Consider the following 85648-nt stretch of genomic DNA (forward strand, 5'->3'; position numbering starts at 1 on the left):
CCCGCCAGCTCACGCTCTTGCACAGCACGTAAACGATGCCCCGCAACGCAGCCCGGTCATCCGCCGGCAACCGCCCGGGATACCGATGCCGCCGACGCGGACGAGCAGGCAGCAGCAGGGCCACACGCTCCCACAGGTCATCGGGCACAAGATCAGCAGACACCCAACAAATCTTGCCAACACAACCGCCAACTTCCAAGCCCCACAACGAGATTCATTCTGAAACGATCAGTAAGTGGTCGGCTCCGGAAGTCCTTCAGGGGTTGATCAGGTCGGCTGGGCGGCGGAGGATTCTTTTTGGCGATCGGTGGTGTGCCGGTCGAATCTGACCAGCAGATCGTCCAAGTCGGAGGTGGTGAACCTCCACTGGAACGGCTGTGCCGTGGCGTTGTAACGGTCTTCGAAGTCTCAGATCCGGTCCCTGACCTGGGTCAGGTTGGTGAAGTCGTTGGGCGAGACGACCTCGCGCTGCACCACGGAAAAGTAGATCTCCACTTGGTTCAACCATGAGGTGTGGACCGGGGTGTGCACCAGGACCGCGTTCGGGAATGCCGCGGCCAGCCGAGGGTTTCCGGCTAACCGGAACACGGGCCGACACCGAGGAGCACTCACCCGCCCAGGACTCCGCCCGCCCGTGGCGAGCCGACACACCCAACGACCTTGCCGTATCGGCAAGGAGTGCCCATGCGCAGGGTGCTTGCGCCCGACGTCTCGGGTCATCCGCAGTGCTGGAGCCATTCCAATGCGAGGCTTTCTTGCCGGAGTCGTTCCATCCGCCGGAGTGGGGGAGCTGAGCTGGCTTGCTCGCTCCGACGCCGTGTCAGGGCCGTGATGAAGGTGCGGATCGCGCATGGATCCGCTTCCCTCCATGCTCGGAACCTGTTCACCCAGCGCTCTGCCTGTGCCGGCTGCCATCCTTCGTTCATGAGGAAGAAGGCAAAGAAGGCAAGGTTGATCCATGCGGCTCCTTGGCCCGGCAGTGCCCAGTCCACCAGCACCGACTGGGAATTCCCTATGAGCATGTTTCCTCGATTGAGGTCGGGGTGCATCAGGGAAGCCCCGCCATCTTGAAGTAGCTGGTCAGGGGTCTGGTGTGACTCCGTCTCGGGGTGCTCGTGCTGGTCGTGGGCGGCAGTCTGCGGGGTAGATCGTCTGGCAGGGCGGTTTTGCGGATTCCCGCCCGCGGTCGCCGGTGCCGCTCCTACGATCCGGCGCATGACGGACCCCGAGGTGCTGGAGCGGATCACCGCGCGACGCGCGGAGCTGGACGGACTCGAAGAGCAACTGGCCAAGCAGTTGGCGGAGGTGCGGGCCGAGCGGGCCGAACTTGCTGTGGCCGAGCGGGTACTGCAGCGGATGACCGAGCAGATCGCTGACGAGCGCGCGGAGACCGGGTCGCCGATCGTCCAGGTGGCGGGGCGGGCGGTGCGGCTGGTCCCAGACCGCGCGCCCGGCGTGGAGGACGGTGTGCTGCCGGCGGAGTACCAGCGCATCCTGGCGGCCGTGCGACAGGCCGCCGGTCCGGGCGCCACCCGGCAGATCGGCGAGGTTCTGGGGCTCGATACCGGGGTGCGGGGCAAGCTGGAACCGCTGCGCGGGAAGCTGGCCGACCGCGGCTGGCTGCACAAACGGCCCGACGGGAAGTTCACCGCCCGCTCGTGACCGGGCAGGCGGAGCGGCCAGGAGCGTAACTGCGATGCCCCCGGCGGCCGTTGGGATTGTGTGACGAAAACCAAAGACCATGCTGGGGACACCGTGTCCCTGGTCTACCAGTGCCGCCTGCCGCTGTCCACGCAGTCACCGGCTTCAAAGCCACCCGCGCCCGCAAGCTCACCCCCGCCGAGAAGGAAGCCAACCGAGTCCTTGCCGCCGGACGCGCCCCCGTCGAGCACGGCTTCGCCCATCTGAAGAACTGGCGGATCCTCACCAAGCTCCGCACCGACCCCGCCCGCGCCACCCACCTGTTTCGCGCGCTGCTCGTCCTGACGAACATCGAGGCCACCACCGACAATTGATCTCTACCGCAGGTAGCCCACGATCAGCACATGCCCCGGAACAGCGTCACCGGGCCGGAATCGGCTGAGTGAGGTTCACCGGGTTGCCGTCGGGGTCCTGGATGTGGGCGACGCGCTGTCCCCACGGCATGTCGTTGGGGCCGCCGCGGACCGAGCCGCCCAGCGCCTCCACCCGGCCGAGCGTCTCGTCGACGTCGTCGACACCGATGCTGAGCAGGATCCGCGACGCCGCCCCGGTCCCCGGGTTCGCCTTGGCCACCAGCCCGAGGTCGGTGTCGCCGATGCGCAAGCCGAGGTAGAAGGCCGGGCCTTCCGCCGGTACCCGGAAGATCTCCTCAGCGCCGAACAATTTCGTATAGAAGCCGAGCAGAACGTCCTGGTCGGCAGTAATGATCACTGGCTGGATAGTGGACATGGCACTCCTGTCGAGAAAGGTCGTGTCGCTGGGTAGACCGTTCGAGGACGGTGAACTCATCGGCAAAACCAACCCGCCGGACGATCTACAACACAGACTGCCGCCCACGACCAGCACGAGCACCCCGAAACGAGGCGGGCCGACGACTTCCCGCCGACGGCCCCCGTCCTGGTGATCACCGACGGCTGGTGCGACGTGCTGCGGGTCCGCCGCGAGCACGCCTACCTGATTCCGGAGGGCACGGGGCTGCCGTTCACCCCGCGCGGACCGGTCTTCCGGGTGCACTGAGCGGCAGGGCCGCGTACGGCAAGGCTTCCTCGAACTCGCGGTAGCTCCGGGGCGCCCCCGGCCGGACTGAGGACGTGACGGGCCAGGATGCGTCGCTTGGCCTCGACCTCAAGCAGAACGCGGACCAGCGGATTCCGCCCGCACCCACACCATCAGGCGGCGACAGAAACACTCAAAGACTCACGAACCTCCCTCTCAGAGCACTACTTCCAGGCCCAGAAGTCCATCGGCACCCGACATGCTGATCTCATCCGTCGGGCCCGCACGCCCTTGCGTGCCGCCGAGTTGGGCCGTGACCCGTCCAAACCGTTACGGCGGGAGTGGGACCGGGTCAAGGACGACGTGATGCGTCGTGCCGTGGCGACCAAGTTCCGAGCGCACGCGGACATCCGCGACATCCTGTTGTCCACCGCCGACGAAGAGATCGTTGGGGACACCACCACCGACCACTACTGGGGCCGCGGCAGGACCGGTACTGGCAAGAACATGCTCGGCCGACCGGAAGTGTGACGTGTCCGCGAACGCATCCCGCAAGGACACCCTGATCCACCAAACTCACGACCACGGCCTTCGCGCTGATCTTCTGCCTCTGTGACGGAGCAAAGGATCTACCGAAGGCCACGCGCACGTCCAGTGAACCGCGAAAGCACTCACCAAGTTCGAGGGACCATCCTGGGGCGTTCCCGTGGAGGGGTGACCACCAAGACTCACCTGGCCTCCGACCGCCGCTTCCGACCGCTGCCCTTCGTTCTCATGCCCGCAGCGCACTGCTCGTCGACGTTTCCGTGATCCCGCCAGCCCGTCGAGCGGCTCCCAGTCGCGCTGCCCGACGTCAACGCCGCCGAAGCCGAAGAGCGGAAGTAAATCGTTGTGGCTCCTCGAAGGGGCCGAGCATGTGCGGCCGACACCGCTGTGAGCTGCGCTCACGCAGCCCGCCGTTTCTCATATGGAACGAATTCCTCATATGGATTGACACCGGATGTGAGCCGTGGCGCAATCGTTCCACCGTATGACCCCGTTCACTCAGTGGAACCGGATTCGCGGCCTCTCCATCAATCGAAGGACTAAGACCGTGCAGATCACCGCAGCGCTCATGTCTCGGACAAACGAGCCACTGGAGACGACCTCATTGGAACTCGACGCCCCCAAGGATGGCGAGGTTCTCGTGCGGCTCGCTGCCACGGGCGTGTGCGCGTCCGATGCACACACCCATTCCGGGCGAATCCCCTCTCCGTCGCCGTGCGTGCTGGGCCACGAGGGCGCCGGGGTCATCGAAGCCGTTGGCCCGGGGGTGACCCATGTGTCGGTCGGCGACCACGTAGCCCTGTCCTGGATGCCGAATTGCGGAACGTGCCGCCACTGCCAGAGTGGGCGCCCGGTGTTGTGCACCGCGGCCGCGCCCGCGATGTTCGCCGGCACTCTGCTCGACGGCACCATGCGCCTGCATCACGGCGACCAGTCGGTCAGCCACTATTCCTTCCTGTCGACGTTTGCCACGCACACCGTCGTCCCGGCGTCGAGTGCGATTCCGATCGATCGCGACGTTCCGCTCGCCGTCGCCAGCCTCGTAGGATGCGGCATCCTGACCGGATACGGCGCTGTCGTCAATCGAGCGCAGGTACGTCCGGGGTCCTCAATCGCCATCTTCGGCGCCGGCGGTGTCGGGCTGAGCGCCGTCATGGCAGCACAGATCAGCGGTGCCGAACAGATCATCGTCATCGATCCGGTTGCCGAGAAGCTCGACGAGGCGAAGACCTTCGGTGCAACCCACGGCCTGCAGCCGTCCGACGACCTCGTCTCGCACATACGCGACCTCACCGACGGCTTCGGTGTCGACTACGCCATCGACGCAGCCGGGGGGCCGAACATCCTCGAGCAGGCTTTCGCTGCCACCGTCGCGGGCGGGACGATCGTTTGCGTCGGTATTCCCGGGCCCGGATCCCGACCGTCGCTTCCCGGCCCCGAACTGGTCCGGGACGAGAAGATTGTCACCGGCAGCCTGTACGGATCCTCGCGGCCGAGCATCGACATTCCGCTGATTCTTCGGCAGTACATGGCCGGCCGGTTGCCTCTCGACCGAATGATCACCAAGACCTACACGCTCGATCAGGTCAATGCAGCGTTCGAGGACATGCATGCTGGCCTCCTCAAGCGCGGCGTGATCGTGTTCGACTCCGACCTTGCGGGCGTCTCGGTCAAGTAGTCGGTGACGGCGCGCGACGGCCCAGCAACGAGGAGCAAACAGATGACAAGACTGCAGGCGGGGCTTTCTCCGGACTCCCTGGCAAAGGCGCTCACCACAGATAACTCGACGGCCGGGATGGCGCCTTCGCTGCTGCAGGCATTTTCCATCATCGACGTTCTCACGGAGTCCCGAGAGCGACTCCGGTTGTCGGACATCGTGTCCCGCACGGGTCTCCCGAAGACCACGGCGTATCGACTGCTCAACACGTTGTCCTTCCTCCGTGTCACCGACCGGAACAACGACGGCTACGCACTCGGACCCGCTCTGACACGGTATGCGAACACGGGAGTGCCCGATCACACCGACATGATCGGGCTCTTCTACTCGCTCGCCGGCCGCATACAGGAAGAGCTCGGCGAAACCGTGCAACTGGCGGTTCTCACACCGCCCGACGTGACGTTCGTGGCGTTCGTCGACAGCACGCATTCTGTCCGACTCGCCACACGCGTAGGACGCAGGCTGCCTGCATACGCATCCGCAGCAGGAAAGGCGCTGCTGGCATTCAGCCCCGCCTCCGTGACCGGGGAGGCCCTGTCGGGGCCGATGACAGCCCTGACCAAATCGACGATCACCGATCGTCGAACGCTGACTGACCAGCTGGGGGTCGTCCGCCAACGGGGTTGGGCATCCGAATCCGAAGAATCTGCTCGAAGCCTGACCTGCGTCGCCGCTCCCGTCCTCCGACAGTCCGGCACGGCAATCGCCGCGATCACCGCCTGTTTGCCGGTTCCAAAGCTTTCCGAGCGACGCCAGGCCGAGATCGCACGACACGTCGTCTCCTTCACCCACGAGCTGTCGACTCGCATCGGCAGCTGACGACTCCCTCGATCAACCCGGCGAAAGCCGTTCCCATTTCTATCGATTCGGCGAAGGCCGTTCCTGAATATACCCCTGGAGGTATAGTGGAAATCGCAACTCTGCTGCCCGCCGACGTCATCGGTGTGCATGTCCCCACTGACCTGTTCATCGGCGGCGTTTGGCGCGCATCCTCGTCCGCCGAGACTTTCGACGTCGTCGACCCCCGCACGGAGCAACGTGTCGCGTCAGTTGCCGATGCTGAAGTCGCGGACGCAATGCTCGCGCTTGATGCGGCCGACGCCGCTCAGGCTGCCTGGGCGGCAACCACCCCTCGTCACCGGGCCTCGATCCTCCAGCGCGCGTTCGATGTGATCAACGCCCGGGCCGACGATGTCGCCTCGGTCATCACCGCCGAAACCGGCAAGCCCCTGCCCGAAGCACGTGGAGAGGTCACCTACGGCGCGGAATTCCTCCGGTGGTACGCCGAACAGGCTGCGCATCCCCGAGGGGAGTACGGAAGTGCCCCGTCCGGTGACGTCCGGATTGTTACGACCCGGGTTCCCGTCGGACCGAGCCTGCTGATCACGCCGTGGAACTTTCCCCTCGCCATGGGCACCCGCAAAGTCGGCGCCGCACTGGCCGCCGGGTGCACCATCATTCTCAAGCCGGCCGAGCAGACTCCCCTGACGGCCGCGCTGCTCGTCGATGTCCTACGTGAAGCAGGAGTTCCCGACGGCGTCGTGAACTTCGTCCCCACCAGCAACGCCGCAGCCCAGTCAGCCGCCTTGATGAACGATCAGCGGTTGCGCAAGGTCAGCTTCACCGGCTCGACCCCAGTCGGAACGACGTTGCTGCGCCAGGCAGCCGACAACGTCATGAGGTCGTCGATGGAGCTCGGCGGCAACGGACCGTTTCTCGTACTCGCCGACGCAGACATCGATGCTGCGGTCGACGGCGCGATGCTCGCGAAGTTCCGCAATGGCGGACAGTCCTGCGTCGCCGCGAACCGCTTCATCGTCCACCGCAGTATCGCCGACCGATTCACCGCAGCTCTCGCCGAACGCACCGCGTCGCTGCGAACAATCGTCGAAAGCGGCGAACCCGACGTCGGACCACTCATCGACGCCCGGCAACGCGCCCGAGTCCAAGAACTCGTGGCCGATGCGGTCGACCGGGGCGCCCGTGCACTGTGCGGCGGAACCGCTCCGAGCGCACCCGGCTACTTCTACGCACCGACCGTCCTCGCCGACGTTCCGGCGGACGCACGCATCCTGCACGAGGAAATCTTCGGCCCAGTCGCGCCGATCACGGTAGTCGACAGCAACGACCAGGCCATCGCGCTGGCCAACGACACCCCCTATGGGTTGGCCGCGTTCCTGTTCACGCGCGATGTGACCAGAGCCTTTGCACTCGCCGAACGTCTGGAGGCCGGCATGGTCGGCATCAACCGTGGCCTCGTCTCCGAAGTCGCCGCTCCCTTCGGGGGAATCAAGGCCTCCGGCATCGGGCGTGAAGGCGGCTCCAGCGGCATCGAGGAATACCTCGAAACCAAGTACTACTCGTTGGACATGTCGCCGACGAGAAGCGCCAACGAAGGAGTACGTCGGTGAGCACACAAGTCGCCATAAGAACCGCGCCGCGACGCGGTTCACAATCCAACCCGTTCCTCCGGCGCCTCACCGCCGCCACGGGCGGCGGAATGTTCCTCGACGGCTACGTCTTCGCGGCCCTCGCCGCAGTGATAGCTGCAGGCGCCTTCACCGAAGATCTCGCACTCACACCGGTCGACCTGGGAGTAATCTCGTCGTCGACCCTCTTCGGCACGACGATCGGCGCGCCGGTGATCGGCTACCTGACCGACAAGTTCGGCCGCAAACCGATGTTCCTCGTCGACATCTCGGCCTTCCTTGTCTGCTCGTTGCTGATGCTCCTCGTCACCGACGTCTGGCAGATCGTCGCCCTGGGGGCAATCCTGGGCATGGCGATCGGCGGAGACTACGCGATCGGATCTCCTCTCCTGGGCGAATTCACTCCCGCCCGTACGCGAGGCGGCTACCTCGGGCTGCTTGAGATCCTCTGGAATGTCGGCTACGTCTTCTCATTCCTCATCGGATCACTCGTCCTCTTTGCCTATCCCGACGCATGGCATCTCGTTCTCGCCAGCCCCGCGATCCCCGCTCTGATCATCCTGCTGCTGCGTCACAAACTGCCGGAGTCGCCTCGCTGGCTGTTGTCGAAGGGACGCGTCGACGAAGCACGAGCCATCATCGCGCAGCTTCCCGCAGACCAGCAGGGCCTTGACTACGACCAGGAAGTCACCCAACAGACGCGATGGGCAACGCTGTTCAGCCGCCCCTACATCGCGCGCACTGTGTTCTGCTGTACGTTCTGGATCGCGATCGTCATCCCGTACTTCGCGCTCGTCTTCTTCCAGTCAGAGGTCCTCGCGACACTTGGCCTGACCAGCCCTGTTGTCGGTGCGTTGATCGGAACCTGCGTTGCGCTCGCCGGAGCCGGCGTCGGGTGGTACCTGGTCGACCGGATAGGACGGCGTCCTATCCTGATCTTCCCGATGTTCGCCACGGCCGGCTTCCTGGCTCTGGTTGCGCTGAACAAGACTCTGGGACTGGGCGTGGCGCTCACCGTCGCCGCGTTCTTCGGATACCTCTTCTTCTACGGCATCATGAGCATCCTTTGCGGCGTCTACCCGCTTGAGGTCTTCCCGACCTCGGTGCGCACGAGCGGCATGGGTTTCGCCGCCTCGATGTCTCGTGTCGGAGCCGCCACCGGGACCTTTCTGTTGCCCGTCATCCTCGACCGATTCGGCCTCGAAGTCGTGCTCTTCGGGCTCGCGGCAGTGTGTCTCATCGGCGGAGTGACATCGGTTCTCCTCGCACCGGAGACCGCTGGTAAGGAACTGAGCGAGTGCGGCAGTGCAGAAGGCACCGACCAGAAGGTTCGACGCGTCGAAGCCGGCACCCCCGACCTACCCACGACCATCAACAACTGAGGAGGACACATGTCCGCACGCGATATCGACGGCAGGTTCGCACAAGGTTGGGGAGGTCAATCCCCCGATGGAGTTCACGTCAACGTTCTGCTCGCCCGACGGGGCTCGGCCACCGCGGCAGCCATCGCAACCGCGTTTACAGCACCGTCACCCGGATTCACCCCTGTGCTCGCGAGCATCGGCCCGGATCAGCAGTCCTATCAGACTCTGAATCCCCCGACCGTCATCCTCAACAAGTCCGCACCCGCCGGTCCGGAGCACGAGAATCTGATCTTCGGAGCATCGTCGGTGGGCATTTCGCGCGGCGTGCTCGACATCGTCGCCGAGGGTCTGATCGAGGCCGACCAGGAATCGATTGTGCTCGTGTCGCTGTGGGTCGATGCAGCGGCTTCTGACGAAACCCTGGTGTGCCAGAACGCACGGGTCGCAACAGCCGCCGCGGTGCGTGAGGCGGTCCTTGGCCGCGATGATGCCGCGGCCAAGGACCTCGTCAAGCATCGCGAGACCATCCGGCACCCCTTCTACGGCGGTAAGTGAACAGACACACCGGCCAGCTCACGCGCCCTGAACCACTGCTGGCACGAACCTCGGATCCAAAGGTGAATCGGGGTTCGTGCGGATGGCGCACAAGGGCATCACGCCCGAACGAAAGATGATTCATGACCGCCATCCGCGTCAACGCGCCACGTTCGTACACACGGAACCAGGGCAGCAAGACCGCCAAGCGCAGCTCACGGGCCGAGATGCGCTCACGCTTCCTGGCCCTGCGTGTACGCCCGGCCAACCGGTCCATCCGCCGGGCCGCGGATACACCAGCACAGTTCGAGATCTCTCGCTGGACGAGGAGAGCGGCGCAGGCGCCGCGAGGCGAGGTCGATCAGGGTCGCCAGGTAGCGGTACGTCCCGCTGCTCAGCGGTAGATGGGTGATGTCGTCGGCGTACTTGGTATTGACGTCGGTGGCGGTGAAGTCGCGGCCGATCCTGGACGTTCGCGGCGGCGGGGTCGGGGGCGGTGGTGCGGTGCCGGCGGCGCATGGCACAACCGCTCCACGTCGTATCGGCGTTGGTGGTCCTCAACGAACTGGCGGCGGTTCACCAGCCCGTCTCCGCCGTGAGATAGCGGGCCGCCTTGCGCAGGATCTCGCGTTCTTTCTTCAGCTCGGCGTTTTCCCGTCGCAGGGCGGCGACTTCGGCTTCCAGCGCCGACGGCACTACCGGGGCTGAAGACGGGGCGGTCGAACGGCGGCCCCGCGGCTGGCCGGATCCGGCCGCCCGGATCCAGTTCCGCAGTGTCTCCGCGTTGATCGATGGCGTACTGCCGTGCTTCGACCTCGTGAGGGGGAAACGGTGGGAGATGGTGGAGCCGATGCGGTGCGACAGGCACAGCTTGCCGTCGCTGAACATTCCGGCGCCGCGACGAGTTCATCCAGGGGTACCTGGTGGGCTTGTGCGATGGGCAGCAGCAACTCCAGGCTCGGGCGGCGCTGCCCCGACTCCAGCCTTGACAGTGTGCTCTTGGAGATGCCGGTGGCCTCGGCCAGCGCCGACAAGGTCACGCCGCGTTGGGTGCGGACGCTCCTGAGGCGGGTGCCGACCTGGGCCAGCGTGGCGGCGATCGGTGATTGCTCGTCCACACCCCCATTCCACCTCCCGCGTCCCAGAAATAGCAACAGATGTTGTCGCCCGATGGCTTGGCGCGCACGATCGCGACAGGAGGTTGTTCCCGTGATCAATACGACGAACGACAAGAACAGCAGGGAGCAGGACTGGTCCGAGCGCGTCCAGCACGTGATCGGCACCTACATCCGGGAAACGGGCCGCCCCGTCGAACGCATGACCCGCCAGGACCGCCTGGTCGTCCTCGGCCGCCTCGACGAGGCCCGGGTGTTCGCGGTGCGCCGCGCCACCCCTGCCGTCGCCGGGGCGCTGCGGGTGTCCCGGTCCACCGTCTACGGCCTGCTGGCCGAACTCAGAGCACCCAGCGCAAAGGACCGACAACCATGACACGGCTGCCCGACTTCCGCCTGGAAACGTACTTCTCCCGCTGGGAATTCACCGCCCGCCACCACCTGACCGCCTCCGACGTCCAGACCATGACACTCGGCGAACTGCTCGCCCTGGCCGAGGACAAGGATCGCGAGGCCTTCGAGAACCTGTCCCTGGGATACACCGAGACCTTCGGCGACCCGGCCCTGCGCGAGGTGATCGCCCAGGGCTACGAGCACGCCGACGCGGACGACGTCATCTGCTTCGCGGGTGCAGAGGAAGCCCTCTACCTGGCGATGAACGTGCTGCTCGACGCGGGCGACCACGCGGTGGTGGTGACCCCGAACTACCAGGCCGCCGAGACCGTGCCTCTGGCGCTGTGCGAGGTCACCGGCGTGGCCCTCGATCCGGACCGGGACTGGGCCCTGGACCTCGACATGGTGGCGGCGGCCATCCGGCCCAACACCCGGGTCGTGTCGGTGAACTTCCCCAACAACCCCACCGGCAAGGTCATCGACACCGCAGACTTCACCGCCCTCGCTGGCCTGTGCGACGAGCGCGGCATCCACCTGTTCAGCGACGAGGTCTACCGCGGACTCGAACGCGACCCCGCCCGCACCCTGCCGCAGGCCGCAGACCTGTCCGAGCGCGCACTGTCATTGAACGTGACCTCGAAGTCGTTGGGGCTGCCCGGGCTGCGCATCGGCTGGATCACCTGCCGCGACCGCACCCTGCGCTCGCGCCTGGAGAGGGCCAAGCACTACACCACCATCTGTAACTCCGCGCCCAGCGAGGTCCTGGCTCGCATCGCGCTGAAGGCCCGCGAGACGATCCTGGCCCGCAACTGGGCCCTGATCGCGGCCAACCTGCCGGCCTTCGAGGCGTTCTTCGCCGAGTTCGCGGACGACTTCGAGTGGCAGGCGCCGGACGGCGGATGCGTCGCCTACCCCCGCTACCTCGGCGCCGACGGGGTAGCGGAGTTCTGTACCCGCCTGGTGGAGGAAGCCGGTGTCCTGCTGCTGCCCGCGAGCATCTACCGCTCCGAACTCACCGCCACCCCCGCCGACCGGTTCCGCATCGGCATCGGCCGCCGCAACCCGGAAGAGGGCCTGGCCGCCTTCGCCGAGTGGATGCGAGCGCGCCGATGACCCTTCCCGTCTTCGACACGGCCGCCATCAAGAAGACCGCCACCTTACAACTGGTCCTCGACACCGTCCGCGACGCGCTGGTCGCGCATGCCGAGGGCCGCACCAGCGTGCCGCCGCCGCTGCACATGGACTTTCCCGAAACCGACGGGGACTGCCACGTCAAAGCCGGCTGGATCACCGGCGCCACCGACTTCACCGTCAAGATCGCCACCGGCTTCTACCGCAACCCTGCCCTCGGCCTTCCGACCAACCACGGACTGGTCTGCGTCGTCAGCGCCCGCACCGGACAGATACGCGCGCTCCTGGACGACCGCGGTCTGCTGACCGCCTGGCGTACCGCCGCCGCGGGCGCGCTCATCACCCATGCCATGGCCCGGCCCGGCGCCGTCACCCTGGCCGTCTTCGGCACCGGCGAACAGGCCCGCCTCCAGGCGACCTGGCTGGCCAAACTCCGCCCGGTCGGCGCGGTGCTCGTCCATGGCCGCAACCCGCACAAAGCCGCCGTCCTGTGCAACGACCTCAAAGCGCGCGGCCTGCCTGCCCGGCCGGCTTCGGCACAACAGGCGGTCACCGCCGACGTGGTCATCACCACGACTCCGGCGACAGTTCCCGTCCTGGATGCCGCCCAGGTACGCGAGGGAGCACACGTGACCGGCATCGGTACGGACATGCCGCACAAGAACGAGCTCCCGTCGGCGCTGTTCCACCGCGCTGAGCTCATCGCTACCGACGACCACGCCCAGTGCCTCGACCACGGCGACTTCGGCCACGCCGTCCGCGCCGGTGCCACCGCCCCGGACGGCGACATCGCGGCCGGCCTGCTGCTCAAAGCACCCGTCGACCGTCCCGACACCGCGATCACGGTTGCCGACCTCACCGGCGTCGGAGCACTCGACGCGGCACTCGCCTCAGCCGTCCTCGACCAACTCCTGCTCTGAAAGTCCAACGGGAAGGGAACGTGTGATTTAGACGGTGTGAGACTTATGCGGAACAGGCCGAAGAGATCCTCCAATTGGCAAGTGTCAACCGGACCGGTCCTCAATAGTGTTGGCCTCGCGTCGGCCGGCGCGGCGGTTGCCGTACCCACGGGGAAAGCGGCGCATGCGTAGACATCCCCGACCCCAACACTCAGCATCTCAAGGAGACTTCGTGATCATCCCCAGTCCCGCCATGCGCCGCACCTCGGCCGTGGGCCTCGCCCTTGCCGCATGCCTCGGAACAGCCCCCACCGCCACGGCAACGGCGGCCCCCACCGCGCCGAAGTACGGAGCCGGGCTCGACCGTTATTACGATCAGCGCCTGGGCTGGGGCAGCTGTGCCAAGGGTCCGGGCGACACCATGGGCCGTGATCTGGACAAGGCTGGCGTGCAGTGCGTGGACGTCACCGTGCCGCTCGACTACGCCGACCCCCGAGGCCGTACGATCACGGTCGCGATATCCCGGCTCAAGGCTACCGACACCCGTCACCGCATCGGCTCGATCCTGCTCAACAACGGCGGTCCCGGTGGCACCGCCCTGGAGTCCCCGCCGGAATTCCACGCGCGGATGAAGGAGACCGGCCCGCGTTACGACATCGTCGGCTTCGACCCGCGCTTCGTCGGCCGCAGCACCCCGCTGGACTGTGGCTGGTCCGTCGGCACCAATCTCTTCTCGGCCGGTCTCAGCCGGGCGAGCTTTGAGCGCCAGGTCGCCCTCCAGAAGGATCTGGCCGACAAGTGCAGGGCCACCAACGCCTCCGTGCTGCCGCACGTCAGCACCCGCAACACGGCTCGCGACATGGACGTCATCCGCGGCGCGCTCGGGGAGAAGAAGATCTCCTACTTCGGCTACTCGTACGGCACCTACCTGGGCACCGTCTACACCCAAATGTTCCCCGGTCGCACCGATCGCGTGGTCCTGGACGGCGCCCTCGACCCACGCGAGTTCGGCCCCCGGTTGCTCAAGGAGGCCGCCGGTGAGAACGAGCAGGTGCTGGCCGACTGGGCCATGTGGGCTGCCGTCCGCAACGACACCTACGGCCTCGGCCGCACCCGCGCCCAGGTCCTCGCCACCATCGACCGCGTCATCGAGGCATCCGCGCGCAACCCGCTGACCGTCGGCACCGCCCCGGAGAGCTTCCAACTCGACGACACCCACATCCCGTTGGTCCTGCTCTCTGGGTCCGACAGCGACACCGACACGTCCCGGGCATCCCTCGCTGAGCAGGTGTCCGTGCTGAACAAGGCCGCGGCCGGGCAGCCGACCCGGCTGTCGCCGCAGTTCGCCGCGATCCTGCGGTTCACGATGACCGGCGAACAGCGGAACCACGGCAGTGTGCAGTCCGCGATCATGTGCGGGGACAGGGCGGCCCCGCGCGACCCCGAGGTCTACTGGCGGGACATCGAGCGCAGCCGGACCGCGTACCCGCGCTTCGGCGCGCTGGCCAACAACATCAACCCGTGCGCCTTCTGGGACCTGCCCCGCGAGGAGCCCACCGAGGTGAAGCACGACGCCAAAATGCTGATCGTGTCCGCCACCGGCGACCCGCGCACCCCGCACAAGGGTGCCGTTGCCCTGCACGGCCTGCTGCCGAGCTCCAAGCTGGTCACCCTCAAGGGCGCCAACCGGCACGCGATCTACGGCGTCTACGAGAATCGCTGCGTCGACAACAAGGTCAACCGGTACCTGGCCACCGGCAAGCTGCCCACCCATGACCAGATCTGCTCCAAGCGGGCCGGATAGTGCTGTGACTGCACAGGTTCGCCGGGTTCTTCAGGCCGCAGTTCCGAGAGGGCGTCCAAGCTCCCCCGCATCCCCGAGTGGGCAGGGACGGAAGAGGGGCGTGAACACCCGTCGCAGGCAGGGTCGTTGCCGTGTCGTCTGGCATGCAGATTGCGTGCACGTCGTGGCATGGGGCGGGCCGGGTGTTCTTGCGGTCGGGTGGTCCTCTCGTGCCGGGGCGGGAGGGAGGAGCACACCTGCTCACACCGGTCACGATCAGGAAGGTCGGGGTGCGGCCGTGGGGGTTCGTTCCGACCGGGTAGACGCCGTGTCCGGGATGGAAAGCCCGCGGCGGCCGTGAAGCTTCTTCGCGGGTCTGGCTGAGATTCCCGGTCGTGCAGAGTCACGCGACGTCACGATTGACGGTGAGCGTCGGCACGTCCGCGGCCCTCGATCGCAACAGGGTGATCAGGGTTTCATTTCTGTGCCGCCTGTCTCGGAGCCCTATTGCGTCGGCAAACACCGCGAGCGCACGACGGGACAGTGCGTTCGGGAACGAAGAGAGGATTCACCGGACGGGCGCTCGGACGGAAACAGACGACCGCGGTCGGCGAGCACTGTCAGGTGGTGTGTGCGGCCCAGTCGCGCAGCGAGAATCCGTCCTCCGCCGCCTCATCGGGGCCGGGTGTGTTGCCGGATGCGAGGACGCGACGGGCGGCGATGTGGTCCCCCGGTGCGTTCACGGACTCCACGCACGCGAGTCGGTCGTTCTTGAACTGCAGGACGGAGAACGCGCCGGTCGCCGGGTCGCCGAGTACCGTGGTGCGGTCGTGGTCCCGGCCGAGGCCGGCGATCTGGAGCTTCGCCGAGAACTGCTCGGTCCAGAACCAGGGGAGGGCCTCGTAGGGCGCGGGGGTGCCGGTGAGGCGGGCGGCGACGCAGCGCGCCTGGTCGACCGCGTTCTGGACCGATTCGAGCCGGATCGCCGCACCGGCATGGACGCTGGGGAAGTCGGCGCAGTCACCGAGGGCGGAGACATCCGGGTCCGAGGTGGTGAGGAAGGCATCGACGCGGATGCCGTCCCCCACCTCAAGGCCGGCGTCGGCCGCCAGTTCCGTGGCTGGCGCCACGGGGAAGACCACGCCGCTCGGTGCGGGGGCGCCGTCTTCGCCGCATACCCGGCGCAGCCCCATCAGGGCGCCCAGAGCGGTCAGATGGGCCTGGCCAGCCGGATCGGTCACGGTCGCGGAGAGGGTGTTGCCCCCGCGGGTGACGTCGACGCGGAGCTGGGCCGTGCCTCCTTCGCCGGGGGCGTACAGCAATCCGCGGCGTGCACCGGTGAAGCGCTCGCCGCGGCCCCAGCGGAAGAACCCGAGCTGCTTGGCGGCCAGCAGGGCCGTCGTGGATGAGGGCGAGCTGAAGCCGATCCGAGTGGTTGCGGTCTGTGCGGAGAGGGTGAGGGGGAGAGTGAACTGCTCGGGGGTGTCGATCCTCGCGACCCGGGTGAGTGTTTCCCCGAAACGGACGCGGCGGGCGTCGCTCAGCGGCAGGACCGTGTGCCGCTGCCCGTCCCGCATCACCTCGTAGTCCAGTCCGAGGCAGTCCATGAACTCCACCGAGTCCGCGCCCGCCCGGTCGGCGAGGTCCCAGCGAATGGCCACGTCGGCCGTGTCCACGCCGCCCAGCCGGTCGCCGAGACAGGCAGCGACGAGGCTGGTCACACCGCCCATCCACGCGGAGGACAGCAGTACCGGTGCGGTCGGGCCCGTCAGTGCCGCGACGGTGGCCGCCCGCTGCAGCCGCGTGGTCCAGCGTGTGATGTCCACGAACGGCACGCCGCCGGTGACCGCGGCGCGCAGCACCCGGTCGTCCGGATCGTTGACCACGGTGACGACTGCGCTGATCCCCGCCAGGAACGGTGCCGGGTCCGCAAGATCCCAGGTGCGCAGTTCCGCGCCTGTCTCGTCCGCCAGCGGCTGTCCGCGCCGCACGGTCCGTCCCGTCAGTACCAGTGGCCACGACGGGGCCGCCATCCGTGCGAGCTCCGCGCCGGCCGTGCCGTATCCGCCGACCAGGAGCACAGGTCCGTCGGCGTCAAAGACGAAATATAGGTCAAGTGACCAAAGAATGCCGCGGGAGGGGTGTGCTGGAAGCACTCGGGCCCGATCCGCCTCGCTCACTGACCGCGTCGGCGATGACTCGGCGGGGCACGCAAGGACGGCTCGGCCGTGCTGCTGTGACGTCTCGGCTTTGCACTCGAGGGGCGTTCACCGTGAGGCGGCGTGGATCAGACGTGGATCAAGGGGGGAGGAGGTGGGCGGCCTGATCTTCGGCTGCTGCCCACCGACTGGGACGCGGCGGAGCTCGGGGTGGCCCGCGTCACCCCGTGTGGCGGTGGTGGATCTGCGGATCTCCATCCTTCCTGCGGCTGATCTCCAGACCTGGAGGACCTCCCGCGACCCGGACTATGCCGCCAAGAAGGCCCGCGTCGAGCACCTCTACGCGATCGCCGACGGCGAGGTCATACCCGAGGACGGCGAACCCGAAGTCGTCTTATGTCTCGACGAGTTCGGCCCGCTCAACCTCCAGCCCCACCCCGGGCGGCAGTGGGCCGAGCGCGGCGAACGGCACAAGGACCCCGACCGCGAGCCCAGGCCCCGCCGACGGGCGACCTACACCCGCCCGCACGGGGTCAGGCACCTGTTCGCCGCCTTGGACCTGGGCAAGGACAAGCTCTACGGCCACATCAAGCCGAAGAAGAACCGGACGAGGTTCCTGGAGTTCTGCCGCTACCTGCGCAGCCTCTACCCACCGAAGATCCGCATCGCGATCGTGCTCGACAACTTCTCCCCACACCTGACCACGAAGAAGGACACCCGAGTCGGCGACTGGGCTGAGGCCAACAACGTCGAGTTCGCCTACATACCGACCAACAGCTCCTGGCTGAACCGCATCGAAGCCCAGTTCACCGCCCTGCGCTACTTCGCACTCGACGGGACGGACCACGCCAGCCACAAAGAACAGGGCAGCATGATCCGCCGCTACATCATCTGGCGGAACAAGCATGCCGCCGACGAACGCCTACGCGAGGTGGTCGACAGGGCAAACGTTGCTTGATGCGGCACTAGCGGTCGACAGGCCGCATCTGATGGCCAGTACACGGCCCTCGATTACGTCTCTGCCGCAGCACTCGTGGCTGGTGGCTGAAGGACGCCCGCGAAAGCCTGACGCCAAGCCTGCGTGCTCGGGCAGTCGGGAACTGTCAGTGCCATGAGCCGCAATGTGGCTGCCGCGGTGCCCTCTGCGTCTCTGCGCCCGCGCTCAGTGACAGCACTGGCACCCATCGCGCATTTCGGCGCAGCGCACGGACTGCGAGGGGCCGGAGCGGAACAGGACGAGCCGCTCGCCGTCCTCAAACAGCCAGCCGATGAGGTCGGCCTCCGGTCAGCACTCCAACCTCGCGCGGTCACAGTCATTCCTCTGGGACGCGCCGCTCGGCCGCGTCGAGATACGCGCTGATGGCGTCGTGATTACGGGTGAGATAGCGGATCTTCTCGGCCATCCGATCGCGTTCGTGCTCAAGCGTTTCGACCATGTCGGGCGTGACGTAGGGCATGTGGATCGTCTGGGGCTCGTTCAGGCACGGCAAAATGTGTCGGATCACGCGTGTGGGGAGACCGACATCGAGCAGGCCGCGAATCTGGTGCACCCGGTCGACGAGGTGCTCGTCGTACTCGCGGTAGCCGTTCCGCATGCGGTCCGGCTCGATCAGGCCCTGCTCCTCGTAATACCTCAGAAGGCGAATCGGGGTGTCCGTGCGCCGGGCGATCTCTCCGATCTTCATCGGTCCCCTCTCGTGTGGCGTGCCCGATTTGACCCTCACATAGGTGTGAGCCTTCAGGGTTGAGTCTATGGATACTCAGACCCGCACTCAACGCCGTTCCAGCAGGGCCGAGGCGAGCTCGTCAGAGCGATTCCCGCTCTCCGGGCTCCTGGCGCTCGCCATGGCCGGATTCATCACCTTGCTCACCGAGACACTGCCCGCCGGGGTGCTTCCCGCCATGGCTCGGGACCTGGATGTAACCATCTCGGCGGCAGGGCAGAACGTCACCGCGTATGCGATCGGCTCGGTGATCGCAGCGTTCCCGCTCATGAAGGCGACTGCGGGCTGGCCGCGACGTCGATTGCTGTTGGCCGGCATCGCGGGGTTCATCATCTCGAACACGGTGACGGCGCTGTCGAGCACCTTCGTACTCACCCTGGGATCGCGGTTTCTCGCCGGGATGGTCTCTGCGCTCATATGGGCGTTGCTCGCCGGATACACGAGGCGTATGGTCGCACCGCATCGGCGCGGTCGCGCACTGGCGATCGCCTCCGCGGGTACGCCGGTCGCCCTCGCGCTGGGTGTTCCAGCGGGTACGTTCCTCGCGCAAGTGCTGGACTGGCGAATCTCGTTCGGCCTCATCAGCGTTCTCACCGCCGTCCTCGCCGTCTGGATCCGACTGGCGATCCCTGAGTTCGCAGGCCAAGCGCGTGGTGAACGGCAGCAGCTGCTGGCTACGCTCCGGCTGCCCGGTGTGCTCCCGATCCTGGCCACGACGACGGCGTACGTGCTAGCTCACAGCGTCATGTACAACTACATCGCGCCCTTCCTCGGGCCGATCGGCCTCGGAGATCGCGTCGATGCTCTGCTCCTGACCTTCGGAGCGATCTCATTGCTCAGCATCTGGATCACCGGGGCGTTGATCGATCGCCACCTGCGCCCACTGGTCGTCGCGAGTTGCGTCTTGTTCGCTGTCGCCACGCTGGCGCTCGCACTGTTCGCGGCACTTCCCATGCTCGTATTCGTGAGTGCGGCGATCTGGGGACTCGCGTCCGGCGGTGTCGCAACGCTCCTCCAGACCGCAGCTGCGGAGGCGGCGGGAACAGCTGTAGACGTGGTGCAGTCCCTATTCGTCACTGCCTGGAACCTCGCTATCGCGGGCGGCGGCATCGTCGGCGGAATCCTCCTCAGCACCGCAGGATCCCATGCTCTGCCCTGGGCAGCACTCACCATCCTGATCCCCGCACTGGTCGTTTCCATCGCGGCGCATCGACACGGATTCCCCGGGACGGCGGGGCGCCACGCCCGAGAGGAATCCGTGTGACACAACCGCAGGTGTTGCTGAGGGGTGGGTGGTAGCGGTGTCGGGGGCTTTGTGAGCTGGGGTGTTGCAGGTCGTGTGAGAACAGCCTTTGTAGCGCCAGTTGAGGGTTGGCCTGAGGCTGTTCCTGGTTGGTTGAGAGTCGTGCTGGTGTTGCAGATGGCGTCTGGGTGTAAAGGACCGGAAGACGTCCCCGCCATCGACGCCCTCCACGAGCTCCCCTTCGCGGGCCGCGAGGCCCGCATCCACGTCCTCGGCGGCGGCCAGGCCACCGACAGCGCCCTCGGCCCGGGAGGGCACGAGCAGTTCTCCACCGTGATCCTTGGGCGGGTGACCACCCGCACCTGGGGCCAGCTCGCCCCGCACGTCGCCCCCGCGCCGAAGGGCAACACGCACCCCGGCCGCGTCCACGTCGTGCGGGGCCTCACCGCCCACCCGACGTAGGTCCTGCTCATGACTGACGCCGAAGCCGCCGCGTGGGCCGCCGCGACGGTGGCCGAAGAGGACTGACCGACCGGAGTCGGACACACCGCAGGCCCCGGGGGATCAGCCATGACGCCCCCGGGGCCCGACTCTATGGAGTCGCGCTGTCCAACGACGGCGCGCCCCCAGGGGCGCGGGGGCGGCGCACCGGGTTGCCGGGAGGGCCAGCACAGAACCTGGGCAGAGCTGTCGTTCTCGGGTGAATCTTGCCGCCCGGCCGGGTGAGTTGATCCGCAGTTGCCTGCGGGCGGTCCCCTCGTACCGCTACACCCGTGTTCGTGATCAAGAAAGGATGCGTGGTCTGCCCGCGCTCGCTCTGGCTCTGCTCACCACCGCTCCGGCCGCCCAGGCCGCCGGAGCCAGGCCTGCGCACCTCCCAACCCTGAAGCTGCCACGGTCCGGGGCCCACCCGGTTCGGCGGCTTTGGGGGCGGGTTCCCGCCGGCCGGGAGAGCAGGGAGTCCGTGCACCCTGCGGCCGGCTATCCGCCGTCCGTGACCCGGATGGTGGTCTTGCCGGGGGCCAGCCGGGCGTGAACGCGGCGGGTGCTTCGGACAGCGGCCTCACCTCGCCGACGATCGGTTTGAGTCGTCCGTCCTTGAGTCGCTGGGGCAGGTCGGCGAGCCGGGCGCGGTCGGGCTTGACGACGAAGAAGACGACCGGCCGCGAGGTCGTTTTCGATCCTCGTCGCGGTGGTGGACATGGCCACTACCAAGGTGGTCAGCATCTCTCGGTCGAACCGGGCTGTCGGCATGGCGAGCGACAGGCCCGCCTCGGGCTCGCCGACCGGGTTTCGGATCAGCATGCCCACGGCGGTCAGGCCGGTCTCGGTGCGCTGGTCGTTGATGGCGAAGCCGCGCTTGCGGACGAGAGTGAGTTCGCGCTTGAGCCGGGGAAGCTCGAAGCCGTCCACGTTGTCGTACAAGGCGGTCAGCTGGTCCGGCGGCAGCGCGGCGAGGATCGTCTTCCCCCTGACGCCATATGGGCCGGCAGCGACCGTCCTACGCGGTCGCCGACACGGAGGATCTGATTGGACTCGACGGTGGCAATGAACCGGACCTCCGTCCCCGCGAGCACCATCACGTTGGCCGACTCCTGCGTCTCGCCCACCAGGCGCTGCAGATGAGGCAGGGCGACCCTGCGGAGCAGCACCACCGGCGCCTCGGACATCTCCACAGGCCGAAGCACCTTGCCGGCACGGTATCTGCGGTCCGGCATCTGCTCTGCGAAGTCCCGGTAGACCAGCATCGCGAGCAGCCGGTGCGCAGTGGAGTGAGAGACACCGAGGCGTTTGGCCGCATCTGTCACCCGCACCGGGCCCTCCTGCTGGAGCAGGGACGCGAGGTGCAGTGCATGATCCACGGAAGTGATCGAGTACGACGGTTTGTTCTTCAGTGGACCGCGCCCGAGTCGATGCGGTCGGACAGCTCGAACGCGGCGTACGTGTTCGACGTCAAGATCGACACCGACAGGCCGTACTCGGAGGCGTTGATGAACTCGATCGCCTCGTCGACGTCGTCGTACACCGGCGACTCCTGGATGTTCTGCTTCCTCGACCCAAGCCCCACGAAGGACCAGTTCAGGCAAACGGATAGCGCTCGATGTCGCTCTGGAGCGTGACCCACTGCGTCTCGGTGAAGGTCTCGATGTTGGCGTTCGGCCCACCGAACCGTCCGCCGACCCCGGCCCCCTTCCAACCGCCGAAGGGGCCACGGTGAGAGGGGCAGTGCTGGTGACGCTATCTGCCACCACTGCCCCTCTCGGTGGTGCGGGCTGCGAGGGCGGCCAGAAAGGCGCGAACGAGCTGACCAGGGTGATGTGCCGGCACCAGCCCGGATGGCGACGGACCTCGTACTGGTCCAGACCGCGCTCTGGCCGTTCATATGCAGTGAGGGATAATCTGGATCGGGGCGACCGGGCCGAATATCTCCTCCGACCAGGCAAGGTTGTCGGATGTGACGTCAGTGAGCACCGTCGGCTGGTAGTAGAGGCCGTCGTAGGCGCCACCGGCCGCGAGGATTGCGCCCTTGGCCACGGCCCCGGTCACGACGCTGTGGACGCGGTCGCGCTGCCGAGCGTCGATGAGCGGGCCGAGCGCGTTTGACGCGTCGGACGGGTCGCCGACGCGCAGGTTCTCGCCTCGGCGCCAGCTACCTCAGCCTGAAACTCCGGCAGAACGGAATCACACACCGTGCCGGCCGCAACAGCGCCCGCCTCGCCTAGCTAGGCGCCGACCTGCCGACATCGGTCCTCGCCGAGTTCACCGGGACCAGTATCAGCAACGCCACCCGATGGACCGGAGACGCCAGACGCGACTGGTTCAACCACATCGCTGAACTGCCGCAGCGATTCCTATGCCGTTTCTCAAGCTGCGAGGCCGATGGATGGAGCAGGTTCGTAGCACCGCCCGTCGCGCAGGAGAGCCCAAAGAACACTGACTCGACGACGGGCCAGGGCAAGTACGGCCCTGGGTGCGGCGCTTGCCCTTGGCCCGTTTGCGATCGTAGAAGCGACGGGATTCGTCGCTGTGACGGATGCTGAACAGTGCAGAGGTGTAGAAGACACGCTGGAGCCGGCGGTTGTATCGCTGGGGGCGCCGCAGGTTGCCGCTGATCTTCCCGGAGTCCCGCGGTGCCGGCGCAACACCACCGAAGCTTGCAAGCCGGTCGGGAGTGCCGAAGGCGGCCATGTCGCCGCTGGTTGCGGCCAGGAACTCGGCACCGAGGATGACTCCGAGGCCGGGCATACTGGTGATCACTTCGAAGTGGTGGTGCTCGCGAAACCGGGCCTCGATGAGCTTGTCCAGCTCGGCGACCTGCTGGTTGAGGGCTATCACCTCCGTCGCCAGCGTGTGCACCGTCCGGGCGGTCATCTTCTCGCCCGGCAGGCTGGTGTGCTGGCGCTCGGCGGCCTCCAAGGCTGTCTCGGCCAGCTGGCCAGCGCGAAGGACACGGCGGTTGCGCGGCCACGTTTCCAGCCTCTTGCGGTTGATCCGGCGGAGGGCAGCCGACGTTTGGTAGCCGGTCATCAAGACAAGCGGGCCGGTGTTGGTGAGGTCGAGCGCGCGCTCCAGGCCGGGGAAAATACCGGTGAGTTGGGCGCGGAGCCGGTTGACTGTCCGGGTGCGGTCGGCGAACAGATCCATGCGGCAGCCGGTGAGTATCTTTAGATCGATGACCGTCTCGTTGCCAGCCCTCAGCGGGTGCACAGAGGGCACCCGGCCCGAGGCAGCGAACCACCCCAGCATTCCGACCTGCTCGGCCAGAAGAGACCGCTCCGGACTGATTTTCAGCACCGCGGGCGTGCCGTCGGGCCAACGGCACCGCAACACGACCGACGAAGCACCGTCCGGGAGGGATTCACCGAGCGAAAGTCCCCACCGGGACGCCAGCCGCGCGATGAGATCCGGCGTGTCAGCGCACCATCCGGCAACCTGGGGACCGAATCGACGTACCAACCGCGTCGAGACGCTCTCCACATCCACCAGCAGTCGTTTCACACGGGTGAGTCTGCCGCTCACACGATCAATGTCCATCGCATTTCCACCACTCGCTGTGAACGCGAGCCGACGAGCGAATCGGACCAGAGGAGTCACCCAACCTTCGGTGAGAATCGCTCAGCCTTCGCTGAGACAGATCAATCGCGTCCCGCACGCAGATCTGACTGCTCCCAAGGGCAGCGGGGCACCGATGGAAGTCGTCAGCCTGCGTCTGAGCAGCGCGCTGGGAGGTGGTTTCCCGCGCTGTCGGTGATCGTTTCCCAGTCATCGGTCGGCGCCGGTCAGTCTGTCGGCCGAGGAGGCGGGTGGCTGCTGCCCCAGCACGCGCAGGGCGAGCAGCCCTCCGATGCCGGGAATGAAGGCGCGCCACTTGGTTCCCGGCCGCGCGAGGGCGGGAGTGAGGAAGACAGCGACGATGACGGTCAGGTAGGCCGTGCCGTGGACCAGGCCGCCCAGCGACGAGATCGCCCCGGTGTGCACGGTGAACAGGTTGAGCAGCAAGAGTGTGAGGGATACAGCTTCAACCGCGGCGGCGATGCGGAGAGTTCGCATACTGATCAGGCTCCCGTCGTGGAGCCGGGGCGGACGATCATCAGGACGACAACGGCTGCCCACAACAGGTTGAACATCCCCGTGGTCACGGAGAGGCGCGCCGCCGCCGACCGCAGCTGCGCAATGGCGTCCGTGGCCACGTCGGTGCCTGTCCCCCCTGGACCGGACGCGTCCGCAGGTTGGGCGAGCAGCCGGGCCTGTCCGGGCAGGACCGCCGTGAGCAGCAGGGCCGCAGCGGCAGCCGTCAGCACGATCGACGTCAGCAGCCAGGCGTCGGTCAGGATGCCCATCCGGGCGCCGGTGGCGACACCGAGGACCGGGACGGCGATGCCGACGACCGTGTATCCACGGCAGATCTTGTGCAGGAACGCTGTGGTCCGGCCGTTGGGCTCCTGCACGTCGCCGCTGGCCGACAGCCTGGCGTAGCGGGGGAACATCGAGGCTGCGACAGCGATCGGCCCGATCGCCAGGATCGCGGCCAGGACGTGCAGCGAGAGCAGCAGCTTGGTCACAGGGGTCCCTTCATGGATAACCTGCCAATAGATTGGCTATCGATCTATAAGTAGCACGGGGTGACGCCTCTTGGGTAGGCTGCCTGACTATGAAAACGGATGCGGTACGCGGCCACCTGGACGGACTGCTGCTGTCCGTACTGGAATCCGGCCCCCTGCACGGCTACGCGATCATCGCCGCGGTCCAGGAGCGCAGCGGCGGCGTACTCGAGCTGCGCAAAGGCACCATCTACCCCGCCCTCAACCGGCTCGAGCGGATCGGACTGCTGAGCAGCGCCTGGGAGTCGGTGGGCGAGCGCCGTCGGCGCTGCTACGAACTCACCGACGCCGGACGGCGCAGCCTGGCCACCGAGCGGACCCACTGGCGGGCGTTCACCGCAGCGATCGGCTCGGTGCTGGAACCCGCGCCGGTCCCCGGACATGTCACGTGAAAGCGCCTGAGATCCCTGCCGACGACCCCATCGAAGCCCACCTCGCGGACCTGACGGCCACCCTGCACGGCCCGGCCCGACTCAAGACCCAGATGGTGGACGAACTGCGCGAAGGCCTCCTGGACACCGCGCGGGAACTGTCTCCCGATGCCGAACCCGACCGCGACGCCGCCCGTCAGGCCATCCGCCAGTTCGGCCCCGTGGCCGAACTCGCGCCCAGCTTCCAGCGCGAACTGACCATCACCCAGGCCCGTCACACCGCGCGCACCGTCATGCTGATCATCCCGTGCCTGCTGGTGTGCTGGTACCTGGTCGAGCTCTCCACCCGCGCGGCGGGCCACCGGCTGCCAGACCCGCTCCAGGTGGTCGTCGCCCACCTCGGCGGCCTCGCAGCGCTCACCGCGCTGCTGGCGGCCGTGTCCCTCTCCGTCACCGGCACCCTGGCCCGCCGACTGCCCCTCCCACAACAACTGCCGCTCGTGGTCGCCTGGACGGGAACCACCGCGGCAGTCGCCCTCGGACTGAGCGCGCTGACCCTTATCACCGCCGCGGTACTCGCCACCAACTGGCCACTGACCGCGGCCGCCTGCCTGATCACCATCGTCTTCCACGCGCGCATCGCCGCCTCCGCACGCGCGTGCCGCCACTGCGCCCGCCTGCCTGTCACCGCCCCCTGACGAACGGGGGGCCGCGGAGCCCGCGACCTGAGCAGACAACAGCGAAACGGTCGTCATCGTGATCACGATGACGACCGTTTCGTCGTTGCTGCAAAGCACCTTTCATCGGTGCTTCGCAGCGGGCAATGGGCCAGCGAGACCACCACGAGATGTGTGGCCGAGGGTCAGGGTGGCCTTGGGATCCCGGCGTGTGAAGCCTTCCCGCCGCGGGCTGATGCCCGCGATGTCGGCCTTGCGCATCAGCCGCTCGTTCCGTTTGCGCCCCACGTGCACGCCTTCGTGTTTCAGGGTCGCGTGGACGCGTGGTGAGCCGTAGATGCCGCCGGAATCGGCGTGGATCTGCTTGATCTGCTCGGCGTCCCGGCGCACGCGTTCGCACGGCTCGCGCTCGGCGCGGCGCCAGCGGTAGTAGGTGGAGGAGGCGATGTGCAGTTCCCGAAGTACGCACTCGACTCCCAGGCGTGGATGCCCTTTGAGGAGCGCGGTCACCTGGGCCAGGTCGGGTCGAGTTGCGCCGCGAAAAACGCCGAGGCCGTCGGCAGGACCTCATTCGCCCGCTTGAGCTGGGCGTTCTCCTTGCGCAGGGCCACCAGCTCGGCGTGTTCGTCGGTGCTCAACCGGTCATCGCGCTCGCCGGCGTCTGCCTCGGCCTGCCGGATCAAGCCGCGCAGAGCCTCGGGGTGGACGCCGAGGTCGATGGCAAGCTTCTTGATCTGCGGTTTCGGATCCGAGGTGCGATACATCTGCATCGCACGCTCATGCAACTCGAGCGCATATTTCCTGGGAGCAGCCATGGTCGATGTTCCACCGGCCTGGACGTGGTTCCGGACGAGTCGGTAACAGCACTGCCACCCAGTGCCCCATACCGGTCGCCACCCCGGATCGATCGCGTCCAGCTCATCCTGTCGCGCTGCAGCCATCGCCCCGGCCGCCGACCGCACGGGGCGGCCGGCCGCGCGCAGCTCCTCGTTCTCCCGAGCCCTACGCGCCGCCGCGCGAGTGTTCTTCGCCCACACCCCAATGGGATGCCCCTCCCACACCGCGGTGGTCGGAGGGAGGAAGCGGGCGGCGGCGTACTCCTTGGGGACGGCGACCCCGTCCGCCCAGGCCGCCTCCTGCTCGGACCACACCATCCCGAGCGGCTCCATCTCGGCCACCCGCCCGGCCTCCAGTGTCCCGGCCGTGTAGGCGCGGCGCTGGTCGGAGGTCCACTGCCCGAGCGGATACCCGCCGACCCCGCCCCAGTCCTCCGGCATGACGACCGTGTACGGCACCCGCAGCACGCCGTTCTTGGTCTCGCACAGCCACGCGCCCGGCCACCTCGATCCCACGCCGCCAGTAGGCGCCCTCCGGGTCGATGACCCGCAGCCACACGAACTGGGCCAGGACAGTGGGGTCGCGTTCCTCGCTGAACCGCAGCACCCCGGCCGCCGCCCCGCTCACCCGCGCGCCCGCCCCGTCTCCGTCCTCCAGGACGTCCTCGGCGTCCTCGGCGTCCTCGCCGTCGTGCGGCCGACACTCGCGCCCCCACCCCCGATCCCGCCGGGTCTGGCAGTGGGCGGTTTCTCATTCACTTGCTCTCTCTAAATAGATACGATCGAATACTATACGATCGGTTCGAGATCGAGCAGAATGTTGATGGAGGAGGATCATGACCAACCCACAGCGCCCGGACACGGCTCCGCGCGGACCGGGGGCCGTGCCGCAGGCTCACGGCCCCGTGCAGGGGGATGCCATGAGCGGACGCCACGTATCTGTGGTCATCGTCGGCGCGGGATTCTCGGGGCTTGGTACGGCCATTCGGCTGCTGCGGGAGGGCTACCGGGATGTGCTGATACTGGAGCGGGCCGACGAGGTCGGCGGCGCATGGCGGGACAACACCTATCCCGGGTGCGCCTGCGACGTTCCCTCGCGCCTGTACTCGTTCTCCTTCGCGCCCAACCCGATGTGGAGTCGGCGCTTCGCTCCGCGCGAGGAGATCGGGCAGTACCTCAGGCGCTGCGTCGACGAGTACGACCTGACGCCGAATCTGCGGCTCGGCTGCGAACTACAACGCGCAGCATGGGATTCCGAGCGGCAACGCTGGGACCTGCGGACCAGCACGGGTCCGCTCACCGCCGGGCTGCTGGTCCTGGCACAAGGTCCGCTGTCGGAACCGGCCGTTCCTTCGCTGCCCGGGCTCGACAGCTTCATCGGCGAGGCGTTCCACTCCGCCCAGTGGAGGCACGACCTGGATCTGAGCAACAAGCGGGTGGGAGTGATCGGGACCGGCGCGAGCGCCATCCAGTTCGTCCCTCACCTGCAGCGCACGGCACGGCAGGTGACGATTTTTCAGCGCACTCCGCCCTGGATCGCGCCGCGCCGTGATCGGCCGATCCCGCAGTGGCAGCAACGTCTGTTCCGGCTGGCACCGCCGGTGCAGCGACTGTCCCGCGGCTGGGAGTATCTGGCCCGTGAGGCGACGCTGCCCGCTCTGCTCGGCAACCGCACCATGGCCGCCTTCGGCCAACGCGAGGCGCTTGGCCACCTGCACCGTCAGGTCGCGGACCCGGGAATGAGGGCCAAGCTGACCCCGGACTACGCACTGGGCTGCAAGCGGGTCCTGCTGTCCGACGACTACTACCCGGCCTTGGGCCGGCCCAACGTCGACGTGGTCACTGATTCGATCACGAGCATCGGGCCCGATGCGGTGCTCACCGCGCCCACCGCTGCGGCGCGGGACGGAGATGCCATCACCGAGCACCCGGTGGACGTGCTGATCTACGGAACCGGATTCCGCGTCACTGACGCCACGTACGCGCAGCAGGTCATCGGCGCCGACGGACGGTCCCTGAGCGAGGTCTGGGAAGGCAGCCCGCAGGCCCACCTCGGCACGACGGTCGCAGGATTCCCCAATCTCTTCCTGATGGCAGGTCCCAACACCGGCGTGGGGCACACGAGCCTCATCTACATGATCGAGTCGCAGATCGACTACCTGCTCAGCTGCCTGCGGCTGATGCGCAGCCGGGGCCTGACCGCCGTGGAAGTGCGTGCCGAGGCCCAGTACGCCTTCAACGCGGAGCTGCAGAGCCGGATGGAGCCGACCGTCTGGGCCGCCGGCGGCTGCGTCGGCTGGTACCAGGACCGCACCGGTCGTATCACGTCCATCTGGCCCGAACCGACATGGCGATTCCGTCGTCGCACGCGAGCCTTCGACCCGCGGCAGTACGTGCTGACGGCGGAGGGCGCCGCCCCGCCGCGTCCGCAGCCGTCAGGCCGGGCCGCACGGAATTCTGAAGGGTGAGTCCAGGGTCGTGACGCGTCCTCGTGCCCGCAGCAGCCGGAGGGCCCCGCTCAGGGAGTTGATCGTGCCCACCGCGCTGAGCCGTACTCCGGCCACCCGCCTCTTCGCTGCCGAAGCGCTGAGCGCAGTCCTGATCTCGGTGCCCATGCTGCTGTTCACCACGCCCAGTCACCCCAGAGTGCCCGACTGGTTCCAGTTACTGGGGCTCGGCCTCCTGCTCACGATGATCGGCGCCACCGTGCACACGTGGCGGCGGACCATCGCCGACGAGTTAATACCCGCCGGGCGAACGGGCCCGGCGGCCGGGGGAGCCTGCGGGCGTCTGCGTGAACAGCTCGGTGCGGAGCGCCGGTTGCGCCGGCTGCTGATCCTCTATCCAGCCGTGCTGGTGCTGCTGCTGCCAGTCCCCGATACCTGGGTGAACTTCTGGTTCTGGTCCACGCTGCTGGCCGCCGTAGCCGGACTGATCTCGCTCGGCCTGCTGCTGCGCACGCCCGGCCGTCGCGGGCGCACATGATCAACTCCGACGGCAGCGCCCGACACGCTGGCCGTGTACGTTGGCCGCGCGCGGCATCGTTGTCGCTGAGGGGACCGTCAAGCGTCTGGTGACGGACGGTGACCGGTTGCGTGGCGTCGAGCTGATTGAGGGGCATGTCGTCCCCCGCTCCGCGGTCTTCGTCTTCCCGCACATGGTGCCCCACGACACCCTGCTCACCGGCCTGGGGCGCGAACGGGACCTCAACGGTTGGGTGACCACCGACGCCGCGGGCCGGACCAGTGTGTTCGGGGTGTGGGCGGTCGGCAACGTGTCCGACGCGAAGGCGCTTGTGATCACCACTGCGGGGCAGGGGGCGGCGGCCGCGTTCGCCCTCAACCATGACCTGGTCGCGGAGGACGTCGAGCGTGCCGTGAAGGACGGCAGCTCTTCGTCCAGGGCGCCGCAGCACGTGCCGCGGCCGGTCCCACGAACCGCCTTGTCCGACTGACCTCCCGGTCGTTGAGCCGGCCGGTTCCCGGCGGATGCGGTTCCCGGCCGACCGGGAACCGTGCACATGCATCACGAACACACCAGCAAGGGAGAGTTCACCATGGCGGCAAAGCCCGCAGGTTTCGGGGACAGCGTCACCGAGCAGACATTTCCCGCCCGCGTGCTGCAGGCGAAGCGCCCCGTCCTGGTCCAGTTCTGGGCCGAGTGGTGCGGGCCGTGCAGCAGGGTCACTCCCATCGTCGAGCAGGTGGCCGCCGAGCATGCGGGTGTCCTGGACGTCGTCAAGGTCAATGTCGATGAGGAGCCCGGACTGGCGGACCGGCACGGCATCTCCTCGATCCCCGCTTTCGTCGTCTACACCGACGGCACTCCTGTGAAGGTGTGGACGGGCGCCGCCCCGAAGCCCCTTCTGGAACGGAGCCACGCCCCCTTCCTTCGCTGAGCCCCGGCGTTCACCTCCTGCTCGGCGCGGCGGCGTCCGGGCCGAGCAGGAGGTGAACGCTGTCCTGCTGGAACTGGAGGACTCATCAACTCACGTCACGATCAGGACATCGAGTGGGACGTGCTGGGTGTGCACCGGGAACGCGAGGCAGGCCTGCACGCGCCCGCCCTCGCACAGACGATGGACTGGCAGCGGGATCTGTTGCGGACCAACGGTGGCGGATGTACGCCCGCCCACCGGGTGCTGGACATCGGCAGCGGGCCGGGGGTGGTCACGTGCACGATTTCTGCCCCGTGACATCGGCATGCGGCGTCCAGGCATGCAAGCCCGCCTGGACGCCGCCCCGGAGGACGCCTTCGGCGATATGCGCGACCAACTGCCCCGATCGGTCAGAGAGGTGGAGGGCTAGCCGGCCATGCTGGCCCGCGCCGGGCTCATCCCCAGCAGGACACGTAGCTTCTTCACCGACCTCCGTCACCCCTCGGAGTGGCGGCGCGCGAGCATCTGCAGATGCACCTGAGCCGACTGCACGATCAGATCGGTGACCGACTGGAGCCGGAGGGCCGCGCGACTCTGAAGCGTCTGACTGACAGCGACACATGCACCGGCATCCTCGGCCGTCCTGATGTCTCCTACCTCACGGCCACCACTGTCCACACGGCCCGCTCCTGCCGCAGCTTCTAACGGCTGTCCCGCCAGGGACTACGGGGCAGCCCTTGTGGCAGTGTCCGTGAACCCGCGTAACAGTGGACAGATGCACGGCAGAGCAGCGCCTTGTTCACGGCAGCGCCATGGCCTGCCTGCCGGGGCCTGCGTACGGCCCATGCGGGCCACTCGCCCAGGCGGTTGACCGTGACGGCCACCCGCCCGCGCGAGTGGCCGGCGCCGCCCATCAGCAGCCCGCTGCGGTGGGCCCCGTTCGCGTGCTTCGTCAGGATGCCTACAACCAGGATGGATCGGATGGCGAACAACGGCCAACAGCCGGTGTTCCCGTGGAAGAGGGCATCCCCTGGGTACACCGCGCCCCTGTGGTCGAGCAGCTCAAAGTCATTCCCTACGACGAGGAATGGCCCTGCCTGTACACGGCTCTCACATCCCGTATCACGCATCCGCTACCCGGCTCCGTGCTCACCCGTCGCGGCGCTGCCCTGCGGAATCGGTCCCCCTGACAGCGTCGTCGTAGAGGCGAAACAGGCGGACGTGCTGCTCCGCCGCTGTGCCGGACTGCCCCAGCCGGTCCAGGAGCTGCCAGCACTGTGCGACGAGCCGACGTGCCTCGGTTCCCGGCCAGGGCTGGGGGAGCAGTTCGGGCGGCAGAAGAGGGTCGTGCTCCATGGCGCGGGTGAATTCGGCGGCCAGTTCGACCGCGATGGTCAGCTGCTGGAGCGAGGAGGGGCCGGCGTCGTCCTGGAGTTGGCGCAGCCGCGGCTCGGCCACGGAGGCGAGTTGCCGGTAGCGATCGGCGATCTCGTCCTGCGGCCACAGGGTGCGGGCAAGCGCGGCCGGATCACGTACATCGCCCTGGCGCAGGTCGTCGGTGGTGAGGAGGGTGAGGCGGCCGTGGACGCCGAGCCGGAGGGCCTCGTCCTCGACGTAGGGTTCCCATGCGTTGGCACTGATGTAGAGGCCGCCTTGGACGGGGGCGCCGCCGAGCCGGGTGAGTGCGGTGCGCAGTGTGTCGCGCGCCGTGCGGGTGTCTTCGGGTACAGCGAAGGCGGCCAGGTGCCAGATGCCGTCCCAAGGGGCGAGGCCCGCGTCCTGCCGGAAAGCGTGCGCGACGAACTCGACGTCCGGCCCCAGGGCCTGCGCGGTGGCGTCGGTAGCCCGTAGCAGTGCTTTGCGCCCTCTGCCTTCCTGGACGAAGCGCCGCTCCGCTACCAGCCGCTTGATGCACAGACGCACCTGCTGGTCGGTCATGCCGAGCAGATCGGCAGCGGCGTAGAGCTCGCCGGCGTCGACGGTGTGGTCGGTACGGATCAGTGCCTCGACGAGCATGCGGGTGGGGACCCGGACGGGCGCTGCCGGCGTGTGGAGCGAGTCGGTCATGAAGTGGCGGGCCTTTCTGGTACGTCCGAGGGTGCGGCTCATCGTGGTGACCGAGCCGCACCTCGGCAGGTCGCGCGTCCAGGAGGTGCGCTCGGTATACACGGGACGGTATCCGGGCCGCTCGTACAGTGTCCTGGCGCGGGGATTCCACACCGACGTCCAGTCCGGTATCCCGGCAGCAGCGCTCCATCACGAGGGCGAGCCGAAGCGCGGCGGGGAGTGGCACCCCTTCCCGCCTGACGGAGGCGGGGTACAAGCACTCGGGGTACCGAGATGGGCGGCTCACGCCCCGCGGTGCCCAGGAAGCTCCCCACGCGTGTGAACCGGGCGTGGTTCGGATCCTATGGGCCGTCCCAGAACGAGCGGAGCAGGACGGCGAGCTCGTCGACGCGCTCGATCTGCGGCATGTGGCCGGTTCGGGAGAACAGGTGGGTGCGCGCCCGGGGAAGAGCGGCAGCGGCGTTGACCAGGTGGGTGGCTGGCAGGATCCGGTCGTGGGTGCCCCAGACGACGAGCGTGGGGATGTCGAGCTCCGAGACCTCGGTGAGCAGTTCCTCGCGCCAGCCGCGGCGTACGCCGCGCCACGAACCGAGGGCATGGGACTGGCGCCGGAACGCTCGTGCCGCCCCTTCGCGGCGGGAGAGCGCGAGTGCCAGGGCGACCCGTTCGGGTGTGGCGAAGGCCGGGTCGTAGAAGATGGAGCGCTCCGACAGCAGCGCGCTGTCCGCATGGGGACGCAGAAGCAGCCGCCAGAGCAGGGGAAGGCCGAGGATGCGCAGGGTCCAGGTGACGTCGCGGCCGAACCCTGCGCTGTTGAGCAGTGCCAATGACGCCACCCGCGCGGGGGCATCGGCGGCGAGCCGCATCGCGACGGCGCCGCCCAGTGAATTGCCCACCACATGCGCGCCCGAGGGAACCCCGAGCACCTCCAGGGCCCCTTCGACGTGCCTGGCCAGTGACGTGAGGCGGCAGTCGGGCAGGGCCTGGGACTGCCCGAAGCCCGCGAGGTCGATGGCGATCAGCCGGTACCCGCTCAGAGCGGCCCGCAGCGGCTCCCAGTCCTCCAGGCTGCGGCCCAGTCCGTGCAGCAGGATCACGGGTGGACCGGTGCCCGTCGCCGAGTAACGGACGCGAAACCCCCCGACCTCGACGAATTCCGCTGTCTGCACGCCGATTCCTGGTTCCAGTGATTGCACCGGTATCTCCTCGTTTCAGCGGCTCGGGGTGACGGTGGTGATCACGCAGTTGCCGGGGTGGTCGTTGTCGGAGGTGTGGGGCAGGAGGTGGGACAGGTCGAGGAAGAACCGTTCGGGTTCGATGACGGCCTCGGGAGGGTGTACGCCGGGTCGGCCGCCGGTGCCGTCGAGAAGCTGGGCGAGTCCCAGGGCCAGCGGGATTCCGGTCGCCTCTGCCATGTCGTCGATCAGCGCGGTCAGGCCTGATGTCTCGGCGAGCCTGGCCAGGACCGTGACCGGGCGGCCGTTGCTGGTGCCCGTGGCCGCGGCGAAGAACGGCGGTAGTGATTGGGGGCCCTTGAGGCCCATGGCGCCTGCCACGGCCCGCAGGCTGCGGGAAACTGAGGGTTTGGCCAGGTCGATGGCGGCGGTTTCGTTGGTGAGTTTGCCGGCGTCGATGTCGCGGCGCAGGACGTCCAGGTAGGCCAGTGTGCCTGGGGTGATGACCATGAGGTTGGCGGCTTCGCCGGTCGGGCGGAAGCTGCGGTGGAGGGTGACCGGCTCGGGGTGTCCGACGGTGTAGGCCGTTCCGGAATGTTCGGCGGAGAGGGTCAGTGCGACCGGACGGAGCGGTCGTCGGTGGACGAGTTGTCCGTTGCTGACGACGGCTACTTTTCCGCTGATCTGCTCCATCCAGTGCACGGCGGCGGCGCTGGGGCGTCCGTCGGGGCCAAGTATTTGTTCGTCGTCCTGCTCGCCGCCGGAGACGTCGACGGGCCACGCGGTGTAGAGGTCCTGGACGTGGTCCAGGTGCTGGACGGCGCGTGCGGCCAGCAGGTTGCTGACTCCGGGGCTGGCACCCATGCCCACCACCGCGCAGACTCCGGCGGCCCGTGCTTCCTCGTCGAGGTCGAGCATCCGCAGGGTCGGTTCCCAGTCGTCGCAGATGTCCAGGTAGTGGGTACCGGTCGCGATTGCGGCACTCAGCACGGTCAGGCCGAAGCGGTAGTACGGGCCGACGGTGTTGAGCACGACATCCGCGTCAGCCAGCGCGGCCCGCAGGGCGGTGTCGTCGGTCACGTCCACCTGCAGGGCCCGCAGGGGCGCACCACCGGCACCGGCGAGGCGGCGTACCAGCCCCTGGGCCGCTTCGAGGCGTTTGTCGGCCACCACGATCTCGGTCACCTCGGGCAGCCCGGCCGCCACCCGCACCGCCACCGCCCCCATCGCACCGGGTCCGCCTAGTGCCAGGATCCTCATTCACTCTTCCTCTCTAGTCCGTTACGATCGAAAGTTATACGATCGGTTTTGAATCGAGCAAGTGTTGATGAAGGAGGACCATGAACGACCCACAGTTCCCGGACACAGCTCCGCACGGGCCGGAGATCGACGACTGCCCGCCCGTGGATGCCTGCGTACGTGTGCTGGCCGATGCCTTTGCCCGTGAGTCGGCGACCTCCTGGATCTGCGGCGGTTCGTCCACCACCAGGGAGAACTGGTTCGACGCCACCCTGCGCGCCGATGCCACCCTTCCCGGATCGCGCCGCTACGCCCTGACCGGGGACGGCGGCCGCCCCATCGCGGCCGCCGTCCTCACCCCGCCCGGAGCTCGGCTCTCACCTGCCGCTCAGGCGCAGTGGGCGGCCCGTGCGCTCGCGCGTTGCGGTCCACGGCCCGTGCAGCGGACCCTGCGCTATCTCGACCTCACCGAAGCCGGTGCGCCCAAAAGCGCCTGGACGCTGGAGTTCATCGGGGTGGTTCCCGGCGCTGCGGGCCGCGGGGCGGGGAGGCGTCTCCTCGACCGTCTGCTGGCCGACACATCAGCCGCGGCCGGGGTCTACCTCACCACCGCGGACCCCGGAAATGTGGCGCTCTACCAACACTTCGGGTTCGTCACCCAGAGGCGCCTGTCCGTCGGACCGCTGAATGTCGTGACCATGTTGAGAAGGCGTACGAGCAGTCTGTAGCCACGAGCGGCCCGAGTACGAATGGCATGCAGCAACTCGATGACGATTCCGGTTACTTCGATCCGCAGGACCGTCGAGACCGGTTCGAACTGCTTCACCGACTCCGAGTTGATCCCGGACACCAACCCGCTCGGGCCGCGCGACAGCGCTGAGGAGCGCTACACCGCCGAGCTGCCGATCGTCGCCAATGCGGCGGCCCCGGCACGTACCGGCCCGCTGTCCCACCCACTCCCGCTATTGAGGTAAATCCGTGCAGGTTCCGACCACGATGCGCAGACGAGTGCCGGCCCTGGCCGCCTTCCTGTTGCTGCTTCTCACCGGCATCGCGGCCATGCTGCCGCTGCGCATATCCGAGCCCCGGCCGGCCTCCGCTCCCACTGGTGACTTCTCGGCGGCCCGTGCGGTCGCACAGCTCGACCACATTGCTAAGGTCCCGCACCCGGCGGGTTCGGCCGCGCAGTCGGGCGTACGGGAGTATCTCGTCGGTGAGCTGCGAAAACTGGGTCTGCGGCCGGAGGTCCAGACCCGGGTCGCCCCCTCCGACGCAGACAGCCCGGCCATCGTCGGGTCCGTCTCCAACGTCCACGCCACGATCCCCGGCAAGCAGCCCACCGGCCGGGTCCTTGTCGTCGCCCACTACGACTCCGTGCCGATCGCCCCTGGCGCCGGCGACGACGGCTCCAACGTCGCCGCGATCCTCGAAATCGCCCGGGTCCTCAAGGCCGGACCGCAGCTCCGCAACGACATCGAGATCCTCTTCACCGACGGCGAGGAGCAAGGGCTGCTCGGCGCGCAGGCTTTCGTCGACGCGGAGGCCGGCACACCCCGGGCCGCCGACCCCCGGCAGACCGTCGTGGTGAACATGGAGGGCCGGGGCACGTCCGGGCCCGTCATGATGTTCCAGATGGCGGGCACCGGTCTCACCTCCGCCGTGAAGGCTTCCGGTGCGGTCACCACGTCGTTCTCCGCCGCGATCTACGACCGGCTGCCCAACGACACCGACCTGACCGTCTTCGACGAGGCCGGGATGCGCGGTCTCAACTTCGCCTTCATGAACGGCTCCGCGCACTACCACACCGCCCACGACAGCATCTCCCGGCTCGATGCCGCGAGCGTGCAGGACATGGGGGACGCGGCCCTCGGAGCGGTCCGCCAGCTCGGCGGCACGGACCTCTCGCAGAGTGGTCCGGACGCCACGTACTTCTCCCTGTTCGGCGCAGTCGTGTCCTACCCGGCATGGCTGGCTCTGCCGCTCGCCTTGACGGCCCTCCTGGGCGTGCCGCTGCTGCTGTGGTTCGGCCGGAGCCGAGGTCTGTCTCCCCGCGGGGCCGGACGGGCCGCCCTGACCTTCCCCCTCACGCTGACCGGTGCGGCGGTGATCGGGCTGGCCGGGTGGTCGGCGCTGAGCCTGGCCCGGCCGGACTTCGCGCTCAGTGAGGGCAGTGTCCACCACCTCGGCCGGTACGCATGGGGCGGAGCGTTGTTGCTCCTGGTGCTGCTTGTCGCCTGGTACCGCTGGGCCCGTCGCAAGGCGTCGCCGCTGGACATCATGGTGGGTGTGCTCGGCTGGTTCGCGATGCTCGCCGTGGTCTGCGCTGTGCTGCTGCCCGGGGGCGCCTACCTCTTCACCTGGCCGGCGCTGATCGGACTGGCGGTTCTCGCGGTGACGCTGCGGTTCACACCAGCCGACTCCCCGTGGCGGGCGGTGGCCGGAGCGGTGACGGCCCTGCCGGTTGTGGCGCTCGTCCTGCCGGTCGTGCTCCTGCTGCTGCCCGCTCTGGGGCTGTCGCTCATCGCCGCCCCGCTGGTCCTCGCGGCACTGCTCGCCGCGGTGCTGCTGAGCCTCCTGGAGCCCCTTCCCTCATGTCGTGCGCTTACCGTCGGGATGCTCGCGACGGCTGTGACAGGTGCGGGCACGCTGGTCGTGGGTACGGCCCTGGACGGCTACAGCGCCGATGAACCCCGGCCGGTCAGCCTCGGATACGTCCTGGAGTCCGACACGGGCAAGGCCACCTGGGTCAGCGACGGCGACACTTCCCAGCCCGCCGTCGGCAAGCTCCTCACCGGTGAACCGGCTCGCTTCGAAGACCGCGTCCCCGCACTGGACGATGCCGTGCTCGCGAACGGGGCGGCCAAGGCCGCACCCCTGGACACACCGCGTACCGCGAACGTCTCAAGCACCGAGGCCGGCGGTGTACGTACGGTCCGGGTCCGTATCCAGGCCCCCGCCGGCGCCCACAGCATCGACGTCCACGCCGGCACCGGCGCCCACCGGATCCTCGGGGCCACAGTCGAGGGCGCGAGGATCGTCGGCGGGCCCAAGCGCCCGGAGGGCGGTTGGGGCTGGAGTTTCAGCTACGCGGCCCCGCCCGCCGACGGCATCGACGTCGTCATCCGCACCCGCGGCAAGGGCCCCCTGCCGCTCCGTGTGGTGTCCACCGCCGTCGGCCTGCCGGACGGAGTCGGTGCGCCCGCCCTGGCCGCGGACCAGAGCTGGGCGAGCTGGCCCTCGGTCGCCGGACAGACCTTCGTCGTACGGACATTTCGGCTCTGACCTCATTCCGCCAGGACCCGCCCAGCAGATCCCTCCGCTCAGGCTGTGACCGGGACAGTCCGGTTGTCCGGTTCAGCGGAGGCGTAGAGGCGCTCCCTTGTAGACCGACCGGCAGTACGCGAAGTCGCCGCTCCAGAGCGCCCTGGATGCAATGCAGGCACGAGCCCGAGTCATGGAGTTCTCTACGCTCAGTGATTACCGGAGGGCTCGTGCCTGTCCTGCCATCATTCCTGCTCGAACCCCTGTGGGACCAGTTCGCGGCGCTGTTGCCCGAGCACGTGGACACCCACCCGCTGGGCTGTCACAAACCGCGCATCCCCGACCGGATTGTCTTCGAGTACGTCATCGCCGCCCTCCATTCGCTGCGCAGCGGCGCCGGCGCGAAGACCCTCATACAGGTCGGCTGATCGTCTTCGAACGGTCCAGCAAGAGCGGCTTCCCGCTTCCGGGTCGCCCGTACCGGACCGTGGCATGTCGGCAGGCGACGCGCGCGAACGGCGGAGGCCGCCCGCTGATTCTGCAGCGTTCGGCGGTTCCTCGCACAGCAACACACACAGGACGATTGATTCGACGCCGCAACCACGCGACGCAGAGGAAGGATTGCCCATGGCCCTCAAGAATCCGCGACCGCCGTTCGACCCGGAGCTTGAGGCTGTGCTCGTGGTCCTTGCAGATCAGATCCCCCCGACCTTGACCGCAGAGATGATCCCTGACATACGCCGAACGGCAACGGCAGAGGTCACCGATGAGGTGATCGAGGCTGCCGGTCTGACTCGGCGCGACCTCACGATCCCGGGGTACCTGGGCGACGAAATCACCGTCTCGGTGATCGCCCGCCAAGATCATCAGGGGCTGGGTCCGGGGATCTACCACACACACGGCGGCGGCATGATCGCCGGTGATCGATTCTCCGGCCTCAGCCAGGCCCTCCCGTGGGTCGTCGAGCACGACGCCGTACTGGTCACCGTCGACTACCGGCTCGCACCCGAGCATCCCGATCCCTACCCGGTTGAGGACTGCTACGCCGGGCTGCTCTGGACGGCCGAGCACGCCCGGGAACTCGGCATGGACCCCGACAGGCTGATCATCGCCGGGCAGAGCGCCGGTGGCGGTCTTGCCGCAGGCACCGCGCTGATGGCACGCGACCGGCAGGGACCGGCCCTGGCCGGCCAGGTCCTCATCTACCCGATGCTCGACGACAGGGACCAGACGGTCTCCTCGGCCCAGTTCGATGCCGTCGGCGTATGGGACCGCGGGAGCAACGTCATGGGCTGGACCGCGCTTCTCGGAGAGCGACGTGGAACCGAGGAGGTGTCGGTCTACGCCGCGCCCGCCCGTGCGACCGACCTCACCGGCTTGCCGCCCGCGTTCATCGACTGCGGCTCGGCCGAGGTCTTCCGGGATGAGGACGTGGCGTATGCGACTGCCCTCTGGCACGCGGGCGTGCAGGCCGAACTCCACATATGGCCCGGCGGATTCCACAGCTTCGACCTGACCGCACCCCACACTGCTCTCGCGCACGCCATGACGGCCGCGCGAAACGCTTGGGTAGGGCGCACCCTGGGCTCCTGAGACGACGCCCACTCGCGGATCTCGATAAACTGTGGGAAAAGCGCGAAGGAGCGGAGCGCAGTTGCAGCAGTTGGTTGGACGACTGAATGCATTCGACCCGGAGGCGAGCGAAACCCTACGGATCGTGTCGTACTTCGATGTGCTCATCGCCCGGAGTGTCGGACTCGACGGCCTCCTGCGCGGTGCTGCGGTCCTTTCCGGTACGGTCGCCGGCGTCGAGATCCGAGGGCGAGTGAGCCGGCGGGATCCCGACGGACGCCTGCCCGCCGAGGTCGCCGACGTCCGCCGACGTTCCTCCCGGAGGTCCGGCGCCGGCTGGACGGTGTGGCTCGAGCGAGACGGCGAGGCAGACCCCAACGACGAGATGGTCGTGGAGCGCCTCGCGTTGGGTGTCGAACTGCTGGAGGCGCGTCGCAATCCCGGGAGCGGCTTCGACGCGCTCATCGATTCGGCCCGTCCGATCGACGAACGGGTGACGCTCCTCGCCAAGCGCCGGATCGATCCGGCCACGCCGGTGCGGATCCTGGCAACCATGGCGGATGCCGCTGAGATCGACGCACCCTCGGCGATCGTACCGACTCGGTACGGGCTCCTGAGGGCCACACTCGATATCTCCGGCAAGCTCAGTCCGCCGGAGCCGGTCGGGCTCGGGACCTGGGTGCGCGCCGACCGGGCACCCGAATCCTGGGACGGGGCGATCATCGCACTTCGGCTGTCGGACGCCTCTGCGCCGACAGTCGACGCGACGGATCTCGGGGCGTTGCTCCTGCTCGCGCAGTCGTACGACCCACAGATCCCGCATGAGGACGTGCGAGCCCTCGCCCGCCTCGATCGGCGTTCCGCAGACGTGCTGCGCGCACTGGTGGAGGCCTACAGCATCCGCTCCGCAGCGGCCGATCTGGGCATGCACCACTCGACCGTGCAAGCACGCCATGAAGGGCTGACGCACGCCCTGGGCTACGACCCACGCACCAACGTCGGCAGAATGCGGTACATCGCCGCGGCACTGCTGCTGCGCCTCACCGACCCGATCCCCCCGCCCCACTCCGAGGCCGCGTAGCCGGCACTGCGACGTAGCGGTGCGGAACGGGTCCAGCAAACCCACCGGATGGCGGGTGACGGGCCCGGAACGCGCCACGGTTGACGGGTGACCGCCGGTTCGGCCGACAGCAGCCCGGCACTGGATTCACCACAAACTCCGCGCGGACGAGTCTGTGGTCGTCCGTCAGCAACACAGGACGACCGACATCCGACCAGCCCATCCGGACATCATCAAAGTGGAAACGGAGAAGACCGTGACCTGGCCGACAGGGGAAGCGGCACTCGTGACCGGCGCGGCGTCCGGGATCGGCTTCGGCGACGCCCGGGCACTCGTCGCCGCGGGCGCGAAGGTCGCACTCGGCGGCATCGACGAAGCGCGGCTCGCGGAGGCCGAGGAGTCCTTGCGGGACGCCGGTGGCACGGTGCTGGCCACACCTTTCGACAGCAGCGACACCGATCAGTGGGGCTGGTCCACGCCGGACTGCGCATGGTCGTCGCCGCCGAGCCCGGCGTCGATGTCGTCGGCGAGGCGGCGGATTATGGGGTTTGGCCTCGGCGTTTGTAGTGGCTGTGGCGGGCGCGGGTTTGGCTGAGTCGTCTCCACCATGACCAGTGCAGGTGGCGGGTCGGGGTGAGGTGCTGTGGTCGGAGGAGGAGCCCGATCAGGCGGCGGATCTCTGCAACGGACAGGGGTATCAGGTGGGTTTGTCCAAGAGCGGTGCCCCGTTACCTTCTTCGTGGTCTTGCAATGAGGCTCCCGATCTTCGGCCCCGGTATGACTTGAGCCCCCAGTCGAGATGATCGAAAAGGTGGTGTCGCCGGTGCCGGAGGCGTTGGCAGACCGCCGATTAGAGGCACGAGCGCCGATCTCCTGAAGGGGTGAGGCAGTCTCTTCGTAACGTGGATGCCGGCACGCTGATGCCGCAGGTGAGGCCGGGGGAAAGCGCGAGCACGGGAGTGACGGGCGTGATGGACGACACTGAAGGAGTGGATGGAGTTCCTGGCCGAGCACGGGGTGGGTCTGTTCGACTCGCGGGTATGGCTGAAGGCCGCGTTGAGCCGGTACGCCGAGCATCGGGCGGCGGGCCCGTGAAGGCCCGGTTCGCGGCGACGACGTGGGGCCAGCACATGAGCATCCTGTTGATCGTCCATCTCCGTGGAACAGCCGCTGCGGCCAACCGCGGGACCCGCCCCCCAGCAGCCCGAACAACCACAATCGGATCCTGCAGCTGACATGCCCAGCCCACAGCAGCTGAGCCGGCCTTCACATGTGTCGGAGGGTGTATTCCGCGCTGGCATACTCGCCGCCCTGCGGGTCGTTCTTGGCCGGGTCTCCGCCTGCCGGAAGAAGCGAAGCGAAGGATTCGGCATCGTCCACGGGCACGTATCCCAAATCCGCCCCGGCATCGGTATCCCAGAAACGGCGAGTGTTGGCGGAGACCGCATAGACGGTCTCGAAGCGCACATCCGGAGCGGTGAGAGCCGTCCGGACGAAGCCGATGCCGTCGCGGGGGCTCAACCACGTGGACAGATGCCGTCGCTCGCTCGGTGCGTCCTCGAAGCTCCCGATCCGCAGGCACACCACCGACAGGCCGAACTTGTCCGCATACAGGCGCCCAAGCGCTTCCACTGCAACCTTGCTGACCCCATAAAGGCCGTCCGGACGCGTGGGCATCTCGGGTGTCACTGTCTCCGCGACCGGATAGAAGCCGCTCACACGATTGCTGCTGGCCAGCACGACCCGCCGCACCCCCTGCCGACGCGCGCCCTCCAGTACGTTGTGCGTCCCTCGGACATTCCCGTCCAGCAGATCCGGCAATGGCGCCTCGTCAGGGACCCCACCCAGATGCACCACCGCGTCCACGTCCTTCAGGACTGCTGTCACCGCTTCAGCGTCACGCAGATCCAGCTGGTGAACGTCCTCCGTCGGCGTCTGCGCTGTGAGCCCAACACGATCGATGAGCACCAACCGCGCTACCTCATCACGCAAGCCCGCCCGCACCACCGATCCGATCCGCCCGGCTGCACCCGTGATCGCCACAGTCTCAAGTCTCGTTCCCATGACGACTATCCTGCCGCACGTCACCGACATCCGGACCTCCTCGAGCCTTCTGCGGGCAACTCGAAGTAAGGGCGGGTTGCGATCTGCCTCACTGTGACCATTCGGGAATCGCAACACCGCCCGTCGCCATCAAGGTGAAATCGGCTGCGGCAATCACCCCGCTCAATGGCCACACGGACCTATCCGCACACGGCCTCTGCGGACACAAGTCACACGCTCGCGTACTTCATCGTGCGCCGCCCCCGTGGCTTCATCGCCGCTGCCCTGCAGTACGGCCATCTCAAGACGAAGGTCACTCTGAATTACGCCAACCCTCGGGAATTGCATCAGACGGGCGAGAAGTCGCAGGTCACCAGCTCACAGCGACGCTCTGATGCTCTCGCAGGCTACTACGAACTAGCCGTCTGATCAGGCAGTTTGCCGCGCTCATCCCATCTGATGCAGGATCTGCCCTCTAGAAGGGATGGTCTGCGTGGCGCGACGCGAACGGTGGCCCTGGCCGGTGCGGCTCAACTGGAGCTGGTCTCCGGAGTGATCCAGCTGCGTCCGGAGGACGCGATGGTTTCGGCGATGCTGCGCGGATGGCGGGCCCAGCAGATGTCCCGAGGCTTGAAAGAGGACATGATCGCCGGCCGCGAGCGGCTGACCCGGCGCTTCCACGAGTTCACCAACGAGTACCCGTGGGAGTGGCTGCCGGGCCACATGGACGAGTGGCCGGCCTCGCTGACCGGTGAGAGGCACCTGGCGCCGTCCACGATCCGCAGCTACCAGGGCGAGGTACGGCAGTTCACCGAGTTCCTCATCGACGGACGTTACGGCTGGGCGACCGCCTGCGAGGACGCCTTCGGCGCGCACCCGGTGGCGATCTGCCACGAGTGGAACACCATCGCCCACCTCAACGACTATGAGGGCGACCCCGAGGCCCGGCCGTTCACCCGCGACGAGCTGCAGCGGTTCCTCGACTACGCCGACGACCAGGTCGACCGCGCGATACGGTCCAAGCGCAAGGGGGCACTGGCCGCCTACCGGGACGCCACCCTCTTCAAGGTCGTCTACGGATGGGGCCTGCGGCGCACGGAGACCTCGAAGCTGGACGTGGTCGACTTCGGCCGCAATCCGAAGGCGCGTCAGTTCGGCCGGTACGGAACGCTCAACGTGCGCTACGGCAAGGCGAAACGGGGGCAGCCGCCGCGGCGCCGGAACGTGCTGTCGGTCATGGACTGGGCGGTGGACGCGGCCCGGGACTACGTCGAGAACGTCCGTCCGCGTTTCGGCCACGAGGACCTCCCGGCGCTGTGGGTGACCGAACGCGGCGGCCGCGTCAAGCCTTCCGAGATCAACGCCCGGTTCGCCGCCTATCGCGACGCCCTGAAGCTCCCCAAGGCCCTGGTTCCCCATTCCCTCAGACATTCATATGTCACACATTTAACCGAAAACGGTGTAGATAGGCGTTTTATTCGGCAGCGACTGGGCCACGAGTGCGACAGCTCGACAGCCGTATACACCCACGTCAGCGACGACTTCATGAACACTGCTCTGGGTAACGCACTCAACCCGGCGTTCGATGAGGCGCCGACCGGGAAGGATCGATGATGGCCGCCAAGCTCGACTACCGCTGGCACCTGCGTCGCATGATGGCGGATCACAGCATGTTCTCCACTACCGACCTCCTGCCGCCGCTGGCCGCACGCGGCATCAACCTGTCTTCCAGCCAGGTCTACCGCCTCGTAGTCGAGCGCCCCGAGCGCCTCAGCCTGAAGATCCTTATGGCCCTGCTGGACATCCTGGACTGCACGATGGACGACCTGATCGAACCCGTCGCCGCCGTCGGCGCCGTGCAGAGGCCCAAGAAAGCCGCAGCAGGCGGGACAGCCGCCGAGAGCATCGGCGACCTGCGACCCAAGCGAGCCAGGATCGCCCCGGCTGACCAGTGACCGACACCATCGACGAGGCCCTGGCGGACCCGGTGGGCCTGATCGTGCGGCTGGTCTCGACGGTCGAACAAAGTTTGGACACTGCCCGGATCCACGACGTCGTCGTCGATGTCGCCGACGGGCGCCCGAAACGCCGTCGGCTGGCTCAGCTCCTCGCTGACTGCCCACAGGTGCTGACGACCGGCGGGCCGCCGGTCGCGTGGTCGGTGGGACAACTTCTGCGAGGACTGCGGGAGGCCGGCGCGACCTCGATAGCCGCTCCACGGTGCGGTGAATGCGGGCGAACACTGACCTACATGATCAGCCGACGGGGATACCTGCGCGATCCGGATCACCTGTTGCCTCTTGTGCGTGCTGAAGACGGTAGAGAGGTGGTTGTCGTTGAGTGAGGGGAAGAGCAGACGTGGATGTGTATGAAGCTGTGGACAGTCGCCGGGCTGTGCGGGCGTTCAGCGATGAGCCGGTATCCAAAGAGATACTCGAACGTGTGCTGGCCGCAGCGACGCGGGCTCCGTCGAGCGGGAACCTCCAGCCGTGGCATGTGTATGTCGTGACCGGCGAGCCCTTGGCCGAGCTGAAGAGGCGCGCAACGGCCAGGGCACTGGCGGGAGACCCGGGGGATGAGCGGGAGTATCCGATGTACCCGGCCGAACTGACCTCGCCCTATGTGGACCGTTTTTCCGCCGCGGCTGCCCAGCGGTACAAAGCGCTGGGGATCGAGCGCGACGACCCCGACAGGCCCATGAAGATCGCCGCCTTGAACTCGGAGGCGTTCGGGGCACCGGTCGTGGTGTTCTGCTACCTCGACCGGACGATGGGGCCAGGGCAGTGGGGGGACGCGGGGATGCACTTGCAGACGGTCATGCTGTTGCTGAGGGCGGAAGGTCTGCACAGCTGCCCTCAGGTGATGTGGACGATGTATCGCAAGACCGTCAGCCAGATCGTCGGAGCCGATGACGGGCTCGTGCTGTTCTGCGGTGTCTCGGTGGGATTCGAGAAGGAGGGCGTGCCGCGGCTGCGTACCGGGCGGGCTGACATGACAGAAACAGTGAGCTTCATCGGAGGGTGACCGGGCATGTCGGTCTGGCGTCGGCCCGGATCCTCGCAACTCGTAGTTCAGAGAAGGTGTCATCAACCAGGGCCTGTTCTATCTCTCGTGGCTGATGGATCACCGGTCCGAGTTCGAGCACCTGGTTCGTGACCGGCTCGGGGCTACGGCCGCATCCCAGGTGCTGTGGAGCGGACCGCGTCTGATCTGTATCGCCGGCGACTTCACGCGCTAGGGCGTGTCTGACAAATGATCACCTGGCTGGTTCGCGGAGTCAGAGGATCAGGGAGGCCAGGACGATTCCGGCGCGGTAGCGATCGGCGGGCTTGTCGAATCTGGTCGAGATCGCGCGGAACTGCTTGGGGCGGGCGAAACATCGTTCGACCACGTTGCGGTCGCGGTAAATCTCCTTGTCGAAGGCGGGCGGGCGGCCGCCGAGGCGCCCTCGGTGTTGGCGGTTGGCCGCTTGGTCACGGCGTTCGGGGATCGTGGCAGCGACTCCGCGGCGCCGCAGCAGGTGGCGGATCGCCCGGCTCGAATAGGCCTTGTCGCTCAGCACGTGCTCCGGCGTCGTGCGCGGGCGCCCCGTGACGACGCGCGGGGTACGGATCCCGTCGGGGACCTCGCCGAACGCGGTGGCATCGTTGACGTTGCCGGGCGTGAGCACGATGGGCAAGGGCAGGCCCCGGCCGTCGACGGCGAGGTGGACCTTGGTTGTCAGCCCGCCTCGGGACCGGCCGGGGGCCTGGCGCGTCTGCAAGCGGCCCGGATCGTCCAGTTCGTCCGCGTCCGCATCCCCTTTTTGCGGGCGCCGGCAGCGTGCTGGTGGGCACGGTTGACCGTGGAGTCGACCGAGACGGTCCACTCCACCCGGCCCACCGCGTCGTCACGGACCTGCACCTGTTCCGGCAACCTATGAAGTTGATCAGCGTGACCGCCGCTCCGCACAGGGTCGCGGCACCGCACGAGACCAGCACCCCGGTCTTGCCACGGGACGCGAGATGAGGGTTGCTGCTGTTGGCTCCGAAACCCCAGACGATCGCCGAGATGATGAGCGCGAGCACGCTCAGGAACAGGCCGACGGTCATCACCGCGCCCACGATGTCGCGCAACTGCGCGATCCCCGGAAGCCCGCTACTGTTGGGGTCAATATCGATCACGGCTTGGTCCTCCTGTCGGCGTGCGGACGTGGCTCGTCCGACAGACAGGTGCACCGACCGAGCCCGTCCGCGACCGCAGACGGCGACCCCATCGGGACGGGGCGATGCGACGGAGGCCGGGAATGGCCGCGACGTGCAATCGCAGTGAAGGCGAAGCGCCAGGCCGAGATTCCGGCACCGGTGTGAGGGAGGGTTCAGGATGTTCGGTTCGAAGAAGAAGCTCAACGATCTGATGGCGCAGCTCAGGCCCGACCTGAGTCGGGAATCGCTCGGCGTCGGGCCCGACTTCCCGGGCGTCGCCCCGAACCCGCTCCTGAGCAGTGATGCACGGAAGCGCAATGCGGAACTGCGTACGGGGGCGCTTGCGCTCGGCGTTCTCGTCGACTGGCGGGAGGTCAGCAGCGACGGCAGTCCACGCGTGGTCCTGATGTTCGACGTGGAGACCGCCGACGGCATCTCGTTCCGCGGTATCGCAGACGAAGACCTCACGATCACCGAGCTCACCCGACTCGCCCCAGGACAGACGTTGCCCGTGCGCTACCGGCCGGCCGTCATGGACCACTACGTCGCCCTTGCCCGGGACGCGGACCCCGCCCACGTGCAGCAGCTCTCTGACGAGATCGCGAGCCGCAAGCGGACCTGACCCGAAGCCATGGTTCGAGACCTTGCGCCGTCCTTCAAGCCCTACCGGCAGGTGGCGGGCGTCGATGACTTCATCGACAAGCTCCGCGCGGCCTCACTGATCGTTTCAGAATGGCTTGGCCAGACAGTTGTGCACTGCGAAGATGCGACTTCGACTGGACGGTTGAGAACGGGGCGAGTTGTGACGCAGTGGCAGCTCTTGCAGGGGAACGTCTTGCTCGGTGAGCTCAGTGAGTACGGGTGTGACCAGCCGTTCTTCCTGGCGCGCTTCACTCCGGGGTCAGGCTGGGAGAGGGTGAGGGCCTTGTTCGAGGCATGGGCGGCCCTCAGGGGCCCGGACCCAGATGGCTCTCGCACCGTCGCCGTGGTGAAGCCGTTGAGGGACCTGGAGCTCACGCTGGCCCCGGTCGGCGGCGGGCAACCTTTGCTGCAGGTCTTCAAGAACTGCACGCTGCGCATCGACGGATCTGAGGCCCGCCTCCGCTACTGACCCGGCGAGCGGCGATTCTGCTGGAGTCTTCGCAGGCAGATCACGCTGCAGGCCAGTTCGAGAAGGCCCTGATGGAGGTCGGCGCGTTGCTCGTAGCGGATGCGGAGCTTTTTGAACTGGTGCAGCCAGGCGAAGGCGCGCTCGACCACCCAACGCACCTTGCCCAACCCAGAACCGTGGGCGACGCCGCGTCGGGCGATCATCGGCTTGATCCCACGCTTCCACAGCAGGCGGCGGTACTTGTCGTAGTCGTAACCCCGGTCGGCGTACAGGCGTTGGGGCTTGCGACGCGGGCGTCGCCGCAGGCCCCGGATCGGTGGGACGGCATCCAGCAGCGGCAGCAGCTGGGTGACGTCGTGACGGTTTCCGCCGGTGAGAGTGACGGCCAGCGGGGTGCCGTGGCGGTCGACGATCACATGGTGCTTGGAGCCGGGGCGGGCGCGGTCGACAGGCGAGGGGCCGACGTGATCCCCCCTTTGACGGCCCGGACATGTGAGCCGTCGATGGCGCAGTCGTCCAGGTCCAGCATGTCCGCTCGCCGCAGCTCAGCCAGCAGGGCGGCGTGCGGGCGGGGCCACACGCCAGCCTCGGTCCAGTCCCGCAGCCGACGCCACGCCGTCACTCCGGAGCAGCCCACAGTCCCGGCCGGAACGTCCCGCCAGGCAACACCGGTCCGCAGCACGTACATCACACCCGCGAGCGCCGCCCGGTCCGGCACGCGCAGACGTCCGGGGTATCGATGACGACGCTCGGCGACGGGCGGCAGCAGCGGAGCCACGCGCTCCCAAAGGTCATCTGGAACAAGATCAGCACGCACCCGCACAGCCTGCCAATCAAGATCACCAGGCGCAAGATCGTGGGCTCAACTCCCTGGGCAGGCGGTTCTGCGGGTGGAGTCGTAGCGCCGCGCGATAGGGGTTACGCCGACGGGGCTCCCTACCAGGCGCCGTACATCAGGGCCACTTCTCATTTGCCGACACGGCCGAGTCCGGGGCCGTCGCCGGGCGCCCGTCCCACCAGCGTCGCACCGCGCGGGGGTCGTACCAGTGAGCCCGGCCTCCCGGAAAGGTGGTTGGGCGGGGCAGCCGAGGCGCGCAGTGGACTCAGGAGCTGAGCCGGCAGGAGCGCCAGCGGCGGGCCGTGCGACGGACCAGGCCCCGCTCTTCCAGTTCGCCGAGTTGGTAGTGGACGGAGCTGGTACTGGCCAGGCCGACTCGTTCGGCGATCTGACGGAGGCTGGGCGCTTCGCCGCTCTCGGCGATCGCGCCCGAATGACCTGGAGGATGGACTCCTGCCGCGGAGTGAGGGGGCGTCGCAGCTCATGTCGCTCTGCTCTGTTTCGGGGCGCGGGCGAACCTTCGGAGCGCTATGCGGGCAGCCGGCATCCGGCCGTACCTCGTGCCCCTGAAGGGGTGCCACCAGACCTGTGCGGACAACTGCAGCAGCCGACGGCGCAGGGGGTGTTGTCGGCGGGGCGGATGGTGGTGAGTGCCAGGTAGGCGGCATGCCGCTCGCGCTCGGCATGCATGAGGTCGGTGTCCTGTCTCATTGAAGGTTGAGCGGTCTCACTGAAGGCTGAGTGGTGGCCTCGATGGCTGTGCGCGGGCGCGGAAGTTCTTCGTGGTGCCGACCGAGTCGCCATGTTCTTGCGTAGTTGGCAAGTGAGGCTATGTGGAGGGTGATGCCGTGCTCGCCGATCAGCTGATTCCGGATCGTCCCCCGGTCGAGTCCCTGCTCAAGCATGGGGCCGATGAGGTGCTTGATCGGTTCGATCACGCGGACGCGCCGCCGGGATGATCGCGTGGAGTGGGGCTTCTTCTTGCCTCGCAACATGATGGCTTGCTGCATGTCGTCGCGGATCTCCCAGCGGAAAACACCTGTGCCGGAACCGGTTGCCGCCGGTCAGTGCCACTGCCAACGGGGTACCACCGGCCGGGCCGAATCCACCTATCCCGCCCGAGACTTCCTGACCTGGGCACGCCAACGACACCTCGGTTCGGGCTCAATTGCCGTCGCCCGCTCGCTGACGCTGAATCAGGTCGGCCACGGCGGCCGGGCGACCCAGGTAGGGCGAATGGCTGGTGTCCCACATTTCCGTGCGAGAGCAACGCCCGGCGAAGCGGTCCGGAAGTGGAGTCGCGATGGTCCGGTCTTGCTGCCCGCGAAGGTAGATCGACGGAGTGTCCCGCCAACTCACGCGAGTAGGTGTGGCGTCGAAGATCGACGGAGGTTCCGGACGCAGCAACTCCACCGCACGCGTGGCCGCCGGTTCGTCCACGTCGCCGTAGAGCTTCGCCCGCGCATCGTCCGGGTCCAGGCAGAGCCGCCCGTCCCCGTCCGGCAGCGCGAGCAACCCCTCGCCGGGCTCGCCAGGGGTCTCCGCGAGCACTTTGGCCGGGGATTCACCGACGTCGAGAATCCAGCTGTTGAGGAAGATCAACGCGGCAGCACCACGCACCGTCCCAGCGATGACACCCCCGAACGAATGCCCCACCACCACCGACGGCTCCGACGAGCTCAGGACGATGGCCTCGACCTTCGCGGTGCTCTCGGCGAGCGACAGCTCGTAGAGGTCGGGCACCTCCACGGACAGATCCCGGGCGCGCAGCAGATCGGCAAGTTCGGCGTAGTGAGCGGGCTGGTGCCAGGCTCCGTGAAGGATGATCACGTCAGTCACTTGTGCACATTACCGCTTACTACCCGGCCGGCGTCACGTACTGAGCATGGTTCAGTCGACGCCAGACCTCGTCGACTTCGCTTGCCGCCCGATCACCACCGGTGGTCGGGCACACAATCCTCGGCGAATGCGGGACCAGTCGCTGCGGCATCCGACGCACTGTCGGCCGGATTCTCCTCGAGATTGGCGACAAGCCTTCTCAGCAGGTCCACAAGGAGATCGATTTCTTCGGCGCTGAAGCCTCGCAATGCCTGATCGTTGGTCTCGAACAACACCGAGTGCACCTGTGTGAGCTTTGCCAGTCCGGTCTCAGTCAGCGAGATCAGGCTGACCCGTCGATCATGCTGGGCGGGCGTGCGCCGGATGAGGCCGTCGCGGTCCATCCGGGCAAGCAGCTGGGCCATGGACGGCTGCTCGATCCGGGCCAGCCCCGCCAATTCCTTCTGGGAGAGTGCGTCGGCCTTGCTCAGCGCCGCCAGCACGGGCATCTGCGCGAAAGTCAACCCCAGCGGTCGCAGTCGCCGGTCGTTGACCCGGGACAATGCACGCGAGGCGATGTTGATCAAAGCGGCGGGCGCGGAGCCGAACCTGGAGTGCATCACACGTCAAGTGTATAGGCTCCTATTGACCAACTACATAGGTACCTATACAGTCCAATGCATAGGATCCTATGCAGTTGGCCCGTCAAATAAAACAAGGAGACATCCGTGATCATTCGCAACGTGACCGTCATCGACGGGCAGGAGGCCGCCCCGATCGCCGATGCCGAAGTGGTGGTGACCGACGGACGGTTCAGTGCCATCCGGCCGGCGGCCGACGCGCGGGCAGCGACCGGTGGCACTCCCGTGCTCGACGGGCGGGGTGGCTACCTGGTGCCGGGCCTGTGGGAGAGTCATACGCATCTGGGTGGGCACGCCTACTTCAAGCCCGAGAGCGAGCGGGCGAAGTACGTCTCCCAGCTGCTCGCTGACTTCCTGAGTGCCGGGGTGACCAACGTCGTCGACCTCGGCGGTCCACTGGAGATGGAGCTCGCCGCCCGCGACTACCGCGACAAGGCCACCGACGCCGCTGCCGGGTTGTTCTTCGCCGGGCCGGTGTTCACCGGTGTGGAGGGCTGGCCGGTCCTGGACGATCCGGCACGTGCCCCCATCGCCTACCAGACCGACAATGCCGATGTCGCCTATCGTCAAGCACTGGAGCTGGCCGATCAGGTCGACTTCATCAAGTGCATCTACGACGGCGAGCCCGGCGCTCCGGACAAGCTGCCCCTCGACGCCCTCAAAGCCATCGTCGAGGCCGCCCACGAGAAGGGCAAGAAGGTGCTCGTGCATGTCCACGAACGCATCGATCTGGAGGAGGCGGTGGCGTCCGGCGCAGACGGCATCGAACACGCTTTCCAGCCGGAGAACCCCGGTAGCACCGCAGAGGCCCGCGACGTTGCCGCACTACTGGCGGAGACGAACACCTATTACTGCCCCACCCTGGTCACCTGGGAGCAGATCGCGCACAACGGCGAGGCCGGCTATTTGCAGCAGTTGGTCGATGATGGTTTCGCCACGCACGACGACATCCCGCAGATCACCAGCCGCCCGATCTACGGGCGCCCGTTCCCCCGACATTCCCCGCAGGACTCCCGCATCCGTTTCGACTATGCGATGCGCACGCTGGCGCTGATGCACGACGCGGGAGTGAAGATCACCGCGGGCAGCGACGTGGCCATGTTGATGCCCTCGCCACCCGTCGCCCTGCTGCGAGAACTGCAATTGCTGGCAAAGGCAGGGCTGCCGCTGCCAGCGGTCCTGGCGGCCGGTACCCGGCATTCGGCCGAGAAGATCGGTCAGCAGGCGACGACACCGGGGACGATCACCGTCGGATCCATTGCCGACGCGCTGTTGCTCGATGCCGACCCCTACGCGGACGTCGCGCACCTGGTCGACCGTTCCCACCACATCGGGACGTTGCGGGCTGGGCGGCCAAGCTGGGACGAGGGCCACCCCCGAGCCTGACGCGGCCGATTCCAGGTTCAGATGCGCCAGCACGACAGACAGAGGATTCCTCGAACCTCGTTGGTGCACACCAACAGGCAAGACAACGGTTCCTGGCCTCAACGCTACGAGCCCGCGCTGCCGGTGGCTGATCTCATCCCGATCACCGAGGACAGATCCACAGGGACGGCTGCCCCTTCCCGTCCGGCTGAGGTTGTTCGCGTGAAGGTCAACGAGCTGCTACGCGGACGGTGGCATCCATTTGTCTGTCACAGCAAACGACCTGCGCCAAGACCGATCGGACAGCCCTTAGCAGAGTTCAGAAGCAGCGGCGGCGCCGCCATCGGAAGGGCACTGTCATGCCGCATAGCGCACCATCGGTGACCCACGCTTTCGCGCAGTCCCGCCTTCCGGACGCCTCAGCAGCTGGGCGTGTTCACTTCTAGTTGATCGCCCTGGGCGCCGGGTCTGTGCCCGCCCGCGCGAACTCCTCTACTGCCACCGCTGACACTCCAGCGACATTCGCCACTCAAACTTCAGTGAGACGAACCTACTGGTCATCAAGCATCAGTGAGAACGCTCAACCTTCACTGATACAGGTGTCCTGTGACACCGCTCTTTGAGCTTGTGCCATCGAACTTTGAGTGGTGCTGCTCGTCACTGTGCCGAGCCACAATAGTTGGCACCTGGCCACGCTGGTTGGCATCGCCCTCGCTCATCTGTGCCAAGATTCGAGGATGGATATGACCGACGTCACGCGTGCGATCGCGGCTGCGACTTCGGTCGCCGCATCGCTCGACCTGCCAGCCAACGATGCAATCGTTCTCCACAACTCGAACAAGCTGGCACTGCGGCTGACGCCATGCGACGTCTTTGCCCGGGTCGCCCCTGTGGGACAAGAGGTTGCACAGTTCGAAGTCGATCTCGCTCAGCGGCTCGCCGAGGTCGGATGCCCGGTGTGTCCCTTGGAGCCTCGGGCGGACCCGCGTGTGTACACGCGCGATGGCTTCGCAGTGACGCTGTGGACCTACTACGAGCCCGTGACACCTCACACCTCACCAGTCGACTATGCCAAGGCGCTGGAGCAGCTGCACGCCGGCATGCGCGAGGTCGATGTGCCGAGCCCGAGGTTCACGGACCGGATCACGGAGGCGGAGGAAGTTGTCGCCGACCCGGATCGCTCGCCGGAGCTCACCGACGCGGACCGCGTGTTCCTCAGCGGCAGGCTGGCAAGCCTGCGACGAGCGATCGACGACCGCGGCGCCGTGGAGCAGCTGCTCCACGGCGAGCCGCATCCAGGCAATGTGCTCAGCACGAAGAACGGCCCGTTGTTCATCGACCTTGAGACGTGCTGCCGTGGACCCGTCGAGTTCGATCTCGCCCATGTTCCCGAGGCGGTCTGCGAGCACTACCCAAGCGTTGACCAAGGGCTGCTGGACGAGTGTCGGCAGCTCGTTATCGCGATGGTCGCCGCGTGGCGTTGGGAGCTTGGCGACCAGTTTCCGAATGGGAGGCGATTCGGAGAGGAATTCCTGCGCTTGCTGCGCGAGGGTCCTCCTTGGCCGACACTCGACACAGTGACCAGGCGACTGGATGGTCTGTAGAAATCGCCGAAGGTCACGTGAAAGCGGCAAGGAACCAAGCGACGAGACTGTCGCCGTTGCAACCCCATGCGCGTCGGCCTCGCTGCCGCGCTGAACCATGGCGCCGGTGCCAACAAACGTGGCAATTCATTACAGATGTCAAGAATCTTGGCCAGACGGTGCCAACTATCGTGGCCCGGCACAGTCACGGTGAGGCTCGTGGCGCAGATGGTCCCTGTACCGTCTTCTGCGATCTGGCTCCGGTCTCAGTCGATCTGGTCCGATTCGCTCTCCGTCTCAGGCGGTCTGGTCCGTCGATGCCGCTGTCGGTGCGGGATGGCGGGCTTCGCCCATGAGTTATGACCTTGCTGTCTGGGAAGGCGAGCGTCCTGCAGGCGACGCTGCTGCGGCCCAGTGCTTCACGGATCTGTACGACAAGTACATCGACGCGAACGGGGCTGACGTTCTCCAACCAAGCAAATCGAGGCCTATGTCGCCGCGCTCCTGGAGCGATGGCCCGATCTCACAGAAGTCGAGCCTCTACCGTCCCGGGCCGGGAACGGCGATGCGCCTTCAGAGGGGGGCCAAACACGGCCGGAACAGGCAACCGTAGTTAACACCGTGCCCCTGATCTCGCCCGGAGCCGCGTATCCGCAGGTCGCAGTAGCCCACTCGGCAGGCGGCCCGTGACACGCCTGTGACCGGAATTCTGGCTTACACCATGGCTCGGCGCTCGCGCCCCTGATGGAGTGACCTGATGCGCAAAGTCACTTCCCTTCTTCCGGCCCTCGCCGCACTCCTACTGCTCACGGCGTGCGGATCCGAACAGGCGGGCACCCCCGGCGCAGTCGCCCCCGCGTCAGGGACCGCCGTCACCGACCCGCCCGTGGACGGCGTCCGGATCACTTCGGTGACCATCCCCTCCGCCACGCCCACCCCCAAATCTGACGGGTTCTCCGTCCACGCCGACCCCCTTCCCACCGGTGACTCCGGGATCTCGGCCGCCTACGAAGTCACCAACAACGGAACCGAGGCGCTGACGTACACGATCCTGTTCGACTTCACCACGGACGCCGGCGAAGTCATGGGCAACAGCCATGAGACCGTGCGCTCGGTCGGCCCCGGCGCGACCGAGCGCGGCACGGTCCGGGTGGGGGTGCTGGCCCCCGGAGCGTCCCGGGTGACCCGCGTCAAGGTCTCCCGGGTGACCAAGGTGCCCGCCGCCGAGGCGCCGCTCGCGTCGGGCGAGTGTCCACCCTCCGGCATCCGCCTCACCACCGATGACGGCGACGCCGCGATGGGGCTGCGCGTGGTGGGCTTGCACCTGGAGAACTGTGGGAAGCGCGACTACTCACTTGACGGTTACCCGCTTCTGGAACTGCTGGACAAGGATCTGTCACCCGTCCAAGGCGTCCGGATCGTACATGGAAGCGGTGGCATCAGCACCGGTACCGGATTTGACGAGCCGGCCCGCCCGCTGGTCCTGAAGCCGGGCGAGAGCGCCCTTTCGGGCCTCATGTGGCGCAACACCACCGAGTCCGGCGCCGCCGTCAACGTCCCGTACGTCAGGGTGCGGGCCGAGCAGCGCGCCGATCCGGTGACCGTGACGCCCCACCTCGATCTCGGCACCACCGGCAAGCTGGCCGTCCGTGCCTGGACGCGCCCGTCGAAGTAGGACCCCCGCCCGGTCTCAGTGCCTCCGCTGCGGCCATCAGAGGGGGTTGGTGGGAGCGGCGCCTGATCGTGGACGGGGGTCAAGGGGCAGGCCCCAAGGGCCCTACTGAGCTGCACCGACCAGATTGGTCGAAACACCTGAACCGAACCACATCGACTGAGATGAGCAGCACGAGCAACGCGCATCTGACCAGATCCGCCGAGAATCCGGCTCCCGCCCTGTCTCAACCGATCTGGTCGCCGCTGGTCGAGCCACTTGTCGTAAACCAGATCCGTTGAGACGGGACAGTCCCGTTGTCAGAGGGGCCTGCGATTGTGGGGCTCGTGGACGAGATGGTTGAGCACGTTGACGAGCAGGACCGGGTGTTGGCAGTGGTAGGCCGGGGCGAGGCCGTCCGCCGCGGCTGGTTGCATCGGATTGCGGTGACGGTCTGCCGGGACAGTCGGCGACAGGTCCTTGTCCATCGCCGGTCCGAACAGGTCTCCCGGTTCCCGGGACACTACGAGTTGATGGCAGGCGGAGCCGTCGCGGCGGGAGAGTCCTATGAGGAGGCCGCCGTCCGGGAACTGGCTGAGGAATTGGGCATCGACACGACGGTCCGATCCGTCGTGAAGTTCCTGAACCGAGATGGCCTGAGCCCGCACTGGCTCGGTATCCATGAGGCCGTCGTACTCGTCGACCCGAAGCCCCGGGCCGACGAGGTGGCGTGGCACGGCTGGCTGCCGGAGTCCGAACTGCACGAGTTCATGCACCGGCACCCGTTCACTCCTGACAGCCGCGATGCCTGGGACCGCTATCGCGCTGCCGTCGGGTAGTCCATGGCGACGTCGTGGTGTGGCGGCTGCCGCTCGGTGGAGGGCCGATAGGAGTAGAGCGTGAGGTGGCCGCGTGCCCGGCGGGTCTGGTCGAGCTGCCAGTTCTGGGCATATCGGACTATTGCGCTCCTGGTCAGGGTGATGCCGTGTTCCTCGATCAAGTGGTCCCAGATCTCCGTGGCGGTGCGCCCTTGTTCGAGCAGTAGGGCAATGAGATGGCCGTAAGGGCGCGCGCTCCAGGAGAATCGGCGTCTGAGCTGGTGGGGTGGGGTTCGCGGGGCGTCCAGAGCCTGCCGGACGGTGCGGCGGGAGACCTTGTAACGTTCGGCCAGGGTACGGACGGCGAGTCCCCGGCCGTCCGCGTTCCGTTGGATCTCGAAGAACAGCTGGGCTTGGCTGTTCTCGATGCCGCTGAGGTGCGGGGACGGGATGCGCCCCAGGGCCAGAGTGGTGGGAAGGGTGAGGGCCCGCTGCAGGATGTCGGCGGAGGTATCAGACAGCACCGCGAGGCGGTTGAAGGTGTTTCTGTCTGGAGCGACCCTGCCCGTGGCGAAGTGCGGGCCGGAGACGATGCGGTGCAGATGGCTGGGCTTGATGTGGTTGGCCAGAGCCAGACGGCCGATGAAGGAGTCGATGGTCTCCAGCGGACGGGGGCGGACCCGGACGGGCGGCGGCTGGAGTGTCTCGGGTGGGAGGCCACTCACTGGCCGCCGCCGAGACCGGGGTTCTCTGCGCTGTAGTCGAGGGGGACGGAGCCGAGTGCCTCGCGCGTGATCTCCTCGGTGCCGGTGAGGACGGCGTCGATGGCGGCGCCGCGGATCTGGTGGGACAGAGCGCCGATCATGCTGCCGGTCCGGTCGTGGAGGTAGCGGTCCAGTGCGGTGAGGGTGCCCGGGGTGTGTTCGCGCAGCAGCAGGGTGTTCTCCAGAGCGGCGACCAGGCTCTTCCACTCGGGGCCGTAGGGGAAGGGGTGAGTGGGGATGAGGGTGAAGCGTCCGGCGATCTGGGCCCCGCGAGTGCCGGACAGCAACGTGGTCTGTTCGATGTTGATGCCGGCGTAGACGAACGTGGCAGGTATGCGTTCGGAGAAGTACTTGAGGGTGTCGGCGACTTCGCTGCCGTGCCGGGTGGTCAGGGAGATGTTGTGAACCTCGTCGACTTTACCGACCGCAGGAGCTCGGACACCGGCTCTGAACTGCGACGATTCATAGACTACATGTCCGTGACGGCGAGTTGAAGTCGTTCCTGTAGCTCGTCTGTGTGGTCTCGTGGGACGGCCCATCCACCGCAACGGTGGATGGGCGTTCACGGGTCGGGCTGGCCTGCTTCGAAGAGCTAGGTTCAAGATCTTTCACCAACTGGGGAGTGACCGTTCCCAGCTGAGGAGACAGGGTCGTGGCTGCTAACTGATCGTTTCAGAATGAATCTCGTTGTGGGGCTTGGCAGTTGGCGGTTGTGTCGGCAAGATTTGTTGGGTGTCTGCTGATCTTGTGCCCGATGACCTGTGGGAGCGTGTGGCCCTGCTGCTGCCTGCTCGTCCGCCTCGGCGGCATCGGTATCCCGGGCGGTTGCCGGCGGATGACCGGGCTGCGTTGCGGGGCATCGTTTACGTGCTGTGCAAGAGCGTGAGCTGGCGGGATGTTCCGGCGGAACAGATCGGCTGCAGCGGTGTGACGGCCTGGCGCCGTCTGCGGGACTGGACCGAGGCCGGTGTCTGGCCGCGGCTGCACGAGGTACTGCTGGCCGAGCTGCGGGCCGCGGGCCTGTTGGACATGAACGACGCGGCAGTCGACGGCTCTCATGTCCGGGCCCTCAAAGGGGGGCTCACACCGGACCTTCGCCGGTCGACCGCGCGCGTCCGGGCAGCAAGCACCACCTGATCGTCGACCGGCACGGCACCCCCTTGTCCGTCTCGCTGACCAGCGGAAACCGCCACGACGTCACTCAGCTGATGCCACTGCTGGACGCGATACCCCGCATCCGCGGGACGCGCGGGCGGCCGAGGCACCGGCCGGGCCGGCTGTTCGCCGACCGCGGCTACGACTACGACAAGTACCGCCGCCTCCTCCGGGCCCGCGGCATCACACCGAAGATCGCCCGCAAGGGCACAGCCCATGGCTCCGGCCTGGGCAGGACCCGCTGGGTCGTCGAGCGGACCTTCGCATGGCTCCACCAGTTCAAACGGCTCCGGATCCGCTACGAGATACGAGCCGATCTCCATCTGGGACTCCTCCAACTCGCCCGCAGCATCATCTGCTTGAGACGACTCCGAACCTCATTCTGAAACGATCAGTAATGAACCCCAGGCAAGGACCAGTGTCTGGGCCCGTCGGTGTCCTGGTCCAGCACCAGAAGCCTGCCGTGCTCCACGACGATGCCGGCCACGCGTGTATCCATCCGCCGACGGTATCGGCCACGGACCCGACCTGAGGCGGACACCGATGAACCGCCGGAGACCTTTCAGCGGGCCGGAAAAGCTGAGTGTGTCCCCGTCGACGAGTTCGGTGCGCTCCAGGGCGGGAGGTGTGAGTACCGCTGGGGCGTCGTCTGCGTAGCCGAGGAAGGCGTAGGTGCCCGGCCAGCTCTTCTTCAGCCTGGCTCGAAGGGTCTGCCGGGCGATGAACGCGAAGTGCCATTCGGGAGCCAGCCGCGCGGAATGTCGGCCAGAGCCTCCTTGACGACATGTGCCGTTTCGCCGAACTCGATGAGGCTTGAGAGTCTCGACTACCCGCCAGGGTGGCGGCCGGTCGTAGCAATGCCCGGCGGTGCCCGGCTGGGCCAAGTGCCGGCGCCTGGCGTCCACAGCGGTGCGAGGGCATCCGCGGCCTGGGGTGGCAGCGCCGATACGACGAGGTCAGCGGCCAGGTAGCGGTCAGCGGCTGCCCACGCCTCGATGGTGGCTTGTGATGCCGATTCGTTCGGCCGGGGCTCCGAGGAGGCAACGGGCCCTTCCGGTGCCACGGGCTACGACGACCGCCCGATCGCAGCCCAGCTCGCGCGCGGCGGCGAGCGCTGTGCATGCCGTCGCTCCGGCACCGAGCACGGTGATGCCAGAGACGGTCGTCACGCCCGCTTCGCGCAGGGCCTGCACCATCCCGTAGAGGTCGGTGTTCTCCCCGACGAGTCGGCCGCTGGGTGTCACGACGATGGTGTTCGCCGCGCCGATCCGTGAGGCCGTCTCCGATGCTTCGTCCAGGAGCGGGACGACGGTCTGCTTGAGCGGCATGGTCAGGGAGAAGCCGCGCCAACTGCCGTCGAGGGAGTCCAGGAAGCCCGCCAGATCCTGTGGTTGGCATTCGATCGCGTGGTACGTCCAGGGCAAGCCCATCGCTGCGTAGGCCGCCCGGTGCAGAACGGGCGACAGCGCGCCGTCGACGGGCGACCCGAGCAGAGTCAGCCGTGTCACGGCGCCTGGTGGAGTATCGCGGCCACTCCATCGTCGTTGCGTTCGTAGGCGATGCCCCGCAGTACGGCGACTGGGGCGCCGCGGCCTCGCTGCCCGAGGATCAGGCCGGCCGCTGCCGCCACCAGGTCGGTGAGGGTCTCCTCCTGACGTTTGGTCTTCCCGCAGGGCTCGGCGTGCTCGGTGATGCGCAGCGGCGCGATGCCCGCGGTTATCCCGCCAGTGTCATGTGATCGTCCCCCGGGTGACAGGACACCAACTCCGCTGGTAGGAGCGAGAATGCGTGTGCTGCACCATGCAACAGTGGTGTTGTCCTCAGCCGAGCACACCAGGACAGCGGCATCATGAGCAGTCATGGAGAATCCGAACCAGTCCCTTGCCGCACAGCAGAAGACCGCACCCGCGACCTCAAACCTCTGCGTATTCGCTCTGGAACCCTTCCCCGAGCTCCAGCCGGGCGACGACCTGGCAGGCACGATCACCGGCGTCCTCACCCGCACCGGCATCGAGCTGCAGGACGGGGACGTAGTGGTAGTGGCCTCCAAGGTCGTAAGCATCGCGGAGAAGCGGTACGTCGACCTCGCCAGCGTCACCCCCGGCGCCGAGGCCCTGGAGCTTTCAGCCAAGACGGGCAAGCCCGCCGACATCGTTCAACTGATCTTGGACTCCAGCGAACACTACTTCCTGGCCATCGAGAAGGGCCCGATCATCGGCACACGCTCGGCTACCAGCTCACCTCAGCCGGGATCGACCGCGCCGGCACCGAGGGCGCCTGGCTGCTGCCAGCGGACCCGGACGCCTCTGCCCGCGCGCTGCGGGACGCCCTGATCACCTTCTCTGGGACCGAGGTCGCGGTCGTCATCACGGACTCAGACGGCCGTGCCGACCGGCGCGGGGCCACGTGCATTTCGCTGGGGGCTGCCGGACTTGCACCCCTTCGTGTGACGGAATACGCCGAGCAGGGTGGCAAGGCCAAGCGGCAGGAGGAATCCTTCACCGACATGGTTGCTGCGGCAGCTGGCATCGTTCTGGGCCGGCGTGGACGTGGTGTCCCCGTCGCAGTCCTCCGCGGCATCAACTTCACTCCGAGCGATGAGGAAGTAGCTTCGACGATCCATCGCGAACGGTAGAAGCTGGGCGACGAGGCAGGTCAGGTGCCGCTGCTCAGCCGCTCGAAGATCGAGCCTACGGGTGTGGTGGCGAGGTGGGGTTCGAGCTCAACGGCGAGGTCGGTGAGCAGGCTGGCGCAGCGGCCGGACTCGACCAGGGCCGCGATGTCCATCGCCTCGGTGGCGGTGCTCGCGGCGGCATCAAGGTCGTGGCGGCGGGCCTGGGAAGTGGAGATCCAGGTCAGGTAGAAGACCCTGTCGCGCAGCGCGCCGGATTCCAGGGCAGCGAGGCCGTCGGTGAGCAGACTCTCGGCAGTGGCCGGGTCCTCGAGGTCGAGGAATGCGCGGCCGGTCTCCGCCATGTGCGATGGCTTGCACCTCCAGTACGCCCAAACTGGGTTCTCATCCCTGGCGCGGGCCCGCACATCGTCCGCGGCTACTTCGGCGGCCCTCACGTCCACTACGTCTACATCCTGAACGAGAACCCCATGAGTTTCTGATCAATATGCGGTCACAGCACTCGCGCCGAACCCGGGATCTGGGGCCGGCCCGCCCCTACCGACCCGCACTCCACGACGCCGATATGTGTACACCGTTTGTGAAGCCCAGTACGGTAGCAGCAATTCCGGAGGCCTTGCGGCAACAGAGCGTCTGACAAACGGAATCGCGCTTTGCCGGGCGGGGCTGGAGCTTCATAGGGCACGCTGGGCACACAGCCTCCCGCCGGGAGGGCGAGAGGGAGCTGCACACATGGCATATCTCGTTGAACTTCCGCTCAGCAGGCCCGGCGGGAAGCCGGGGGAGACGGTCAGGGTGGCGATTGAGGAGCAGCCCGGGGACGGCCTGGTCCAGGTCGCCCGGCCCGGGCAGGTGGTGGCACGCGCCACCCGGTCCCTGGGTGAACTGCTCTCCGGCGTACGGCCGGTGGCCGAGAACTTCGTGGACACCTTCAGCGGAATGGCGCGTGGACCCGACGAGATCACCCTTGAGTTCGGACTCTCGTTGTCCGCCGAGGCCGATGTGGTGATCAGCAGCACCTCCGCCCAGGCCAACTTCGCTGTACGGCTGACATGGGACCGCCGTGCTCCGGAAGACGGGGCACCGGACGAGCCGCCCGGCGCCCCCGGCGGACAAGTGAGGGTGCCGACGCCCGCCACCCCCGCGTGAGCGTCTCCGTTCGGCAGGGGGACAGTACGGGGCCGGGGCCGGCTGGGCTGACCGCTGCGCTGCTGCGGATCAGCGACGCCCACGGCAGTCCCCGCGGCGTCGGATTCCTTGTCACCGACGATCTCGCCTTCACCTGCGCGCATGTTGTCACCGCCGCGCTCGGCCTGATGGATGGCAGGCAGCCGCCCGCTGGTGCCGAGGTCACTGTCGACCTGCCCCTGGCGCGTGTTCCAACAGCCCCTGAGCCTGCGGACTCCGATGCACCTGCCGCCTCCGGCCCGCTGCCCCGGACCCAGGTGAGGGCCCGTATCGCGCATTGGGTGCCCGCGCACGACTCCGGCGCGGGAGACATAGCGGTACTGCGGCTGTCGTCGCCGTTACCGGGGGCGCGAGCGGTTCGTCTTGTCGAGACGGTCGACACTTGGGGGCATGCGGCGCGGGCCTTCGGGTTCCCCGTCGGGCGGCCGGGGGGTGTATGGCACTCGGGCGTGCTGCGCGACCGGCAGGCCGGCGGATGGGTGCAGGCCGACCTTGCGGCAAGTGGTGGCTACCGGGTCACCGGCGGGTTCAGCGGTGGCCCCGTGTGGGACGACCAACTCGGCGGCGTGGTCGGCATGATCACCGTGGCCGAAACGGGTGATCCCCCGGCCAGCTACCTGGTCCCGACCGATACGTTGCTCGCCGCCCGGCCCGAACTGCGGGCGCTCACCTTGCCGCTGTCGCCGTTCCGGGGCCTGGCCGCCTTCCGTGAGGCCGACGTCGGCCTCTTCTACGGGCGGGCGACGGAGAGCGCGGAGTTGGTGGAGCAGGTCCTCAGTCAGCAGTGGACCTGCCTGGTCGGCCCTTCGGGCTGCGGCAAGTCGTCGCTCGCATTGGCCGGGGCCGTACCGCAGCTGCGTGCCAGGGGTTTCGCGGTGGCCGTACTACGGCCCTCCGCCGGGAGCAGCCCCGCCGCGGCGCTCGCCGCTGCTCTGCTGCCGTTACTGGAACCGGACTTCTCCGAGAGCGCCCGGCTCGCCATCCTGCCGAACGTCACCGCCCTCCTCACCAGCGGCACCTTGCCCGATGTCGTCGCCCGGGTCCTCCACCGCCAGGAATGCGACCGCCTGCTGATCGTCGTCGACCAGTTGGAGGAGGCGTTCGGGCCCACGCCCGAGGCCGCGGACGTACTGGGCGGTCTGCTCTTCACCGACCGGCTCCCGGAACCCGTGCACGTCCTGACCACCCTGCGCGCCGACTTCCTGGAAGCAGTCCTTGAGCACCCGGCGGCGGGGCCCTCCCTACGCCGCTGCCTGTACGCACTCGGCCCACTGGAACCCGGGCAGTTGCGGGAGGTCGTCGCGGCCCCGGTCGACGCGGTACCCGGCGTCGGATACGAGTCCGGACTCGTCGAACGCATTCTCACCGACACCGGCGACGCTCCGGGTGCCCTCCCGCTGCTCGGTTTCACTCTCGACCAGCTCTGGCTGCGGCAGACGGGCGGCCTGATCACCCACCGGGCGTACGAGGAACTCGGCGGCGTCACCGGCGCCCTCGGCCGGCACGCCGACCGGGTATGGACCACGCGAGTGCCCGCAGCGGATGCGGCCGCGGGCCGGCGTCTGCTCACGGCACTGATCCGGGTGCCGCTCGGTTCGACCGCGGCCACCCGCCGTACGGCACTGCGCCCCGAACTCGACGACGCCCAATGGAGGATCGCCCAACGGCTCGCGGCCACCCGGCTGTTGGTGACCGGCAACAGCCCCGAGGGGACCGAAACGGTGGAGCTCGCCCATGAAGCTCTGCTCAGCGGCTGGGAGCTGCTGGCCGCTCAGGTGGCCGAAGACCGGGCGTTCCTCGTCTGGCGGGAGGCGCTCCGGCACGATCTGCACCGCTGGGAGAGCGGCGGGCGGGCCGTCGACCTGCTGCCGGGCCCCGCCGCGCTGGCCACAGCCGCCCCCTGGCTGCACGATCGACCCGCCGACCTCAGCGCCGCGGAACGTGCCTACCTCGACGAAGGAAGCGCCCACCAGCGCTCCCGCGCCCGCAGGCGGCGTACGTTTCGGTCGGGCATTGCAGTCATCGCTGTCGTCGTGCTCGTCCTCGGTTCGCTCTTCGGGTACTACCGGCAGGTCAGTATCACCCGCGCCGCGGAGTCCGCCTCCCGTGAGCTCGCCCGGTACTCCTCCGACCAGGCCGAGAGCGATCCCGTGCTGTCGGCGCAACTCGCGATTGCCGCATACCACACGTCCCACACCCGCGAGGCGCGGGACGCACTGCTGCAGGCGTACCTGGCGAACAGCTTCTCCGACCGCGTCCTGACCGGGCCCCAGGACGCCCCCATCGGGGCCTCGTCCATGACCAGCATTCTCACGGGTGACGCGGGGGCCATCCGGACCAGCCTCAACGGCGATGTGCTGGTCGCCAACTCCGGCGGTGGCCGGGCCACGGCCTTCACGCACGCGACCGGTGGCCGCGTACGCAGCCAGCGCATGGACGCGGGCGTGCAGGTCGCGCAGCCGCTGGTCTCCGGCGACGGACGGAAGGCCGGGTTCCTCGCCCTGAACGGTGGCCTGATCTGGTACGACGTGCACTCGGGCACTGAGGGGCCACTGCTCGTGCCCACGCCGCACCGACTGAAGCCGGTGCCCGGGGCGATCGGCAGGACCGGCCAGTACGACGGCTACCAGGCGGTGATGTCGCAGGACGGCCGTTACGCCGCCGCCCTCGGCAAGGAGGAGCTGCTCTGGTGGGACCTGGACGCCCGGGGCGGAGCCGGGGCCAGCGGCCGGGTGGCCCTCACGCGCGACGTGCCGCACGACATCCGGTTCGCACCCGGCGGCGGCAGCGTGCTCATTGAGGTCTCCCGGTCGTTCAAGGACGATTACGGCCGAGGGGTGCTGGCAGTCGACCGCATCACGGGCAGGACCCGGATGGTCGTGGACGGCAAGGACATCAAGGGTGTGCGGATCTCCGGGGACGGCTCGGCCGTGGCGGTCTGTACGGAGCTGGGCGCCGACAGCAGCGACGGCGTCACCATCTGGCGGCAGCCCGTCACAGCCGGGCCGACGAAGAGTAGGCCGCCCGGCTACACGGAGAAGGATCTCGGGTGCGAAGCGATGCAGAGTGTCGACACCACAGGCCGCCACGTCGCGCTCAAGGAGAAGGGCTGGACCAACCTGATTGATCTGGACGGCCGCACCATCGCGGCCAGCACGGGGCAGACGCGCGGGGGCACCTCGTTGAGTGCGTATCCGCTGCTCGGCACCGTCGGTGGCATGCCCGCGTTGATCGCCGTGGGGAAGAATCGCGTGGTCTACTCCCGGCTCGCCGCGCACAATCGCGTCATTCCGGCCCGCACGCTGCAACTCACTGACGACGGCAGCAAGGTGATCGCCGTGCTCTCGGACGGTTCACGAATCGGGATCGTGCCCGTCGGCGCCTCCGAGCCGACGGTCCGGGTCTACCGCCCCAAGCCGTACTGGCCGCCGAAGGACGGCGACCTCATCATGGTCGACCGGGCGGAGAAGAACCTGGCGGAACGGGTCGGCAGCAACCGAGTCATGATCCGGACGGTCGCCACGCTCCGACCGGTCCACGAGATCACCACCGCGCCCCCGCCTGCCGGCTCCAGCGGGGACATCACCTACTTCTTCGATCGGTTGGGGAACCTAATCACGGTCTCCGGCACGGTGATCCAGCGCTGGGAGACGGCCAGCGGGCGGCAGTTGGCACGCTACGACGCTAGAGTCCTCCATCCGTCCGGAGGGGAGAGCACACCGGGCCTGATGGTGGCGAACCACCCCGAGCCGGGCCGGGTCGCGGTCACCGTGTGGGGCGAGCCGAACGTACGCGTCATCAACCTGGCCGAGGGCCGCACGGAATCCACGCTGGCTACGGGCACGGACACCAACACCGTGGCATTCGACAGGGACGGCCGGTACTTCGCACTGCTGCGCAGGGGCGGTGCGGTGGAGCTGTGGCGGCGTGATCAGCTGAGGAAGGTGATGGGCCCGGTGGGGCTGGGGGACGACAGCGCGCAATTCGCGGCCGCTTTCCCCAGCGAGACGTCGTTCCTCCTGGCCAGCCATGGCTTGGTCCACATCTACCGGCTCGGGGAACCGGCCAGGGAGCAGGACGTCTACAACCTTGGGTCGCCGTCCTCCGGATCCAGCCCGTACAGGTTCCAGGCCGTCTCGCTAGACGGCCGGACCGTGCTGTACACCGACGGCGGAGGCAGCAGCACCCCTCTCCGGCTGGACCCCGGCGTATGGCGCCACGCGCTGTGCAGCGCCATCGGCTACCGCGAGTTGACCGCCGAAGAGCGCGAGGGGCTGCCGGTCGAGGTGCCAGGGGAGTCTCTCTGTCCGGAGCCGGGGTCCCATACCGGAGAGCCGGATCCCGGCCGACCGGCACTGATCGGTTGAGCGATCTTGAGTATCTGGGCTGTGGCCGGCTCCAAGGCCGTTACCCGCCATCGGTGGCGTAGCGCCGGACGCCGGCGGCGACCGCGCGGGCGTGCCCGGTCAGTTGGAGGGCGGTCTGCTCATAGTCGCGGAGTTCGAGGTGCGGGCCGTCCACGCGGGCACGGCGGTGACGAACGCTTCATGCGGGGCTCGATTTGCGGCTCACACGCAGGATGAGTGGCTGAGCATCGCCGTGTTCTCTGGGATCCAGCTCATTTCCGTGCCCGAGCCGCCTCGTTCCCGGTCCACGAACCTCCCGTTCACGTACTCCGAGAACGTCCTTCAGAGGCACGACGTCGGGGAATAGGCCGAACCTTCGCCGCATCGGCTTCCGTGCCTGCCAGAGCGGCATTCTCCAGCGTTAGCAAATGGAGAGCGGCCGCATAAATCTTGAGCCGCTCTTCGAGGAACCGGTAGTGGGCCTGCGGATCGGAGTGCTTCTTCTTCAGCTCTTCGAAGGCGTCGGCGGTTCTGACGTGTGTCGCACGCTTCGCGGCCTCCTCGAGGTTCGCGGCCTGGAAGAGGTCCTTGAGGTCCGGGTGCTGGTGGGTCAGATGCCAGCGCTTAACGCCGGCCTCGATGGCCAGCTGCGAGACGTTGAGCCGTCCACTCGATCGTTGCGGGGTGCCGGCGATGAGCCGGTTCATCGCGGCGAGGGGTGCCCGGCGGACGGGATCCGTCTCTTGATCGAAGGGGAACGTGGTCACTGGTCCTGCGCTTCCTGCTCATGGGCATCAATGATCGCCTTGAGACGGTCCAACTCGTGCTGCTCGCGGGCGTGCCGAATGGGCGGGCAGAGCGGTGCGGCCACGACCTCTTCCAATTCGATCACCTGTTGTCTGTGGTGCTCGATGTCGCGATCAGTCCGGGCGAGGCAGAGGCAATGGGGACGACAGTCGTCCGTGTCCGGCGTGACCATCGGGTCGTCGACCGTGCCGCGAAGCGGGCAGGCTGCACTCCTGGGGTTGAGGACGCACGTCATGCCCTCGCCGTGGTGGATCTGCAGCAGCGGATTGCCGAGCAGGTTCGTCCCGCAGCACCACCGAGGCAGCCCGCGCTTGACCGGATAGATGTCGACAACGCCGTCTCTGCGGGCTCGAAACCGCAGCACCACTGCGGCGTCAGGTACTCGATCAGGGCTACATCGTCGGCGGGCGCGTCTCTGCGGGTTTGTCCCGCAGCACCACTACGGCTGGCGGTCGTTGTCGATCAGGGCGAGGCCTGGGAGCGTCTCTGCGGGTTCGTCCCGCAGCACTGTCCGAGATGCTCGACACCTGCAACACCTGACCCCGCCCAGCGATTTACCGCACGGCCAGCCCCGTCAGGCGAGGGCGTCACTGAGCAGCCGGTGCGGGGCACCGGTCAGGTATCGGTGGAGCAGTTGGGCGCGGGAGTGCACCCGGCCACGATCATCGCGTACACGCACGATCCGGATGAGATGACCTACATCACAGCGAGTCTTGAGGGCTTCCTTGAAGTATCCATCGCCGAAATTTTGGAAATCCGGAGGGGTACGCAACTGAGACCCGATCAAAGGAATCCATCTACTGAGCGTCAATGCGTTGCAGGATGAGGTTATGCGGGTCTGCTCGGGAGGCTGTCGTTCCGGTGAAAGCTCTGTTGGGACAACAACCCGCACCGAGCCAGAGATCGATGATGTGCGAGCCGCGTCTACTTCCGGCGTACAGTGCACGCTCGGCATCCATGTGCCGGACGAGTGCTCACTTCTCGGAAGATTTGCGCCGAGTCCAGGCCTGAGCCATGGCCTGGGCGGTCTCCGGACCGAGGTGCCGAGTGGCAGCCTGGTCAATTTAATCGAAATTTTCCGTGTACCGCTTCGTGAAACTCCCGAAAAGCCTCCGTAGGACGAGACCTGCGATTCCCAGAGGAACCATTGCTGTCGAGATGACCAGCAAAAGCAAATCGAAGGTATTCCTGGTGAGAGTATTCCAGTAGCCGAGGTCCGAGGGAAGGGCGACCGTGCCGGTATCCGCCGGATCGTACACGACTACCATGGTGTAGCCGTCCCTTACTTGACGTGTCTTGAATTTCAGCGGCGATTCAACGGAACGCCCGCCGGACGGGGTAAAGCGTACCCAGCAGGTGACAGACAGCTCACCACCGTTTTCGTCGTGGAGAGCTTGCCGGCATCTCGTGACATTCGCGTGAGTCTGGACCCCGCGACTCTTCAAGGTAGATATCACCTTGGTGTGGTTCGGTATCGTGAATGCGATGATCGCGATGAAACCACACAACCCCACAACGATCACTGTGATGGACGTTATCGTGAGATATGTGAGCAGATTGCGTTGACGCGCGGGCTTCGTGCTCATCGGCTCCCTGACGTAATTGGATCAGTCGATAATGGTCTACCCCGCCCATCCGGGGCGTGATCGTTTCGTGGCAGACCAATGGACCGCACCTCAAGTGCGGACCGTCATCCCCCATCGGCTACCGACCTGGGCGTCCTCGGATAATCTGAGGACATGGCGAAGTGCTACCGGGACGAGCGAGCTGCCCGTCACAAGCCCGTACTGATCTCCAAGTCGGCCCAGGGCGTCGAAGAGGGCTACCGACTCGTAGGCCCAGGCGGAGCGCTCACTCCGATCATCAGCCACGTGCAATGGCTGGACAACCATCCCGACGGCCCCGACACGCACATGATGATCTCCTTCGAGGACGGCACGAACGTCGAGTTCCCCTTCGATGTCCCACTGGCTGTCATCTGGAACGACGAGCAACGAGCCGTCAACGAGACGGACTTGCTGGACGTGGCTCCCGCTGTGTGGCGTACCCCCGCTGAACGCAGGTGTTAGGCGTGTCGCCCAGGGGTGTAACGCCGCCGGTCGAGGTCGACCGCGGGCCCAGGGAAGCCTCATGCTTCCTCAACTGACCAGAGCATCCACCTGCCCCCTCGCCTCTGGTTACGGGCACCGCTCGGCAGTACACCATCCCACTCAAGGTTACTTCCCGGCGGCCAGGCCGGATGCCTGACGCTGGCGGAGCGCTGCGTCCTCGGTATCACCGCCAACCGCGACCACCTTCGGGCCACGGTGGAGAACACCATCGGCATCGCCACCGCCCTCAACCCGCACATCGCATACGCCCAGGCGAACGCCGCCGCACAGGAAGCGCTCGTCACCGGCCGCACCGTCGCCGACATCGCCCTGGCACCTGGACTCCTCACGCAGGCCAACCTCGACGACATCCTCCGCCCGGAAGCCTCGTACGGTCCGGCAGTTGCAGTTCCAGGTGACAGCGGTAAGGAAGCGGGCAGCGATGGCGCAACCCGGCCGTCCCGTCGGCAACGCCCTCACCAACGGATGGCAGTGTTGGCGCATGACCGAAGACGAAGATCCCCATCCTGATGACTGGCCGACGCAGGCACGCCAGTCGTTCCTCACCACCGTGTGGAACATGGCTGTCGACGACGATTCCTACACCGACGGCTACCCGTCGTGGATCGAGTCCTGGCTACGAGGCCACGAACAGGGGGGCGTTCCCGGCAGCGGATCGGCTGCGGCGCTGCACCGGATCCTGGCGTGCGGGGCGGATCCGGACGATCTGACCGATGTGGTGCGGCAGATGCAGCACGATCTTGCCTACAACGTCTGCCAGCTGATCGACGATCCAGGGCTGTTGGGCATCGGACTGGACGAGGACTGGTCCGAGCAGACCGACTTCCGCTGGGAGCTCGTGGCGGTCCGCACCGCACAGCCGACAGAGCGGGCACCGATCGATGGACTGCACTCCTCACTCGACGAGCTCGACCCCAGCGGCCGCGGCGGCGAGCCACGCGGCCGACCCGTTCCCGCCCGACTGCCGGGCTATCCCCTCCACGCGCGGCTGGCAGTTGCCCACGTACGCTCGGGCGACCGCGTCCAGGCGATCAACACCTGGCGGAAGGCGACCGGCGCGTCGGTGATGGAGGCGAAGGCAGCCATCGACCAACTTCTCGACCAGTTGCGGCAAGATCCGGAGAACTCGCAGCAGTGACCGAGGAACGGCTGTCGCACACGCCGCAGTTGTGACGGCCGGCGGAGATTCCCAGCTGCCTTACCGTGACCCGGAAATCCTTCGGTGAACACCACAGAGCTTCCCTGGATCAGGATAGGATTGAATTCAATTCAACGGGAAATCGGGCTGCGCCTGAATTTGAGGGACTTACGTACGGTTTTCGGGGCCCGCACCGTGACCTGCTGATCAAACGTAGGCCCCGGGAACGAAACGCCCTCCGCCGAGCACACCGGGTGGGGTCCGCGACGGTCGGCCGTCGGGAGCGTAAGTGCCGGGGCCTCAGCTCCAGTCGAAGGTCAGCAGGGCCAACCGGTCTACGGGTTCGAAGAACAGCAGAATCTGGTCGGCGCCGCTGCGTCGGTAGTGCCAGCCCGGCACCGCCGCCACGAACTGGAACCGGTTTCCGGCCGGGCTGATCGGCCACGCGTGGTCGTCGTCGTACTCAAGGTGAAACAGGTCGGGATCTACCCAGTTGCTGTGGGCGTCGGCATGGCCGCCGAGTTGGTCCAGCAGAGCCACCGGGTCGAGCGTTCCGTACAGCGGGGAACCCTCGTCGTCGAGCCTGAGCAGTTCGCCCACACGGCGGAAGGTGTCCCGGTGAGTCTGGTAGCTGCGTTCTTGGCACTCGCAGTGCTCATCGAGCCGGGCGCGGAATCCTTCCCAGGGCTCGGGTACTTCCTCGGGGGTTGCCGCCCGCACGAAGTAGCGCACGTCGCCGAGCAGGCGGTAGCGGTCGCCGTCCATCGCGAACCCGAGCCAGTTGGTTGTCTGCAGGGCCGAGTGGAATGCCTGGGTGTGGTCACCGATGTATCCCTCCGCCGGTTCCAGCGGGCTGACCAGGTGGATCCAGCCGTGCCAGGCCGGGTTGATCTGGGCCAGATCGATGGAGATCAACGGGTGCAGGTGCCGGGCCAGTTCGACCTGGTCGGCGACGAACACGTCCGCAGGCTCAGGGTAGACCCGCAGACCCGTCCCGGCCGTCCTGACGTCTTCCCGCATCAGGGACTCTCCACCGCCCTCCCCTGCGCCGGACCGGGCTGCCCATCGCGTGCCGACAGCGGGAAACTCCTCCGCGGACATCCATGACCCCTTCTGCAACCCCGCACATGTGATCGATCACGTGACGATCAACCCTACCCACCGGAACAGACAGGGCTGGGAGCACCGGGGAGGCCCGTACGCCGTCGTACTGTGCCTGCTCGCGCATGTTCTCACCAGTGCGAGCACGTCGCGGTGGGCATGGCGTTTCGGCTCGTGGCGACCCGTCGACCGCGCAGCCCGGCAGGCGTTGGATGAGCAGGACCGGCATCAGGCGCCGTCCATGGCTGCCGGACGGCCCGCCGCACTCTCGAAGGAGCACAGCACCGTGAACGATCCCACAGTACGGCGGCCTGCGACGCCTCAACTGTCGTCGGCAGGGCCCGTACCGCGGCGGTGTCCGTACTGTCCGTCGCCTCGCCCGCCGGCCCGTTCTCGACGGCGGTGCCGTCAGGTGCGGTGTGGACCATGTCCAGCCGACGCACCGCGGACGTCCGGCCGTTCGCCCGCAGGACTGCCTGCGACGCGGACACCGCAGCCGTCCGGAACACGTCACGGTGCGGCACCGGGCGGGCCCCGGCGGGTGCCTGGCGTGCTGAGGGTTCGGTTTTCTCGACGAGAGGCGGCTGGCAGCCTGGCGTTCATTTGAGACCGGAGTGGGACAGTCCTTCGATGAAGTGGCGCTGGGCCAGGACGAAGACGATCAGCATCGGCAGGACGGTCATGGTGGCGGCGGCGAGTTGGGTGTTCCACATCGGGCCGCCGTAGGCGTCGGTGAAGCGGGTCAGGGCCTGCGGCAAGGTGAACAGTTCCGGTGACGTGAGGTACACCGTGGGTTCCAGGTAGAGGTTCCAGGAGGCGAGGAACGTCAGGATAGCCACCGCCGACAAGGCCGGTCTGGCCAGCGGCAGGCAGATCCGCCACCAGATCGAGGGACGGCCGAGGCCGTCGAGGCGACCGGCTTCCTCCAGTTCGACGGGGAGGGCGATGAAGAACTGCCGCATGATGAACGTGGCCAGCACACACGGTCCGGCCAGCGCGGTCACCAGGATCAGCGGCCAGTGCGTGTTGATCAGGCCGGCCGACTTGAACAGCTGGAACAGCGGCACGATCGTCACTTCGCTCGGTACGAGCATTCCGGTCAGCACCACCAGGAACAGCGCGTTCGCGCCGGGAAACCGGATCCGGGCGAAGGCGTACCCGGCCAGACTGGACACCAGCAGGGTGATCAGTGTTACCAGTACGGCGATGTAGACACTGTTGAAATACTGCCGGGCCAAGGGCTGGAAGCTGAATGCCTCGGCGTACGCGGACAGGGTCGGCGAGTCGGTCCACAGCGACGGCGGGGCCTCGAAGATCTCCGCCAGCGGTTTGACCGACGCGGCGACCATCCAGATCGTCGGCACCACGAACGGGATCGCCAGCACGCCCAGTGCAACCACCAGCAGTACCGACCGAACTCTGCCGGTCCGCACTCGGTCAATCCTCATAGAACACCCACTTACGACGCAGCTGCCATTGCAGCAAGGTGAGCAGCATGACGAAGGACAGCAGCATCAGGGCCAGCGTCGAGCCGTAGCCGATGTCGTTGAACTCGAAAGCCTGCTGGAACACGTAGTACACGAGGACCGTGGTGGACAGCCCCGGCCCGCCACCGGTCAGGACGGCGATCTGGGCGAAGGACTGCAACGCCCCGACCACCGTGACGATGACGGTCAACAGCACCGTCGGTGAGATCATCGGCAACGTGATCCGGGCGAAGACCGTGCGGCTGTTCGCACCGTCGATCCGAGCGGCCTCGTACAGCTCCCGCGGCACGCCCTGCAGGGCTGCCAGGAACAGCACCATGTTGACCCCGACGCTGCGCACCACCTGAGTGAGGATCACCGACACCATCGCGGTGTCGCCTTCCTGGAGCCAGTTCGGCCCGTCGATCCCGACCGTGCCCAGCAGGCCGTTGATGCCACCGTTGTCCTGGAGCAGGAAGCCCCACACCAGGGTCCAGGCGACCACGGAGACCACCACCGGGGAGAAGAACAGCGTCCTGAACACCGTGACACCGCGGAACTTGCGGTTCAGCAGGACGGCGATCAGGAGCCCGAGCGTGATGTTGACGATCACCACCCCGCCGGAGAAGAGCACCGTTGCCAGCAGCACCTTGGGCAGCTGCGGATCGTCGGCCAGGGCCGCATAGTTCTCGCCGCCGACGAAGGTCTGCTTGCCGGTGAAGACGTTCCGCTTGTTCAGGCTGTACCAGATCGCCACACCGACCGGCAGTAGGACGAACACCGCCACCCCGACGAGCTGCGGCAGGATGAACAGGTAGCCGGTCAGCACGTCCCGCCGGCGGGTCGTCCAGAAGCCTGGCCCGAATGTACGTGCGCCCTTGGCGGCAGCCTGCGGGGTGGCCCGCTCAGCGGTCCGTGTCGTGGTCACTTGGCCAGAATCGGATCGATCGCGGCGCAGACCGAGCGCAGGACGGCCGGGATGTCGGCACCAGGGCGCCACATCGCGTCCAGCGCCGTCTTGCCCTTCTGGGCGATCTCCGCCGGGCTGGTGTGGTTGGGCAGCGTGACGGCGTCCGGCAGCTGGTCGACCACCGCGTCCTGGAGTTGGGCGGGCTTCAGGACCTTGTTGTTCGCGGCGAGCTTGTCCCCGGTCAGCAGCGACTTCCGGGGCGGCGGGAAGTACTGGGCCAGTTTGGCGGCGTTCTCCGGATCGGTCAGGTACGCGAGGAAGTCCTCCGCCTGCTTCTGGTGCTTGCTGGAGGACAGTACGCCCATCCCGGCCTGGCCGAAGACGGAGTACGTGCCCTTGGGTCCCGCGGGCAGCGGGTGCAGCCCGAAGCCGAACGTGCCGGTCAGCAGCGAGGCGCGGGAGACCTGCGCGACGGTGAAGGCGGAGTCGCCGGCGAAGAAGTCGGCGGTGGTGCCCGGTCCGGGCATGGCCTGGGTCTTGAATGCCGCGTCGTGGAGGAAGGTGAACGCCTGCTGCATCTCGGGGCTGTCGAAGGTGCAGGTTTTGCCGTCCGCGCTCCACGCCGATGCGCCCCAGCCGGTCCACACGGTGGCCAGCGTGTTCCACGCCTTGTAGTCGAAGTCGCGGATGACGAAGCCGGCCTTGCCGGTCTTGGCGTGGACGGCCGCTCCGGCGGCCGCGACTTGATCCCAGGTCAGTGTGGCCGGATCGATCTTCTGTCCGGCTTTGGCGAGCAGGTCGGTGTTTACGTAGAGGGCGTACGGCGAGTTGGAGAACGGGTAGGCGTACAGCGTGCCGTCGTGGCTGTACTCCGCTGTCGCGCTGTCGAGCAGGTCGTTGTACTTCCAGCCGGGGGTGGCCTTGAACTTGTCAGTCAGTCCGACGAGGGCGTCGGAGGCGATGAGATCCCGCGACAGGTCGCCCATCCAGGCGAGATCCGGGGCGTTGCCGCCGGCGATCTGTGTGGTGAGCGTCGTGTTGTAGTCCTCGAACGGGAGGCTCTCGAAGGTGATCTTCGAGACGTCGGGGTGGTCCGCGCGGTAGGCGTCGGCGATGCGGTTGAACAGCCCCAGCTGGGCTTTGTCCGAAGTCCAGACCGTCATCCGCAGCTGGACTGCCTTGTCCGAGGTGTCGGCCGGCGGCCCGGCACAGGCGGCGCTGAGTGCGAGGACCGTCGTCAGGGCGACGGTGCCGAGCGCCTTTCTGGTTCTGATCATGGTGGTTCCCTTCGATGTGCGGGGTGTCCGGTCCGGCTCAGTAGCCGACGACCTCGGGCCAGTGAAGTTCGACGCCGGCCTCGGTCAGCCGGCGTTGGAGTTGGTCGACGAGTGCGGGTTCGGCGGTGACCTGCTGCGGGCTCAGTCCGCGGTCGAGGCAGAACGCGGTGAGTTCGCCCGCGGACTCGCCGATGTTCCATTCGACTGGGTGGAGCCGGTAGGCGCCGTTGGTGATGTGGGTGGTGCCGATGTTCTTGGCGGCGGGGAGCAGATTCTGGGTCCGGACCGGGACCAGGGCGCCCAGCGGGATCTCGAACGGTGCCGACTCGACGTCGATGTAGTTGTCGCCGCCTGTCGAGGGGTGCAGGTCGATCCGGTACATCCCCACCCCGACGGATGCGTCGAAGCGGGCCGGCCCGTCGGACCCTCGGGCCTTCACCGAGATGTCCTGCTCGCGGACGGTGGTCAGCGCCTTGATCCGGCGGGATTCCCGGATGTACGGGGCCTGTGCGAAGCCGTCGTCGGTTCCCACCAGGTCCCCGCGCAGCCGCAGTCCTGGCCAGCCTCGGCCGCCGTCGGGCCGGGGCGCCTCGGTCTGCAGCCAGTGGACGTAGGCCCGGGACTGCGCCTTCGCCGCAGCCAAGTGCTGCAGTCGTTCGGCGGTGTCGATGATCGAGCCGCCGACATAGTCCAGCTGGGGCCAGTTGGCCAGCACGATGTCGCTGTCGTACAGGCCGTCGGCGAAGGTCTGCCGGGCGGCGATCCGCCGGAACTGCCACAGGTCCTGATCGCCGGCGTCGAACCGCGGATCACCGGAGACGTCCTGCTCCGGATTCACGATCATGGTGCGCTGCCCCGGCGCCAGGGTGCGCGGATCGGGTGCGGTGAACGACAGCATCGGCGCACCCCAGTAGGGCAGTTCGAACGAGCGCCAGTCGTCGTAGTCGTCGGGCCGGGCGATCGTGTGGTCCCCGGCGGTGTGGTCGAAGACGAAACACCATGCGATCGACTGCACGTTGGCCGGGTCGGCGACATCGGGAGCGCTCGGTTCACCGGTGTCGGACCGCGCCTCGGCGCCGACGACGTACTCGGTGCCGGTCAGCGGCAGCAGATCACCGGTCTCGGTGCCGTCCAGCACGAACTCCGCCGTGATCACGCTCTGCGCCCCGGTCCGCGGATCCGCGACCGTGACCGTGCGGACCACCCCGTCCACGGTCTCGGCCCCGACCGGGACCGCGGGCTGAAGGACGGTCAGCCGGCCGCTCGACCGGTACGGTGCGAGGAGAGCATCGATCACCGCGAGCGCCACCCGCGGCTCGTGGCACAGCCGGCTCACCCGGCCGCGCCCCGGGTTGAGTTCACGGTCCGCGCGAGCCGCCGCCGCCAGCGGGTAGTGGTCCCGGTAGTAGCGGCGGATGTTCTCCCGCAGTGTCCGATAGCGGGCGGTTACGCCGAACTGCTCCACCCAGATGTGCTCGTCCGGTGGCACCGCCTGCGACGTCAGCTGGCCGCCCAGCCACGGGTACTCCTCGGTCATCACCACGCGGTGTCCGCGCTGCAGCAGCGCGAGAGCGGCTGCCACAGAGCCAAGACCGCCGCCGATGACCGCCACCTCTGTGGCGATCCTGTTCACGACCGCCCCGCTGTCCGGGCGGCGATGGTGCCGCCCGCTTCGACCTCGGCCGCCAGGAGCCGCTGGGTGTCCAGATCGGCCCACTCCTGCGGGTCGGTGGTGATCAGCTGCTGGAGCAGTTCAAGTGCTTCGGCGGCGACCTGTTTGCGTGGCACGCGAAAGCCCGTCAGTGCCCGTCCGTCGGTGCGATGACCGCGGACCTCACCGAACGCAGCGACCGAGATCTCGTTGGGCACGTCCACCTCGGCACCGACGAGCGAGAGGATGACATCCTCGGTGAGGAAGGCGTCCTCGGCGATGATTAGCGTGGCCTCCGTGGCCCGGGCCAGCCGGGGCAGCTCGGCAACCCGCTCGTCACCCACCAGCATGAACGCCATGCGGCCCGCCGCCGAAGCGGCCTCGACCGCGCCGCGCCGGTCCCGGGCGGTGGCAGTGTCCCGGCCGCGGTGTACGTACAGCGCCTGGCGGTGTCCGCTGTTCGCAGCCAGGTCGATCAGGGTGTGCGCCGGGGTGACGTAGTCGACGCCGACGTACGGCACGGCCGCGGCCGTCTCATCCCTGCGGCCGACCGCGACGAACGGGAACTGCTCGGCGACCAGCCGTTCCAGCTCGGAGCCGACCATCTGCTGGCCGAGCAGGACGCAGCCGTCGGTGAGCCGCAGCCGGGTCTTGCGGTGGAACAGGCTGCGGGTGCCGTTCTCCACCGGTGAGGACGTGAAGAACAGCAGGTCCCAGCCGATCTGCTCGGCCGCGCGTTCGATGCCGTTCAGCAGCGGACCGTAGAAGTCGAGGCTCTCCGGCGACAGAGCCTCCTCGTAGGTGAAGACGCCGATGATCTGGTTGTCCAGACCGGCCAGCCGGCGGGCGGCCGGATCGGCGACGTAGGTCGCCTGCTCAAGCGCCTGCTTGACCCGCGCCCGGGTCTCTTCCGGGATGCGCACGTTCGTGCCCTCACGATCGTTCAGCACCACCGAGACGGTGGTCTGGCTGACCCCCGCGATCTCGGCGATCTCGCGCTGGGTGACCCGGCGCGGCTTCGTTGGCATTGATCCTCCGGTGATAATGCGTAACTTCAGCGGACGTCGGTGACGTTAAACCGCTCGAAACAAAAGCGCAATACCCCTTGACCAAAGGCATGCCTAGTTGAGACCGTCCGTGTCACGACGTTGAAGATAGGCATTATCAAAATCGTTCTCGGCCAGACAGGAGCAGACGATGACAACCTCACATGCCGAAGGCGCCCGCCTCAGCCGTCGCGGTCTTCTCGGCGCGGTGCTCGCGGCCGGCGTTGTGCTGATCACCGAGCCCACCGCCGTGACGGCCCATGCCGCGGACGGCGATGTCACCCTGACCGCCGGCGGGATCAGCCTGCTGGCAGGCATCGGCGGCCGGCTCGCCATCCGCGACGCAGCCGGTGTCACCCGCAGCGCCGGGTCGAAGTTCCAGATCAAGGACCGGCTCACCGGTATCCACCTGTCGACCGGCGGCACCCCCGCACTGGCCACCCTGCCGGACGGGACACCGGCGATCCGGATGGACTACACCTTCGACGCGGCCGCCGGGCCGACGACCGTCACAGGCTGGTTCAGCGTCACCACCGAGCACGCCCGGCTGGAGTGGCGGATCACCGGCGCGGGCACCCTGGTGCCGGACGGCTTCCTGTTCAGCCGGGCGATCCAGGCGCCGACCGCGCCCGACGACTACCTCGCGATCACCGATTGGGTCCGCGACGCCCGCGGCGGCATCCCTTACGAGGAGACCGCCGGCGTCGCACATACCTCGACCTGGGGCAGCCGGCACGGGCTGTTCCTGCTGGACCGCTCACTCCAGGCATGGACGAACACGACCTGGATCCACGCACCGGGAACGGCCGACCCGGCCGGCGGGTGGACCAGCCGGGCCGACTTCTACTTCTCCGAGACCAGGCCGTCGGCCACAGCCACCATCGGCCGCGGCCGCGAACTCGGCCTGGAGCTGACCACCGACAGAGACTTCAACCTCTACCAGGTGCCCGGCGAGCCGATGCGGCTCACCGCCCTGGTCGCCAACGGCGGTGCGGCACGTACGGCCGAACTGGAGCTGTCGGTACGCGACTTCGACGGCGCCCAGATCGCCGCCACCACCGTGACCGGCAGCATCGCCGCCGCGGGCACCTGGCAGCACACCTTCACCGTGCCCGCCCCGGCCGCCGGTATCGCGTTCGCCGAGGTCGTCGTACGGTCCGCAGGCGACGAGGCGTTCGCCCGGACCAACCTCGCGACCCTGCCGCCGTTCACCTATCAGGCCGGCGCGGACGGCATGTTCGGGATCGCCAACTACCCATGGCTGCAACGGCCCAGCGCCGACGCCGTACTTGACCTCTGGCAGCGGGCCGGCATCTCCCTGGTCCGCATCGCCTACGACGGCGGCCCGGGCCTGCCGCCCTCGGTGTTCGACGCACGGGGCATGCGCCACAACATCGAGCTGCAGCCGTCCCTCGACGCGACCGACACCGAGGCCGCGACCTGGGCGGCCGACAAACTGACTGTGGCGCAAGGGGCCGGAGCCGGCTACTTCGAGGTCGGCAACGAACTGAACCGGCCGTTCAACACGGGAACAGCCGCCCAGGCATACCTGGACAAGGCGCTGCGGCCGGTATTCGACCACCGGGCTGCGACCGGCACCGCAGTCAAGCTGATGAACAACGGGCTCGCCGGGATGGACAGGCCCTGGGTGGAGAACTTCATCGCCGCCGGCGGCTGGGACCTGATCGACGCGTTCGCCTATCACCCCGGCCGCGGCAACTTCACCCCGGACTACATACCGCCGGGCGACGACTGGAGCACCGGAGCAGAAGGCACGTACTGGAACTTCTACGGCGGCCTGAAGCAGCTCAAGGCGCTGATGGCGCAGCACGGTGAGAAGGAGATCTGGCTGACCGAGGCCTACGCGCCGACCAAGCCGAACAGCTGGTGGCACGACACCTACCGGCACGCCGCCGAGAATGTCCTGCTCAGCCTGGCTCTGGCCAAGGCCGAAGGCGTCACCTGTGTGTGCTGGTACCAGTTCCACGACAGTGTGCTGGGCATGCCGCAGGTCGCCGACCCGGGCAACGTCGAATACCACTACGGGCTGATGAACCGTGACCTCAGCCCGAAGCCGTCGCTCCTGGCGTACGCGAACGCGGCCCGCGCACTCGACCAGGCCGTCTTCCGGGGGTGGCTGACCTTCCCCGAACCACAGACCTTCGGCCTGTGGTTCGACACGCCCGACGGCCCAGCGGTCGTCCTGTGGAACCGGGCCGACGGCTACCTGCTCAACACCTCCGGCCGGCGCACCGACTGGCACTTCCCCGCGCCCGAGGCCTGGACCGACCCCTGGCCGACCAAGACCCACCTCACGGTCACCACCGGCAACGCCGTACGCGAGCTGGACGCCATCGGCCGCAGCCGGCAGCTGTCACCGGCCCAGGGCAAGGTGACCCTCACCCTCGACGGCTCACCACGCATCTTCTACGGCCTGACACCACTGGCCAAACCCGGCGCCAACATGCTGGCAGGCTGTCGGCTGCGCAGGCCCGGCGACCGGCCGTCGCAGCCGTCTGGACCGTCAGGGAGACGTTCCGCAACGTAGTCGTCCCGCTCGCCGAGCCGGGCGCTACACCGTCGCGATCACCACCTTCGTCGTGGCCTGGAACGAGTTCCTCGTCGCCCTGCCGACGACGAACCGGCCTGGCATGCAGACAGCGCCACCCCGTCCAAAACTCCCTTCGGAAGCCGGAAGCCGGAAGCCGGAAGCCGGAAGCCGGAAGCCGGAAGCCGGCAAGGATGCCGGTCATCCTGGTGCCGCTCTTCCAGCTACGCATCGTCGCCGGGCCGACCGCCGGACCGGCAAATCAGCCACCCCTCGTTCAAGGAGCAACCAGCCACATGTCCGTTCCCGGCACCTCACCCTGGTGGCGCAGCGCCGTCATCTACCAGGTCTACATCCGCAGTTTCTCCGACAGCGACGGCGACGGCATCGGCGACATCGCCGGCATCCGCTCCCGGCTGCCGTATCTCAAGTCGCTCGGCGTGGACGCCATCTGGATCAATCCCTGGTACAAGTCGCCGATGGCCGACCACGGTTACGACGTGGCCGACTACCGCGCGATCGATGAGCTGTTCGGCACCGTGGCCGACGCCGAACAGCTCATCACGGAGGCGCACCGGCACGGGATCCGCGTCATCCCCGACATCGTCCCGAACCACACCTCCGACCAACACGCCTGGTTCCAGACAGCCCTGGCCTCAGGCCCCGGCAGCCCGGAGCGGGAGCGGTACGTCTTCCGGCCCGGCCGAGGCCCCGACGGCACCCGGCCGCCCAACAACTGGGTCTCCGAATTCGGCGGCCCCGCATGGACCCGGCTGCCCGACGGCGACTGGTACCTGCACCTGTTCGCCCCCGAGCAGCCCGACCTCAACTGGAACCACCCCGATGTCCAAGCCGAGTTCGAAGCCGTCCTGCGGTTCTGGTTCGGCCGGGGCGTGGACGGCTTCCGCATCGATGTCGCCCACGGCCTTGTCAAGGACCCCGAACTGCCCGACCTCCTACCCCAACCGGACGCGGCGGCCCAAGAGCCCCGGCAGCACCTCGACCACCCGCACTGGGACCGCGACGAGGTACACGACATCTTCCGCGCCTGGCGCAAGGTCGCCGACGAGTTCGACGGGGAGCGGTGCTTCGTCGCCGAAGCCTGGGCGGACACCCCGGAGCGCCTCGCCGCCTATGTCCGCAAGGACGCCCTGCACACCGCCTTCAATTTCGACTTCCTCATGGCCGACTGGAACCCGGAGAACCTGCGCACGGTCATCGACGACTCCCTCGCCATGCTCGGTGCCGTCGGCGCACCAGCCACCTGGGTCCTCTCCAACCACGACGTCATGCGCCACCCCAGCCGCTACGGCCGAAACGCCGCCAAGCGCTGGGCCGCCGGCGAGCGCTACGAACCCGGCGGCCCCCTCGACCTGCCCCTGGGCACACGTCGCGCCCGCGCCGCCGCCCTCCTCACCCTCGCCCTCCCCGGCGGCGCCTACATCTACCAGGGCGAGGAACTCGGCCTTCCTGAAGTCGAAGACCTGCCCAAGGACGTCCTGCAGGACCCCATCTGGGAACGCTCCGGACACACCGACACCGGCCGCGACGGCTGCCGGGTGCCCATCCCCTGGTCCGGGCAGCACCCGCCGTTCGGCTTCAGCCCCGACAACGCCACCACCGCCCCCTGGCTGCCCCAGCCCGCCAACTGGAACGAGCTCACTGTCGAGGCACAGACCGGCGACCAGAACTCCATTCTGGAGCTGTACCGCACCGCCCTGCGCCTGCGCCGCGAACACCCCGCCCTCGGCGACGGCACCATGACCTGGCTCGACGCGCCCCCCGGCGTCCTCGCTTTCCGCCGCGACCCTGGCTTCGTCTGCGTGGTCAACCTCTCCGCCACCCCCTACCCACTCCCCGACCACTCCTCCGTCCTCCTCGGCAGCACCTCCGTCGAGGACGGTTTGCTGGCACCGGATCACGCGGTCTGGCTCGACCTCTAGCCTCGGGCTTTCACCTGGCCGGGTGTCCGATGCGTGATCGAAAACGCGAAGAGTGCTTCTGACCTGCAACGATGGGACTTGTCTAGGGTCCGGGTCGTCGCATGAAAGAAGCACTCCTCAGGTGAAGAAGCGTATCGGGTCCTATCCGCGTGTTCGCATCGAGGGCGGCGGGAGCGGGGTGGTCTCGCAGGCCGGCGGGGTGCTGCTGGTCGAGACCGCCCGTAAGACCGGCCTGGATAGCGCGATATCGGCGGCGCTGACGCCGTGGCGGCGGCCTCGGGCGGTGCACGATCCGGGCAAGATCCTGCTGGATGTGGCTCTCGCGGTCGCGCTGGGCGGGGACTGCCTGGCCGATGCAGGAATGTTGCGGGCCGAGCCGGCTGTGTTCGGGCCGGTGGCCTCCGACCCAACGGTCTCCCGGCTGATCGACGCCCTCGCCGCGGCCGGGGACAAGGCCCTGACCGCGATCCGCTCGGCGCGGGCCGAAGTACGCGAGTACGTCTGGGCGTTGGCCAAGGACGCTTCTCCGGATGCGGGCGGCCAGGTGATCGTGGACCTGGACGGAGTGCTGGTCCTGGCCCACTCCGACAAGCAGGACGCGGCCGCGACCTGGAAGAAGTCGTTTGGACATCACTCACTGATGGGCTTCGTCGACCACGGAAGTGGTGGCACCGGGGAGCCGGTGGCAGCCCTGCTACGACCCGGGAACGCGGGATCCAACACCGCCGCCGACCACATCACCGCCACCCAAATCGCCCTGGCCCAGCTCCCCAAACGCCACCGGCGCGGCCGGTCCACACTGATCCGTACCGACTCCGCGGGCGGCACCCATGAGTTTCTCGCCTGGCTCACAAAACGGGGCCGGTGGCTGTCGTACTCGTCGGGATGATCATCACTGAGCAGATTCATCAGGCCGTGTGGAAGGTCCCGGCCTCCGCCTGGAGTCCGGCGGTCGAGCCGGGCGGTGAGATCCGCGACGGCGCTTGGACCGCCGAACTCGGCGGCGACGTGCTCAAGGGCTGGCCGAAGGGGATCCGGCTGATCGTCCGCAAGGAACGACCCCACCCCGGCGCCCAGTTGCGGTTCACAGACGTAGACGGACTACGACTCACCTGCTTCGCCACCAATACGACTGGCGGGGCGATCACAGACCTGGAACTGAGGCACCGCCGACGGGCCAGGGCAGAGGACCGCATTCGCAACGCGCGGGCCACCGGTCTGCGGAACCTGCCCCTGCGCGAGACCGCGCAGAACCGGATCTGGCTGGAGATCGTCCAGCTCGCCCTCGACTTGCTCGCCTGGATGCCGATGCTCGCTCTGACCGGCAAACCCCGACTCTGGGAGCCCCACCGTCTGCGGTTGCGGCTGTTCTCCGCCGCTGCCCAAATCATCACCACCGCCCGCCAACGACACCTGCGATTCGCCGGACACTGGCCATGGACCGACGTGATCACAGACGCGATAAGACGGCTCGACACCCTCCCGAACCCAGGCTGACCAGCAACGACCCGCCCCGACGAGCAGAAAAGCCACCGACCGGAACCGTGGAACCCGGCGCCCACCCGATGCGACGATCGGGCCCCCTGCATGCCCGCACACATTCCACAACGACGAATGGGCCGCCAGTCGAAGCTGACGATCAATCACGAAAGATCAAGGTTAGAGTGTCGTTTGATCTTTCCTGCCGGCCGAGGAATGGAGTGCTTTCGTGGCCTTATTGGTTCGAGAAGACGTGCTTGACGTGCGGGTTTCCTTCAACAGTTTCGCCTTCCAGGAGTCGGACGACAGCTTGGTCCCGGTGCCATACAACCAGGCATATGTGCAAGGCGGCTTCCTGACCCAGCACGTGCGCAGGATTGATGTGTACAGCGGCGCGCATACCCACGACGCCGAGGTGCAGGTGCGGGTCTGGGACATGGAGCCAGAGGCGGGTGGAGGGCCCTGGGACGAGCAGGATGAGGTCAACTTCGAGTCGGCCACCGGGGATGTCGCGGTCTGGTCGACGGTCCATGGCCGCTTGCCCGATCTGATCAGCCTGGGCGCCCCGGGCCGGTGGCGGGTTCGGGTGAGCTGCTCGGGGAGGGCCGAGGCCAAGCGGGTGTCCGAGCAAGAAGGGGTCGCCTACGGCGCGGAGAAGTACGTCGTCGACTTCTGGCTCCAGCGGTGACGAAGCGGGCTCGCTCCAAGGGGTAACACTTGGGGCGAGCCCGCATCCTCGGTCAGCTGATCTTGACGATGAAGCCGTCTTCCGGTCCGTCAATCATGCGGTTGTTCGTGTAGAAACCGGCGAGCAGATTGCCGGCGGCACCGTTCTGCTTGCCGTCCAGGGGCATTGCGGAGTAGTTGTTCCTCTCTACGTGGACGTCGTACTCCTCAATGGCGGATCCCTGATAGGTGGAGGCGAAGGGAAATTCGTCGCACTCCTTGCCTCCGTCGGTGTAATTGTCGCCCTAGTACTGCAACCGCGTTTGGTGTGACGGAAGCTCATTTCAAGGGCTGTGGCCTCGTCGTTTGTAGTGGCTGACGAGTGCTCGGTGTTGCGCTT

Annotated in this window: 84 protein-coding genes and 13 pseudogenes; 52 read left to right on the forward strand and 45 right to left on the reverse strand. The window is 67.6% G+C overall.

All coding sequences use genetic code 11. The features are described from left to right. Both ACFVT1_RS33795 and ACFVT1_RS33800 read right to left on the reverse strand, forming a co-directional pair. On the reverse strand, window positions 1-163 hold a 163-nt coding region (locus ACFVT1_RS33795), incomplete at its 3' end, for a transposase (protein WP_389802771.1). A gap of 553 nt (window positions 164-716) precedes the next feature. After that, entirely contained in the window at window positions 717-1217 is a 501-nt protein-coding gene (locus ACFVT1_RS33800; protein ID WP_389802572.1) for a phosphotransferase, read from the reverse strand. Here ACFVT1_RS33800 and ACFVT1_RS33805 point away from each other — a divergent pair. After that, window positions 1216-1662, forward strand: a complete 447-nt coding sequence (locus tag ACFVT1_RS33805) for a hypothetical protein (RefSeq protein WP_389802575.1) — start codon at window positions 1216-1218, stop codon at window positions 1660-1662. The two genes, ACFVT1_RS33800 and ACFVT1_RS33805, sit on opposite strands and share 2 nt — an antisense overlap. A 110-nt stretch (window positions 1663-1772) precedes the next feature. Next, the gene (locus tag ACFVT1_RS33810) at window positions 1773-2015 is read left to right on the forward strand and encodes a transposase family protein (protein WP_389802577.1); all 243 of its coding nucleotides are present in this window, start codon (window positions 1773-1775) and stop codon (window positions 2013-2015) included. Window positions 2016-2061: 46 nt separating this feature from the next. Here ACFVT1_RS33810 and ACFVT1_RS33815 read toward each other — a convergent pair whose 3' ends face one another. Beyond that, complete coding sequence (locus ACFVT1_RS33815; RefSeq protein ID WP_389802580.1) at window positions 2062-2430, reverse strand: VOC family protein; 369 nt, start codon at window positions 2428-2430, stop codon at window positions 2062-2064. Window positions 2431-2805: 375 nt separating this feature from the next. Between ACFVT1_RS33815 and ACFVT1_RS33820 the strand changes: the two genes are divergently transcribed. The 6 genes from ACFVT1_RS33820 to ACFVT1_RS33845 all read left to right on the forward strand — a co-directional run bounded on the left by ACFVT1_RS33820 (window position 2806) and on the right by ACFVT1_RS33845 (window position 9308). Further along, window positions 2806-3228, forward strand: a complete 423-nt coding sequence (locus ACFVT1_RS33820; RefSeq protein WP_389802583.1) for an NADAR family protein — start codon at window positions 2806-2808, stop codon at window positions 3226-3228. A 562-nt stretch (window positions 3229-3790) separates the two neighbouring features. Further along, on the forward strand, window positions 3791-4921 hold the full coding sequence (locus tag ACFVT1_RS33825) for a zinc-binding dehydrogenase (RefSeq protein WP_389802586.1): 1131 nt from the start codon (window positions 3791-3793) through the stop codon (window positions 4919-4921). Window positions 4922-4963: 42 nt separating this feature from the next. Further along, window positions 4964-5779: an IclR family transcriptional regulator gene (locus ACFVT1_RS33830; protein WP_389802589.1), complete on the forward strand. Its 816-nt coding sequence runs from the start codon at window positions 4964-4966 to the stop codon at window positions 5777-5779. A gap of 86 nt (window positions 5780-5865) precedes the next feature. After that, a complete protein-coding gene (locus ACFVT1_RS33835) occupies window positions 5866-7371 on the forward strand; it encodes an NAD-dependent succinate-semialdehyde dehydrogenase (protein WP_389802592.1) in 1506 nt (501 codons plus the stop codon). Next, entirely contained in the window at window positions 7368-8771 is a 1404-nt protein-coding gene (locus ACFVT1_RS33840) for an MFS transporter (RefSeq protein WP_389802595.1), read from the forward strand. Before ACFVT1_RS33835 ends, ACFVT1_RS33840 begins: the two co-directional genes overlap by 4 nt. Before the next feature lie 9 nt (window positions 8772-8780). Next, entirely contained in the window at window positions 8781-9308 is a 528-nt protein-coding gene (locus tag ACFVT1_RS33845) for a formaldehyde-activating enzyme (protein WP_389802598.1), read from the forward strand. A gap of 212 nt (window positions 9309-9520) precedes the next feature. Here the strand turns inward: ACFVT1_RS33845 and ACFVT1_RS33850 are convergent, their stop codons facing one another. The 3 genes and pseudogenes from ACFVT1_RS33850 to ACFVT1_RS33860 form a co-directional block, all read right to left on the reverse strand. Then, a complete protein-coding gene (locus ACFVT1_RS33850; protein ID WP_389802600.1) occupies window positions 9521-9811 on the reverse strand; it encodes a hypothetical protein in 291 nt (96 codons plus the stop codon). A 52-nt stretch (window positions 9812-9863) separates the two neighbouring features. Further along, window positions 9864-10175 (reverse strand): transposase, encoded by a 312-nt coding sequence (locus tag ACFVT1_RS33855; RefSeq protein ID WP_389802793.1) that lies wholly within the window; start codon window positions 10173-10175, stop codon window positions 9864-9866. Then, window positions 10175-10405 (reverse strand): annotated as a pseudogene (locus ACFVT1_RS33860) (helix-turn-helix domain-containing protein); the annotation flags it as partial. The gene ACFVT1_RS33855 and the pseudogene ACFVT1_RS33860, both read right to left, overlap by 1 nt. A gap of 91 nt (window positions 10406-10496) precedes the next feature. On the opposite strand from ACFVT1_RS33860, the gene ACFVT1_RS33865 reads away from it, so the two are divergent. The 4 genes from ACFVT1_RS33865 (at window position 10497) to ACFVT1_RS33880 (ending at window position 14626) form a co-directional block, all read left to right on the forward strand. After that, window positions 10497-10775, forward strand: a complete 279-nt coding sequence (locus ACFVT1_RS33865) for a helix-turn-helix domain-containing protein (protein ID WP_389802603.1) — start codon at window positions 10497-10499, stop codon at window positions 10773-10775. After that, window positions 10772-11905 (forward strand): aminotransferase class I/II-fold pyridoxal phosphate-dependent enzyme, encoded by a 1134-nt coding sequence (locus ACFVT1_RS33870; RefSeq protein ID WP_389802605.1) that lies wholly within the window; start codon window positions 10772-10774, stop codon window positions 11903-11905. The genes ACFVT1_RS33865 and ACFVT1_RS33870 overlap by 4 nt, the downstream gene beginning before the upstream one ends. Then, on the forward strand, window positions 11902-12843 hold the full coding sequence (locus ACFVT1_RS33875) for an ornithine cyclodeaminase family protein (RefSeq protein WP_389802607.1): 942 nt from the start codon (window positions 11902-11904) through the stop codon (window positions 12841-12843). The genes ACFVT1_RS33870 and ACFVT1_RS33875 overlap by 4 nt, the downstream gene beginning before the upstream one ends. 232 nt (window positions 12844-13075) lie before the next feature. After that, window positions 13076-14626 (forward strand): alpha/beta hydrolase, encoded by a 1551-nt coding sequence (locus ACFVT1_RS33880; protein WP_389802773.1) that lies wholly within the window; start codon window positions 13076-13078, stop codon window positions 14624-14626. Window positions 14627-15225: 599 nt separating this feature from the next. Here the strand turns inward: ACFVT1_RS33880 and ACFVT1_RS33885 are convergent. Next, the gene (locus tag ACFVT1_RS33885; RefSeq protein WP_389802776.1) at window positions 15226-15588 is read right to left on the reverse strand and encodes an oxidoreductase C-terminal domain-containing protein; all 363 of its coding nucleotides are present in this window, start codon (window positions 15586-15588) and stop codon (window positions 15226-15228) included. Beyond that, window positions 15562-16686: pseudogene (locus ACFVT1_RS33890) on the reverse strand (FAD-dependent oxidoreductase); the annotation flags it as partial. The gene ACFVT1_RS33885 and the pseudogene ACFVT1_RS33890, both read right to left, overlap by 27 nt. A gap of 352 nt (window positions 16687-17038) precedes the next feature. Between ACFVT1_RS33890 and ACFVT1_RS33895 the strand changes: the two are divergent. Further along, window positions 17039-17722: pseudogene (locus ACFVT1_RS33895) on the forward strand (transposase); the annotation flags it as partial. 355 nt (window positions 17723-18077) lie between these two features. Here ACFVT1_RS33895 and ACFVT1_RS33900 read toward each other — a convergent pair. Further along, a complete protein-coding gene (locus ACFVT1_RS33900) occupies window positions 18078-18449 on the reverse strand; it encodes a MerR family transcriptional regulator (RefSeq protein ID WP_327276813.1) in 372 nt (123 codons plus the stop codon). Between the two features lie 67 nt (window positions 18450-18516). On the opposite strand from ACFVT1_RS33900, the gene ACFVT1_RS33905 reads away from it, so the two are divergent. Continuing rightward, a complete protein-coding gene (locus ACFVT1_RS33905) occupies window positions 18517-19752 on the forward strand; it encodes an MFS transporter (protein WP_389802610.1) in 1236 nt (411 codons plus the stop codon). 147 nt (window positions 19753-19899) lie between these two features. Beyond that, window positions 19900-20193, forward strand: coding sequence for a hypothetical protein (locus tag ACFVT1_RS33910; protein WP_389802613.1), 294 nt, complete (start codon window positions 19900-19902; stop codon window positions 20191-20193). 519 nt (window positions 20194-20712) lie between these two features. Here ACFVT1_RS33910 and ACFVT1_RS33915 read toward each other — a convergent pair. From ACFVT1_RS33915 to ACFVT1_RS33950, 8 genes and pseudogenes are all read right to left on the reverse strand, one after another. After that, window positions 20713-20888: pseudogene (locus ACFVT1_RS33915) on the reverse strand (NADP-dependent oxidoreductase); the annotation flags it as partial. A gap of 76 nt (window positions 20889-20964) precedes the next feature. Beyond that, window positions 20965-21144 (reverse strand): annotated as a pseudogene (locus ACFVT1_RS33920) (IclR family transcriptional regulator C-terminal domain-containing protein); the annotation flags it as partial. 17 nt (window positions 21145-21161) lie between these two features. Beyond that, window positions 21162-21593, reverse strand: coding sequence for a helix-turn-helix domain-containing protein (locus ACFVT1_RS33925; RefSeq protein WP_389802615.1), 432 nt, complete (start codon window positions 21591-21593; stop codon window positions 21162-21164). Window positions 21594-21622: 29 nt separating this feature from the next. Further along, entirely contained in the window at window positions 21623-21799 is a 177-nt protein-coding gene (locus tag ACFVT1_RS33930) for an aldehyde dehydrogenase family protein (RefSeq protein WP_389802618.1), read from the reverse strand. 311 nt (window positions 21800-22110) lie between these two features. Beyond that, entirely contained in the window at window positions 22111-22362 is a 252-nt protein-coding gene (locus ACFVT1_RS33935) for an aldehyde dehydrogenase family protein (RefSeq protein WP_389802779.1), read from the reverse strand. Between the two features lie 233 nt (window positions 22363-22595). Beyond that, window positions 22596-23709, reverse strand: a pseudogene (locus ACFVT1_RS33940) (IS110 family transposase). 285 nt (window positions 23710-23994) lie between these two features. After that, complete coding sequence (locus tag ACFVT1_RS33945; RefSeq protein ID WP_389802620.1) at window positions 23995-24282, reverse strand: hypothetical protein; 288 nt, start codon at window positions 24280-24282, stop codon at window positions 23995-23997. 5 nt (window positions 24283-24287) lie between these two features. Next, window positions 24288-24794, reverse strand: coding sequence for a DUF2269 family protein (locus tag ACFVT1_RS33950; RefSeq protein ID WP_389802623.1), 507 nt, complete (start codon window positions 24792-24794; stop codon window positions 24288-24290). A gap of 89 nt (window positions 24795-24883) precedes the next feature. Between ACFVT1_RS33950 and ACFVT1_RS33955 the strand changes: the two genes are divergently transcribed. Then, a complete protein-coding gene (locus ACFVT1_RS33955; protein ID WP_389802626.1) occupies window positions 24884-25225 on the forward strand; it encodes a PadR family transcriptional regulator in 342 nt (113 codons plus the stop codon). After that, the gene (locus tag ACFVT1_RS33960) at window positions 25222-25902 is read left to right on the forward strand and encodes a hypothetical protein (protein WP_389802629.1); all 681 of its coding nucleotides are present in this window, start codon (window positions 25222-25224) and stop codon (window positions 25900-25902) included. The genes ACFVT1_RS33955 and ACFVT1_RS33960 overlap by 4 nt, the downstream gene beginning before the upstream one ends. A 102-nt stretch (window positions 25903-26004) precedes the next feature. Here the strand turns inward: ACFVT1_RS33960 and ACFVT1_RS33965 are convergent, their stop codons facing one another. Together ACFVT1_RS33965 and ACFVT1_RS33970 are read right to left on the reverse strand one after the other, a co-directional pair. Then, window positions 26005-26391 carry an IS3 family transposase gene (locus ACFVT1_RS33965; RefSeq protein ID WP_389802632.1) on the reverse strand — a complete coding sequence of 129 codons (387 nt, stop codon included), beginning with the start codon at window positions 26389-26391 and terminating at the stop codon, window positions 26005-26007. Beyond that, window positions 26388-27233 carry a Helicase associated domain protein gene (locus ACFVT1_RS33970; protein ID WP_389802634.1) on the reverse strand — a complete coding sequence of 282 codons (846 nt, stop codon included), beginning with the start codon at window positions 27231-27233 and terminating at the stop codon, window positions 26388-26390. Before ACFVT1_RS33970 ends, ACFVT1_RS33965 begins: the two co-directional genes overlap by 4 nt. 320 nt (window positions 27234-27553) lie before the next feature. Between ACFVT1_RS33970 and ACFVT1_RS33975 the strand changes: the two genes are divergently transcribed. The 4 genes from ACFVT1_RS33975 to ACFVT1_RS33990 all read left to right on the forward strand — a co-directional run bounded on the left by ACFVT1_RS33975 (window position 27554) and on the right by ACFVT1_RS33990 (window position 30615). Then, the gene (locus ACFVT1_RS33975) at window positions 27554-29185 is read left to right on the forward strand and encodes a flavin-containing monooxygenase (RefSeq protein ID WP_389802637.1); all 1632 of its coding nucleotides are present in this window, start codon (window positions 27554-27556) and stop codon (window positions 29183-29185) included. 64 nt (window positions 29186-29249) lie between these two features. Continuing rightward, window positions 29250-29702: a hypothetical protein gene (locus tag ACFVT1_RS33980; RefSeq protein ID WP_389802641.1), complete on the forward strand. Its 453-nt coding sequence runs from the start codon at window positions 29250-29252 to the stop codon at window positions 29700-29702. A gap of 40 nt (window positions 29703-29742) precedes the next feature. Continuing rightward, window positions 29743-30171, forward strand: coding sequence for an FAD-dependent oxidoreductase (locus ACFVT1_RS33985; protein ID WP_389802643.1), 429 nt, complete (start codon window positions 29743-29745; stop codon window positions 30169-30171). Window positions 30172-30237: 66 nt separating this feature from the next. Continuing rightward, window positions 30238-30615 (forward strand): thioredoxin family protein, encoded by a 378-nt coding sequence (locus tag ACFVT1_RS33990; RefSeq protein WP_389802645.1) that lies wholly within the window; start codon window positions 30238-30240, stop codon window positions 30613-30615. Window positions 30616-31743: 1128 nt separating this feature from the next. Here ACFVT1_RS33990 and ACFVT1_RS33995 read toward each other — a convergent pair. From ACFVT1_RS33995 to ACFVT1_RS34005, 3 genes are all read right to left on the reverse strand, one after another. Beyond that, a complete protein-coding gene (locus tag ACFVT1_RS33995) occupies window positions 31744-32763 on the reverse strand; it encodes a PaaX family transcriptional regulator C-terminal domain-containing protein (RefSeq protein WP_389802648.1) in 1020 nt (339 codons plus the stop codon). Between the two features lie 239 nt (window positions 32764-33002). Further along, window positions 33003-33830 carry an alpha/beta fold hydrolase gene (locus ACFVT1_RS34000; protein ID WP_389802651.1) on the reverse strand — a complete coding sequence of 276 codons (828 nt, stop codon included), beginning with the start codon at window positions 33828-33830 and terminating at the stop codon, window positions 33003-33005. A gap of 42 nt (window positions 33831-33872) precedes the next feature. Next, window positions 33873-35096 carry a saccharopine dehydrogenase family protein gene (locus tag ACFVT1_RS34005; RefSeq protein WP_389802654.1) on the reverse strand — a complete coding sequence of 408 codons (1224 nt, stop codon included), beginning with the start codon at window positions 35094-35096 and terminating at the stop codon, window positions 33873-33875. An 80-nt stretch (window positions 35097-35176) separates the two neighbouring features. Between ACFVT1_RS34005 and ACFVT1_RS34010 the strand changes: the two genes are divergently transcribed. The 7 genes and pseudogenes from ACFVT1_RS34010 (at window position 35177) to ACFVT1_RS34040 (ending at window position 41563) form a co-directional block, all read left to right on the forward strand. Next, entirely contained in the window at window positions 35177-35803 is a 627-nt protein-coding gene (locus ACFVT1_RS34010) for a GNAT family N-acetyltransferase (RefSeq protein WP_389802657.1), read from the forward strand. Between the two features lie 39 nt (window positions 35804-35842). Beyond that, window positions 35843-36049 (forward strand): hypothetical protein, encoded by a 207-nt coding sequence (locus ACFVT1_RS34015; RefSeq protein ID WP_389802660.1) that lies wholly within the window; start codon window positions 35843-35845, stop codon window positions 36047-36049. Between the two features lie 4 nt (window positions 36050-36053). After that, on the forward strand, window positions 36054-38357 hold the full coding sequence (locus ACFVT1_RS34020) for a M20/M25/M40 family metallo-hydrolase (RefSeq protein WP_389802663.1): 2304 nt from the start codon (window positions 36054-36056) through the stop codon (window positions 38355-38357). Window positions 38358-38566: 209 nt separating this feature from the next. Continuing rightward, window positions 38567-38713 (forward strand): annotated as a pseudogene (locus ACFVT1_RS34025) (IS5/IS1182 family transposase); the annotation flags it as partial. Between the two features lie 250 nt (window positions 38714-38963). Beyond that, entirely contained in the window at window positions 38964-39929 is a 966-nt protein-coding gene (locus ACFVT1_RS34030) for an alpha/beta hydrolase (protein WP_389802667.1), read from the forward strand. Window positions 39930-40053: 124 nt separating this feature from the next. Next, entirely contained in the window at window positions 40054-40989 is a 936-nt protein-coding gene (locus ACFVT1_RS34035; RefSeq protein ID WP_389802670.1) for a hypothetical protein, read from the forward strand. Window positions 40990-41143: 154 nt separating this feature from the next. Beyond that, the gene (locus tag ACFVT1_RS34040) at window positions 41144-41563 is read left to right on the forward strand and encodes an SDR family NAD(P)-dependent oxidoreductase (RefSeq protein WP_389802672.1); all 420 of its coding nucleotides are present in this window, start codon (window positions 41144-41146) and stop codon (window positions 41561-41563) included. Between the two features lie 671 nt (window positions 41564-42234). Here the strand turns inward: ACFVT1_RS34040 and ACFVT1_RS34045 are convergent. Beyond that, on the reverse strand, window positions 42235-43011 hold the full coding sequence (locus ACFVT1_RS34045; RefSeq protein WP_389802675.1) for an NAD-dependent epimerase/dehydratase family protein: 777 nt from the start codon (window positions 43009-43011) through the stop codon (window positions 42235-42237). 459 nt (window positions 43012-43470) lie between these two features. Here ACFVT1_RS34045 and ACFVT1_RS34050 point away from each other — a divergent pair, with 459 nt between their 5' ends. The 5 genes and pseudogenes from ACFVT1_RS34050 to ACFVT1_RS34070 all read left to right on the forward strand — a co-directional run. Further along, complete coding sequence (locus ACFVT1_RS34050; protein ID WP_389802678.1) at window positions 43471-44625, forward strand: tyrosine-type recombinase/integrase; 1155 nt, start codon at window positions 43471-43473, stop codon at window positions 44623-44625. Then, window positions 44625-44966 (forward strand): helix-turn-helix domain-containing protein, encoded by a 342-nt coding sequence (locus ACFVT1_RS34055; protein WP_389802681.1) that lies wholly within the window; start codon window positions 44625-44627, stop codon window positions 44964-44966. Before ACFVT1_RS34050 ends, ACFVT1_RS34055 begins: the two co-directional genes overlap by 1 nt. Beyond that, a complete protein-coding gene (locus ACFVT1_RS34060; RefSeq protein WP_389802684.1) occupies window positions 44963-45355 on the forward strand; it encodes a hypothetical protein in 393 nt (130 codons plus the stop codon). The genes ACFVT1_RS34055 and ACFVT1_RS34060 overlap by 4 nt, the downstream gene beginning before the upstream one ends. 14 nt (window positions 45356-45369) lie before the next feature. Next, window positions 45370-46035 carry a nitroreductase gene (locus ACFVT1_RS34065; protein ID WP_389802687.1) on the forward strand — a complete coding sequence of 222 codons (666 nt, stop codon included), beginning with the start codon at window positions 45370-45372 and terminating at the stop codon, window positions 46033-46035. Between the two features lie 94 nt (window positions 46036-46129). Continuing rightward, a pseudogene (locus tag ACFVT1_RS34070) lies at window positions 46130-46246 on the forward strand (transporter); the annotation flags it as partial. 42 nt (window positions 46247-46288) lie between these two features. Here the strand turns inward: ACFVT1_RS34070 and ACFVT1_RS34075 are convergent. Together ACFVT1_RS34075 and ACFVT1_RS34080 are read right to left on the reverse strand one after the other, a co-directional pair. Continuing rightward, a pseudogene (locus ACFVT1_RS34075) lies at window positions 46289-46929 on the reverse strand (IS5 family transposase); the annotation flags it as partial. A gap of 2 nt (window positions 46930-46931) precedes the next feature. Then, a pseudogene (locus ACFVT1_RS34080) lies at window positions 46932-47174 on the reverse strand (DUF6112 family protein); the annotation flags it as partial. A gap of 199 nt (window positions 47175-47373) precedes the next feature. Here ACFVT1_RS34080 and ACFVT1_RS34085 point away from each other — a divergent pair. Both ACFVT1_RS34085 and ACFVT1_RS34090 read left to right on the forward strand, forming a co-directional pair. Next, window positions 47374-47817: a hypothetical protein gene (locus ACFVT1_RS34085; protein ID WP_389802690.1), complete on the forward strand. Its 444-nt coding sequence runs from the start codon at window positions 47374-47376 to the stop codon at window positions 47815-47817. 180 nt (window positions 47818-47997) lie between these two features. Further along, on the forward strand, window positions 47998-48306 hold the full coding sequence (locus ACFVT1_RS34090) for a hypothetical protein (RefSeq protein WP_389802693.1): 309 nt from the start codon (window positions 47998-48000) through the stop codon (window positions 48304-48306). Here ACFVT1_RS34090 and ACFVT1_RS34095 read toward each other — a convergent pair. From ACFVT1_RS34095 to ACFVT1_RS34115, 5 genes are all read right to left on the reverse strand, one after another. Next, window positions 48300-49123, reverse strand: a protein-coding gene (locus ACFVT1_RS34095; protein ID WP_389802695.1) for an IS5 family transposase whose coding sequence is annotated in 2 segments (ribosomal slippage) — window positions 48300-48784 and window positions 48784-49123 — 825 coding nt in all. Because the reading frame shifts where the segments join, the coding sequence is not laid out codon by codon here. The two genes, ACFVT1_RS34090 and ACFVT1_RS34095, sit on opposite strands and share 7 nt — an antisense overlap. Window positions 49124-49409: 286 nt before the next feature. After that, window positions 49410-49568: a helix-turn-helix domain-containing protein gene (locus ACFVT1_RS34100; RefSeq protein WP_389802782.1), complete on the reverse strand. Its 159-nt coding sequence runs from the start codon at window positions 49566-49568 to the stop codon at window positions 49410-49412. A 283-nt stretch (window positions 49569-49851) separates the two neighbouring features. Further along, window positions 49852-50154: a hypothetical protein gene (locus tag ACFVT1_RS34105; RefSeq protein WP_389802698.1), complete on the reverse strand. Its 303-nt coding sequence runs from the start codon at window positions 50152-50154 to the stop codon at window positions 49852-49854. Window positions 50155-50308: 154 nt separating this feature from the next. Then, on the reverse strand, window positions 50309-50983 hold the full coding sequence (locus tag ACFVT1_RS34110) for an alpha/beta hydrolase (protein WP_389802700.1): 675 nt from the start codon (window positions 50981-50983) through the stop codon (window positions 50309-50311). 92 nt (window positions 50984-51075) lie between these two features. After that, a complete protein-coding gene (locus tag ACFVT1_RS34115) occupies window positions 51076-51582 on the reverse strand; it encodes a MarR family winged helix-turn-helix transcriptional regulator (protein WP_389802784.1) in 507 nt (168 codons plus the stop codon). Between the two features lie 123 nt (window positions 51583-51705). On the opposite strand from ACFVT1_RS34115, the gene ACFVT1_RS34120 reads away from it, so the two are divergent. The 3 genes from ACFVT1_RS34120 to ACFVT1_RS34130 all read left to right on the forward strand — a co-directional run bounded on the left by ACFVT1_RS34120 (window position 51706) and on the right by ACFVT1_RS34130 (window position 56226). After that, complete coding sequence (locus ACFVT1_RS34120) at window positions 51706-52989, forward strand: amidohydrolase family protein (protein WP_389802703.1); 1284 nt, start codon at window positions 51706-51708, stop codon at window positions 52987-52989. A gap of 716 nt (window positions 52990-53705) precedes the next feature. Continuing rightward, window positions 53706-54572: a phosphotransferase gene (locus ACFVT1_RS34125; RefSeq protein ID WP_389802706.1), complete on the forward strand. Its 867-nt coding sequence runs from the start codon at window positions 53706-53708 to the stop codon at window positions 54570-54572. Window positions 54573-55308: 736 nt separating this feature from the next. After that, window positions 55309-56226 (forward strand): DUF4232 domain-containing protein, encoded by a 918-nt coding sequence (locus ACFVT1_RS34130; protein ID WP_389802709.1) that lies wholly within the window; start codon window positions 55309-55311, stop codon window positions 56224-56226. A 296-nt stretch (window positions 56227-56522) separates the two neighbouring features. On the opposite strand, the gene ACFVT1_RS34135 is transcribed toward ACFVT1_RS34130, so the two are convergent. Next, on the reverse strand, window positions 56523-56726 hold the full coding sequence (locus tag ACFVT1_RS34135) for a hypothetical protein (protein WP_389802796.1): 204 nt from the start codon (window positions 56724-56726) through the stop codon (window positions 56523-56525). Here ACFVT1_RS34135 and ACFVT1_RS34140 point away from each other — a divergent pair. Further along, window positions 56649-57041: an NUDIX domain-containing protein gene (locus ACFVT1_RS34140; protein WP_389802787.1), complete on the forward strand. Its 393-nt coding sequence runs from the start codon at window positions 56649-56651 to the stop codon at window positions 57039-57041. The genes ACFVT1_RS34135 and ACFVT1_RS34140 overlap by 78 nt on opposite strands. Here ACFVT1_RS34140 and ACFVT1_RS34145 read toward each other — a convergent pair. Both ACFVT1_RS34145 and ACFVT1_RS34150 read right to left on the reverse strand, forming a co-directional pair. Continuing rightward, window positions 57020-57745, reverse strand: a complete 726-nt coding sequence (locus ACFVT1_RS34145; RefSeq protein ID WP_389802712.1) for a TniQ family protein — start codon at window positions 57743-57745, stop codon at window positions 57020-57022. The genes ACFVT1_RS34140 and ACFVT1_RS34145 overlap by 22 nt on opposite strands. Next, window positions 57742-58200 (reverse strand): annotated as a pseudogene (locus ACFVT1_RS34150) (ATP/GTP-binding protein); the annotation flags it as partial. The gene ACFVT1_RS34145 and the pseudogene ACFVT1_RS34150, both read right to left, overlap by 4 nt. 316 nt (window positions 58201-58516) lie before the next feature. On the opposite strand from ACFVT1_RS34150, the gene ACFVT1_RS34155 reads away from it, so the two are divergent. Further along, window positions 58517-59325 (forward strand): IS5 family transposase gene (locus ACFVT1_RS34155; protein WP_389802715.1). Its coding sequence is split into 2 segments (ribosomal slippage): window positions 58517-58856 and window positions 58856-59325, totalling 810 coding nucleotides; the frame shifts between segments, so codons are not numbered across the junction. A gap of 588 nt (window positions 59326-59913) precedes the next feature. On the opposite strand, the gene ACFVT1_RS34160 is transcribed toward ACFVT1_RS34155, so the two are convergent. Further along, window positions 59914-60447, reverse strand: a complete 534-nt coding sequence (locus ACFVT1_RS34160) for a shikimate dehydrogenase family protein (RefSeq protein WP_389802718.1) — start codon at window positions 60445-60447, stop codon at window positions 59914-59916. Between ACFVT1_RS34160 and ACFVT1_RS34165 the strand changes: the two genes are divergently transcribed. The 3 genes from ACFVT1_RS34165 to ACFVT1_RS34175 all read left to right on the forward strand — a co-directional run bounded on the left by ACFVT1_RS34165 (window position 60441) and on the right by ACFVT1_RS34175 (window position 61574). Next, a complete protein-coding gene (locus tag ACFVT1_RS34165; RefSeq protein WP_389802721.1) occupies window positions 60441-60677 on the forward strand; it encodes a hypothetical protein in 237 nt (78 codons plus the stop codon). The two genes, ACFVT1_RS34160 and ACFVT1_RS34165, sit on opposite strands and share 7 nt — an antisense overlap. 121 nt (window positions 60678-60798) lie before the next feature. Next, window positions 60799-61272: a coenzyme F420-0:L-glutamate ligase gene (locus ACFVT1_RS34170; protein WP_389802724.1), complete on the forward strand. Its 474-nt coding sequence runs from the start codon at window positions 60799-60801 to the stop codon at window positions 61270-61272. Beyond that, window positions 61191-61574, forward strand: a complete 384-nt coding sequence (locus ACFVT1_RS34175) for a coenzyme F420-0:L-glutamate ligase (protein ID WP_389802789.1) — start codon at window positions 61191-61193, stop codon at window positions 61572-61574. Before ACFVT1_RS34170 ends, ACFVT1_RS34175 begins: the two co-directional genes overlap by 82 nt. 20 nt (window positions 61575-61594) lie before the next feature. Here ACFVT1_RS34175 and ACFVT1_RS34180 read toward each other — a convergent pair whose 3' ends face one another. Then, on the reverse strand, window positions 61595-61915 hold the full coding sequence (locus ACFVT1_RS34180; protein ID WP_389802727.1) for a hypothetical protein: 321 nt from the start codon (window positions 61913-61915) through the stop codon (window positions 61595-61597). 388 nt (window positions 61916-62303) lie between these two features. Here ACFVT1_RS34180 and ACFVT1_RS34185 point away from each other — a divergent pair, with 388 nt between their 5' ends. Together ACFVT1_RS34185 and ACFVT1_RS34190 are read left to right on the forward strand one after the other, a co-directional pair. After that, entirely contained in the window at window positions 62304-62720 is a 417-nt protein-coding gene (locus ACFVT1_RS34185) for a CU044_2847 family protein (RefSeq protein WP_389802730.1), read from the forward strand. Continuing rightward, window positions 62717-67126: a trypsin-like peptidase domain-containing protein gene (locus ACFVT1_RS34190; RefSeq protein WP_389802733.1), complete on the forward strand. Its 4410-nt coding sequence runs from the start codon at window positions 62717-62719 to the stop codon at window positions 67124-67126. The genes ACFVT1_RS34185 and ACFVT1_RS34190 overlap by 4 nt, the downstream gene beginning before the upstream one ends. A gap of 55 nt (window positions 67127-67181) precedes the next feature. Here ACFVT1_RS34190 and ACFVT1_RS34195 read toward each other — a convergent pair. The 4 genes and pseudogenes from ACFVT1_RS34195 to ACFVT1_RS34210 all read right to left on the reverse strand — a co-directional run. After that, window positions 67182-67321 (reverse strand): annotated as a pseudogene (locus ACFVT1_RS34195) (restriction endonuclease); the annotation flags it as partial. A gap of 104 nt (window positions 67322-67425) precedes the next feature. Then, window positions 67426-67872 (reverse strand): hypothetical protein, encoded by a 447-nt coding sequence (locus tag ACFVT1_RS34200; protein ID WP_389802736.1) that lies wholly within the window; start codon window positions 67870-67872, stop codon window positions 67426-67428. Continuing rightward, entirely contained in the window at window positions 67869-68279 is a 411-nt protein-coding gene (locus ACFVT1_RS34205; protein WP_389802738.1) for a hypothetical protein, read from the reverse strand. The genes ACFVT1_RS34200 and ACFVT1_RS34205 overlap by 4 nt, the downstream gene beginning before the upstream one ends. Window positions 68280-68976: 697 nt before the next feature. Then, the gene (locus tag ACFVT1_RS34210; protein WP_389802741.1) at window positions 68977-69498 is read right to left on the reverse strand and encodes a DUF3592 domain-containing protein; all 522 of its coding nucleotides are present in this window, start codon (window positions 69496-69498) and stop codon (window positions 68977-68979) included. A gap of 153 nt (window positions 69499-69651) precedes the next feature. Here ACFVT1_RS34210 and ACFVT1_RS34215 point away from each other — a divergent pair, with 153 nt between their 5' ends. The 3 genes from ACFVT1_RS34215 to ACFVT1_RS34225 all read left to right on the forward strand — a co-directional run bounded on the left by ACFVT1_RS34215 (window position 69652) and on the right by ACFVT1_RS34225 (window position 71161). Further along, the gene (locus ACFVT1_RS34215; RefSeq protein WP_389802744.1) at window positions 69652-69981 is read left to right on the forward strand and encodes a hypothetical protein; all 330 of its coding nucleotides are present in this window, start codon (window positions 69652-69654) and stop codon (window positions 69979-69981) included. Window positions 69982-70218: 237 nt separating this feature from the next. Beyond that, the gene (locus tag ACFVT1_RS34220) at window positions 70219-70533 is read left to right on the forward strand and encodes a hypothetical protein (RefSeq protein ID WP_389802746.1); all 315 of its coding nucleotides are present in this window, start codon (window positions 70219-70221) and stop codon (window positions 70531-70533) included. Continuing rightward, on the forward strand, window positions 70505-71161 hold the full coding sequence (locus ACFVT1_RS34225) for a hypothetical protein (protein WP_389802748.1): 657 nt from the start codon (window positions 70505-70507) through the stop codon (window positions 71159-71161). The genes ACFVT1_RS34220 and ACFVT1_RS34225 overlap by 29 nt, the downstream gene beginning before the upstream one ends. A gap of 300 nt (window positions 71162-71461) precedes the next feature. On the opposite strand, the gene ACFVT1_RS34230 is transcribed toward ACFVT1_RS34225, so the two are convergent. The 6 genes from ACFVT1_RS34230 to ACFVT1_RS34255 form a co-directional block, all read right to left on the reverse strand. Continuing rightward, window positions 71462-72181 carry a hypothetical protein gene (locus ACFVT1_RS34230; RefSeq protein ID WP_389802750.1) on the reverse strand — a complete coding sequence of 240 codons (720 nt, stop codon included), beginning with the start codon at window positions 72179-72181 and terminating at the stop codon, window positions 71462-71464. A 680-nt stretch (window positions 72182-72861) separates the two neighbouring features. Next, entirely contained in the window at window positions 72862-73710 is an 849-nt protein-coding gene (locus ACFVT1_RS34235) for a carbohydrate ABC transporter permease (protein WP_389802753.1), read from the reverse strand. Continuing rightward, window positions 73700-74656: a carbohydrate ABC transporter permease gene (locus tag ACFVT1_RS34240; protein ID WP_389802756.1), complete on the reverse strand. Its 957-nt coding sequence runs from the start codon at window positions 74654-74656 to the stop codon at window positions 73700-73702. The genes ACFVT1_RS34235 and ACFVT1_RS34240 overlap by 11 nt, the downstream gene beginning before the upstream one ends. Next, window positions 74653-75915, reverse strand: a complete 1263-nt coding sequence (locus tag ACFVT1_RS34245) for an extracellular solute-binding protein (RefSeq protein WP_389802759.1) — start codon at window positions 75913-75915, stop codon at window positions 74653-74655. The genes ACFVT1_RS34240 and ACFVT1_RS34245 overlap by 4 nt, the downstream gene beginning before the upstream one ends. A gap of 37 nt (window positions 75916-75952) precedes the next feature. Then, window positions 75953-77539, reverse strand: a complete 1587-nt coding sequence (locus ACFVT1_RS34250) for an FAD-dependent oxidoreductase (protein WP_389802791.1) — start codon at window positions 77537-77539, stop codon at window positions 75953-75955. Window positions 77540-77544: 5 nt separating this feature from the next. Further along, window positions 77545-78594, reverse strand: coding sequence for a LacI family DNA-binding transcriptional regulator (locus tag ACFVT1_RS34255; protein ID WP_389802761.1), 1050 nt, complete (start codon window positions 78592-78594; stop codon window positions 77545-77547). Window positions 78595-78763: 169 nt separating this feature from the next. Between ACFVT1_RS34255 and ACFVT1_RS34260 the strand changes: the two genes are divergently transcribed. The 4 genes and pseudogenes from ACFVT1_RS34260 (at window position 78764) to ACFVT1_RS34275 (ending at window position 85270) form a co-directional block, all read left to right on the forward strand. Beyond that, on the forward strand, window positions 78764-81160 hold the full coding sequence (locus tag ACFVT1_RS34260) for a hypothetical protein (protein WP_389802764.1): 2397 nt from the start codon (window positions 78764-78766) through the stop codon (window positions 81158-81160). A gap of 296 nt (window positions 81161-81456) precedes the next feature. Continuing rightward, the gene (locus ACFVT1_RS34265; protein WP_389802767.1) at window positions 81457-83103 is read left to right on the forward strand and encodes a glycoside hydrolase family 13 protein; all 1647 of its coding nucleotides are present in this window, start codon (window positions 81457-81459) and stop codon (window positions 83101-83103) included. A 121-nt stretch (window positions 83104-83224) separates the two neighbouring features. After that, window positions 83225-84600, forward strand: a pseudogene (locus ACFVT1_RS34270) (IS1380 family transposase). A 211-nt stretch (window positions 84601-84811) separates the two neighbouring features. After that, on the forward strand, window positions 84812-85270 hold the full coding sequence (locus ACFVT1_RS34275; RefSeq protein WP_389802770.1) for a hypothetical protein: 459 nt from the start codon (window positions 84812-84814) through the stop codon (window positions 85268-85270). The last annotated feature ends 378 nt before the right edge of the window (window positions 85271-85648 follow it).

This window comes from Streptomyces sp. NPDC057963 (genome assembly GCF_042887155.1).
Classification (GTDB): domain Bacteria; phylum Actinomycetota; class Actinomycetes; order Streptomycetales; family Streptomycetaceae; genus Streptomyces.

Bases quoted from the DNA above. Each gene is read 5' to 3' on its own strand.
- ACFVT1_RS33805 (WP_389802575.1), top strand. From the start codon at position 1,216: ATGACGGACCCCGAGGTGCTGGAGCGGATCACCGCGCGACGCGCGGAG.
- ACFVT1_RS33800 (WP_389802572.1), bottom strand. From the start codon at position 1,217: ATGCGCCGGATCGTAGGAGCGGCACCGGCGACCGCGGGCGGGAATCCG.
- ACFVT1_RS33815 (WP_389802580.1), bottom strand. From the start codon at position 2,430: ATGTCCACTATCCAGCCAGTGATCATTACTGCCGACCAGGACGTTCTG.
- ACFVT1_RS33820 (WP_389802583.1), top strand. From the start codon at position 2,806: ATGCGTCGCTTGGCCTCGACCTCAAGCAGAACGCGGACCAGCGGATTC.
- ACFVT1_RS33830 (WP_389802589.1), top strand. From the start codon at position 4,964: ATGACAAGACTGCAGGCGGGGCTTTCTCCGGACTCCCTGGCAAAGGCG.
- ACFVT1_RS33845 (WP_389802598.1), top strand. From the start codon at position 8,781: ATGTCCGCACGCGATATCGACGGCAGGTTCGCACAAGGTTGGGGAGGT.
- ACFVT1_RS33855 (WP_389802793.1), bottom strand. From the start codon at position 10,175: ATGTTCAGCGACGGCAAGCTGTGCCTGTCGCACCGCATCGGCTCCACC.
- ACFVT1_RS33870 (WP_389802605.1), top strand. From the start codon at position 10,772: ATGACACGGCTGCCCGACTTCCGCCTGGAAACGTACTTCTCCCGCTGG.
- ACFVT1_RS33875 (WP_389802607.1), top strand. From the start codon at position 11,902: ATGACCCTTCCCGTCTTCGACACGGCCGCCATCAAGAAGACCGCCACC.
- ACFVT1_RS33880 (WP_389802773.1), top strand. From the start codon at position 13,076: ATGCGCCGCACCTCGGCCGTGGGCCTCGCCCTTGCCGCATGCCTCGGA.
- ACFVT1_RS33900 (WP_327276813.1), bottom strand. From the start codon at position 18,449: ATGAAGATCGGAGAGATCGCCCGGCGCACGGACACCCCGATTCGCCTT.
- ACFVT1_RS33905 (WP_389802610.1), top strand. From the start codon at position 18,517: ATGGATACTCAGACCCGCACTCAACGCCGTTCCAGCAGGGCCGAGGCG.
- ACFVT1_RS33945 (WP_389802620.1), bottom strand. From the start codon at position 24,282: ATGCGAACTCTCCGCATCGCCGCCGCGGTTGAAGCTGTATCCCTCACA.
- ACFVT1_RS33955 (WP_389802626.1), top strand. From the start codon at position 24,884: ATGAAAACGGATGCGGTACGCGGCCACCTGGACGGACTGCTGCTGTCC.
- ACFVT1_RS33975 (WP_389802637.1), top strand. From the start codon at position 27,554: ATGACCAACCCACAGCGCCCGGACACGGCTCCGCGCGGACCGGGGGCC.
- ACFVT1_RS33990 (WP_389802645.1), top strand. From the start codon at position 30,238: ATGCATCACGAACACACCAGCAAGGGAGAGTTCACCATGGCGGCAAAG.
- ACFVT1_RS34005 (WP_389802654.1), bottom strand. From the start codon at position 35,096: ATGAGGATCCTGGCACTAGGCGGACCCGGTGCGATGGGGGCGGTGGCG.
- ACFVT1_RS34010 (WP_389802657.1), top strand. From the start codon at position 35,177: ATGAACGACCCACAGTTCCCGGACACAGCTCCGCACGGGCCGGAGATC.
- ACFVT1_RS34015 (WP_389802660.1), top strand. From the start codon at position 35,843: ATGACGATTCCGGTTACTTCGATCCGCAGGACCGTCGAGACCGGTTCG.
- ACFVT1_RS34030 (WP_389802667.1), top strand. From the start codon at position 38,964: ATGGCCCTCAAGAATCCGCGACCGCCGTTCGACCCGGAGCTTGAGGCT.
- ACFVT1_RS34050 (WP_389802678.1), top strand. From the start codon at position 43,471: ATGCAGGATCTGCCCTCTAGAAGGGATGGTCTGCGTGGCGCGACGCGA.
- ACFVT1_RS34055 (WP_389802681.1), top strand. From the start codon at position 44,625: ATGGCCGCCAAGCTCGACTACCGCTGGCACCTGCGTCGCATGATGGCG.
- ACFVT1_RS34085 (WP_389802690.1), top strand. From the start codon at position 47,374: ATGTTCGGTTCGAAGAAGAAGCTCAACGATCTGATGGCGCAGCTCAGG.
- ACFVT1_RS34105 (WP_389802698.1), bottom strand. From the start codon at position 50,154: ATGCAGCAAGCCATCATGTTGCGAGGCAAGAAGAAGCCCCACTCCACG.
- ACFVT1_RS34115 (WP_389802784.1), bottom strand. From the start codon at position 51,582: ATGCACTCCAGGTTCGGCTCCGCGCCCGCCGCTTTGATCAACATCGCC.
- ACFVT1_RS34125 (WP_389802706.1), top strand. From the start codon at position 53,706: ATGGATATGACCGACGTCACGCGTGCGATCGCGGCTGCGACTTCGGTC.
- ACFVT1_RS34130 (WP_389802709.1), top strand. From the start codon at position 55,309: ATGCGCAAAGTCACTTCCCTTCTTCCGGCCCTCGCCGCACTCCTACTG.
- ACFVT1_RS34170 (WP_389802724.1), top strand. From the start codon at position 60,799: ATGGAGAATCCGAACCAGTCCCTTGCCGCACAGCAGAAGACCGCACCC.
- ACFVT1_RS34180 (WP_389802727.1), bottom strand. From the start codon at position 61,915: ATGGCGGAGACCGGCCGCGCATTCCTCGACCTCGAGGACCCGGCCACT.
- ACFVT1_RS34185 (WP_389802730.1), top strand. From the start codon at position 62,304: ATGGCATATCTCGTTGAACTTCCGCTCAGCAGGCCCGGCGGGAAGCCG.
- ACFVT1_RS34210 (WP_389802741.1), bottom strand. From the start codon at position 69,498: ATGAGCACGAAGCCCGCGCGTCAACGCAATCTGCTCACATATCTCACG.
- ACFVT1_RS34215 (WP_389802744.1), top strand. From the start codon at position 69,652: ATGGCGAAGTGCTACCGGGACGAGCGAGCTGCCCGTCACAAGCCCGTA.
- ACFVT1_RS34225 (WP_389802748.1), top strand. From the start codon at position 70,505: ATGACCGAAGACGAAGATCCCCATCCTGATGACTGGCCGACGCAGGCA.
- ACFVT1_RS34230 (WP_389802750.1), bottom strand. From the start codon at position 72,181: ATGCGGGAAGACGTCAGGACGGCCGGGACGGGTCTGCGGGTCTACCCT.
- ACFVT1_RS34235 (WP_389802753.1), bottom strand. From the start codon at position 73,710: ATGAGGATTGACCGAGTGCGGACCGGCAGAGTTCGGTCGGTACTGCTG.
- ACFVT1_RS34245 (WP_389802759.1), bottom strand. From the start codon at position 75,915: ATGATCAGAACCAGAAAGGCGCTCGGCACCGTCGCCCTGACGACGGTC.
- ACFVT1_RS34255 (WP_389802761.1), bottom strand. From the start codon at position 78,594: ATGCCAACGAAGCCGCGCCGGGTCACCCAGCGCGAGATCGCCGAGATC.
- ACFVT1_RS34260 (WP_389802764.1), top strand. From the start codon at position 78,764: ATGACAACCTCACATGCCGAAGGCGCCCGCCTCAGCCGTCGCGGTCTT.
- ACFVT1_RS34265 (WP_389802767.1), top strand. From the start codon at position 81,457: ATGTCCGTTCCCGGCACCTCACCCTGGTGGCGCAGCGCCGTCATCTAC.